This window comes from Microtetraspora malaysiensis (assembly GCF_001528665.1).
Lineage (GTDB): Bacteria > Actinomycetota > Actinomycetes > Streptosporangiales > Streptosporangiaceae > Microtetraspora_A > Microtetraspora_A malaysiensis.
Genome location: NZ_BBYJ01000018.1, coordinates 112,898 through 200,708 on the forward strand (window position 1 = coordinate 112,898; position 87,811 = coordinate 200,708).

At 69.5% G+C, this 87,811-nt stretch carries 83 protein-coding genes and 2 pseudogenes (1 of these 85 only partly in view); 51 read left to right on the forward strand and 34 right to left on the reverse strand.

Annotated features, from left to right (window positions below):
* Positions 1-6, forward strand: the end of a protein-coding gene (locus AWQ71_RS24270) for an aldehyde dehydrogenase family protein (RefSeq protein WP_067137064.1). 1,446 nt of this gene lie to the left of the window's left edge; the window shows 6 of its 1,452 coding nt (coding positions 1,447-1,452); the start codon falls outside the window, past its left edge; its stop codon occupies positions 4-6.
* Between the two features lie 61 nt (positions 7-67).
* On the opposite strand, the gene AWQ71_RS24275 is transcribed toward AWQ71_RS24270, so the two are convergent.
* Positions 68-718, reverse strand: coding sequence for a class I SAM-dependent methyltransferase (locus AWQ71_RS24275; RefSeq protein WP_067137066.1), 651 nt, complete (start codon positions 716-718; stop codon positions 68-70).
* Between the two features lie 115 nt (positions 719-833).
* Between AWQ71_RS24275 and AWQ71_RS24280 the strand changes: the two genes are divergently transcribed.
* The 10 genes from AWQ71_RS24280 to AWQ71_RS24320 all read left to right on the forward strand — a co-directional run bounded on the left by AWQ71_RS24280 (position 834) and on the right by AWQ71_RS24320 (position 10,856).
* The gene (locus AWQ71_RS24280) at positions 834-1,436 is read left to right on the forward strand and encodes a TetR/AcrR family transcriptional regulator (RefSeq protein ID WP_067137068.1); all 603 of its coding nucleotides are present in this window, start codon (positions 834-836) and stop codon (positions 1,434-1,436) included.
* Between the two features lie 159 nt (positions 1,437-1,595).
* Positions 1,596-3,215: a TIGR04028 family ABC transporter substrate-binding protein gene (locus tag AWQ71_RS24285; protein ID WP_067137070.1), complete on the forward strand. Its 1,620-nt coding sequence runs from the start codon at positions 1,596-1,598 to the stop codon at positions 3,213-3,215.
* Entirely contained in the window at positions 3,212-4,117 is a 906-nt protein-coding gene (locus tag AWQ71_RS43340) for an ABC transporter permease (RefSeq protein ID WP_067137072.1), read from the forward strand. The genes AWQ71_RS24285 and AWQ71_RS43340 overlap by 4 nt, the downstream gene beginning before the upstream one ends.
* Entirely contained in the window at positions 4,114-4,881 is a 768-nt protein-coding gene (locus AWQ71_RS43345; protein ID WP_084259223.1) for an ABC transporter permease, read from the forward strand. The genes AWQ71_RS43340 and AWQ71_RS43345 overlap by 4 nt, the downstream gene beginning before the upstream one ends.
* The gene (locus AWQ71_RS24300) at positions 4,878-6,407 is read left to right on the forward strand and encodes a dipeptide ABC transporter ATP-binding protein (RefSeq protein WP_067137074.1); all 1,530 of its coding nucleotides are present in this window, start codon (positions 4,878-4,880) and stop codon (positions 6,405-6,407) included. Before AWQ71_RS43345 ends, AWQ71_RS24300 begins: the two co-directional genes overlap by 4 nt.
* Positions 6,404-7,390 (forward strand): putative FMN-dependent luciferase-like monooxygenase, encoded by a 987-nt coding sequence (locus tag AWQ71_RS24305; RefSeq protein WP_067137076.1) that lies wholly within the window; start codon positions 6,404-6,406, stop codon positions 7,388-7,390. The genes AWQ71_RS24300 and AWQ71_RS24305 overlap by 4 nt, the downstream gene beginning before the upstream one ends.
* The gene (locus AWQ71_RS44450; protein ID WP_281196243.1) at positions 7,387-7,512 is read left to right on the forward strand and encodes a hypothetical protein; all 126 of its coding nucleotides are present in this window, start codon (positions 7,387-7,389) and stop codon (positions 7,510-7,512) included. Before AWQ71_RS24305 ends, AWQ71_RS44450 begins: the two co-directional genes overlap by 4 nt.
* Positions 7,509-8,129 carry a VOC family protein gene (locus AWQ71_RS24310; RefSeq protein WP_067137078.1) on the forward strand — a complete coding sequence of 207 codons (621 nt, stop codon included), beginning with the start codon at positions 7,509-7,511 and terminating at the stop codon, positions 8,127-8,129. The genes AWQ71_RS44450 and AWQ71_RS24310 overlap by 4 nt, the downstream gene beginning before the upstream one ends.
* Positions 8,126-8,653, forward strand: coding sequence for an OsmC family protein (locus AWQ71_RS24315; protein ID WP_067137080.1), 528 nt, complete (start codon positions 8,126-8,128; stop codon positions 8,651-8,653). Before AWQ71_RS24310 ends, AWQ71_RS24315 begins: the two co-directional genes overlap by 4 nt.
* Positions 8,654-8,771: 118 nt before the next feature.
* Complete coding sequence (locus AWQ71_RS24320; RefSeq protein WP_084259224.1) at positions 8,772-10,856, forward strand: sensor histidine kinase; 2,085 nt, start codon at positions 8,772-8,774, stop codon at positions 10,854-10,856.
* Here the strand turns inward: AWQ71_RS24320 and AWQ71_RS24325 are convergent.
* Positions 10,841-12,694, reverse strand: coding sequence for a serine hydrolase domain-containing protein (locus tag AWQ71_RS24325; protein ID WP_067137082.1), 1,854 nt, complete (start codon positions 12,692-12,694; stop codon positions 10,841-10,843). The genes AWQ71_RS24320 and AWQ71_RS24325 overlap by 16 nt on opposite strands.
* Before the next feature lie 282 nt (positions 12,695-12,976).
* Here AWQ71_RS24325 and AWQ71_RS24330 point away from each other — a divergent pair, with 282 nt between their 5' ends.
* The 5 genes from AWQ71_RS24330 (at position 12,977) to AWQ71_RS24350 (ending at position 16,814) form a co-directional block, all read left to right on the forward strand.
* Positions 12,977-13,237 (forward strand): SDR family NAD(P)-dependent oxidoreductase, encoded by a 261-nt coding sequence (locus AWQ71_RS24330; RefSeq protein WP_067137084.1) that lies wholly within the window; start codon positions 12,977-12,979, stop codon positions 13,235-13,237.
* 124 nt (positions 13,238-13,361) lie between these two features.
* Positions 13,362-14,147 carry an alpha/beta fold hydrolase gene (locus tag AWQ71_RS24335; protein ID WP_067137086.1) on the forward strand — a complete coding sequence of 262 codons (786 nt, stop codon included), beginning with the start codon at positions 13,362-13,364 and terminating at the stop codon, positions 14,145-14,147.
* Positions 14,148-14,434: 287 nt separating this feature from the next.
* Positions 14,435-15,322: a LysR family transcriptional regulator gene (locus AWQ71_RS24340; RefSeq protein ID WP_067137088.1), complete on the forward strand. Its 888-nt coding sequence runs from the start codon at positions 14,435-14,437 to the stop codon at positions 15,320-15,322.
* Between the two features lie 142 nt (positions 15,323-15,464).
* Positions 15,465-15,845 (forward strand): VOC family protein, encoded by a 381-nt coding sequence (locus AWQ71_RS24345; RefSeq protein ID WP_067137195.1) that lies wholly within the window; start codon positions 15,465-15,467, stop codon positions 15,843-15,845.
* Between the two features lie 153 nt (positions 15,846-15,998).
* Positions 15,999-16,814 (forward strand): alpha/beta fold hydrolase, encoded by an 816-nt coding sequence (locus AWQ71_RS24350; protein WP_245658443.1) that lies wholly within the window; start codon positions 15,999-16,001, stop codon positions 16,812-16,814.
* Between the two features lie 324 nt (positions 16,815-17,138).
* Here the strand turns inward: AWQ71_RS24350 and AWQ71_RS24355 are convergent, their stop codons facing one another.
* Entirely contained in the window at positions 17,139-18,629 is a 1,491-nt protein-coding gene (locus AWQ71_RS24355) for an MFS transporter (protein WP_218001937.1), read from the reverse strand.
* A gap of 83 nt (positions 18,630-18,712) precedes the next feature.
* Positions 18,713-19,399: an SGNH/GDSL hydrolase family protein gene (locus AWQ71_RS24360; protein ID WP_067137197.1), complete on the reverse strand. Its 687-nt coding sequence runs from the start codon at positions 19,397-19,399 to the stop codon at positions 18,713-18,715.
* A 133-nt stretch (positions 19,400-19,532) separates the two neighbouring features.
* Between AWQ71_RS24360 and AWQ71_RS24365 the strand changes: the two genes are divergently transcribed.
* The gene (locus AWQ71_RS24365; protein ID WP_218001938.1) at positions 19,533-20,129 is read left to right on the forward strand and encodes a TetR/AcrR family transcriptional regulator; all 597 of its coding nucleotides are present in this window, start codon (positions 19,533-19,535) and stop codon (positions 20,127-20,129) included.
* A 339-nt stretch (positions 20,130-20,468) separates the two neighbouring features.
* Here AWQ71_RS24365 and AWQ71_RS42755 read toward each other — a convergent pair whose 3' ends face one another.
* Positions 20,469-20,738: a hypothetical protein gene (locus AWQ71_RS42755; protein ID WP_169806608.1), complete on the reverse strand. Its 270-nt coding sequence runs from the start codon at positions 20,736-20,738 to the stop codon at positions 20,469-20,471.
* A gap of 375 nt (positions 20,739-21,113) precedes the next feature.
* Between AWQ71_RS42755 and AWQ71_RS41890 the strand changes: the two genes are divergently transcribed.
* Together AWQ71_RS41890 and AWQ71_RS24375 are read left to right on the forward strand one after the other, a co-directional pair.
* Positions 21,114-21,686: a hypothetical protein gene (locus tag AWQ71_RS41890; protein WP_169806609.1), complete on the forward strand. Its 573-nt coding sequence runs from the start codon at positions 21,114-21,116 to the stop codon at positions 21,684-21,686.
* A gap of 571 nt (positions 21,687-22,257) precedes the next feature.
* Positions 22,258-22,683, forward strand: a complete 426-nt coding sequence (locus AWQ71_RS24375) for a hypothetical protein (RefSeq protein ID WP_084259227.1) — start codon at positions 22,258-22,260, stop codon at positions 22,681-22,683.
* Between the two features lie 218 nt (positions 22,684-22,901).
* Here the strand turns inward: AWQ71_RS24375 and AWQ71_RS24380 are convergent, their stop codons facing one another.
* Complete coding sequence (locus tag AWQ71_RS24380; protein ID WP_169806615.1) at positions 22,902-23,378, reverse strand: NUDIX domain-containing protein; 477 nt, start codon at positions 23,376-23,378, stop codon at positions 22,902-22,904.
* A gap of 163 nt (positions 23,379-23,541) precedes the next feature.
* Positions 23,542-24,492: an NAD-dependent epimerase/dehydratase family protein gene (locus AWQ71_RS24385; RefSeq protein WP_067137098.1), complete on the reverse strand. Its 951-nt coding sequence runs from the start codon at positions 24,490-24,492 to the stop codon at positions 23,542-23,544.
* Between the two features lie 65 nt (positions 24,493-24,557).
* On the opposite strand from AWQ71_RS24385, the gene AWQ71_RS24390 reads away from it, so the two are divergent.
* The 4 genes from AWQ71_RS24390 (at position 24,558) to AWQ71_RS24405 (ending at position 27,052) form a co-directional block, all read left to right on the forward strand.
* A complete protein-coding gene (locus AWQ71_RS24390) occupies positions 24,558-25,169 on the forward strand; it encodes a TetR/AcrR family transcriptional regulator (protein WP_067137100.1) in 612 nt (203 codons plus the stop codon).
* Between the two features lie 100 nt (positions 25,170-25,269).
* Positions 25,270-25,488 (forward strand): hypothetical protein, encoded by a 219-nt coding sequence (locus AWQ71_RS24395; protein ID WP_067137102.1) that lies wholly within the window; start codon positions 25,270-25,272, stop codon positions 25,486-25,488.
* Entirely contained in the window at positions 25,488-26,468 is a 981-nt protein-coding gene (locus AWQ71_RS24400) for a hypothetical protein (protein WP_218001939.1), read from the forward strand. The genes AWQ71_RS24395 and AWQ71_RS24400 overlap by 1 nt, the downstream gene beginning before the upstream one ends.
* A gap of 188 nt (positions 26,469-26,656) precedes the next feature.
* Complete coding sequence (locus AWQ71_RS24405; RefSeq protein WP_174550759.1) at positions 26,657-27,052, forward strand: hypothetical protein; 396 nt, start codon at positions 26,657-26,659, stop codon at positions 27,050-27,052.
* A 227-nt stretch (positions 27,053-27,279) separates the two neighbouring features.
* On the opposite strand, the gene AWQ71_RS24410 is transcribed toward AWQ71_RS24405, so the two are convergent.
* From AWQ71_RS24410 to AWQ71_RS24425, 5 genes and pseudogenes are all read right to left on the reverse strand, one after another.
* Positions 27,280-28,122: a hypothetical protein gene (locus AWQ71_RS24410; RefSeq protein ID WP_157570533.1), complete on the reverse strand. Its 843-nt coding sequence runs from the start codon at positions 28,120-28,122 to the stop codon at positions 27,280-27,282.
* Between the two features lie 71 nt (positions 28,123-28,193).
* On the reverse strand, positions 28,194-28,658 hold the full coding sequence (locus tag AWQ71_RS24415) for an RNA polymerase sigma factor (RefSeq protein ID WP_084259230.1): 465 nt from the start codon (positions 28,656-28,658) through the stop codon (positions 28,194-28,196).
* Positions 28,659-28,913: 255 nt separating this feature from the next.
* Positions 28,914-29,162: pseudogene (locus tag AWQ71_RS40485) on the reverse strand (transposase); the annotation flags it as partial.
* 275 nt (positions 29,163-29,437) lie between these two features.
* On the reverse strand, positions 29,438-30,112 hold the full coding sequence (locus AWQ71_RS24420; RefSeq protein ID WP_369407214.1) for a kinase: 675 nt from the start codon (positions 30,110-30,112) through the stop codon (positions 29,438-29,440).
* Positions 30,113-30,190: 78 nt separating this feature from the next.
* Entirely contained in the window at positions 30,191-31,600 is a 1,410-nt protein-coding gene (locus AWQ71_RS24425; RefSeq protein WP_067137110.1) for an ATP-binding cassette domain-containing protein, read from the reverse strand.
* Positions 31,601-31,759: 159 nt separating this feature from the next.
* Between AWQ71_RS24425 and AWQ71_RS24430 the strand changes: the two genes are divergently transcribed.
* Positions 31,760-32,368, forward strand: a complete 609-nt coding sequence (locus AWQ71_RS24430) for a response regulator transcription factor (protein ID WP_067137112.1) — start codon at positions 31,760-31,762, stop codon at positions 32,366-32,368.
* Here the strand turns inward: AWQ71_RS24430 and AWQ71_RS41895 are convergent.
* On the reverse strand, positions 32,309-33,961 hold the full coding sequence (locus AWQ71_RS41895; RefSeq protein WP_169806618.1) for a sensor histidine kinase: 1,653 nt from the start codon (positions 33,959-33,961) through the stop codon (positions 32,309-32,311). The genes AWQ71_RS24430 and AWQ71_RS41895 overlap by 60 nt on opposite strands.
* Before the next feature lie 94 nt (positions 33,962-34,055).
* Between AWQ71_RS41895 and AWQ71_RS24440 the strand changes: the two genes are divergently transcribed.
* The 3 genes and pseudogenes from AWQ71_RS24440 to AWQ71_RS24450 all read left to right on the forward strand — a co-directional run.
* Positions 34,056-35,894 carry a serine hydrolase domain-containing protein gene (locus tag AWQ71_RS24440; RefSeq protein ID WP_067137116.1) on the forward strand — a complete coding sequence of 613 codons (1,839 nt, stop codon included), beginning with the start codon at positions 34,056-34,058 and terminating at the stop codon, positions 35,892-35,894.
* An 87-nt stretch (positions 35,895-35,981) separates the two neighbouring features.
* Positions 35,982-37,061: a PQQ-binding-like beta-propeller repeat protein gene (locus tag AWQ71_RS24445; RefSeq protein WP_157570536.1), complete on the forward strand. Its 1,080-nt coding sequence runs from the start codon at positions 35,982-35,984 to the stop codon at positions 37,059-37,061.
* A 12-nt stretch (positions 37,062-37,073) separates the two neighbouring features.
* Positions 37,074-37,373 (forward strand): annotated as a pseudogene (locus AWQ71_RS24450) (TlpA family protein disulfide reductase); the annotation flags it as partial.
* A 180-nt stretch (positions 37,374-37,553) separates the two neighbouring features.
* Here AWQ71_RS24450 and AWQ71_RS24455 read toward each other — a convergent pair.
* On the reverse strand, positions 37,554-38,735 hold the full coding sequence (locus AWQ71_RS24455; protein WP_067137122.1) for a cytochrome P450: 1,182 nt from the start codon (positions 38,733-38,735) through the stop codon (positions 37,554-37,556).
* Positions 38,736-38,822: 87 nt separating this feature from the next.
* Between AWQ71_RS24455 and AWQ71_RS24460 the strand changes: the two genes are divergently transcribed.
* The 5 genes from AWQ71_RS24460 (at position 38,823) to AWQ71_RS24480 (ending at position 43,279) form a co-directional block, all read left to right on the forward strand.
* Positions 38,823-39,440, forward strand: coding sequence for a TetR/AcrR family transcriptional regulator (locus tag AWQ71_RS24460; RefSeq protein ID WP_067137124.1), 618 nt, complete (start codon positions 38,823-38,825; stop codon positions 39,438-39,440).
* 111 nt (positions 39,441-39,551) lie between these two features.
* Positions 39,552-40,130 (forward strand): phosphotransferase family protein, encoded by a 579-nt coding sequence (locus AWQ71_RS24465; protein ID WP_218001940.1) that lies wholly within the window; start codon positions 39,552-39,554, stop codon positions 40,128-40,130.
* Between the two features lie 91 nt (positions 40,131-40,221).
* Entirely contained in the window at positions 40,222-40,410 is a 189-nt protein-coding gene (locus AWQ71_RS24470) for a hypothetical protein (RefSeq protein WP_067137126.1), read from the forward strand.
* A gap of 7 nt (positions 40,411-40,417) precedes the next feature.
* The gene (locus AWQ71_RS24475) at positions 40,418-42,049 is read left to right on the forward strand and encodes a hypothetical protein (protein WP_067137128.1); all 1,632 of its coding nucleotides are present in this window, start codon (positions 40,418-40,420) and stop codon (positions 42,047-42,049) included.
* A 348-nt stretch (positions 42,050-42,397) separates the two neighbouring features.
* Complete coding sequence (locus tag AWQ71_RS24480) at positions 42,398-43,279, forward strand: alpha/beta fold hydrolase (RefSeq protein WP_067137130.1); 882 nt, start codon at positions 42,398-42,400, stop codon at positions 43,277-43,279.
* 156 nt (positions 43,280-43,435) lie between these two features.
* Here AWQ71_RS24480 and AWQ71_RS24485 read toward each other — a convergent pair whose 3' ends face one another.
* The 3 genes from AWQ71_RS24485 to AWQ71_RS24495 all read right to left on the reverse strand — a co-directional run bounded on the left by AWQ71_RS24485 (position 43,436) and on the right by AWQ71_RS24495 (position 51,510).
* Entirely contained in the window at positions 43,436-47,419 is a 3,984-nt protein-coding gene (locus AWQ71_RS24485; RefSeq protein ID WP_067137132.1) for a S8 family serine peptidase, read from the reverse strand.
* A gap of 222 nt (positions 47,420-47,641) precedes the next feature.
* Positions 47,642-50,500 carry a helix-turn-helix transcriptional regulator gene (locus tag AWQ71_RS24490; protein WP_157570539.1) on the reverse strand — a complete coding sequence of 953 codons (2,859 nt, stop codon included), beginning with the start codon at positions 50,498-50,500 and terminating at the stop codon, positions 47,642-47,644.
* Positions 50,501-50,649: 149 nt separating this feature from the next.
* Entirely contained in the window at positions 50,650-51,510 is an 861-nt protein-coding gene (locus AWQ71_RS24495; protein WP_067137136.1) for a polysaccharide deacetylase family protein, read from the reverse strand.
* A gap of 143 nt (positions 51,511-51,653) precedes the next feature.
* On the opposite strand from AWQ71_RS24495, the gene AWQ71_RS24500 reads away from it, so the two are divergent.
* Positions 51,654-52,271: a TetR/AcrR family transcriptional regulator gene (locus AWQ71_RS24500; protein WP_084259235.1), complete on the forward strand. Its 618-nt coding sequence runs from the start codon at positions 51,654-51,656 to the stop codon at positions 52,269-52,271.
* A gap of 85 nt (positions 52,272-52,356) precedes the next feature.
* On the opposite strand, the gene AWQ71_RS24505 is transcribed toward AWQ71_RS24500, so the two are convergent.
* From AWQ71_RS24505 to AWQ71_RS24520, 4 genes are read right to left on the reverse strand one after another with little or no spacing between them, the layout of a single operon-like run.
* Positions 52,357-52,905, reverse strand: coding sequence for a YciI family protein (locus AWQ71_RS24505; protein ID WP_067137138.1), 549 nt, complete (start codon positions 52,903-52,905; stop codon positions 52,357-52,359).
* A gap of 46 nt (positions 52,906-52,951) precedes the next feature.
* A complete protein-coding gene (locus tag AWQ71_RS24510; RefSeq protein ID WP_084259236.1) occupies positions 52,952-54,175 on the reverse strand; it encodes a pyridoxal phosphate-dependent aminotransferase in 1,224 nt (407 codons plus the stop codon).
* Between the two features lie 10 nt (positions 54,176-54,185).
* Entirely contained in the window at positions 54,186-55,262 is a 1,077-nt protein-coding gene (locus AWQ71_RS24515) for a histidinol-phosphate transaminase (RefSeq protein ID WP_067137142.1), read from the reverse strand.
* Entirely contained in the window at positions 55,263-55,922 is a 660-nt protein-coding gene (locus AWQ71_RS24520; protein ID WP_067137144.1) for a GntR family transcriptional regulator, read from the reverse strand. It abuts the gene before it with no gap.
* A 119-nt stretch (positions 55,923-56,041) separates the two neighbouring features.
* Between AWQ71_RS24520 and AWQ71_RS24525 the strand changes: the two genes are divergently transcribed.
* From AWQ71_RS24525 to AWQ71_RS24570, 10 genes are all read left to right on the forward strand, one after another.
* Positions 56,042-57,202, forward strand: a complete 1,161-nt coding sequence (locus AWQ71_RS24525) for a diaminopropionate ammonia-lyase (protein WP_067137146.1) — start codon at positions 56,042-56,044, stop codon at positions 57,200-57,202.
* Between the two features lie 235 nt (positions 57,203-57,437).
* The gene (locus tag AWQ71_RS24530; RefSeq protein ID WP_067137148.1) at positions 57,438-59,027 is read left to right on the forward strand and encodes a peptide ABC transporter substrate-binding protein; all 1,590 of its coding nucleotides are present in this window, start codon (positions 57,438-57,440) and stop codon (positions 59,025-59,027) included.
* A gap of 33 nt (positions 59,028-59,060) precedes the next feature.
* The gene (locus AWQ71_RS24535; RefSeq protein ID WP_245658445.1) at positions 59,061-59,969 is read left to right on the forward strand and encodes an ABC transporter permease; all 909 of its coding nucleotides are present in this window, start codon (positions 59,061-59,063) and stop codon (positions 59,967-59,969) included.
* Positions 59,962-60,873: an ABC transporter permease gene (locus tag AWQ71_RS24540; RefSeq protein WP_067137151.1), complete on the forward strand. Its 912-nt coding sequence runs from the start codon at positions 59,962-59,964 to the stop codon at positions 60,871-60,873. Before AWQ71_RS24535 ends, AWQ71_RS24540 begins: the two co-directional genes overlap by 8 nt.
* Positions 60,870-61,904: an ABC transporter ATP-binding protein gene (locus AWQ71_RS24545; RefSeq protein WP_067137154.1), complete on the forward strand. Its 1,035-nt coding sequence runs from the start codon at positions 60,870-60,872 to the stop codon at positions 61,902-61,904. Before AWQ71_RS24540 ends, AWQ71_RS24545 begins: the two co-directional genes overlap by 4 nt.
* Positions 61,882-62,886: an ABC transporter ATP-binding protein gene (locus AWQ71_RS24550; RefSeq protein WP_067137156.1), complete on the forward strand. Its 1,005-nt coding sequence runs from the start codon at positions 61,882-61,884 to the stop codon at positions 62,884-62,886. The genes AWQ71_RS24545 and AWQ71_RS24550 overlap by 23 nt, the downstream gene beginning before the upstream one ends.
* 39 nt (positions 62,887-62,925) lie before the next feature.
* Positions 62,926-64,185: a metal-dependent hydrolase family protein gene (locus AWQ71_RS24555; protein WP_067137157.1), complete on the forward strand. Its 1,260-nt coding sequence runs from the start codon at positions 62,926-62,928 to the stop codon at positions 64,183-64,185.
* A gap of 35 nt (positions 64,186-64,220) precedes the next feature.
* Positions 64,221-65,441, forward strand: a complete 1,221-nt coding sequence (locus tag AWQ71_RS24560) for an amidohydrolase family protein (RefSeq protein ID WP_067137158.1) — start codon at positions 64,221-64,223, stop codon at positions 65,439-65,441.
* Positions 65,438-66,025, forward strand: coding sequence for a pyridoxine/pyridoxamine 5'-phosphate oxidase (locus AWQ71_RS24565; RefSeq protein ID WP_067137160.1), 588 nt, complete (start codon positions 65,438-65,440; stop codon positions 66,023-66,025). Before AWQ71_RS24560 ends, AWQ71_RS24565 begins: the two co-directional genes overlap by 4 nt.
* Positions 66,026-66,078: 53 nt before the next feature.
* Positions 66,079-67,110, forward strand: a complete 1,032-nt coding sequence (locus AWQ71_RS24570) for an alpha/beta hydrolase (RefSeq protein WP_067137162.1) — start codon at positions 66,079-66,081, stop codon at positions 67,108-67,110.
* Between the two features lie 112 nt (positions 67,111-67,222).
* Here AWQ71_RS24570 and AWQ71_RS24575 read toward each other — a convergent pair whose 3' ends face one another.
* The 6 genes from AWQ71_RS24575 to AWQ71_RS24600 all read right to left on the reverse strand — a co-directional run bounded on the left by AWQ71_RS24575 (position 67,223) and on the right by AWQ71_RS24600 (position 71,713).
* Entirely contained in the window at positions 67,223-68,362 is a 1,140-nt protein-coding gene (locus tag AWQ71_RS24575) for a CU044_5270 family protein (protein WP_157570537.1), read from the reverse strand.
* A 35-nt stretch (positions 68,363-68,397) separates the two neighbouring features.
* On the reverse strand, positions 68,398-68,937 hold the full coding sequence (locus tag AWQ71_RS24580) for an RNA polymerase sigma factor (RefSeq protein WP_067137166.1): 540 nt from the start codon (positions 68,935-68,937) through the stop codon (positions 68,398-68,400).
* Positions 68,938-69,120: 183 nt separating this feature from the next.
* Positions 69,121-69,687 carry an OmpA family protein gene (locus tag AWQ71_RS24585; RefSeq protein ID WP_067137168.1) on the reverse strand — a complete coding sequence of 189 codons (567 nt, stop codon included), beginning with the start codon at positions 69,685-69,687 and terminating at the stop codon, positions 69,121-69,123.
* Positions 69,671-70,318, reverse strand: a complete 648-nt coding sequence (locus AWQ71_RS24590; RefSeq protein WP_245658446.1) for a hypothetical protein — start codon at positions 70,316-70,318, stop codon at positions 69,671-69,673. The genes AWQ71_RS24585 and AWQ71_RS24590 overlap by 17 nt, the downstream gene beginning before the upstream one ends.
* Positions 70,319-70,616: 298 nt before the next feature.
* On the reverse strand, positions 70,617-71,237 hold the full coding sequence (locus AWQ71_RS24595) for a class I SAM-dependent methyltransferase (protein ID WP_067137169.1): 621 nt from the start codon (positions 71,235-71,237) through the stop codon (positions 70,617-70,619).
* Entirely contained in the window at positions 71,234-71,713 is a 480-nt protein-coding gene (locus AWQ71_RS24600) for a MarR family winged helix-turn-helix transcriptional regulator (RefSeq protein WP_067137170.1), read from the reverse strand. Before AWQ71_RS24600 ends, AWQ71_RS24595 begins: the two co-directional genes overlap by 4 nt.
* A gap of 157 nt (positions 71,714-71,870) precedes the next feature.
* On the opposite strand from AWQ71_RS24600, the gene AWQ71_RS24605 reads away from it, so the two are divergent.
* Positions 71,871-72,107, forward strand: a complete 237-nt coding sequence (locus AWQ71_RS24605; RefSeq protein ID WP_067137171.1) for a hypothetical protein — start codon at positions 71,871-71,873, stop codon at positions 72,105-72,107.
* Positions 72,108-72,218: 111 nt separating this feature from the next.
* On the opposite strand, the gene AWQ71_RS24610 is transcribed toward AWQ71_RS24605, so the two are convergent.
* The 3 genes from AWQ71_RS24610 to zwf form a co-directional block, all read right to left on the reverse strand.
* A complete protein-coding gene (locus AWQ71_RS24610) occupies positions 72,219-72,848 on the reverse strand; it encodes an HD domain-containing protein (protein ID WP_245658449.1) in 630 nt (209 codons plus the stop codon).
* Positions 72,849-73,108: 260 nt separating this feature from the next.
* Positions 73,109-74,740: a glucose-6-phosphate isomerase gene (pgi, locus tag AWQ71_RS24615; RefSeq protein WP_067137173.1), complete on the reverse strand. Its 1,632-nt coding sequence runs from the start codon at positions 74,738-74,740 to the stop codon at positions 73,109-73,111.
* 117 nt (positions 74,741-74,857) lie between these two features.
* A complete protein-coding gene (gene zwf, locus AWQ71_RS24620; protein WP_067137174.1) occupies positions 74,858-76,249 on the reverse strand; it encodes a glucose-6-phosphate dehydrogenase in 1,392 nt (463 codons plus the stop codon).
* A 582-nt stretch (positions 76,250-76,831) separates the two neighbouring features.
* On the opposite strand from zwf, the gene AWQ71_RS24625 reads away from it, so the two are divergent.
* From AWQ71_RS24625 to AWQ71_RS24650, 6 genes are all read left to right on the forward strand, one after another.
* A complete protein-coding gene (locus AWQ71_RS24625) occupies positions 76,832-78,631 on the forward strand; it encodes an IlvD/Edd family dehydratase (protein ID WP_067137175.1) in 1,800 nt (599 codons plus the stop codon).
* Positions 78,618-79,628 carry a C-terminal binding protein gene (locus tag AWQ71_RS24630; RefSeq protein ID WP_067137176.1) on the forward strand — a complete coding sequence of 337 codons (1,011 nt, stop codon included), beginning with the start codon at positions 78,618-78,620 and terminating at the stop codon, positions 79,626-79,628. The genes AWQ71_RS24625 and AWQ71_RS24630 overlap by 14 nt, the downstream gene beginning before the upstream one ends.
* A 106-nt stretch (positions 79,629-79,734) precedes the next feature.
* Positions 79,735-80,898 (forward strand): alpha-hydroxy-acid oxidizing protein, encoded by a 1,164-nt coding sequence (locus AWQ71_RS24635; RefSeq protein WP_067137204.1) that lies wholly within the window; start codon positions 79,735-79,737, stop codon positions 80,896-80,898.
* 211 nt (positions 80,899-81,109) lie between these two features.
* Entirely contained in the window at positions 81,110-81,925 is an 816-nt protein-coding gene (locus tag AWQ71_RS24640; RefSeq protein WP_067137177.1) for an NAD(P)H-binding protein, read from the forward strand.
* A complete protein-coding gene (locus AWQ71_RS24645; RefSeq protein ID WP_067137178.1) occupies positions 81,922-82,311 on the forward strand; it encodes a pyridoxamine 5'-phosphate oxidase family protein in 390 nt (129 codons plus the stop codon). The genes AWQ71_RS24640 and AWQ71_RS24645 overlap by 4 nt, the downstream gene beginning before the upstream one ends.
* Before the next feature lie 13 nt (positions 82,312-82,324).
* A complete protein-coding gene (locus AWQ71_RS24650) occupies positions 82,325-83,185 on the forward strand; it encodes a haloalkane dehalogenase (protein WP_067137179.1) in 861 nt (286 codons plus the stop codon).
* A 213-nt stretch (positions 83,186-83,398) separates the two neighbouring features.
* Here AWQ71_RS24650 and AWQ71_RS24655 read toward each other — a convergent pair whose 3' ends face one another.
* Positions 83,399-84,016, reverse strand: coding sequence for a TetR/AcrR family transcriptional regulator (locus AWQ71_RS24655; RefSeq protein ID WP_067137180.1), 618 nt, complete (start codon positions 84,014-84,016; stop codon positions 83,399-83,401).
* 104 nt (positions 84,017-84,120) lie between these two features.
* Between AWQ71_RS24655 and AWQ71_RS24660 the strand changes: the two genes are divergently transcribed.
* Positions 84,121-85,002 carry an SDR family oxidoreductase gene (locus AWQ71_RS24660; protein ID WP_067137181.1) on the forward strand — a complete coding sequence of 294 codons (882 nt, stop codon included), beginning with the start codon at positions 84,121-84,123 and terminating at the stop codon, positions 85,000-85,002.
* A 208-nt stretch (positions 85,003-85,210) separates the two neighbouring features.
* On the opposite strand, the gene AWQ71_RS24665 is transcribed toward AWQ71_RS24660, so the two are convergent.
* The 3 genes from AWQ71_RS24665 to AWQ71_RS24675 form a co-directional block, all read right to left on the reverse strand.
* On the reverse strand, positions 85,211-85,867 hold the full coding sequence (locus AWQ71_RS24665; RefSeq protein ID WP_218001941.1) for a DUF7822 domain-containing protein: 657 nt from the start codon (positions 85,865-85,867) through the stop codon (positions 85,211-85,213).
* A gap of 117 nt (positions 85,868-85,984) precedes the next feature.
* A complete protein-coding gene (locus AWQ71_RS24670; RefSeq protein WP_067137182.1) occupies positions 85,985-86,863 on the reverse strand; it encodes a class I SAM-dependent methyltransferase in 879 nt (292 codons plus the stop codon).
* Positions 86,864-86,869: 6 nt separating this feature from the next.
* Entirely contained in the window at positions 86,870-87,697 is an 828-nt protein-coding gene (locus AWQ71_RS24675) for an HARBI1 family protein (protein WP_067137183.1), read from the reverse strand.
* Positions 87,698-87,811: the final 114 nt, after the last annotated feature.

Below are 87,811 nucleotides of genomic sequence, written 5' to 3' on the forward strand. Positions count from 1 at the left end.
GCCTGAACGGTCGCGTCCGCCCCCGGGGGCGCCACCGCGGACGAGCGCCGGGGTGGCCCCTGCGATGTCACTCCGGGCGGACGGCCCGGACGCAGTGCAGCAGGGGCCGCACCTGTTCCGTGGCCTCGACGCGGAAGCCCGCGCCGGGAACGAGATCGGCGAGCAGCTCCGGCATGCTGGGGTGCATGGCGGGCCCGACCGCCAAGGCGACGAGGTGCGCGAAGAAGGCGTTGGCAGGCGGGCGGAACTCGGCGATCAGCAGTCGTCCGCCCGGCCGCAGGACCCGGAACATCTCCCCGATGGCGGTGCCGCGCGCGGCGTTCGGCATGTGATGGACGGCGAGGGTCGAGACCACGACGTCGAACGAGGCATCGGGGAACGGGAGATCCTGGCCCTCGCCCACCCGGTAGGAGCAGTTGCGCGGCGCCCGGCCACGGGCATGGCCGACCATCGGCGGCGACGGATCGACTCCGGTCACGTGCCCGTCGGGCCCAACCCGAGGGGCGAGCACCCGGCTCAGGTAACCCGTACCGCAGCCGACGTCCAGAATCCGATCCCCCGGCCGGGCGCCGGTGAGCGCGGCCACCTGAGCGAAAACCCGGCGGCGACGCCCGGCGAAGCCGATTTCCGCCATGACCTCGTAGGCGCGCGGATGGTGGAGCGCGCCGCCTCCCTCTTCGTGCTTTGAAGGGCTGTGCGGGGATTGCCCGATTTTCATGGCGCTGCTCCTTTTTTCGGGACACGCTGTTCAGTTATGAATCGTCCGTTCGTTGGCGCGAAGGGGTCAACACGCACATTCGCGCGGGCGTGCCGTACTGAACAGAGGGGGGAATGTGTTCGGAAACCGGGAGCGGGAGAGCCCCGACCGGCGCGTGCGGCGCACCCGCCGGGCCATCCGGCAGGCGTTGGTGGACCTGATCCTGATCAAGGGCTACGAGGCGGTGACCGTCACCGATCTCATCAACCGCGCCGATGTCGGCCGCTCGACCTTCTACGCGCACTTCGCCGACAAGGAAGAGGTGCTCTTCAGCAGCCTCGACGAGCTCGCTGAGCTGCTCCGCCTCGTCCCCGCCACCCGCTCCGGCACGCTGCTCTCGTTCTCCCTGCCGTTGTTCCAGCACCTCCATGAGCAGCGCCGCCTGGCGCGAGCGCTGCTCGGCCGGCGCGGGGCCGCCGTCGTGCGCCTGCGCGGGGAGCAGATCATGGCGGCCGTCGTGCGGGACGAGCTGATGGCGGCGCTGCCTTCGGAGATCCCGCCGCCGGCGTCGCTCGACATGATCGTCACGTGCGTCACCGGCGCGTTCATGGCGCTGATGCGCAGGTGGGCCGATGGCGAGCTCGTCGCCACACCCGCCGAGATGGACGCGGCGTTCCGTGCGGTCGTGATCCCCGGCCTGGACGCGATCCTGACCACCCGCCGGAGCCACCCCATGTGAGGTGGCGCGACGGCCGGACTCGGGAGTTCCCCTGTCACGGCGCGGTCCGTCCGCGCCGCGGTGCCGCCGCGGGAGGCCCCGATCGCGATTTGCCTACTATTCAGGTAGGTATTACGGTCTATCTCCAAGTCCCCCGGAAAGCGAAGGGTTGTTCGGAACATGTCCTCCTTCAGACCTGCGGTCGTCACCGTGGCCATGCTCGCCGCCGTGGGGCTGCTGACCTCCTGTGGCGGTTCCGGCACCGGCGCTCAGGCCAAGAGCGACGGCGAACCCGTGTACGGCGGCACGCTCACCTACCTGGAACACCAGCCGCCCACGTGCCTCTACCTTCCGGCGGCCGGCTTCTATCCGAACGGCGGCGTACTCAACCAGCTCACCGACAAGCTGACCTGGCAGAACCCCGAGACGCTCAAGATCGAGCCGTGGATCGCCACCAAATGGGAGATCAACGAGGACGCCACGGAGTACACCTTCCACCTGCGGGACGGCGTGACGTTCAGCGACGGCACGCCGCTCGACGCCGAGGCCGTGGCCGCCAACTTCGACGTGTACGGCCGCGGCGACGACAAGCTCAAGCTGCCCCCGGCCGAGTTCGTCAACAACTACGAGCGCAGCGAGGTCATCGACGCCAGGACCGTGCGCTTCCACTTCGGCAAGCCGTCGCCCGGCTTCCTGCAGGGCACCTCGGTGATCGGCGCCGGCCTGGTCTCCAAGAAGACGATCGGCCTGCCGTACGAGGAGCAGTGCCAGCTCAAGAACATCATCGGCTCGGGGCCGTTCACGGTGGCCAAGCAGGTCGTCGACAAGGAGATCGACCTCCAGGCGCGCAAGGACTACAACTGGGCGCCGCCCTCCTCCGCGCACCAGGGCCGGGCCTACCTCGACCTCGTCAAGATCATCGTTACACCGGAGGACAACGTCCGCGTGGGCGCGCTGACCTCGGGGCAGGCCGACTACGTCCGGTACGTGCAGGCCTACGACGAGGCGACGGTCAAGAGCGCGGGCTTCGTCGTCCAGGGCGAGCCCACCCGCGGCGTCAACAACGGCCTCTACCTGCGCCCCGCCAACAGCATCCTGAAGGACATCAGGGTCAGGAAGGCGCTGCAGGCCGGGACGGACGCCAAGGAGGTCGTGGACACCCTCTTCACCGACAACTACCCCGTGGCGACCTCGGTCCTCAGCCATCAGGCGGCCGGGTACGTCGACCTGTCGGACAAGCTCGCCTACGACCCCGGCAAGGCCGGCGAACTGCTCGACGAGGCCGGGTGGACGCGCGGCGCCGACGGCGTCCGGGAGAAGGACGGGGTCAAGCTGCGGCTCGGCGTCTTCGTCGCCGGCCCGCAGCCGCTGTCCAAGCAGACCCTGGAGCTGGTCGCCCAGCAGTGGGCCAAGATCGGCGTGAAGCTCGAGATCCGCCCCGCCGACGCGGGCACCCAGGCCGTGGACATCAAGGACGCCGAGAAGACGGCGGTGAACCACTCGATGGTCGGCCGTGCCGACCAGGACGTCATCAAGAGCCAGTTCCACACCAAGAACCGCGACGTGATCCTGTCCAACGACACGAAGCTCGACCAGCTCCTTGAGGAGGAGTCGGCCCTCGCCGACGAGACCAGGCGGAACGAGAAGGTGGCCGAGATCCAGCGGTATGTCATCGACCAGGGGTACGCCATCCCGCTCTTCGAGGAGCCCCAGGTCTACGGCATCGCGCCGTACGTCCATGGGGCGGCCTTCGAGGCGGTCGGCCGGCCAAGCTTCTACGCTGTCTGGCTCGGTAAATGACGAAATATCTGCTCAAAAGAGCAGGGCAGGCGCTGCTCGTCCTGTGGGCCGCCTTCACCGCGGCGTACATCCTGCTCCAGGCCATGCCCGGCGACTCCATCCTGATCAAGTTCCAGGACCCGGAACTCGGGCTGTCACCGGAGCAGATCGCCAAGATCCGCGAGTACTACGACGCGGGCGGCTACCTGCACACGGTGCTCGGCTTCCTGCACGGCGACTTCGGCTACTCGGTCGACACCGGCACCCCGGTCGTCGAACGGCTGGCCGAGGGCCTGCCGGAGACGGCCAAGCTGGCCACCTGCGCCTTCGTCCTGGCGGTGCTGCTGGCCGTGCTGATCGCATTCGGCTCCGCGTACAGCGGCAGGCTGCGCGGCCTGCTGCTGGCGGTGCCCTCCCTGTTCATCTCGGTCCCGGCGTTCTGGCTCGGCATCCTCCTCATCCAGGTCTTCTCCTTCCGGCTCCGGCTGGTCCCGGTCATCGGCGGCACCGAGCTTCAGCAACTCGTGCTGCCGGTGCTCACGCTGGCCGTCCCGATCTCCGCGCCGATCGCGCAGGTCCTCGCGCGCAGCATCGACCAGGTGCTCACCCAGCCGTTCGTGCCGGTGGTGGCGGCCAAGGGCGCCTCGCGCTCCTGGATCCTGTGGCGGCACGTCGCACGCAACGCGCTGCCGCCGACGCTGACCGTGGCGGGCCTGGTGTTCGGCGAGCTGATCGCCGGGTCCGTGGTCACCGAGACCGTCTTCGGGCGCACCGGTGTCGGCCGCCTCACCGAGCAGGCGGTCAACGCCCAGGACGCTCCGGTGCTCCTGGCCGTGGTGGTGCTGGCCGCGACCGCCTTCGTCCTGGTCAACCTGCTGGTGGACGTGCTGTTCCCGGTGCTCGACCCGAGGCTGGCGACATGAGGTGGCTGTCATGGGCGGTCATCGCCCTGGTGGTGCTCTGGGCCGCCATGCCGTCGCTGTTCACCGGGTACGACCCGCTGGCCGGGGTCCCGGCCGAGAAGCTCCAGGGGCCGAGCGCCGCGCACCTGTTCGGCACGGACGCCGTGGGGCGCGACCTGTTCGCCCGGGTGGTGCACGGATCGGTCCACTCGCTCTCGGGCGCGCTCGTCGCGGTCGCCGTCGGTCTGGTCTTCGGCACGCTGCTCGGTCTGATCGCCGGCTCGGTGCGCGGGGTGGTCGACGAGATCGTCATGCGCGTCATGGACGTGCTGCTGTCGGTGCCGGGGTTGTTGCTGGCGCTCACCGTGATCATCCTGCTCGGGCCGGGCACGGTGCACGTGGCGCTCGCGGTGGGCGTCGGCTCCGTCGCCTCCTTCGCCCGCCTGGCCAGGGCCGAGGTGGTCCGGGTGCGCCGTACCGACTACGTCGAGGCGGCGTTCGGCAGCGGCGGCACCTTCGCCGGGGTGCTCTGGCGGCACGTGCTGCCGAACTCCCTCGGCCCGGTCATCGCGCTGTCTGCGCTGCAGTTCGGCGTGGCGATCCTGGCGATCTCCACGCTCGGCTTCCTCGGCTACGGCGCCGAGCCGCCCACCCCCGAGTGGGGGCTGCTCATCGCCGAGGGCCGCAACTACCTGGCCACCTCGTGGTGGCTCACCACGCTGCCCGGCGCGGTCGTCGTCGCCGTGGTGCTCGCCGCCGGTCGCATCTCGAAGGAGATCAGATGAGCCTCCTCGACGTCCGGGATCTCACGGTCGCGTACGGCCGGCAGGTGGCGGTCAAGGGCGTCTCGTTCACGGTCGGGCAGGGAGAGGTCGTCGCCGTGGTCGGCGAGTCCGGGTCCGGCAAGACGACGACGGCCAACGCGATCATCGGCCTGCATCCGGCGGCGTCGGGCGAGGTCCTGCTCAACGGCGTCGACATCGCGGGCTGGTCGCAGCGCCGCCTGCGGTCGATCCGGGGACACGGGATCGGCCTGGTCCCGCAGGACCCGTCGAACTCGCTGAACCCGGTCATGAGGATCGGCCGGCAGATCGGCGAGATCCTCAAGATCCACAATTACGGCGACAGGGCGGACATCAGGCGACGGGTGATCGAGCTGCTCACCCGCGTCGGCCTGGACGACCCCGAGCGCCGCGCCGGCCAGTACCCGCACGAACTCTCCGGCGGCATGCGCCAGCGGGTGCTCATCGCCATCGCGATCGCCCTGCGCCCCGGCCTGATCATCGCCGACGAGCCGACCAGCGCCCTGGACGTCACCGTCCAGCGCCGCATCCTCGACCTCATCGACGACCTCAGGAAGGAGTACGGCACCGCCGTTCTCCTGGTCACGCACGACCTGGGTGTGGCGGCGGCGCGCGCCGACCGCCTGGTCGTGATGAAGGACGGCCTGATCGAGGAGTCGGGCGGCGTCCGCGAGGTGCTCGCCGCGCCCGCCTCGCCGTACACCCGCCGCCTCTTCCAGGACGCCCCGGCGCTCACCGCGCGCCCGTACAAGCCTTTCGACGCCGCGGCCGAGCCCGCCATCGTCGTGCGCGACCTCGTCAAGGAGTTCGGCCCCTTCCGCGCCGTCGACGGCGTCTCCTTCGAGGTACGTCGGGGCACCACCCACGCCCTGGTCGGCGAGTCGGGTTCGGGCAAGACCACGACGGCCCGCGTCGTGACCCGCTTCGCCGAGGCCACCTCGGGCGAGGTCGTGATCGGCGGCGATCCGGCCGGCCCACGCGCCTTCCGGCGCAGGGTGCAGCTCGTCTACCAGAACCCGTACGGCTCCCTCGACCCCCGCCAGACGGTCGCCGCGATCGTGGAGGAGCCGCTGCGCAACTTCCGCCTCGGCGACCGGACCGCCCGCCGTGCCCGGGTGCGGGAGCTGCTGGAGCGCGTGGCGCTGCCCGGGACGCTGCTCGGGCGCCGGCCCGCGGAGCTGTCCGGCGGGCAGCGCCAGCGAGTGGCGATCGCCCGCGCGCTCGCCGTCGAGCCCGAGGTGGTCGTGCTCGACGAGGCCGTCTCCGCGCTGGACGTGACCGTCCAGGCGCAGATCCTGACGCTGCTGGAAGAGCTCCAGCGCGACCTCGGACTCACCTATCTCTTCATCTCCCACGACCTCGCCGTCGTGCGGCAGATATCGCACACCGTTTCCGTAATGAGCAAGGGACGCATCGTGGAATCAGGAACGACGAATCAGATCTTCGACAGCCCACGGGAGGACTACACCCGCGAGCTGCTCGCCGCCGTGGCGGAGCCGGTGCGATGACCCGGATCGGCTTCTTCACCCGGCTGCTCGACGACGCCCCGCCCGGCGAGCGCTACCGCCTGGCCGCCGAGCAGATCGAGCACGCCGAACGCCTCGGCTTCGACACCGCCTGGGTGGCCCAGCACCACTTCGACGGCGGCGAGGGCGGCCTGCCCGCGCCGCTGCTCTTCCTCAGCCACCTGGCCGCGCGCACCAGCCGGATCAGGCTCGGCACCGCCATCATCACGCTGCCCCTGGAGCACCCGGTGCGCGTGGCCGAGGACGCCGCCGTGCTCGATCTGCTGTCCGGCGGTCGGCTGGAGGTCGGCGTGGGCGGCGGCGGCACGCCCACGGCGTTCGCCGCGTTCGGCCAGGACCCGGCCCAGCGCGGCTCCATCTACGCCGAGCACCTCCAGGTGCTCGTGGACGCGTGGTCGGGCAAGGATCTGGGCGGCGGCAACCACCTCTACCCGGCCGCGCCGGCGCTGCTCGACGCGATCTGGGAGGCCACGTTCTCGGCCTACGGCGGCGCGCGCGCTGGACGGGCGGGCAACGGGCTGATGCTCGCGCGCACCCAGCCCAGGCCCGAGGAGGCGCCGCACGCCACGCTCGCCGAGATCCAGAAACCCATCGTGGACGCCTACTACGCCAACCTGCCCTCCGGAGTCGCCCCCCGGGTCATGGCCTCGCGCACCGCGTTCGTCGCCGACACCCGCGAGGAGGCGCTGCGCTGGGCCGCCCGAGGGCTGGCCAAACCGGGCCTGCGGCAGCCGGACGGCGCCGGCGTCGACGCGCTGATCGCCGCCTGGGACGCCCACGTCGGCACCCCCGAGGACGTCATCGCCAGTCTGAAGGCGGACCCGACGCTGGAACGCGCCACCGACCTGGTCTTCCAGGTGCACTCCATCGACCCGCCGCACGAGCAGATCCTGCGCTCCATCGAGCTGCTCGCGACCGAGGTGGTTCCCGCGCTGGGAGGGATATTGGAAGGAACCACCGTATGACCGCCGACGTCATCGACGCGCTGGCCGGGGTCCGCCCGGACCCGCTGCGCGACCGGCCGCACGCCGCCGCCCTCTTCATCGCTGCCAACCCGTTCGTACTTTCCCTGGGAGAACCCGCGTGACCATCGCACTGGACCACATCGTGTACGCCGTCCCCGACCTCGAGGCCGGGGTGGCGGCCTTCGCCACACTGACCGGCGTCGTCCCCTCGGCGGGCGGCGCGCACCCCGGCGGCACGGCCAACTACCTCGTCGGCCTCGGCGCCGGCGCCTACCTGGAGATCATCGGCCCGGACCCGTCCCAGCCCGGGGCCCGGCCGCGCGCCTTCGGCCTGGAGGCGCTGACCGAGCCGACACTCGCCGCGTGGGCCGTACGCACCGACGACATCGAGGCGACCGTACGGCAGGCCCGAGAGGCCGGCTACGACCCGGGCTCCATCGAGCCGCTCTCGCGGCGGACGCCCGGCGGCACGCTCCTCGAATGGCGGCTGACCAGGCGCGACGACCCGGCCGCCGTGCGTACGACCCCGTTCCTCATCGACTGGGGGAACACCGGGCACCCCTCGGCCTCGGGCATCCCGGCCCTCTCCCTGGCCTCCTTCACCGTGATCCATCCGGAGCCCGCCTCGGCGCGCGGACCGCTGGACGCCCTCGGGGCCACGGTCCCGGTTGAACGCGGTCCGGCCCCCGGACTGCGTGCCGTGCTCGACACTCCGGAAGGACAGGTGACGCTCGCATGAGCACCCTTCGCGAATACCTCGTCCAGAAGCGCGCCGCGCTCCTCGCCCGCCGCGCCGCCACGGCGGAGAGCGGCGGCGGCCCGGTGCCGCTGCGCGCGACCGTGACCGCAGAAGGCCGCAGCGGCGTGCGGCGGATCAGGATCCGCGACTTCCAGATCCTCAGCGACAGCAGTCCCGACTTCGCCGGATACGACCTCGGGCCCGCTTCACCGGAGCTGCAGGCGGGCGTGCTGGGAAGCTGCGTGACGCACATCTTCCTGATCAAGGCGGCCGAGCTGGAGGTGCCGATCGACGCGCTGTCGGTGGACGTGCGGGCCGAGTACGACCCGCGCGCCCAGTCGCCGGACAACACCGACATTCCGGTCTACCCGCAGAACTTCCGCTACGAGGTCCACCTGGACTCGCCCGCCTCGGACGAGGACCTCGCCCGGCTGCACGCCGAGGTCGAGCGGGTCTGCCCCATCCTCAACCTCATCCGGAACCCGCACGACATCTCGGGCACGATCGTCCGGGTCGGCGCCTGACCCTCCCGGTCCGAGCCGGCTCCCGTGGCCGGCGCGGACCGGGATCCGAATTCTTCCGTTTCTGCGACTTTCCGATAGAAGATTCCCCGGGGGGCCAAGGTCGTTACGGGGGTAGAGGATGCGAGCGGTCAAGGCAGGCGAGGACGCTGACGGGAGGCGGGTGGCGGTGGTGCGGGGGACCGCCGCCGCGCTGGCCGTGCTGTCGGTGGCGCTGACCGTGGCCGGCACCGCGATCCAGTTGTCGTTGCCGAAGGAGTGGGCGCCGTGGCCGCCCACGGCGCCCGACCATGGCTCGGGCCTGATGTTCCCGCTGGTCGGCGCGTTCGTGATCGCGTACCGTCCCCGCCTGAGGCTGGCCTGGCTGATGTGCGCCGGCGGCCTCGGCTGCGCGGTCAACGTGATGGCGACCGGGCTGCAGTTCATGCAGGCGTCGGTCGGCCACCTGGAGAGCGCGGGGTGGCTGCGCTTCCTGGCCATCGCGGGATGGACGGCCGGGGCGTGCGCGCTGTCGATCCTCGTGCCGCTGCTCTCACCGGACGACCGCCTGCCCTCCCGGCGCTGGCTGCCGGTGGCGATCGCCGGTTTGGCCGCGAGCGTCGTGTACGGCGCGTACAACATCGTGCGGCCGACGCCGCCCGCCGGCACGTACCGCTGGCCGCAGGTCATTCCGAATCCGCTGGCGATCGAGGCCCTGGCTCCCCATCACACCGCGGTGAAGGGGGCACTGACGCTGCTGGTGAACGCCTTCGTGGTGCTCACGGTGCTCTCCCTGCTGGTACGGCTGCGGCACGCGACCCCGGCGGCGCGGCGGCAGCTCGCCTGGCCGTTGGTCGCGTTCGCCGTCTACGCGCTGTTCGTGCTGCTCGGTGAGGACTACTGGCTGCCGGGGACGATCTGGACCGGGCTGATTCCGGTCGCGATCGCCTTCGCGGTGCTGCGCTACCGCCTGTACGGCATCGACACCGTCATTAGCCGGACCGTCGTCGCGACCGGCCTGATCGTCGCGGTCGGCGCGGTGTACTTCGGCACCGGCGCCCTGGCCGGGATGTTCGTCTCCGGCTATGACCAGGTCGCGGGACTGGCCGCGGCCCTGGCGGCGGGCGCGTTCTTCGAGCCGTTGCGCACGCGCCTGCGCCGCCTGACCGACGTGATGCTGTACGGCAAGCACGGCCGGCCCGAGGAGCTGGCCAGGAGGCTGGCCCATGAAGTCGGCGAGACCGAGCCGGGCAACGCGCTCGCCGCCGTCACGGCGGTGGTGCGGGACGGTCTCGGCGTTACCGGCGTCGTCGTCGAGGTCGGTACGGCGGGAATGCGGGTGGAGCGCGGCGCGGCCGGGCCGGACCCGCGTGTCGTGCCGCTGGTGTGGCACGGCGAGCCGGTCGGCCGGATGCTGGTCGGGCCGCCCGGACCGCGCCGTTTCTCGGCCGCCTACACCGAGCGGCTGATCCGGACGGCGACCCCGTACGTCGCGGATGTGGCGCACGCCGTACTCACGGCGGCCGACCTGCAGCGTTCCCGGGAGCGCATCCTGAGCGCGCGCGAGGAGGAGCGGCGCAGGCTCCGCCGCGACCTGCACGACGGCCTCGGCCAGGCGCTCGCCGCCATGTCGATGTCACTGAACATCGCCCGGATGCGCCTGCGCGAGGCGCCGTCCTCGGCCGACCGGATGCTTGGGGAGCTGCGCGGCAGCATGGACTCGGTCAGCCAGGAGGTCCGCGAGCTGGTCTACGGCCTGCGTCCGCCCATGCTGGACGACCTCGGCCTGCACGGTGCGGTGCGCGCGCTCGCCGCCGCGCCGGGGCCGGCCGTCGACGTCGAGGTGGAGGGCGAGACGCGCGACCTGCCCGCGGCGGTGGAGGTGGCGGCGTACCGGATCGCGCAGGAGGCGCTGACCAACGTGCGCAAGCACGCCGACGCCACCCGGGCGACCGTCACGCTGGCCCGCTCGGACCACGCGCTGGTCGTACGGGTACGCGACGACGGCAAGGGACTGCCCGAGCGTCGGCGCTCCGGCATCGGCTTCGCGTCGATGCGCGAGCGTGCCGCCGAGCTGGGCGGCACCTGCCTGATCACCCGGGCCCCGGCGACCGGCGCGGACGCCGGGCCGGGGACGCAGGTGGAGGTCACGCTCCCGCTCGCCGTACGCTCCGGCGACCGGGCGCCGGTGAGCACCGGCGGCAACCTGGATCAGGCCCAGCCGTAGGCCGACCTGATGGACGCGGCGATCTCGTTGACCAGGTTCGTGTTGTCGCCGTTGACCATGACGGCGTATCCGGCTCCCAGCTCCGGATAGCCCTTGAACACGGACTTGAAGCCGTAGTTGGAGCCGTCGTGGGTGAAGGAGAAGTTCTTCGTCCCCGACCCGGCGATGAACAGGCCGCGGCCCATGTCGGGCTGCGGCCCCTTGCTGAGCAGCGTCCGCACCGACTCCTTGCTGAGCGGGCCCGCGATGTCACCGGACGCGGTCCACGCCTTGTTGAGGTAGCACACGAGGCGGGACAGGTCGAGGACGTTCGTGTAGAGGCCCGCGGCGGCCGACTCCGGATAGCGGTTCCGCTTGCCGGAGATCACCGCGCCGGTGGTGGTGTGCCCCGACGCGAGCTCGAACGTCGGAGCCAGCGCGTACGAGCTGGTCTTCATGCCGAGCGGCGCGAGCACCTCCTTGTCCATGTACTGGGCCAGCGACAGGCCGGTCTGCTGCTCCACCATCCGCTGCAGCAGCACGAACCCCGCGCCGGAGTAGTGGTACTCCGCGCCCGGGTCGGTGGTGAGCTCGATCTTCGGTGAGTTGCCCTCGCCGTTCATGACCTGGAGCAGCGACGGCACGGTCGCGTTCGGCCCGTAGCCCGCGAAGCCGCCACCCGCGGCGGCGTTGAAGCCGGAGCAGACGTCCGCGGGAGAGGTGGAGCCGCGCCCGATGACACCGGCCCGGTGGGTCAGCATGAGGTCGATCGTGGGCACCGCGTCGGGCGACACGCAGGAGCGGCTGGGCAGGGTCCAGCCGAGGAAGGGGCGGATGTCGCTGCTCAGCGGCTTCTTGAGCGTCTGCATGAGGCGCAGTACACCGACCGACGCGACGGCCTTGCTGATGGAGGCGGCCTGGAAGCCGGTCTCCGGGTGCGCGGCGGCTCCGCTGCCCGCCTCCAGCCAGCCGTAGCCGGTGGACCAGGTGATGCGGTTGCCGGTCACCACCGCGATCGCCACGCCCGGCGTCTTCCAGTAGCCCATCCGCTGCCAGATGCCCCCGCTTCCCACCGAGTCCTCGACCTGGCGCACCCGGTCGGCGGGCAGGGCCGGAACCTTGCCGCGTGAGCACAGCGACCAGCCGCCGGTCGGCGAGAAGGTGACATTGTGCAGCTGCCAGCCGCCCGCGGAGAGCTTGCCCATCTGCTGGTAGCACTCGTCGTCGACGCCGCGCGCGTGGAACTCGTCCTGCGCGACGACGGCCCACCCGCCGCCACGGGGGAAGGCGACGTGGGTGACGCGGCGTCCGCCCTGCGTCAGGTTGCGCATCATCTGGTAGCACTCGTCGTCGATGCCCCGGACGTAGAAGCCGTCCGTGTCGACCACCGACCAGCGGTTGCCGCCCGCCGGGGGGAAGGCGACGTTGACGACCTGCTTGCCCGCGCCGTAGCAGGCGGTGATCCGCTGCTGGCACTCCGCGGGGATGCCGCGCGCGGACACCCCCTTGTCCGTGGTGATCACCCACCGGTCGCCGCCCTCGGGCGGGAAGGCCACGCAATGGATCTTCCGGCCGGCCTTGGTCAGCTTCCCGAGCTCGGCGTAACACGCGTCGGGGACGCCGCGCGCGAAGAAACGGCCGTCCTGGGTGACGATGACCCAGCCGTTGGACGGCGCGAACGCGAACGAGGTGATGCCATAGGGCGCCAGCTCACCCATCTTCGTGTGGGCCTCGTCCGGTACGCGACGGTTGAAGTAGGGGTAGCTCGCCGCCCACGCCGGCTGGCCGAACCCCACAGCGGCCAGACCGGCGCCGGCTCCGGTGGCGGCGGTCAGGCTGAGAAAACGTCTCCGGTCCATACGGGCACTCCTCCGGTCAGCACAGGACGGGTCCCGCGTACGGGACGCCGATGGTCAAGAAGGTCAAATCCTGGCAGACCGCCGAGTGATCCGCTTCGCTATCCCAGAACGCCGGGGAGAACCTCCAGCTCAGCGCCGGATCGTGCTGCCCGGCCGGCGGTGCCGTGAGCCGACGCCGGCATTCCTGGATTTTCTTCGGCGCGGATGTAAAGGCTGACGATGTCGTTACGACTCTGCTGTGAGGCGCTCCCATCAGGGAGCGGCCGATGGCAAGGAGCTGACATGGGAACGTTGGAGAAGAAGACGGCACTGGTGACCGGCGGGTCGCGGGGGATCGGGCGAGCGATCGTGGTGCGGCTGGCTCGTGAGGGCGCGGCAGTGATGTTCAGCTTCAACCGCGACCAGGCGGCGGCTGACGACGTGGTGGCTGAAGTGGCGGCCTTCGGCGGGCAGGCGATCGCGGTACGAGCGGCAGAAGTAGGGCGTGTCAGAAGTAGGGTCGGGCGCGCTCACGGGCCGATCGCCCCAGCGGTGAGCCGATAATGTCGGGCCCTGCCCGTACCGTTGACCGCAGCGGGAGGCCCGGCCTTCCCGTCCTCGGACAAGGACGAGATGTGTTCCGCACCCAAACGATCAATCAACCATCTCCACGAATCGAGGCAAGATCTTGAGCACAGTCACCTCGCAGGATGGCACGGTCATCGACTATGACCTCTACGGTGACGGGCCTGCCATCATCTTCATCGGCGGGGCAACGCAGCACCGAGCCATCGACGAGAACACCGGGCAGGTCGCGCAGCGGCTCGCGGCCGAGGGCTTCACGGCGATCGACTACGACCGGCGTGGACGCGGACAATCCGGCGACACCGCACCGTGGGCACTGGAGCGAGAGGTGGAGGACCTCGCTTCGCTGATCAAGGCAGCGGGAGGGGCCGCGACCCTCTACAGCAGTTCGTCAGGAGCGACCGTGGCTCTGGCAGCCGCAGAGGCCGGCATCGGTGTCACCGCGCTGGCGCTCTATGAGCCACCCCTGTTCGCCGGTGTCGACCATGCCGAGCACCTGGCCACGCTGCGCTCCTTGTTGGCCGCCGGCAAGAACGACGAAGCGATGCGCTACAACCTGAAGGCGGTGATCGGGATGCCGTCCGATGCCGTCGACGGCGTGGCTCACGCACCCGGATGGGCCGAATTGGTGGCAGTCGCCCCAACGCTCGTCTACGACCTCGCGGCCGTCCACGAGATCAACATCGATCCCGACTGGGCCGGCCGTTGGTCCTCGATCACCGTGCCGACGATCGTGTACTCGGGAGACCAGACCTTCCCCGGCATGCCCGAGGCCGCCGACGCGGTAGCGGCAGCCCTTCCCAACGCGACCCGTCGCACCCTGCCCGGCCAGGGCCACGGGCCCACGCCCGATGCCATAGTGCCGGTGCTCCTGGAGTTCCTCCGCTAATGGGCCGACTGCCCTGGTGACCCGCCGAGCGGGGTCTTCAGGAAGCCGTCGTTTCTTGAAGATCCCGCTTTCGCCCCTCTCCGGCGCAGGAGCACAAGCGCAGCCGCCGCGTTGCGAAACCGCCGGGTCTGGTTCGATGGGGTCAGCCGCTTCACGATCTTCCGGCACCTGGGCAAGGAGGATCCCATGATTGGTGTGGGAGGCTGGGCGCGTGACGGGGCCCGGCCTGATATCTCATGGCGGGTCACCGCGTGGACACCGCGTGGGGTACGGGGGAAGCGGGGCGTGTGGAGCTTCGGGACATTGAGATCTTCCTGACTCTGGCCGAGGAGCTGCACTTCGGCCGGGCCGCGGAGCGACTGCACGTCTCCGCGGCGCGGGTCAGTCAGGCGATCAAGAAGCAGGAGCGCGCCATCGGTGCGGAGCTGTTCGCCCGGGACAGCCGCAATGTGCGGCTGACGCCGCTGGGCGAGCAGCTGCGGGACGATCTGCGGGTGCTGCATCAGGGGCTGGCGCAGACTCTGGAGCGGGCCCGGCTGGCCGCCCGGGGCAAGGCGGGCACGCTCAGGGTGAGCCTGTTCCCCCTCAACATCCAGGAGTTGCGCCGGTACTTCGAGACCTTCCGGACCCGGCACCCGCAGTGGGAGCTGCGGGTGCGGATGTCGACCTACGCCGATCCGTTCGGCCAACTGCGCAACGGGGACGCCGACATCCTGGTCACCTGGCCCCTCGTCGATGAACCGGACCTGACCGTGGGGCCCACGCTCTTCGCCGAGCCGAGGGTGCTGGCCGTCGGGAAGGAGCATCCGCTCACGCGGCGGTCCTCGGTCACCCTGGAGGAGATGAGCGACTTTCAGCATGTGAACGTCGCGCCCGCGCCCGACGACTGGTTCGACCATTACGTCCCGCAGCACACGCCCCGAGGCCGGGTCATCGCCCGGGGCGCGAGCGTGAACAACGTCGAGGACACGTTCACGCTGGTGGGCATGGGGGAGGAGGTCGTGCTCTTCCCGGTGCATGTGGCCCGCTACTACCCTCGCCCGGACATCGCCTACCTGCCGGTCAAAGGGCTGGAGGCGCTGGCCTACTCGCTGGTATGGCGGACCGAGTCGGAGAACGACATGATCCGTGCCTTCGCCCGCGTGGTGCGCGACCTGGGACCCCTGCCCGACTGAGCGTGCGTTCCGCCGCCATGTGTGCGGGCGGAGATCGTCAACTCTGGGGTTAACGACCGTTGCGACAGCCGTCGTTGTTCCCCGTGTCGCCGCGCCCGAAGCTTGAGCCATCCCAATGATCGAGCAGGAGGCGGGCCATGCGATGAACGTTGTGTCCTCCGCGGTGTCCCTGACAGTCACCGACCCGGTGGCCTCCAGCCACTTCTTCACCACCCACCTGGGATTCCGCGAGGTCCTGGTTCACGAGGACTTCGTGGAGCTCAGCCGTGACGACGCGGCCGTCGACCTCGTCCTGGTGCGGCGTGACCTCGAACGGTGCGGAGCCGGCCCAGGGCCGGTCGACGTGATCGTGTCGTTCGAGGTCGTTGGTGTCGCGGCCGAGTACGAGCGGCTGCGGAACGAGGAAGCCGGCCTGGCTGTGACCGTGCGGCGGGAGCCGTGGGGCGAGCTGGTGGTGCGGCTGGTCGACCCCAACGGGGTGGTCGTCCAGCTCACCGAATGGGTGCCTCCGGCAGGAATCTGACTCGTCCTGACCATCTACGCCACCACCGCCCAGGGCGCCACCACCGCCCAGGGCGCCATCACCGCCCGCAGCCTCTCGGCTGCTCCTGTGGGCGGCTTCCGGAACCCCTTCCGTTCCATCCCTTCGACCTCTCGAGAGAGGCAAAGCATGTCCATGGCCCAGCCTGTTTGGACCGGCATGGTGTCGGTCGACGACACCGCCCTGGCTCTGACCGACACCGGCGGCCCCGGCATCCCGGTGGTCTACCTGAACGGCTCCTACGCGGACCAGAAGCCTTGGCGGCCCGTCATCGCCGACCTCGGCGACGGCTTCCGCCACATCACCTACGACGAGCGCGCCCGCGGCAAGTCCAGGACTTCGGCGGACTGCTCCTTCGAGGCCTGCATCCGCGACGTCGACGCCGTCCTCGGCGCGCGGGGCGTACAGCGGCCGATCCTGGTCGGCTGGTCCTACGGCGCCATGGTCGCGATGCACTGGGCCGCACGCCACCCCGACCGCGTCGCCGGCGTGGTGTCTGCGGACGGCGCCTATCCGAACCAGTTGCTCGACAAGGTGTCCCCGGAGGAGATCCGCAAGCTGTTCCGCCGGCTGAGCCTGCTCTTTCCGGTCGCCCGCCGTCTCGGCCTGGCCGCCCGGATGAGCGCGATGCAGCACGCCGACATCAACCTCGAGCTCATCGAACTGTGCGAGCCCGACAACCTCGAGCCGGTCCTTGACCAGGTAACGGTGCCGGTTCGGTATGTGATGGCAACCGGCGGCAACTTGGGCGGCGATGCGAAGACGATGGAGGGGATGCGCGCCAACCTCGCCCCGGTCCTCGCCCGCAACCCGAACTTCAAGGTCACTGAGAAGGTCGCGAGCAACCACTCCAAGATCCTCAAAAGGGACTACCACGCGGTCGCGGAAGCCGTCCGCGACGTCGCGGCCGCCAGCGAACTCGAGGTCACCCGCGACCTCAAGGCCGTCTGACCCGAATCCGCAGGTAGTGGGCGAGGGCGGTAGCCGGCACCGACCCGACCATCACCTGGCAGCTCCTCTCTTCAATGGCCAGGCGAATCTGGATCGGGTCGTGTGCGGCACGTGCTGAGCGCGGCGGGGCTGGGCGCACCGCGCCGACGGTCAGCTGTGATGGGGTGCCTGGTGCGCCGGGTGTCGTACGTGCCGTTTGTTCGCCATATCGCGATTGCGACACCGGGCGGATCCGCCCGCGCGTTGGCGAACTGTCGCCGGACCTGACAAGGGGCCACGCCTGGCTGCGGTGCGATCGAACGCGGTCTGCGCCGGGCGACCGTCTCATGGGCGGTCGCTACGCGCCCGGCCGGTGGGCAGCAGGTAGACCAGCAGTGTCGCCACGATCGCGGTGATGAGGGTGAAGATCGAGGACATCGCCAACGCGTGCGCGGCAGCCCCGGCCTTGCCCTCTGTGGCGGGACGGAAGGAACCGAAGAACACGAGTCCGATGATCGCGACGCCGAGCGCGCCGCCGACCTGCTGGGCGGTGGAGAGCACCCCGGAGGCGATGCCGGCGTCGTCCGGGTCGATTCGGCTCAGGACCGTGTTGAGCGACGGCGTGATGAGCAGGCCGCCGCCGACGCTCTGCAGCATGAGCGTCGGGATGATCAGGCCGGGTGTCAGCTGGAGCCCTGACGTCAGGACGATCACGGTCGACGCGAATCCGGCGGCGAGCACGATCGCCCCGATCTCCAGCACGCGGCGGCCGTACTTCGGCACCAGCCTGCTCGCGATCATGCTGAAGACGAAGAACGTCAGTGCCGCGGGGGTGTACACCAGGCCGGCCCCGAGCGCCGACATGTCCAACCCGTCTTGCAACGCGATGGACAGGACGAGGTAGTACGAGGTGAGGACGGCGTAGATGGCGAGGACGAGGACGATCCCGACGGAGAACGACCGCGTCGCGAAATGGGAGAGCCGCACCAGGGGGTCGCCGCCGCGGTCGCCGACCCAGCGCTCGACATGGGCGAAAACGGCGAATGTCGCGACGCTCGCGGCCAGGCCGGCCCATGTCCACCATGGCCAGCCGGCCTCGTGACCCTGGATGAGCGGGAAGACGAGCAGGAACAACGCGACGGTGAGAACCGCGACTCCCGGCAGGTCGATGCCGCGTGCGCGGGTCGCCCGTGACTCGGGGACATACCGCATCGCCAGCAGGACCGCGGCGAGCCCGATCGGGATGTTGATCCAGAACACCGGCCGCCAGCCGGAGCCGAAGAGGTCGGCGCCGATCAGCAGGCCGCCGATGAGCTGACCGCCGCTGGTGGCCAGTCCGATCACCATGCCGAGGACGCCGAAGGCGCGGTGGCGGTCCTTCCCGGGGACCAGCAACGTGATGACGGCGAAGACCTGCGGGACCATCAGCGCGGCGCCCAGACCCTGCGCGAGCCGTGCCGCGATCAGGGTGATCGCCGTACCGGACAGAGCGCAGGCGGCCGACGACAGCGTGAAGAGCGCCATTCCCAGCGTGAAGATCCGTTTGCGTCCGTACAGGTCGCCGAGGCGGCCTCCGGTGATGAGGAACACCGCATAGATGAGCTGGTAGCCCGCCATGATCCACTGCAGTTGGCCGCTGGATGCGCCGAGGTCGGCTTTGATGGCCGGCTCGGCGACGACGACGATGAACGAGTCCAGAATCGCCATGAACGTGCCGACCATCACGATGGCCACGGCACGCCACGGCGTGGGGGACGACGTCGGCTGAGCGGCCCCTCGCGCTTGGCGGTCGGGGTGGTTTCGCCGCGCTCGGAGGGATTCGTCGATGTCGGTCACGCGGATGTCTCCCTGTTCCGTTCGCCTGTTCTGTTCGCCGCCGGGCACCGGGTGACGCGGCGGCGGTCTCAGGCCTTTCTCTGTCACTCAGGCGCTCGGTCGCTCGTCACGGGATGCGCGCGGAGCACGTCCACGAGTCCCTTGACCAGCTCGGACGCCATCACGGCCTGACCTGAGGTCGCGAAGTGGACGCGGTCCGCGCTCAACAGGTTCGGCCGGGAATTGACCGGGTGGCTCCACATGTCGACGAGCACGGCGGCGTGGGTGGCCGCCAGTTCGCGGGTGATGTCGTTGAGCGCGCGCACCCGGTCGTGCCAGTCCGGGAACCCCGGCACGACGAAGGCCGAGCCGAGGGTGAACGTCGTCAGCTGGGCGCCGGTCTCCGCGGCACGCTCGAATATCCGCCGCAGATTCCGCCCGATCTCGGCGAGGTCGGGATCCGGCCGCCAGATGTCGTTCGCGCCGCACGAGATGTGGATGAGGTCGGGGCCGAATTCGAGGACCGGGCCCACCTGGTTCGCCAACGTCTTGGTGGTGGTCGCTCCGATCTTCGCGGCGTTCAGGTAGGCCAGGTCGGGACGTACCCGGCGAAGGATGCCGGCCAGCCGGTCGGGCCAGCCCAGGTTCGCGTAGCCGGGGCTCGGGTCCCCGGTGCCGGCCGCGAGGCTGTCGCCCATCGACGCGAACCGTCGCCAGGGCGCGTCGGTCAGCAGCCGCGTGGCGCTCGCCGCTGACAGGCAGAAGGGGTCGGACTCCTCTGTGGGATACATGGTCACGAAGAAAACATACGGTCGGTCGTACGTATTGTGCAACGCGGGCTGTGGAAGGATGGAGTCGATGAACGAGCCGGCGCAGCGATCAGGGGCAGACGCGGACACCCGCTCCCATGGGGTAGGCGCGGCGGTGTCCGACCAACGCCTCCTCCGCGGCGCGCGGGCCAGGCGGACGATCACCCGTCATGCCGTCGACGTGGCCTCGCTGGAAGGGCTCAGCGGCCTCAGCTTCGGCCGGCTGGCCGCCGACCTCGGGCTCAGCAAGAGTGGCATTCAGACGTTGTTCGCGACCAAGGAGAACCTGCAGGTCGCCGCGGTCGAGGCCGCGCGTGAGGCGTTCACCGACGCGGTCGTCCGCCCGGCGGAGGCCGCGTCCCGCGGCGTCGCCCGGTTGCGGGCGCTGATCGAACGATGGACCGCCTACGCCGAGACGCCGCTGTTCCCGGGCGGCTGCTTCTGGGCGGCGAACTTCGCGGACTTCGACAGCAGGCCGGGGCAGGTCCATGACGCGCTCTTCCGGCACCAGCGAGACTGGCGCGGCCTCATCGCCGGCGAACTGCGATACGCGGCCGACGCGGGCGAGATCGCCGACCTGGACGCCGACCTCGCCGCCTTCCAGATCGACGCGGTGCTCTGCGCCGCCAACACCGCCTTACGGCTCGGCGACAAGGACGCCGGGGACAAGGTCGGTCACGTGGTCGACGGCTTCCTCGCGCCTCCCCGGTGATCCGATCCCGTCGGGGATCGGCGGCACGAGGGTGCCGAATATCCATGCCTGCGGGGCGGCGGCGGGAGTCTCGGGTGCGCGCGTGATGCTGCGGTCCGCCCGGTGACGCGCCGTCCTTGTTCTCGTCGGGCTGTTCTCGCCGGGTGTCGGCTCAAGGTCGGAACCAGTGATCCGCGCGGCACGTTCTCCGGCCCGATCGCGCACCCGCGGGGGGTTGCGGGCGCCTGAGGTGCGCTGCCGCTCCGCGTCGAGTCGGCTGCGGGCCGGGACGTGTTCCAAAGACGCCGCATGCGGCGGCCGTACCGACTGATCGGACGGCCGCCGCATGCGGTGCGAGGGTCAGGGGGCGAGGGCGACACCGGCGTTCGTCCCGAGACCCAGTCCAAGACCGGCGCTGACATGCGCCCTGATAAGTGCCCAGAGGTTGGCGTTGACGTCCGTCGTGGCCGCGACCGTGGGGTTTCCAACAAGGAGAGGTACGGACACCCAGGCGCTGTTCATGTTCGCATCGAGAGGAGCGCCGACGAGAAGCCCCGAGTTCGTCCCGATGGAAAGCCAGGCGATGCCGAGCCCGCACGCGCAGCTCGCGCCGACGTTCGTGGTGACCATTTCGGTGGTGACGGTCTCTGTGGTGACGGTCTCTGTAGCGTCCCTGTCGGTGGTGTCCCTGTCGCACCTATCGGTGTCGTACCTGTCGCCTCGATCGCACCTGCCGCTGTCGCATCGATCGCACCGATCACAACGATCGCATCTGTCGCGCCGATCGCATCTGTCACAGCGATCGCATCTGTCACACCGATCGCACCGATCGCAGGGGACCGGCGAGGGTTGGGGCACCGGTGTCGTCACTGTCGGCGTGGGCGTGGGCGTGGGCGTGGGCATGGGCTTTGGCGGCACGAGGGGCGGCGGGGGCAGCACCGGCGGAGTCGGCTCCGTACGGACCCGCGGCCTGTGCGGCGTCACGATGATGTTCCGCACGTTCTGGTGCTGCTTCTGGCGCTGGTGCTGGCGCTCTCGCTGGTGCTGGCGGTTCCGGTTCCGGTTGTGGTTCCGGTTGTGGTTCCTGTTCCTGCCGGTGCCGCCGGAAGGACCGGTGGAGCCATGATGGTGGCCGGTGACCACGGGGACGGGGATGGGGACACCGTCCGCGAACGCGGGCGTGACCACACCACCCGCGGCCACGGCACCCCCGATCGCCACAGTGCTGATCATGAGTACTCTGGCCAGCTTGCTGGACTTGAGCAACTTGGTTCTCCTTGGAAAGGTCTCGTGTCCCGGCGTAATAATCCTCGAATCGGTCGATGGTGGAAAATACTCAACCTTGATAACCGCTCGAGATTTTATCCGAACGCCGCTTGGCCTCTCCATTTCAGTGGTAATCGAAACGGAGATCGGCAGATCTTGCCGATTTTATTTTCATTTGTTGGTGGACGTGAGTTGCTTCGCGGGCCGGTTCCTCCGAATTTCGTCGATAGGTCGAAATATCACTCCTATCGCTCTTATTTCAGACCGCGTCGTACGCCGCCGTGGCAGGCTGTCGTCCATGCTGTGACGTGAGCGGGCCGACGTGAGGGAGAAGCGGCCGTCGCTCTGGCCCTTCGGCTCGAAGGGCTGTCCCGAAGCCTCTGGCCTGCGCGTGTTCCGGTATCGGGTGGTGCGTGGCCTCGGGTCTGGCCGATGAGGCGAATGAAGATCCCATCGGGGTCCGGTGTGACGGCGGCGGGGGCGGACTTCCCGCGCTTCGGGGCGCTCCCGCGCCCTCATTGGCACCGCGTCAACGTCCGTGATGATTACCCCTTAATAAGGATATTTGTCGGGGCGTAATGGTGGAATCGCTCCGTGGGAGCTGTGAAAACGGTCCGGCTCATCTGAGGGTGAGGTTGCGAGCATTCCGCATATATTTCGCGGACGATGGCGTGCGGCAGCTTCCGGCCGAGTTTGGCCGCCGGTTACGTCCATGAGCCGTGCCCATCCTGATGACCGTGGGCGCCGCTCTGCCACCTGCGCCGACACGGGGCGTGCGTCAGCGGTCATCGTCCTCGACCGAATGTGCGCCTCTCGTTTGGCCGCGCTCGCCGTATGCTGTACGGTACGGCGTACGGCGTGCGGAAGAGGAAGGGGTCTGGGCTTGTACGAGCCGAGCAATGAGGAACTGAAGAGTGTCGAAGACTGGTTCGGCCAGTACGACGCGCTGGCCGAACAGGGGGAGGTCGAGAAGCTGGCCGATCTGGCGGTCTTCCCGATGAACCTGGCCACCGACGTGCCGGGCGCCTTCGCGGCGGTCCAGCAGTGGACGCGTGAGGAGTACATCGAGGCGATGAAGGAGGCCATGGGCGGGGGCACGGCGGGCCTCGGCTTGGAGTCCACGAGGACGCCGCACTTCATCAGCCAGAACCTCGTGCTCGTGGAGACCACGGCGACGATGACGATCGAGGGCCGGCGGGAAAGCATGCGCTACGCCGACCTGCTGGTGCGCACCGAGGACGGATGGGCATTCCAGACGATGGTGCAAGGAGGATGGGGACACGGCTGGGTGCCGGCGAAACGCGGCTGATCCGGTACGGGAGTCCGCGGCAGCCGGCCGAATCGGGTAAGTCGGTCGGCCACGACGGTGACGTCGTGTCGAGGGGGTCTTGCCGTAGCAGGTCAGCACGTTGCCGGAGGCCAGGGTCGTCGATCCGGCTGGCAGCGCGAGCGGGCAGTCAGGTCGTGTGTCGCTCCAGGAAGAGCGGGTGACGCCCAGGCGAGGCGGCCGGCCGGATCGTCGCCGGGTCAGGTTTCTGGGACGGTGACAGTGATCAGAGCTGGACAACCTCGACGCAGGCCGAGCAATCCGGCGCGTAGCCGCTCCGTGCGGGCCGGGCCGAGGAGGCGTTCTGCCTCCTCGAGGTAGGCCCAGCGATGCTCGACGATGTCGGGATCGTGGGTGGTGAGCCGGGCCGTGGTCGAATCCACGATGCCGATGTGGAAGAGCATGATCTGGGTCGGGTGGTCCCAGCCCGGGCTCGGGTGCTCGAAGGAGATCGCGATCAGCGGTCCGACGGAGAGGTCCAGGCCGGTCTCCTCACGCAATTCACGGCCCGCCGCATCCGGGGGAATCTCGTGGGCGTCGACCTGGCCGCCGGGGAGCTGCCACGTGCGGCTTCGCCCGGGGCGGACGAGCAGGATCCGCCCATGCTGGTCCTGGACCAGCGCATTGGCGCCCACATGCCAGCGGGGCAAGCTGTGCTGCCACTCGTCGGCGTCCAATTGCGGCTTCCGCGAGTGAGCGCGGGTGGTGCTCGCTTCGGTCGTCGCCCGCACTGGGTTCGGACCCGCGATGGCCCTTCATCCGGCCCGCGAGGTGGTCACCGCGCAATCGCGAGGGGTCAGGTGAACTCGGCGGGCCGCCGAAGGGACCTCTGCCGGCCGGTTACGGGGTGGGGTTGGCGCGGTACCAGTCGAGGGTGGCGGCGATGGCGTCGGTGTGCGGTGTCGCGGCGAACGGGCCGAACGTGGTGGTGAACTTCGAGGTGTCGCTCACGAACGGCCGGTCGCGCTGGTACCACGTCTCGCCGAGGGCGCGGACGGTCGGGTTGAACAGGCCGATCAGGCGTTGCATCGGCCGTCCGAGCGCCGCAGTCTTGCCGGGCCGGCCAAGCTCGGCGAGCACCAGGTCGAGGAACTCCCTGCCCGTCACGGCCGGCGCCGTCGGCAGGTGCCAGGCCTGGCCGTCCGCCCGCGCGTCGCCGCCGAGCGTCACGAGGCCCTTGGCGATGTCGGGCAGGTAGCTGAGTGTGTGGGGCTGGTCGAGTGGCCCCACCCAGCGGGCGGTCTTCCGGCCGAGCGCCGCGCCGAACACCGTCGCGCCGACGATGGTGTTGACGCCGCCGGGGCCGTAGTAGTCGGAGGCTCTGCCGAGGGCGACGCGCAGCTCGCCGGAGCGGTTGGCGGCCAGCAGTGCCTCGGCCATCTCGGCGCGTACCCGCCCCTTGGGGTTGCGGGCGGCGTAGGGCAGGTCCTCGGTCAGGGGCCCGTCGATGGGGCCGTACATGTACAGGTTGTCGGCGAAGACCAGCTTGGCGCCGGCGGCGGCCGCGCCCTGGCGCACCGCGTCGGTCATGTGGGGGAACTCCTCCACCCATCGGTCGTACGCAGGGGCGGCGCAGTGGTAGACGACCTCGGCCCCGGCGCAGGCGGCCGTGGCGCCCTCGACGGTGGTGATGTCGCCCCGATGGACCTCGACACCGGGCGGCGCCGGCCTCCGGCCGCTGCGGTTGACCGCGCGGACCCGGTGCCCCCGGGAGGCGAGCTCGCGAACCACGGAGCCGCCGATGGCCCCTCCGGCACCGAGGACAACATGCAGATCGGATTCAGCGGGCACGGTGGCCTCCCGTTCGTGAATTTGAAAACACTGTTATGAAACAGCGTTACGGTACGATTGTCAACATGGCCCGCCCACGTACCCGCGACTACGACGAGCTACGCCGAGACCTCCTGGACGCCGCCGGACGGCTACTCGCCCAGGAGGGCCCGCAGGCGCTGAGCACCAGACGTCTGGCCCAGGAGGTCGGCACCTCCACCACGGCCGTCTACAACCTCTTCGGCGACAAGGCCGGCCTGCTGCGCGCGATGTTCCTCGAAGGGTTCGCCCGGCTTGCCGACGCGTTCGCCGCGGTGCCGACCGACGGCGACCCGGAGGCCGACCTGATGGCCCTCGGGCAGGCCTACCGGGCCGCCGCCCTGGCCAACCCGCACCTGTACGAGCTGATGTTCGGCCGCCCCATCGCCGACTTCCGGCCGGACGAAGCGGCCCTGGCCCAGATCCAGGGCACGTTCGACACGTTGATCCGCGCGGTCGCGCGATGCATCGACTCGGGCCGGTTCGCCCCGGCCGACCCCCACGACGTCGCCGCGCACCTCAACGCCCTGGCGCACGGCCTGGCCAGCCTCGAACTTCTCGGCTCCCTCGGCCCCCGCCCCCAGGCCGACCGCCACTGGCGCATCTCCCTGGAGGCGGCTTTCCGCGGCCACCATGCCACGATGCCGGGGTCGCCGTAGCCGCGACGTGCCACAGTTGGTGTCGCTGTTTCTGCCGCGTTCTCGCCGTGATGGTTCGGCAGTTGGTTGATGGACTGGTGGGCGATATGAAAGTCGTTGCGTGCTAGTCGCCGGACTCCTCGCCCTGGCCGAGCAGTCCGCACGCCTCGTCAAGCGCTTCCCGGGGCTGGTGCGGCTGGATGTCGCGCAGCAGGCCGACGCCGCCGTCGCACTGGACGACCTGGACGTCTTCATGACCTGGGCACGCCAGGCCACCTCGATCCGGCCGGTCGTCGTCCCGGCGCAGCGCCGCGCCCCGCGCAAGACCGTGACCACGTGATGGGTGAGATGACGGGCGGCGTGACGGACGATGACCCGCCTGAGCGGGCAATTGACGATGGCGAGGATGCCCTGCGCGCGGACATCGCCCAGTTCGCCACCATGGAGCGCAAAGGCCCGTGGCTGATGGCTTATCTGGTCGCCAAACGGGTCGAGCCCGGCGAGGGCGATGGCGTCCGGCTCGAACATCAGTCCAGGTGTTTCGACCGAAACACCTTCCAGCGCGTCAGTGCCCGGGAGTTCGCCCGCCTGGCCGGCACCAGCGCCAAGCGGGTCATGGCCCTCTGGCAGGCATGGAACCGGCTGGCCGCCGAAGGCGTCGTTCCCCACGCCATGGCACTGCAGCCGGGCGCGAATGTCGAACTTCCCGATGCCAAGCAATATCCGTTCTATGGCGAGAACAGCTATTACCGCAGTTTGGATGGCCGGCATATCTCGCCTGAGCGGCGTGAGGCGATCGAGCGGGAGGCGGCCACGTCCGGCACTCGCCCGTCGGCCATCACCTACGTCATCGGCCACCCGAAGGCGGTCAAGACCGCCCTGCTGGCCGACGAGGCAACCCGGGCGGCGGCGCGGGAAGCGCTGGAAGAGTTCGACGCCCGCCAGGCCGCCGCTGACACGGCCGACCGCGCCGCGGCCGCCGACGTCACCATCCATCGGCAATGCGAATTCGATGACGCCCAGCGCCGTGAGCGGGAGGCGCTGGCCGCTCAAGCCCGCACGGCCCGGGATGGAACCGAGGCCGACGCGTTCATGGACGTCTTCAACGCCATGGCCGAGATCCGCATGGCCGCCTCACGGGCGCTGGCGCGGCTGCACAAGCAGCAGATCCGGTTCACCGCCGACCGCGCCGAGGCCATCGCCGAGCTCTGCGACGGCGCCGAGGCGACCATCGCCGCCGTCCGGGACCTGGCCACCGGCTCCGCGCTGGACGATGCGGCGCTGGCGGCGTTCCTGGACGAGAACGGCGGGCTGCTGTGAGCGGCCGGCAGACATCCCGGACCCCACGGCGCGACGCGATGGGCTTCACACAGGCCGAGAAGGACGTCGCGGACGTGATGATCTGGCTGCGCTGCAACCACGGGCGCTAGATCAGCTACGCCGACATCGCCGCCGGCGTCAAGCTTCCGAACGGTCACCGGCTGCGGCGGGCCGTCCGCGTCGTCCGCATGATCGCGGCCAACCGGGGCGACCGCCTGGAAAGGTTCCAGCCATCGGCCGCCCCCGCCCGGCGCGACGCTGACCGGAGCCGGGTCTGGACCACCCGCTACATGCGCTCCGGGCACGGCGACGAGTTCAGCGCCCGCGACGCCATGTCGGCCGCACGAGCGGCGATGACGTCGGTCAAGGACATGCACCGCGCCACCACCTTCGAGGCCGCCAACCCCCACTCCATCGCCCGCAAGGAGTTCGCCACCATGGCCCAGGCCGCCGACGAGTGCATCACCAAGGTCGCCGGCATCGAGGTGGTCGGCCCGCAGACGGTCCGACGGGAGAACACCAGCCTGCTCACCCAGATGATCGCCGACCTCGAAGCCCGCCTCACCGAGCTGGCAACAGGCTGACCAGGACCGTCATCGCGTTAAGACAACCGTCCCCGGACACGCCGCACCCCAACGACCGGCCAAGGAGCCCTGCGATCCTTGCGGATCTCGAAGTCCATCGCATCCCCTGAACTGGGGTGTTGCAACGAACCCTAGAACCCAAGGAGCGTCTGGCGGGGTCCTTTTGTGCAGTTCTGCCTGACCGAGATAAGGCCGACTGCGCGCCCAAGCGCTCCAGGCGCCCGAGATCAGTTCAGGCTGGTGAGATCGTACGCGACGTCGGCCACTCTGATCGCGCGAACCTGGGGGTCGTCAATCAGGGCGCGGAGGTCGCTGACGCGGGCGGTCTGGGTGATGTAGGCGTACGCCATGCCGTCAGCGGCCGACTTACGCAGCAGCTTCAGACCTAGTCCGAATTTATCCAGGTTGGCCGCGTCATGGTCGCGCAGGTCTCCGACCCAGCGCCGAAACCCGGCCAGCCCGTTCCGGGGCAACTCGCCGGGGGCGAGCTCCCCGGTGGCCAGGCGCCAGCTAATCGGGGTCCCGCCGATCCGCCCGTCGTAGATCGCCGTCTCCGGGAGGACGGCTGCGTGCCGCTCAACGAATGCCGAAAACTCACTTTCCCCCAACGGCTTGGCGAAATCGACCACCGCCAGGGCGGACATCGATTCGGGCAGTCGATCTAGGATCCTCTTGGTGTCCGCCTTGCTCGGCGGGGCATCCGTGCCGACCGAATCGAGCGCCGTGAACAGGGGTGTCTCCTTGATGAAACCCGGAGGCGGCCATTCGACCCGCCCGAACTGGTTTTGACTGACGGTGAAGACGGCGCCGCCGGAGAAGTAGTTCGAGGCGTCACCTCCGGCCCGGAGCGGGGCGAGCCGCACGGTGAAGGAGAGCGAGAACGCGGTGGTGTCGCAACATATCCCGCCGGAGATGTAGTAGCCGGGGTTGGCGACCCGAAGGGCCGTGTCGATCACGTCCACCATGCGGTCCTCCCGGTCGCCGCGCCGCTGGATCCACTGGGCTCCCAGATCGAGCAGCAGCACGCCGACGAGCAATATCACGGTGGCGGTCACGGCCGTGCGCAGCACACCCCGCCATACGGCCCATTTTGTCCTGCCGGGATCGAAGTCCGGGATCGGCGGGATGTCTTCCTGTGTGGTCATCGGTGTCCTCCATAGCATTCGGCGAAGGCTGCGCGGGCGCGCCACAGAGCGGTTTTGATCGACGAGACGGAGCGACCGGTCATCGCGGCCACCTCCGCCAGGGAGAACCCGTCGAAGTAGACGAGCGTGAGCAACTGTCGCTGCCGCTCCGGCATGCGGTCCAGCACGTCGCGGACCGCGATGGCGTCCGAGGTGAGCTCGGGAACGCCCAGAGCGTCAGGAGAGGGCAGCGGGAGGGAGATCCGGCTGCGCCGTACATGGTCGAGGAGGACGTTGCGGGCGATGGCGAGCAGCCACGCGGCCGGGGAATTGCCGCGCCAGCCGAGCATCGCGCGGGTGGCCTTGACAAACGTCTCCTGAGCAAGATCTTCGGCGAGATGCGGGTCACGGGTCTGGCGCATGAGATATCCGCAGACCAAGGGCCAGTGCTCCCGATAGAACTGCTCGATGCGGCTGCCGATGGCGTCCTCCGCGAACGGGGTGTTGTTGTCACACCACTACAGACGCAACCATCCGCCCGATGGTCACATCCGAATTCGTACGCCGGCACCGGCCGGCTGTCTTCAAGATCCACCCATGGTCGGCATTATCCGTATCTCGCCAGTGCAGTGCTGGATCCGATTCACGCGGCTGATGGACCTCTCGACGGTCCACTCGCCAGCAACCGCAGCAACCTACTTGCCTTACGTGCCTGACAGGCCTTCAACCGGCTGACCAGCAGCTTCGCTTGACAACCCTAGATAACGATGGACGCCGGCGTCCCTCCACTGCCGGAAGCGGTTGTGGACGGTCGGCCAGGCGCCGAACTCCCTCGGCATCTCCCGCCACTGCGCGCCCGTCTTGAACTGCCAGATCACGCCCTCGAACTGCTGTCGCAGCCGCTCGGGGTACGGGCCGAGCCCGCCGATTGGCAGGTACGGCTCGATGAACTCCCACTCTTCGTCTGTTAACTGGACTCGCGTTACACAAGACGACCTATCGGATCAGGCCTCGCCATCCGGGCGAAGCCCGCAGATTGATCACAATCCGATACGCGCGCTAGGACGCCTTTCGGAAGAGGGCAAGGTCCACCGTTATTGCCCGGAGCCCCCTACTTCCTTCACGAAGCCAGCGAAATGCCCGCAGTCCTCGCGGTGTCCGTGGCGAGGGCCGCCCTACCTGGGACAAGCAGGGGAGTCCGACAGGCCATCCATCAGGCCGAGCATGGCCAGGGCCAGGTCTCGGACCAAAGACGTCTTCTTCAGGGATGTCCGGGGGAGGGAGTCTCCGGTGGAGACGACGCTGTACGCCCTACGGCTGGCGCCGCCTTGTGAAGTACGTGGCGCACTGTCGCTTCCAGCGAGCTGTCCTCGCCGATGATCGTCTCGCAGCCGTCCGGAAGCAGGTCCCGCTCCTGATACCACCGTCGCATCTCTTCGGGGGTGAACTCCCGCCGCTGAGGGCGGGTGGCATGTCGGCGTACGGTCTCCGGCCACGACACGTCCAGGTAGAAGAAGGCGTTCGTTCCCGCATGATCGTGGCTCAGCGCGTGAAGCATCGGCCCGTACCGGCTGGCGGTAAGGATCCCCTCGAGAAGGACGTGGTACCCATGATCGAGGGCGTAGCGGACGATGGTGTCGATGAGGCCGATATTCACCCCGCCTGGAACGTCCCGCTCCCGCAGCAGCTCTCGCCGCACTGTGTCTTGGCCGACCAACGCCAGGCCGCGCCCACAAGCTTGCCGTACGGCCCGCGCCACGCTTGTCTTTCCGGCGCCCGAGTTGCCCCGAAGAACGATTAAGCAGGTCTGAGCCGAGCCAGTACGCACTTCATATCCTCCCGACCGATTGTGCCTCGCAAATCCCTGTCTGACAGAGGCGTCCGTCAGACGACGGGGGGCCGCCCGGCCATCGTCAGGCGGACGCCGGCCGCCCACCCCTGTCGGACAACCATGGGGCGAAGGAACGGCAGGAGGGTCCTGCGGCCTTGAACACGTGCACGCGAGGTTCGGTCATCACGCACTGCCCTCCTGGACGGAAGCACGATCTTGCTGGAGGAGCCACAGGTCGCGGAAGAGCCCGGGGTGGGACGTCAGTTCGCCGAATGTGCCTTCGGCGGTCACGCGCCCGCTTTCCATGACGACGATCCGGTCGGCGACGATCGTGTTGGCGAGGTTGTGCGTGACCAGCACGATCGCGCGGTCCCGCGCGAGCTGCCGCAACCCGGAGAAGATCCGGTGTTCGGCTCGGGCGTCCAGGTCGGAGGTGGGCTCGTCCATCACGAGCAGGCCGGCGTTGCGGTGGATCGCCCGGGCACCGGCGATGCGCTGCCACTGTCCCGAGGAGAGGGCCTGGCCGCCCCACCATTCACGCGCCAGCAGCGTGTCCAGGCCGCTGCGCAGGACGCTGATCACCGTGTCGGCCCCGCTGGCGGCGGCCGCCCGCCGTACGGCGTCGTCCACCTCGGGCTGGGGCTGGCCGAGGTGGATGTTCTCGCGGGCGGTCATCGGCCAGCGGGCGAACTCCTGTGGCACGACCGCGCACCGCTTCCACAGGGCGTGCGGGTCCAGGTCGCGAGTGCTGACGCCGTCCCAGGCGACCACGCCGGAGGTCGGCAGGTTGAGCCCGGACAGCAGCTTCATCAGCGTCGTCTTGCCCGAGCCGTTCTCGCCCACCACGGCGACGATCTCTCCCCGCCGGACCTCGAAGTCCACCTCGCGCAGGGTGTCGTGATCGGCCTCCGGATAGCGGTAGGTGACGCGGTGGAGGGCGACGTGTTGAGGACGTCCCGGCACGATGTTCCCCCGGTCCAGGCGTTGCCCGGCCGCCTCCCGGATGAAGGACTCCCAGTCGTCCATGTACCGGCCGGTGCGCATGAGATCGGCTCCATAACCGACGATGCCGTACAGGCCACGGGAGGCCGAGCGCAGGGTGAAGACGAGAGTGCCGGCGGCAGCGGCGCTGATATGTCCGATGCCGAGCAGCAGCATCACACCGGCCCACATCAGCGCCGAGGCGAGGCCGCTGACGGCGGCCCCCATCAGGTTGATCCTCGCGCGCTGCCAGGCGGCCTGGTCATTGGTACGGTCCACTCGCACGCCGCTGGCCCGGTATTTCTCCAGCAGGTAGGGGGCCAGGGTGTCGGTGCGGATCTGGTCGGCCTGGTCCTTGTGGGTCAGGTGCCAGCGCAGCATGTTCAGCATGCGGCGGTCGTGGAATGTTCTCACCGTCGCCAGGTAGGTGATCCTTTCGCCCGCGATGGACGCCACGGCCTGGGGCACCGCGGTCAGTGCGAGCAACGGCAGCAGGATCGGAGCCAGCGCGGCGATGACCACGGCCGCGGCGATCAAAGTGGCCGCCGAGGAGACCAGGTTCTGCGACTGGCCGATCATGTCCCGGCTGACCTCGACTCCCCGGTCGGCCATGTCGTAGCGGTCGTTGAAGCCGGGGTGGTCGTAGGCGAACGGGTGCCTCCCTGTCCTCGCGGATCGCCGGCGGCGACGAGGGCCCCGTCCCGGCCGTACCGCACGGCTCCGATATCGGGATCATTGGGGCGGACATCTGCGTAGCGGAGGGGGGCGGACGTGATCAACGTGTTGCTGGCCGAGGACATGCATCTCATCAGGGGGGCGTTGGCCGCGCTGATCGAGTTGGAGGACGACATGCGGGTCGTCGGCGAGGTGGCCACAGGGGAGGAGGCGGTCGCGCGGGGGGTCGAGTTGCGTCCCGAGGTCGTGGTGCTGGACATCCAGATGCCGGGGCGGCTGGACGGCATCGCGGCGGCGGAGGAGTTTCGGGCGCGGGCGCCGGAGTGCGCGCTCCTCATGCTGACCTCGGCGGGGAGGACCGAGACGCTTCGCAGGGCGCTCGCGGCCGGGGCGCGTGGCTTCATGGTGAAGGACGCGCCGCCCGCCCGGCTGGCCGAGGCGATCCGGCGGGTCGCCGCGGGCGAGTCCGTCATCGATCCGAGCCTGGCCGCGGCGGCCATCACCGAGCGGCCGAACCCGCTGACCCCGCGCGAGGCCGCGGTCCTGCGCCGGGCGGGGGAAGGCGCCGACCTGGCCGAGATCGCGGCCGGCCTGTTCCTGAGCAAGGGGACGGTGCGGAACTACCTCGGCGCGATCGTCACGAAGCTAGACGCGCGCAATCGGCTCGACGCTGTCCGCATCGCCGCCGAGAACGGCTGGATATAGGACGGTCAGCCGGTACTCGCCGCCGTCGCTCTCTGTGGTCAGGGTGCCGCCCGCGGCGGCGACCCGTGCGGTGAGATTGGCCGTTCCGCTGCCGGTTCCCCGGGCGGCACGGGCGCCGTCGTTGACGACCCGCAGTCCGGTCGGGGTGATGTCGATGAGGCAGTACGCGGCGTCACTGTGCCGCAGCACGTTGGTGACGGCCTCGCGCAGGACGATCGCGAGCAGCGTGTCGTCCCGCCCCGACTCCCGGCGTACGGTGACCTCGACGCCCGCCGCCTCAAGGACAGCGCGGGCCGAGTCCAGCTCGGCGGCCAGCGACAGCCGAGGGTCGGGCTCGGCCGGGATGGCGCGCAGCGCGGCCAGGGATCGGCGGGCGATCGCGGCGATCTCCGCGAGCTGTTCTCCGGAGCCCTCCGGCCCCAACCGTCCGGCCAGCTCGGCCTTGACCGTGATGGCGGAGAGCCCGTAGCCGAGGAGGTCGTGGACGTCGCGGGAGATGCGCCTGCGCTCGTCGGCCGCGGCGAGCGCCGCCAGCGCGCGCTGCGCCTCCTTCGCCTCGAAGACCAGCGCGGTCTGCGTGGACAGCCCGTAGAGCATGGCCGCGATGGCGACGGCGTTGAACGTCCAGTACAGGTTCTCGGCGGGGGAGTAGCCGCGGAGGGCGAGTACGGCCGACAGCGACGCGACGACCACTCCGGCCAGCGGCCACCAGGCCCGCCCGAAGATCAGGAACCCGGCCGCGGCGAACCCGGCGAGCTGCGGATAGGCCTGCCCCGGATACAGCAGCGTGACGGCGGTGAGCAGGACCAGCGCGGCGGCCGTCCAGGCGGCGTGCCGTGGTCGCGCGCCGGGCGGACGCGGCAGCGCGTGGTGCAGCTGCAACCCGAGGATCCCCGCGGCCAGCAGCGAGGGCGCGGGACGCCCTTGAAGGTAGATCAGCGAGGTCGCGAGGTACCCTGCGTGCACCGCGACCAGGATCGGCAGCGCCAGCCGGGGGGTGAGATCCGGCTCGGGCGCGGGCTCGCCCGTCGCGCTCGGGACGGCACGCGCCCGCGCGGCCGCCGACCGGGAGACCTCGGCGATCCGCGCCGCGTCACCGCGCCCGGCGAGAGCGATGATCGTGGACAGGATCGTTCCGAGGGCGGCCTCCAGCTCGCGTGCGGCCCGTGACCGCTCGGCGGAGACCGCACTCGCGGCGAACGGTGCGCGTGCGGCGTGGACGGCGGCGCGCGTGTCGCCGAGCCGGGTCACCCCGAACAGGACGAGCCCCTGGCACGCGGCGTTGAGCACCGCGAGCGCGATCCCGAACGGCGTCGCGGGCGCGAGAAGGGCCGCCGCGGCGACCACCGCCCCGAACAGGCACCAGCGGGCCGCCCCGCGCAGGACGAGCAGCGCCGACGCCGCGACCATGCCCGCCGCGGCCGGCCCCGCCCACGGCAGGAGCAGGGTCTGGGCCGCCAACGGCCAGCGGCTGCGCCACGGAGTCAGGCAGTACACCAATTGGAGTGCGAGAACGAGGGCGAACGGCGGGCTCGGCACCGGATGGAGCGGATCCACCGCGACGCCCAGGAGAACCACCAGAACGATCAGCACGTCACGCACCATATGTCGTGATCGTGCATTCTCCATGCCGGCCCATGTGTCAGACACTGTCGAGGTGCGAGGCCCGCGCCGCACACTGACGGCCATGAAGAAAGCGATCATCGCGGCCCTCGCCGTCCTCGCCCTCCACACCGCCCCCGCTCACGCCGATGACCTCGGCACGGCGATCGACCGGGCCGTCCCCGCCGTCCTCGCCGAAGACAAGATCCCGGGCGCGGCCGTCGTCGTCGTGGAGAACGGGAAGACGGTGTTCAGCAAGGGCTACGGGCTGGCGGACGTGGGATCGGGCCGGCCGGTCGACACCGCCACGCCGTTCCTCACCGGCTCGCTGGCCAAGGTGTTCACCGCCGAGGCCGTCCTGCGCCTGGTCGGGGAGGGCAGGCTCGACCTGCGCGCCGACGTGAACCGCTACCTGACGGCGTTCAAGATCGACGACACCTATCCGGGCCGTCCGGTGACCTTGGAGCACATGCTCACCTACACAGCGGGCTTCGACGACGACATCGTCGGCCTCGCCCGTGAGGATCCGGCGACGCTGCCCTCACTCGCCGAGAGCCTCAAGGCTCGCCAGCCGCGCCGGGTCCGGCCACCGGGCACCCTGATCGCCTACGACAACTACGCCCTCGCCCTCGCGGGCCACCTCGTCGAGGTGGCGTCAGGCGAACCGTACGCGCAGTACGTCGCCGAGCACGTCTTCGCCGCACACGGCATGACCGGCTCGACCGCCGCCCTCCCGCACCCCGCCGCGATCGGGGCACGGCTCGCCCGCGGCTACCGCCCGGACGGCGACGGCTACGCCGAGCAGAAGGGCCAGTACAGCCCCTGGACGCCCTCCGGCACCGGCCCCGCCGTCACCCCCGCCGACATGGCCCGGTACATGATCGACCAGCTCAAGGGCGATCCCCTTGCCCGGCAGATGCGGGCACGGCACTTCACCGCTGACCGGCGCATGCCCGGCATGGGCTACACGCTGGAGGAACGACCGCGCAACGGCCGCCGGATCCTCTACAAGGACGGCGACGTCCCCGGCTATCACAACGCCATGGCCCTCATGCCGGACCAGAGGTTCGGCGTCTATGTCGTCTTCAACGGCGACGGCACATCCGGCGCCGCCGCCTGGGACGCGCAGAAGCTCCTCACCCAGATCATCGACCGGCGCTTCCCCGCGCCCGCCGCCTCCGCGCCCACCCCGCTCACCGCGGATGTCTCCCGGTACGCCGGCTCCTACCGGTCCGCCCGTACCAGCCGCAGCAGCCTGATGAAGGCCTCGACCCTGTTCGTCGTCCCGACCGTCACGGCCAACCCCGACGGCACCCTCACCACCACCGGCCTCTCCCCGGATCCCGGCCGATGGACCCAGCACTGGATCCAGATCGCCTCCGGCGTCTTCCGGGAACGCGACGGCCAGGCCCGCATCTCCTTCCCCGGCGACGGCACCCTCGTCTCCTCCGCTCTCCCCTCGGAGGTCTACGAGGAAGTCCCCTGGTACGACGCCCCCACCCTGAACCTGCCGCTCTTCGTGACCGGCGCCCTCGCTCTGCTCCTCGCCACCCTCGGCCTGCCGCTGGCCGCCGCCGTCCGCCGTGTCCGCAAGGTCCGCCCACCGCTCCCGGCCCGCCTCGCCGCCCTCGCCGCTTGGATCAGCGCCGCCCTGGCCACCGTCTTCCTCGCCGGGTTCGCCCTCCTCATGGCCGACCCCAACGTCCTCATGGCGGCCCTGCCGCTGAACTCCCCACGCCTCGCCGCGCTCCCCGTCCTGGCCACCCTCGCCCTGGCCTTCGCCGTTCCCATGGTCCCGGCCACCGTCGTCGCCTGGCGCGCCCGCTGGTGGAGCCTGCCCTCCCAGATCGCGTACACCTTGCTCGCCCTGGCGGCGGTCGCCTATTTCGCGGTCGCCCTCGGTTACCACCTGCTGCTCTTCTGAGCCGTCACCGGGCAGCTCCGGTGATCAAGGCCCCGGCCGTCATCCGCAGCCCCGTTTCCCGCGGGCTGTCGGGGGCACGCAGACGATGTGGAAACGGGGGAACCTCCTGGCGGCGCGTGCGAGGTCGACCTCGCGCACCGGATCCTGGCCCATATACCCATCGGGCGAGGGCCGGAGGCGGTCGTGGTCGACGCGGCCGCGCGGCGCGCCTTCGTCGCCTGTTCCCGCAGCAACGCCGTGGTGGCGGTGGACCTCGACCGGCGCCGGACGGAATGGCGGTCCCCGGTCGGCCGGGAACCGATCCCCGTCGTCCTCGACCTGCCGGCCCGGCGGCTGTTCACCGCCGACGCCCGCTCGGACACGGTCACCGTCGTGGACGCGGACAGCGGGACCCGCCTCGGTCAGGTACCCGTCGGCGCTTATCCGGCAGGGCTCGGCCACCATCCCGGGCTGCGCCGGGTCTTCAGCGGAGACACCGCCGCCGGCACCGTCACCGCGCTCGACGCCGATCACGCACGAGTGATCGGGACCGTTCCCGCGGAACTCGGCGCCGGCAGCATCGCGGTGGACACCAGCCGCGACCGGGCGTACTGCGCCAACTTCATGTCCGCCTCGGTCACCGTCTTCGACGCGGCGACGCTCCGGCCGTTGGGCCGGATCGCGGTGCCCGAGGGGCCGTGCAAGGTCGTCGTCGACCCGGTCTCCGACCGGCTGTACGTGGCCGGATCGCTGCACGGCACGATCACCCGGATCTGCCTGCGGACCGGCGCGAACCTGGGCGAACTGGTGGTCGAGCGGGCCCCGGTCGGGATGTGCGTGTCACCGGACGGCCGATGGCTGTACGTCTGCAATCGAGGGGCCGGCACCGTCAGCGTGCTCGACACGCTTCGCGGGAAGGAATCACATCGCATCGCCGTGGGCGACGGGCCCGGGGACTGCGCGCTGGACCCGGTTACGGGCCGGCTGCTGGTGTCCAACGCCGGCAGCGGCACGCTGACCATCGTGGACCGGCCGTGGCTGCCCGGGCCGCCGGCGCGCGCCCTCCATCCGGTGGTCGGCCACCCGTTGCCCGAGTTCGCGCTCCCGGACCTGCGGACCGGGCGGATCCGCACCACGCGGGAGTGGGCGGAGAAGAAGTACGTCATCAACTTCTTCGCCAGCTGGTGAGGCCCCTGCAACGCGGAGGCGCCGGTCCTTGAGGAACTGCGCCGCCGTACAGCCCGGTCGGGGCTGGACGTCATCATGATCAATGTATGGGAGAGCGTGGACGCCGCCACCGAAGCGCGCCACTTCGCCGATGTCTGGGGCCTTGACGGCACCGTGCTCCTCGACGAGACCGGTGAATATGCGGCACGACTCGGAATCCATGGAGTGCCCACCAACGTGTTCGTCGACGCGAACGGGGTTGTGCGCACAGTGGGCGCGACGAGGCCGGACGAGCTGAACGCGGCGGTCGAGGCTCTCCTGCGGCAGTCATGATCAGCGGCCGGGTGCGCGCCCGGCGCCACTGGCGGCCAACGGGGTGATCCTGCCGCGCGTGACATACGTACGTACGCGGTGTCGCGACCGCCGACGTCTCGGAAGAGCACACCCGTTGAGTCGCACGAATGATCGCGGGGCCGATTGCCGGAAGGCGAGATCGCCGGGGGTGCTCAGGGGTCACCAGGTGACGGGCAGGGCGGTCAGGCCGCCGGCCAGCACGTTCCTATTGAACGTCAGCTCGTCCACCGCGCACCCGAGTTTGAGCGTGGGAAAGCGGGCGGCGAGCTGGGCGAAGACCGTCTGCAGCTCGATGCGGGCCAAAGGGGCGCCGACGCAGTAGCGGGCGCCATGGCCGAAGGTCAGGTGCGGCACGGCCGGGCGGACGAGGTCGAAGCGGTCGGGGTCGGCGAAGACGGCCCGGTCGTGGTTGGCGGCGCCGGTGTCCAGCAGCACCAGATCGCCGGCCCGGATGTGGACTCCGGCGATTTCCAGGTCGGTGCGGGCGTAGCGGGGGATGCCACCGCCGCCCAGACGGGGTGCGCGCAGGATCTCCTCCACCGCCGCGTCGATCCGCGACGGGTCGTCCACCAGGGTCTGCCACTGGCCGGGAGTGGCCAGCAGCCACAGCGTGCCCATGCCGATCGCGGTGACCGTGGTCTCGTGCCCGGCGAACAGCAGGAACATGCCCATCGCGGCGGCCTCGTCGTCACTGACCCCGTCAGTGGCGGCCAGCCGGGAGATCACATCCGCGTCCGGGTCCCCTTCGGCCCGTTTGCGCGCCACCAGCCGCTGCCCGTAGCCGAACAGCTCGGCCAGCCCCTGCTCGGAGCGTGCCCGATCGGTGGTGTCCGCGGCGGCCTGCGTCCATCGCCGGAACTGGCCGCGGTCGGCGAACGGCACCCCGAGCAGCTCGCAGATGACGGCGATCGGCAGCGGCAGCGCCAGCGCGGCGTGCAGGTCGGCGGGCGACCCGGCGGCATCCAGGTCGTCCAGCAGGCTCGCGGTCAGTGTCTCGACGCGGCCGCGTAGCGCGCGCATCCGCTTGGGCGAGAAGTGCGGCTGCAGCAGCGAGCGCACCCTGTGGTGGTCGGCCCGCTCGGTGTCGAAGTCGCCCAGCGGGCCGCCGAACATCGCCGACTCCCCGGTACGCGAGGCGCGCTCGGGCTCGCGGTGGGCCCGGCCGAGACGGTCGTCATCCAGTAACTGGCGCACCTCCTCATAGCCGGTCACCAGCCACGCCGGGTGGCCGACCGCGGTACGGATCGCGTGGATGGGGCCGCTGGCCTGCAGCTCGCGCAGCAGCGGCGCGGGCCGCATGGGATGGGGCTGTTCGAACGGTAGCTGGACGGGGGCGGACATGGCTCCTCCATGAGGTAGACGCTCATTTGTATACTCTGACGTCTAAAACGCTATATGTATACTCCTGCTTCTACAAGCGGAGGTGGGATGGACAACCCGGAAGAAGGCGTCGATAGGGCCGTGGCGGCCCAGCCGGTGCGGCGGCTGCGTCGCGCCGAACGGCGCGAGCAGATCCTGGACGCCGCCACCCGCGCCTTCGCCCGCTCCGGCTACACCGCCACCGGCCTCGACGACATCGCCGCCGAGGCTGAACTCACCCGGGCGATGCTGTACCGGCACTTCGACTCCAAGGCCGACCTGTATCGGGCCGTACTCGACCGCGCCTGCACTCGCCTGGCCGAGGCTGTCGGCACCGACGACTTCGACGGCGACGCCATCCCCGCCCTGCTACGCGCCGCCGCGGTCGACCCCGACGGCTTCAGGCTGCTGTTCCGCTACGCCGTCCGTGAGCCCGACTTCCGCGACATGATCGACTCCATCACCGCCGCCTCCCACGAGGTCGCCCGCCGCACCCTCTCCCGCCGCATTCCGGAGGGTCCATGGCTGGACTGGGCCGCCAACCTGCTCCCCACCTTCACCCTGGAAGCCGTCATCGCGTGGCTTGACGCCGGCCGGCCCGATCCCGATCAGGCCGCTGAGCGGATCAGCCAGGCCGTGCACGGGGTCATGGCCGCAGCTCATCCCGCCCGCCAAAAGGAACTTTGACGGTCTGTTCCGTTGGTCGCGCTTCATGACGGGCCGCTGGCCGGAGATGGCGTCGTGGTGCGACTTGTCGGCGGGCACCGCCTACGCCTACAGCGTGCCGCCCTTCGCGCGGTGGACATCGGCGAGTCCTCCACGGTGTGGATGCTGTTCCTGTACGGAGCCGGCGCCGTGCTCGGCAACCTCGCCGCCGGGTACGCCACGCTCCTGAACCAGGTCCGAGGATGGTCGTTGGCCGCGCCATGCCCCCATGGGGATGCCGTGCTGAGTGAGGCGCTGGCCGCGGGCGCCGACTGGGTGCGCCGGCCCACCTTGGAGAAGTCGCTCATGCGGCCGGCCCCTCCTGTTTTCGGCACGGGGGACGGGAATCTGGCGAACTACCTTTGGGATGGCAGCGATCTTCGCCTGGTGGACTTCGAATACTCCGGTCGAAGCGATCGCGCCTTTGAACTGGCGGAGGTAGTCGAGCACATCTCCGTACGTGCCAGTCGTTCAGGCATGACACGCGTGTTGGAGCGTTTCGAGCTGAGCGCCGCCGAGCTGCGCAGATTCAGAGAGTGCCGCCGACTTCTGGCCCTCTACTGGCTATTGAGGATTCCGGCCCACAGCCAGAGGCGACCGGGTGATCGAACGGACATTCTGGCCGAACAGGCGACGTGGGTGCTGACCCTGTTGTCGGGACCACACCGGTAGCGCACGCGAGGGAAGACGATCCTGGCTTGCGGCGAAGGGTGAGTGATCGTGTCCATCACCCGGAAGGCAGGCTTATGTCGGAGCTGAAAACTTGATCATCGGCGCGTGCGAACAGGTGACCGACGCCGAACTCGTCGCCCGGTACCGGCGGAACCCTGATTTGTTCACCGACGTGCACGACCGCTACTACCGCGACGTCTACCTGTACGTGGCCGGCCGGCTGGACACACAGATCGCCGAGGACATCACGGCCCCCGGTCAGCCTCGACCTCGCCAGTGAGGGCGACGTGCTGAAGCTCTCCACCCAGCGGATCGAGGTGCCCGCCGGAGGACAGGCGTCGGTCACGCTCACCATCGACGCGAACGGCAAGGCCCCCGGCGACTATGTCGGGACGATCACCGCCACCTCGGGCGATACCGTGATCCGCACCCTGGCGGGCGCGTACGTCGAGCCCGAGTCCTACAACGCCACCATCACCGTCATCGGCAAGCAGGGCGAACCGGTCGACCCTAGGAGCGCTGAGATCTATGACGCGACGACCGGGGCCATCGTCGAGCCGGCGTTCAAGGACGGTGTGGCCACCGTACGGCTCGCCAAGGGCGACTGGAACCTCTCCACCCACATCGTGGAGAGGAGCGGCGTCACCGTCGCCGACTCCCCGCTGCGGGTCGATGACAGCGACCTTCACCTGACAGTGGACGCCCGCCAGGGCAAGGCGGCCATGACCACACTCGACGATCCGAGTGCCGAACTTCCGAATTGGTTCGAGTTCGGGCTGGCCCACGGCGCATGGAACTCATTCGGGTTGTGGGGCGGTGTGGACATCACCAACAGGTTCTTCGTCATTCCCGTTCGGCAGCCAGGTCTGACCTACACCTTGAGAACCCTGTGGCTGAGCAAGGACGTGTCTCCCAGCCCCTACGTCTACGATCTCGTTGACCGTCGCACCGGCGGTTTTCCTGACGACCCCACCTACAACGCCAGGCAGCAGGATCTGGCGAAGGTCTCCACGACCTACCGGGCCTCGGGAGTGGCGGCCACGGGGACGCCGCTGGCCGCACTGCATATCCCGGGCGCGTCCTTGATGTCACTGGTCGGCGACATCCCCCTGCCCGGCACGCTCATCCAGTACCGGACCCCCGGAGTGACCTACGAAAGCGGTCTTCAGGTCGGTACCTCCATGACCTTCGACGGCGGCACGCTCATGAAGCGCGGACAGACCAGCGAAGTCTGGAACGCCGCGGTCACCGGCCCGTCGTTCCTGCTGCCGGGCGGCAGCCGTACCGGTGACACGCTGACCTTCTCCGCGTTTGGGCTGTTCGCCGACGCGGGCGCGGGCAGAACGGGCTCGGACGCCGCCGCCACCGGCACCGCCACCCTCGCCAAAGACGGGAAGGTGCTGGCTACCGCGGACATCGCCAACTGTGAGGTCGACCAGACGGAAGAGTGCGAGTTCCACGCCGATCTTCCCGCCGGGTCCGGCGCCTACACGCTGACCGCGTCGATGCGCAGGCAGGTGCCGTACTCGACGCTCTCCACCGGTGTGGAGTCCGTATGGAAGTTCCGGTCCGCGACCACGGCGAAGGAGCAGCCGCTGCCGCTGACGGCGGTCCGTTACAGCCCCGCCGGCCTGGATGAGTCGAATCGCGCCAAGCCGGGCAGCACGACGCGCCTTCCTCTGTGGATCGAGCGCAACCCCGGCTCCGCCGAGGCGGAGGCGACGTCGGTCCGGCTGGAGATGTCCGTCGACGACGGGGCGAACTGGCGCCGTATCGCGGTCGTTCCCACTGCTTCGGGATGGACGGCCATGGTGCCGAACCCGCGTACGGCCGGATTCGTCTCCCTCCGCGCGGTGGTGACCGACACGTCGGGCACCGGCCTGACCCAGACGATCACTCGCGCCTACGCCGTCGGCTGACCGACGACCGCGTCACGCTTCCCCGGGCCCGGCCTCCTGCCGGCCGGGCCCGGCTGGAAGTGACTGATCCGGGCGAGGAGCCGCCGGTTCTTCTGCGACAACTCTCACTGCCCGGCAAAGACGTTCGTTGAGCGGATCCCTCATCTGACCAAGCAGCGTCGGCGGGCTTCGGCGAGGGTGGCCGGCGGCGACACCCGTGACTGGGCGTGTGTTGACCAGGTCCAGGGCAAGGGGTTCCCCGGCCAGGGGGCCTGGCTCGTTCATGTCCTAATGCTACATCGTCGTGTTGACGCGTTAGATTATTGATCGCTATAACTAACGCATCACCTCCGATGAAAGGCATTAGAAGTGACGTTCTCCTTGGTCGCCCGCACCACCCACCGCCACCTCGACGTCGATGGCGTCCGCGTCTTCTACCGCGAGTCGCTGCCCGAGCGGTCCGACGCGCCGGTCCTGCTGCTCCTGCACGGCTTCCCGTCGGCCTCGCACCAGTTCCGCCGCCTCATCGACGTGCTGGGCACCCGCTACCGGCTGATCGCGCCCGACTACCCCGGATTCGGGCACACCGAGGCCCCGGCCGACTTCAGCTACTCCTTCGACCGGCTCGCCGACACCACCGAGGGCTTCGTCCGGAAGCTCGGCCTGACCCGCTTCGTGATGTACGTCTTCGACTTCGGCGCGCCCATCGGGTTCCGGCTCGCCGAGCGGCACCCCGAATGGATCGCGGGCCTGGTCGTGCAGAACGGCAACCTCTACGAGGAGGGCTTGTCCGCCGGAGCCCGCGACTTCATCGCGCTGCGCCCCGACCAGCCCGGTGCCGAGGACACCATCCGCGACCTGCTCACCCTGCCCGGCACGCGCGGCCAGTACGAGACCGGCGTCGCGGACCCCGAACTCCTCGCCCCCGAGGGCTGGACCCTCGACCAGCACTTCCTCGACCTGCCCGGCCGCAAGGAGGCCCAGGTCGCGCTCGCCTTCGACTACCACTCCAACGTCGAGCGGTACGGCACCTGGCAGGAGTGGCTGCGCACGCACACCCCGCCCACCCTCATCACCTGGGGCGCGAACGACCCGTTCTTCCCCGAGCCCGGCGCACACGCCTACCTGCGCGACCTGGCCGACGCCGAACTCCACGTCCTCGACACCGGCCACTTCGCCCTTGAGGACCACCTGCCGGGGATCGCCCCGCTCATCGCCGACTTCCTGGACCGAGTGTGGGCCCGGCGGTGAGGCGTCCCGCTGTCGGGCTTCGCCGGCAACTCCGCCGCGCTGACCGCGCGATCACTCTTCCCCAGGCTCGGCTTCCTTCCGGGCCGGGCCTGGGGAACGGTGCTCAGGCACCAGGACCCGGGGCGGCGGATGGCCGCCGCCCCGGGTCCGGCCCCGTCAGCGCAGGCCGAAGGCGCGCGTCACGGTGTGCTTGAGCCGGTTGCCCGCCTCGTCCCACGCCTCGACCTTCAGGCCGACCGCTCCCTTGGTGTCGGCGAGCTTCGGGTACTTCGCGGAGGCCCGGTAGGTGCCGTCGTTCTGCCGCTTCACCTCGACCGGCTGCCAGGTGGCGCCGTCGTCGGTGCTCGCCCACAGCTTGATCCCGGCGATCTTCGGCATCGCGCCCCCCGACGGGGAGCGGTACGGCTCGACGGTGAAGTGGTGGGTCCTGCCGGCCGGAACGGTGTTGTCCATCCCCAGATCACGGCCGAGGTCGTAGCCGACGAACACGGCCTGCGTCGGCCCGCACTCCTTGGCCCAGCCCTGGACGATCTGGCTGACGCAGATGAGCCCAGGCTGCGGCGTGCCCTTGACGGGCCGGGAGGCGAAGGTCCACTCGGCCTCTTCCCCGTCCTTCTTCGCGGTGAGCCGGTAGGTGCCGGCCCCCTCGGGGATGGTGAAGGCGGGCGCGTTCTTCAGCGCCGGGTTGAGCGGAGCCCGCGGGAGTTCCACGTCGTCCCGGTAGAACTTCACCTCGTAGGCCGGGTTGAGCAGGCCCGGGCTCCAGAACCGGTCGCTGAAGTCCCTGTCCTCCAGCACCCCGCTCGTGACGCCGATCTCGGCCCACAGCACGTCGCCCTCCACGCAGATGGCGCAGCGCAGGGTGGTGCCCTGCCGCGTTCCCGGCGCCGCCTTCGGGTCGGGGATCGACAGCGCCTTCGCCGGCGCCGACGCGGCGCCGAGCGTGCTGGGCGTGGCGAACCACTGCTGACCGGTGCGCCCGGGACGGTCGAACGCCTCGACCCGGTACCGGGTCCCGTACGTGGTGGCCTCGTCGAGGCCACGCGCGGTCATGCCGTGCAGGTGCGTGACCTCCGGATCGAGCGGGCCGACCCACTCCGACCGGCTGAGGGGCCCGGTGAAGGCGGTCGCGCCCCGATCGGACACCACCGTCGCCGTCACGAACAGGTCGTCCTGCTTCCAGATGTAGCGGAAGTCCTCGAAGGAGGCCGGTTGGGAGGAGTGCACGTCCAGGTCCACCTGGGCCAGGTCCCGCGCGCCGAGTTCGTACCGCATCGAGGCGGGGACCCTGCCCTCCACGTACGGCTTGAGCACGTAGGTGTAAGGAGTCTCAGGAGTCCCGGTCACCTTGACGGTGACCGGCCCGGAGGCGAGGCGTCCGCGCAGGTCCGTGCCCTCCTTGTTGGACAGTGAGATGTTGCCGATGCCCACAGGCTTGGGGTCGCCGGTGAACGGCTCCTGGGTGATGTGCAGCGGGATCGTGCAGTTCGTGCCCTTCCCGGGGAAGGCGGCGATGCCGGCGGCGCCGGCGTCCCTGATCGGGCCGACCAGCTCGACCGGCAGGCCGCAGAGCGGACCGAACACGCCGTCGTTGAGGCCGGTCTCCAGCAGTGCCAGCTTGCCGCGCAGGTCGAGCCCGGCGAGGTCCTCGGGCCCGCCCTGGCCGACGTCGACGACCTGCAGGTCGCGCGTTCCGGTGAACGGCACGAAGCCGGGGTGGTAGTCCTGCTGGCCGAAGCGCTCGTGCTGCGGCGTGGCCGGGTGCAGCGTGACCGGCTTGCGCCCGGTCACACGCATGGCCACCTCGGCCTGCCCCAGCGTCCACGCGGTCGCGAACCTGAACGCCCCCTTGGTGACCTTCTCGGTCGGCAGGACCCACATCTTGTCCCACGGCTCGGCGGGCACGGACCCCGCCCAGGTCTCGCCGCCGGCGACGGTCCGCTGGAAGAAGCCGTACGGGGTGTTGTTCAGCGGCTCGGCGGGCTTGGGGGTGCCGAAGCTCACCTGCGAGGCTTTCCTGACGTCGAGCGTGATCTCCGTGTCGCCCGTGATGGCGACCTGCGGGTTCATCAGCCAGGCGGTGTTGTTCCGGTCGTCGCCGTCGGCCCAGGAGGCGAGCTGGGTCACGCTCACGGTCCCCTCGGGGACGCGGACGGCGACGGTGCCCTCGCCCACGAGCGCCTGGTCGGTGAGGAGGCCCAGGTCCCCGTCCACGTCGATGACGTACTGGGTGCTCGGGTTGAGCGGCTTGCCGTCCCTGCCGATCGTGTGCACGGTCAGCGTGTGCTTCGGGGCCTCGCGTACGGCGCCGACGGGCGTGGTCACCCGCACGTCGCCGGCCTGCGCGACGACCGACCCGGTGTAGCGGCCGAACTCCAGGTCGGCGGGGTCCAGCGTGACGGTGGTCGTGGCCGTGCCGGACGCGGGGACGGTCAGCGAGGACTCGGTCGTCAGCGAGCCCTCGATCGCCGGCCCGCGCACGTCGCGCAGCGCGCCGGTCAGCGTGAGCGTGACCGGCTCCGAGCCCAGGTTGACGTAGCTGATCTTCCGTTCGAGCTTCGCGCCCGGGTCGCTCACCGAGGCGAAGTCGGCGGCCGAGGTGGTGGCGAAGACCGTCTGCCGGTGCGCGCGGACCAGGTCGACCCGGCCGGCGCCCTGCTCGTACGCGGCGAACCCGTCGTCCTTGGCCGTCGACATCAGCGCCGTCTTGATCAGCGGCCCCTTCCAGTCGGGGTGCTGCTGGGCCATGATCGCCGCTGCTCCGGCCACGTGCGGGGTGGCCATCGAGGTGCCGTTCGCCCTGGTGTAGTACTCGTCGACCGGGGTGCCCATCGAGGTGCCGGCCGCGCGGCCGGCCGCGATGCCGACGCCGGGGGCGGCGATGTCGGGCTTCAGCGCCATGTCGCCGAAGCGCGGGCCCTGACTGGAGAAGTCGGCCAGCTTGTCGCCCTTGTCGACGGCGGCCACGGTGAGGGCCGCGTCGGCCGTACCGGGGGAGCCGATCGATCCGACCCTGCCGTCGTTGCCGGCGGCGATCACGAACAGCGCGCCCGTCGCGGCGCTCAGCTCGTTGACGGCCTGGCTGGTCGGGTCGGTGCCGTCGGTGACGTCGCCGCCGAGGCTCATGCTGATCACCTTGGCGCCGGCGGCGGTCGCCCACTCCATGCCCTCGACGACCCAGGACTCCAGGCCGCTGCCGCCGTTGCTGAGCACCTTGCCGATCAGGAGGTCCGCGCCGGGCGCGACGCCCTTGTTCTTCCCTCCTGACGCGGCCCCGCTGCCCGCGATCGTGGTGGCCACGTGGGTGCCGTGTCCGCCGAGGTCCTGTACGGCCTCGCCGGGCACGAACGATCGGGAGTCGGCGACCTTCCCCTTCAGGTCGGGGTGTCCGGCGTCGACACCGGTGTCCAGCACCGCGACCTTGACCCCGGAACCGTCGTGGCCGCCCGCCCAGGCCTCCGGCGCGCCGATCATCGGGACGCTCTCCGCGAGGTCCACCTTGATCTTGCCGTCGAGCCAGATCTTGGCGATCCCGCCGCTGAGCTTGGCCGCGCCGGGGGCGAAGGAGCCGCGTACGGCCTGCCAGAACGTGCCGGACTCACCCTTGGTCACCTCGACCGACGCCCCGTGGATGCTCTCCAGGGTGTGAGTGGGCGCGCCGGCCGGTAGGGCGTCGGCCGAGCTCTTGAGCGTGGCCGCCGGGGGCGTGCCCTGGTACTGCACGATGACCGGAACCTGCGCGGTCGCGTCGTCGGTGTAGCCGTTCTCGGCCAGGTACTTCACGTTGAACAGCCGGCGGTCGAGCTTGCCCGCGTCGATGGCCGGCATCGCGTCGCTCGGCAGGACGTAGACGCCGTCGGGCCCGCTCAGCGTGGCGAGCGTGGGCAGGCCGCCGTCCGGCCGGGGGACCGGTTCGGTGTCGACGGCGTACCTGCCGCCGCCGGTGTCGGTGAGTCTGACCTTGTCTCCGGTGATCAAGGTGATGGCGTGGGCACCGGCCCCCAAGCCGGACAGCGAGACGGACGGCGGGGCGGACGGGGGAGCGGTGGCGGCCGGTTCCGGCTCGGCCTGGGCGGCCGATGGGGGAAGTGCCGCGAGCAGCGCGAACACGGTCGCGGCGGCGCACAGCGAGTTCTTCATGGACACAGGGGGACTGCCTTTCCGCGGGGGGTGACGCTCATACCGGCTCGAAGCCGTCAGGAGGCGCGGGTTCGGACTCCGCGTCCGGCGCGGGTTCCGACTCCGCGTCCGGCTCGGCTTCGGACTCTGGTTCGGGGGTGGGGTATGGCTCGGACATGGGGCAAGCGTGGCCGCTGCCGGGTGGGTGGAGTTATGGGGAACCCCTGGGGAAAACTCCCCAATTCACCGGTAGAAGAGGGCCAGCTCCGTGCGCGACCGGGCTCCGACCTTGCGCATGGCGGCGCTGAGATGCTTGTCCACCGTCTTCGGTGACAGGAACATCTCCTTGGCGATCTCCTGGTTGGTCAGCCCCGTGGCGGCCAGCCGGGCGACCTGCTCCTGCCGCGAGGACAACGCCGAACCCCGCCCTTCGCGCGGCTGGGTGAGCTGCGGGAGGCGCACCCCCCACGTCCGGCCGAGGAGGCTGGCCCGGTCGAGATCCCACCGGGCGCCGAGTTCCGCGTACGCGGCGGTCGCCGCCCGCAGGATCGGTCCGCCGGCCGGGTCCCCGGCGCTGAGCAGGCAGGCCGCCGCCTGCTCGTCCGCCTGCGCGGCGTCGTAGGCCGCGGGGAGCGCGCGGAAACCCTCCGCGGCGGCGGAGAGCGACCGGGCGGCCTCGGCCCACCGCCGGTCCGCCGCCCGCAGCAGTCCGCGGGCCTGCCCCAGCGCGGGAGCGGCCAGCGGCGCGTCCAGCCCGCGCAGACGCCCGTCATAGCGGTCCACCAGCGCGGCGGCGTCATTCGCGCGCCCGGCCGCGAGCAACGCCTCCACGAGCGCCGGTACCGCGCGCACGCCCGCCGGCCACATCTCCTTGTCCTCCCACACGCGTACCGCGGCGGCCGTCTCCGTGATCGCCGCGTCGTGCTCGCCGCGGGCGGTGGCCAGCCGGAGCAGCATCGAGACGGGCAGGGGCAGCAGGTCGAAGTCGCCGAACACGAACGCCCGCCCGATGACGTCGCGCAGGGCGTCCAGTGCGAGATCAAGGCGTCCCGGGGCGGGCGCCAGGCACGCCGTCACCATGTCCACTTGGACGCTCTCGTGTGGAGGGGCGTCGCCCTGCCTGCGCAGAGCGTCCACCATCGGGCGGAGCCTGCCCCACGAGCCGCAGCAGTAGTCGACGATGGCCAGCCTCGACCTGGTCCGTTGCTCGCTGACGCCCTGCAGGTCGGGGTCGATGGTGTCCAGCGCCGTCTCCAGCAGGTTGCGGGCGAGGTCGTGGTGACCGGCGTAGCAGGCGTCCTCGGCGATGGAGCGGTACGCGTTGGCCTCCTGGTAGTCGCGTGCGCGGCCGTGCGTCTCCGCGCGGACCTGTTCGGTGAGTCCGACCCAGCGCGTGTCGCCCATCAGGGCGAACACCATCGCCAACTTGCTCAGGATCAGCAGCCGCATGGTGCGGTTCTCGATGGAGGGCAGGAGGCCGAGCGCCTGGTTGAGCCGGTCGCGCTCCACCTCGGGCGGGACGTCCGGCACGATCGGCAGTCCCAGCAGAACCAGCGCCCACGCGGCCAGGTCGGGACGGTCGCCCAGGTCCTCGATGGCCGCGGCCAGCACGCTGTTCCTTTGAGCGGAATCTTCCCGGCTCACCTCGGCGTGCATGCCCGACAGGAAACGCAGCTCGCCGCGGAGCGTGGTCGGCAGCTCGTGGCGGAGCGCCTCGGTGATCAGCTCGCGCACCTGCGGGAAAGGCAGCACCTGCAGGGCCGCCCAGCCCAGGCGCGCGGTGAGCCGCGCCCGCCGTACCGGATCCAGCTCCGCGTTGCGCAGCAGGTCTTCGAGCAGCCGGGTGGCCTCGGCCTCGTCGCCGAGGGCGTCCGCCTGCTCGGCCGCCCTGGCGGCCGCGTCCGCCCACTCGGGCATCCTGCCCGCCTGCCGCAGGTGGTGCGCCATCTGTCCGAGCGGCACCTGCCGAAGTCCCCGTACGGCCTCCGCCGCGGCCGCGTGCATCACCCGCCTGCGCCCCACCGGGATCGCCTCGTAGACGGCCTGCGCCGCCAGTACGTGCCGGAACCCTACCGTCCCTTCCTGCTCGGCCAGCAGCCCGGAGTCGAGCGCGCCGTCCATCGCCTCGGGCCCGGGCCGGCCGGCCGCGTGCGCCAGCACTGAGACGGGTACCGCGAGCTGGAGCACTGCGGCGGTCTCCACCACGGCCCGTGCCTCGGCGGGCAGCCGGGACACCCGTTCCTGCACTGAGGCGCGCACACCCACGGGCACGTCCAGTGCGTCGAGGGCGCGGCGGGCCCAGCCGCCCTCCCATTTGATGAGCGCGCCGCGGGTGCGCAGCAGCGCGAGCAGTTCCTGTACGGCCAGCGGCAGCCCCGAGGCTCGCGCGCGCAGATGCTCCGCGAACTCCTCCGTCACCTCGTTCACACCCAGGATCGCCGCGGCGAGCACGCGGGTCTGCGCCGTGTCGAGCGGAGCGAGCGCCAGGTGCTCGTGCGTGACCGAGTCGGGCGGGCGCGCCGTCAGCGCGCGGACGGGGGCGGCCGCCTCGTCGCCCCGGTAGGTCAGCACCACTGAGAGTCCCCGCTGCGGGGTTCCCATCAGGTAGCCCAGGAACTCCACGGTCTGCTCGTCCGCCCAGTGCAGGTCCTCCACCACCAGGACGGCGGGGCAGAGCGCGGCCAGGACCTCGACCAGGCCGCGGAACAGCCGGTGCCGGTCGGCGGCCCGGTTCTCCAGCGGCGGCGGCGGTTGCGGGAGCACCGCTTCGAGTTCGGGCAGGAGTCCGCGCAGCGCTCCCGCCACCGGCGAGAGGGCGGCGCCGGTCAGGTCGGCGGCGCGGCCGCGCATCGCCTCCACGATCGGGCCCAGCGGGAACGGTTCCCTGATCCGGCCGCAGCCGCCGCTGAGGAGGCGGCGATCGGCCAGCTCGGGCCGGGTGGCCAGCTCGGCCAGCAGTCGTGACTTGCCGATGCCCGCCTCGCCCTCGACGACGGACACCGAAGGGGCCGCGGTCACCGCGGCGACGAGCCTCTCCAGCTCTCGATCCCGGCCGACCAGGAGGGGCGACACCGTCCTGCCGAGAGCCTCGGGTTCGTTCACCGGCACCAGCCGCGCATCTCTCACCGTGCCCTGATCGTCATGCAGGCCATGTGATCATGCCATTCAACCCCAAAGGATGATAAAAGTCACGGGCGTTGCACGGCTGGTCCGCGGGCCGGGAAGCTCGTGGCCGGCGTCAGTCCGGCTGCCTACGCCGTCGAGCCTGCGTAGTGGTCGGCGATCTCGTCGCTGGTGGTCAGCCACACGCCGGGGTGCCCGGCGATGTATTCCAGCGCCTGGTCGAGATACTTGGCGCGGAAGGCCTGGCCGATCACGAACGGGTGCAGTGCCAAAGCCATGACCCGCCCACTTGCGGCCGAGTCCGCGTAGAGCTGGTCGAACTGGTCCTTCACCAGCTGCAGGAAGTCAGGCCCCGTCATGCCGTGCGTCGTGAACAGGCCGAGGTCGTTGAGCTCCACCGAGTACGGCACGCTCAGCATCCCGGGTACGTTCAGCCGGAACGGCTGGTCGTCGCTGGTCCAGTCGAGCACGTAACTCAGGCCGAGCTCGGCGAGCAGGGCCGGGGTCCGGAAGGTCTCGTTGAGTGCCGGGCCCATCCAGCCGCGCGGCCGGCGGCCGGTCGCCTTCTCGATCGTGGCGACGATCGCGGCCAGCTCGGCGCGCTCCTCGTCCTCGGACATGCCGGCCGGCAGGACGGAGTTGGTCCGGCCGTGGGCCAGCCACGCCCAGTCGCGCGCCTTGCCGGCCTCGATGATCTGCGGATAGTGGTCGCAGACGGACGAGTTGAGCAGCACGCTGGCCCGGATGCCGTGGCGGTCCAGGCTCTCCATCACCCGCCAGAACCCCACTCGGGCGCCGTAGTCTCGCCAGCCGTGGTTCAGCGGGTCGGGCACCAGGGTCGCGGTGGCCTCGTTCAGGCTCGTCGACGGCCGGCCGAGCAGGAAATGCTCGACGTTCAGTCCGACGTAGAAGGCCACCCTGGCGTCGCCGGGCCAGCGGATGGGCTTCCGGTCGATGATCGGGTCGAAGTCGTAGAGCTCGTTTTCCATTGCTTTCTCCTCTTTCAGACCGCGTCCGCGGTGATGCGGACGAGCACTTTTACGGACACGACACGGATCGTGTCCCCAAGACAATGCATGAAGATCACCTTGACTGTCAATACGACACGTGTCGTTTCCTGTAGGATGCCCTCATGGCCAAAACACCGAACGCGGCGCGCCGCAGCGAAAGCAGCCGTCAAGCGATCTTCGCTGCGGCCGCTGAGCTCTGCGCGGAGCGGGGGTATGGGCGCCTCACCATCGAGGCCATCGCCTCTCGCGCAGGCGTGAGTAAGAAGACCATCTACCGCTGGTGGCCTTCCAAGGGCGCGGTCATCCTGGAACTGATCGACGAAGCCGCGACCGCTGACGCCCACCATCCCGACACCGGCGACCTCGCCACCGATCTGCGCACTCAACTGACCGCGGTCATCGGCATGCTCACACCACCGCATACCTCGGTCTTCGCCGGGGTGATCGCCGAGGCGCAGCACGATCCGGCCCTCGCCCGTGACCTGCGCGAGCGGCTGATCGAGCCGCGCATCGCCCAGTTCAAGGACCGCATGCGCCGAGCGCAGCAGCAGGGGCAGCTAAGCCCGGACGCCGACCTCGATGTGGCACTGGACCTGCTGTACGGTCCCCTTTACCACCGGCTCGCCTTCCACCTCGGCATGCCCGACCCCGCCTACCTCGACACCCTCATCGCGCATGCCCTGCACGCCCTCACCCCGCCGGCGGCGCCCGACCCGGGATCCCCTCCAGGCGAGCGGTGAGCCTGCCGCCCCGACGTCAGATCCGATCGCGCAGGGCCGCTACCGAGTGAGGCCGGCGCGCGGTGCCGCCGACCGGCTGGTCGCTCTAGGAGCGTTGAGTGGGTCTGCCGCCGAAGCGCCAGGGATGGACCTCCGTACGGCCGGCGCCGCCGGCCGGCAGCAGCATGGCGGCGGCTTCGCGATCCGGCGCCTCGACCAGGGCCGCCCGGCCGAGCCGCGCCTCGCCGTCGAGGGCGAGCAACTCGCCGTACACGATCATGTGCTTCGACGTGACCGGCGCGGGGACGGACTCGTCCATGCCGATCACCAGGAACCGGCCGTAGCCCTCGACAGCCTCGGTGAAGTCCCACATGGTGCGGCCCAGGACGTTATGGAAGCGGCACAGCAGTACGGACCCGAAGACGCCGGCCCGGTAGTACGGCTCTTCGTAGGCGAACGCGCGGGCGGCTTCCGCGTCCGGAAGGTCGACGATGTGCAGGCTGCCCGTCGACTCGGCCGCGTCGCCGGTCAGCGTGGGGCCGCGGGCGACCAGTCGCTTCGCGTACCCATCCATGAAGGACCAGTGGTCTTCGCTCAGGCGCACCTTGAGACCGAAGGCGCCAGGGCGGTCGCGGCCGTAGACGAAATACTCCACGACCGTTCAGCCTAGATCATCGCGCGTCACCGCCACCCCGCCTGCGTCAGTGCACGTGGGCGCGGGGGATGTCCTGGGAGCTGAGGAGCCGCTGAAGGCGCTCCAGGCCCGTCTGCAGGCTCTGGTCGTCCAGGGCGTAGGAGAGGCGGAGGCAGCCGGGGGCGCCGAAGGCTTCGCCCGGGAGGAGGGCCACGGAGGCCTCGTCCAGGATGAATGTCGCCAGCTCGGCGGTGGTGGTGAAGGAGTGGCCGAGGATTGACCGGGTGAGCAGGCGCTTGACCGAGGGGAAGCAGTAGAAGGCCCCGGTGGGGGTGGGGCAGTCGACTCCGCGTATCCCCTGGAGCACATCGACCATGAGCCGGCGGCGGCGATCATAGGCGGCCAGAACGTCGTCGAAACCCGGGCGGCCCGCGCGCAGGGCCGCGATAGCGGCGACCTGGGCGACGTTGGCGACATTGGATGACATATGCGATTGCAGGTTGATGGCCGCCTTGACCGCCGCGGTGGGACCGTACAGCCAGCCGACCCGCCAGCCCGTCATGGCGTACGTCTTCGACACGCCGCCGATGACGATGCACCGATCCTCGATGTCCGGAGCGGCTACCGGCATGGATTGGGCTGTCGCGCCGTCGTACACGAGGTGCTGGTAGATCTCATCGCTGATCACCCAGATTCCCCGCTGCGCCGCCCAGTTTCCGATGGCCCGGGTCTCCTCGGGTGTGTAAACGGTTCCCGTCGGGTTGGCGGGGGAGCCGAAGAACAGCACCTTGGTTCGCGGAGTGACGTGCGCCTCAAGGAGTTCGGGCGTGACCTTGAAATCCTGGTCGGCGTCGCTGTGCACGGGGACCGGGGTCGCGCCGGCGAGGCGTACGGCCTCCGGATAGGTGGTCCAATAGGGCGCCGGAATGAGTGCCTCGTCGCCGGGATTCAGCAGGACCATGCAGGCGAGATACACGGCCTGCTTCGCTCCGTTGGTGACCAGCACGTCCGTGTCATTGATGGCGAGGCCCGTATCCGCCAGGACGGTCTGGGCGATTGAATGGCGCAACTCCGCCAGCCCGGCCGCCGACGTGTATCGATGATTGACGGGATCCGGGCACGCCCGCTGGGCGGCCTCGACGATGTAATCCGGGGTGGGGAAATCCGGCTCACCCGCGCCGAAACTCACGATGCGGTTTCCGGCCGCGCGCAGCTCGGCCGCCCGGGACGAAACCGCCATGGTCGCCGATCCGGCGATCGCGCTCGCTCTGTCACTCAATCCGATAGACATGGTTCTCCTCTTACTTCGACGGAAATTCGGCCAGGGTCTTGAGGAAGATGTCGTTCTCATCGGGATGCCCGACGCTCACGCGCAACCATCCGGCCGGGCCCACGTCGCGTACCAGCACGCCTTGCCGGGCCAGCCACGCCGCCACCGCGGAAGAATCGGCGCCGGTGTCGAAGAGCAGGAAGTTCGCGTCGCTCGGCGCGACCGCGTGGCCGGCGCCGACCAGAGCGGCGCGCATTCTCTGGCGCTCGGAGAGAACGCTCGGGATATGCGCGAGCAGTTCATCGGCCTGTTCGAGGGCGGCGAGCGCGACCGCCGCCGTCAACGTCGACAGATGGTACGGCAGGGCGACGATACGCAAAGGCGCCAGCACGTCGGATGAGGCGAGCAGGAACCCGACGCGTATCCCCGCGAAACCGAACGCCTTCGACATGGTCCGGGAGATCACCAGCCGTGGGTGTTCGGAGAGGAGCCCTGCCTGGCTGCCGATGGCGGAGAACTCGACGTATGCCTCGTCAAGCACCACCAGCCCCGGCGCGGTCCGCAGGACGACGTCCAGCGTCGCCCGATCCAGAGGCGTCCCCGTCGGATTGTTGGGCGCGCAGAGGAAGACGATGTCAGGCCGGTGCCGTTCGACCGCGGTGGCCGCCGCCTCACGGGTCAGGCCGAAATCCGGTCCGCGGTCGGCTGATATCCAGCGAGTTCCGGTTATCGTCGCGATTTGCTCGTGCATCGAATATGTGGGCCCGAATCCAAGGGCCGTGCGGCCGGGCCCGCCGTACGCCAGGAGCAGGTGCAACAGTACCTCGTTGGAGCCGTTTCCCGGCCACACCATCTCGGCTCGCACGCCATTTCCGGTATACCGCGCCAATGCGGCTCGCAGCGTGCCGAGGTCGGTGTCCGGATAACGGTTCGCGGTCGCCAGCGCCAGGGAGGCCGCCGAACGCAACACCTCAAGGTGACGTCCTTCGGGAGGACGTGGACTCTCATTGTTGTTCAGCAGCGCGACCGGGTCGACCGGCGAGGAAAACGGCCGGGTGTTGTACGGGCGGACCGTACGCAGGTCGTCCCGGACAGGTAGGGCGGGCATTCAATCTCCGCTTGTGTCTTGTGATCCGGTGATGCGCGCGACAAGGCGCTGCATGGACGTTTTCCAGTTGCTTTCCAGCTCGCGGGTCGCCGTCGCCAGATCCTGCTCTTGAAGGGCCGCGGCGATACGCTTGTGCTGTTCGATGGACTCACGAACAATCTGCGGGTCGCCAAGATAGGCATGCTCATATCGATGGACGATGCGTTTGGTGTCGCCAATCATTTCAAGAAGCCGGCTGTTCGGGCAGGCCGCCAGCAGGCCCGCATGCCACTCGTCGTCGGCGCGCTGCACCTCGCGGACGTCTTCGGCTGCCGCCATGTTCTCCGCGACCTCGATGAGCTGCGGCGCACGCCGGGCGAGTTCCGCGGGATCGGAAAGCGTGATCGCGAGCACTTCGAGCTGGGCGATGATCGGGTAGGTCTCGCGGACCTCCTGCTCGCTCAGGGGAGAGACCCAATACCCCCGGTTCGGGCGGGCGTCGAGAATGCCTTCCTGGGCCAGGCTCGCCAGCGCCTCACGCAGCGGCGTCCGGCTGACGCCGATCTCTGCCGCGAGGTGCACCTCGTTGATGCGGGTGCCCACTGGGTATTTGCCTCGGAGAAGGCGGTCAAGGACCTCGTCCCTGACTTGCTCGCGCAAAAGTCTGCGATCGACCGCCATTGTTCCGCCTCCGGCAAAAGCTACTGATGATGTCAGATTCAGAGCATACTACATACTGAACTCAGAGTGCAGAAGCGCTAGGCTGGCGGCCCCATCCCCACACCTCTGGAGGTCGCGCCATGCCTGGCTGCGCCATCATCCAGTCACTGAGAACCGCTTACCCGAACGCGTTCAGTGATGACCCATGTGACGCGCCACGACGATTCCACCGATCGATGCCGGGTTACGCCCGCACCCCTCTCGTCGAATCGCCTGAACTGGCGCGTCGGACGGGAACGGGGCGAGTCCTCGTCAAGAACGAGCAGTACCGCCTGGGGTTGCCGTCGTTCAAGATCCTCGGCTCTTCCTGGGGGATCCACCGTACGCTGTGCGAACGTCTGGGCCTCGACCCGGCGATCTCGTTCGAGGAACTGCGTCACGCCGTCGGGCCGCTACGCGACCATGTGCTGACCTGCGCCACCGATGGGAACCACGGAAGGGCCGTGGCGCACATGGCCAGTCTCCTCGATATGCGCGCCCGCATCTACGTGCCGAACGAGGTGTCGATGGCGCGGTCGGCGGCGATCGAGGGCGAGGGGGCGCAGGTCGTCCGGGTGTACGCGAGCTATGACGACGCGGTGCGCTACGTGGCCGTTCAGGCCGAACGCGACCCTCACGCCATCCTGGTGTCCGACACGGCCTGGCCCGGGTACGAGACGGTGCCGCGACGCGTGATCGACGGCTATTCGACGATCTTTCATGAGGTCGACGAACAGCTGGCCGAGATGGGTCTCGACCCCATGGACACCCCGGACTTGGTGATCGTCCCTGCGGGTGTGGGCGCCTTCGCCGCCGCCGTCGGCCTCCACTTCGGCTCCCGTGCGGCGACGCGCATCGCGACCGTCGAACCCGACGCCGCCGACTGCGTACATCGCTCGCTCGCCGCCGGCGTCCGTACGACCGTCCCAGGGCCGCATCGCTCGATCATGGCCGGTCTGAATTGCGGCGAAACGAGCGTGGTGGCCTGGCCGATCCTGCGCGGCACGGTGGACGCGGCCATCACTGTCGACGACCACGGAGTGCGAGAGGCCATGAGGGTCTTCGCCGGTTGTGGGATCGAGTCGGGGGAGAGCGGCGCGGCCTCGCTCGCGGGTGCGCTGCTCGTCTCCGCCGACCGCGAGTTCCGTGAGGGGCTCGGGCTGACGCAGGACAGCACGATCCTTCTCCTGAACACGGAAGGTGCGAGCGACCCTGCGAGCTATCGCAGCATCGTGGGAGATCTGAGCGCGGCCAACGGCTGACGCCTCCACAACCGGAGATCACGCATCGGGTCGGGCCGTATCGGTCCGGCCCGAACGTGTTCCCCGGCCGGACTTTTTAGTTCAGTTCTGAGTATTCGTCTCCTTGACACCTCTTGCACCACCTCTGCATTCTGTGTTCAGCACGCAGTTGGAAGCGCGTGGGGGAACTGCCTCGGCTGCCTGCGTCACACGACTGCCGGATGTCCGGCGTCATTGACGATTCACAAAAGGTGGGATGACTGTGTTCCTACAGATCAGAGGCATGGTGGCCATCGGCTTAACGTCCGTCCTGCTGGCTTCGGTCGCGTCATGCGGCGGCTCCGAAGCCGGCAAGAAGACGGGAGCGTTCTCTGCCGCGATCCTCGAACCGTCCTCGCTCATGCCGGCCAACTACTCCGAGGTCTACGGAGCGCAGGTGGTGTCCGCGCTCTTCACTCCGCTGGTGACGTTCGACATCAAGACCAACGAGACCCGTCTGGAGGTCGCCGAGAGCGTCGAGAGCACCGACAACAAGGTGTGGAAGGTCAGGCTCAAACCCGGCTGGACGTTCCACAACGGCGAACCCGTTACCTCGCGGTCGTTCGTGGACGCGTGGAATTTCGCCGCGAACAAGAAGTCCGCCCAGCTGAACGCGTACGTCTTCGGGGACATCAAGGGCTATCGCGAGGTCGCCTCCGGAGCCGAGGAGACGATGTCCGGCCTGCGCGTCGTCGACGACCTCAACTTCGAGATCACGCTGGTGCGACCCTGGTCGCAGTTCAGGCAACTGCTGGGATATCCCGCGTTCTCGCCGCTCCCCTCCGTGGCGTACAAGGACCCGAAGGCCTTCGAACAGCGGCCGATCGGGAACGGCCCGTTCGTCATGGAGGGCGCCTGGCAGCACGACCAGCAGATCACGCTGCGCCGTAACGACTCCTACGCCGGCACGAAGGCCAAGGCGGGCGAAGTCCAGTTCAAGATCTATCAGAGCTTCGACACCGCCTACAACGATCTGCTCGCCAACAATCTCGACGTCCTGCCCGCCATCCCGACCGCGAGGAGCACCGAGGCCAAGAGCCTGCTGGGGGACCGGTTCGGGGAGTCGCCGAGTGGGCGCATGGAGTACCTCGGGTTCCCCGTGAACGGCGAGAAGTTCACGTCGCCCGGCGTACGCAGGGCCATCTCGATGGCGATCGACCGGGACGCGATCACCAAGGCGATCTTCAAGGGCACGCGCACACCGGCGACCGGTTTCGTGCCGCCCGTGGTCCCGGGTGCGGCGGCGGACGCGTGTGGAGCCTTGTGCGTTCACGACGCCGCCGCGGCCAAGGCGGCCTTCGACGCGGCGGGGGGCATCCCCGGCGGCGGTTTCACCATCGGCTACAACAGCGACGCCCCGGAGAACAAGGAATGGGTCGAGGCTGCCGCGCGGCAGATCTCGAAGGACCTCGGTGTGAACGTCGAGACGAAGGCCTATCCCAAGCTCGCGGTGCTGCTGGGAGATCTGAGCAGCGGGAAGGTCGACACCGCCTTCCGTACCGCGTGGACCTTCTACTTCCCCAGCCCCGAGAACTACCTCAAGCCGTTGTTCACTCAGGACGCCGGGGAGAACTTCTCCCGATACCGCAACGACAAGTTCGAGGCGCTGCTGCGTGACGGCGCGGCGGCCAAGGACACGGAGGCCGCCGACGCGAAATACGCGGAGGCGGAGCGGGTGCTCCTCGACGACATGCCGTACGTGCCGCTCTGGTACCAGGGCGTCATGGTGGGGCACTCCAAGCGGGTCAGCGACGTGAGCGTGGATTCCTTCCGCAGACTGCGGATCGAATCCGTGGTCGTGAAATAGCCGGCGGAGGACGCACCAGTGTCCCGATACATCATGAGCCGAGTCCTGCAGGCGGTGCTGGTCCTCGTCGGCGCGACTTTCGTCATCTTCGTCATCACCTTCGCCCTGCCCGGAGACCCGGTGCAGGCCCTGGCCGGTGAGCGAGCCGCCGATCCGGCGTTCGCGGAGGCGATCCGGGCTCGTTACCACCTCGACGAGCCGCTCCTGCAGCAGTACGTCCGCTTCCTGGCCGGGGCCCTCCATGGCGATCTGGGGCAGACCTACAGCGGCCAGGACGTGGCCCAGATGCTCGGTGAACGGATCTGGGTCAGTGCCCAGCTCGCGGCGTTCGCCCTGGCGTTCCAGATCGTCATCGGTGTCGGCGCCGGAGTCCTCTCCGCGCTGCGCCGCAACGGCGTCGCCGACACCGGGGTCCGGATCTTCACCCTCGCGGGGCTCTCGATCCCGTTCTTCGTGACCGCGTTCGTACTCCAGCTCGTGGTCGGCGTGAAGTTCGGCTGGCTCCCGGTAGCCGGAACCGAGGACGGTTTTCTCAGCTACATCATGCCCGGGTTCGTGCTGGGGTCGTTGTCGACGGCCTACGTGGCCCGGCTCACCCGTGGCCAGCTCGCCGAGTCGCTTCGCGAGGACTACGTCCGGATGGCCACAGCCAAGGGCCTGACTCGAGTCCGAGTCGTGGCGCACCACGCGTTGCGCAACAGCCTGATCCCCGTCGTCACGTTCCTCGGCCTCGAAGTGGGCGCGCTGCTCAGCGGCGCCGTCATCACCGAGAGCATCTTCAACATCCCCGGCATGGGCCAAGCCATGGCGCGAGCCGTCTACCTGGGAGAACGCACGACGGTGGTGGGCGTGGTCACCGTCTTCGTGTTCGTTTACGTTGTCGCGAACCTGCTCGTCGACCTGCTGTACGCCGTACTCGACCCGAGGATCCGCTATGCCTGAACTCGCTTCGGCCGCCGGAGTCGTGGAGCGGCGGGGGGCGCCGCAGAGGAAGCGGCGCGGTCATTGGCAGGCGGTCCGGCGAAGGCTCTCCCGCAGCCCGCTCTTCTATCTCTCCGCCGCCCTGCTTGTGGTGATGGTGGGCATGGCCGCCGCTCCGTCCCTGTTCGCGATGGCCGATCCGTACGACTGCGACCTCGGGCGGACACTGGCCGACGCCGGCGCCGGCCAGTGGTTCGGAAGGGATCTCCAAGGCTGCGACGTGTTCTCGCGCAGCGTGTACGGCGCTCGCGCGAGTCTCGGCATCGGCATCGCCGTCTCCCTGCTGACCGGGCTGCTCGGCGGGGTCGTCGGCGCGGCCGCCGGCTATTTCGGCGGTTGGGTCGACGCGGTCCTGTCCAGGATCACCGAGATCTTCCTGGCCATTCCGCTGCTGCTGGGGGCGAGCGTCCTGCTGACGCTGTTCGGCACGTCGGGCAGCGGCACGTGGACGGTGATCATCGCTCTGTCGGTCCACGGCTGGCCGCAGGTCGCCCGCATCACCCGGTCGTCGGTCATGGAGGCGAAACAGCAGGACTACATGCTGGCCGCGGCCGCCGTCGGGTGTTCGCGGCTGAGGGCCCTCGTCCGCCATGTCGTGCCGAACAGTCTCGGCCCCTGGCTGGTGGTCGTGACGACGAACCTCGGCGTGTTCATCACCTATGAGTCGATCATCTCGATGCTGGGGATCGGCCTGCGCCCGCCGACGATCTCCTGGGGACAGATGATCCACGACGCTCAGGCGCGGTTCCTGGAGGCGCCATGGCCGCTTCTCGGCCCGGCTCTGTTCCTCAGCGTCACCGTCCTGGCCTTCATCCTGCTCGGCGACGTCGTCCGAGACGCCATCGACCCAAGGATCCACTCGTGAGCGACACGACGCGGAAGGGGAACACCATGGCGACCGAACACCTGCTGGAAGTGCACGATCTGCAGGTCGAGTTCGGCGGCGAGGACGGCCCCGTGCCGGTGTTGCGCGGGGTGAGCTGGCATGTGGATCGCGGGGAGACGCTCGCGATCCTCGGAGAGTCCGGGTCGGGCAAGAGCATGACCGCTCAGGTGATCATGGGGATTCTGGAGGCCCCTCCGGCCAGGATCGGCGGCGGAAGCGTGCGCTGGAACGGCCGCGATCTGCTCGGCCTGCCGGAAGCCGCCAGGCGCGAGGTCCGAGGGCAGGGCATCGGCATGGTCTTTCAGGATTCGCTGTCCGCCTTGAACCCCGTCCTGCGCGTCGGGCCACAGATCGGCGAGACCCTGCGGACCCGCCTCGGCCTCTCCCGTGGAGAGGCTCGTGACCGCACGGTCGAACTGATGCGGCAGGTACGGATCCCGGACGCCGAACAGCGCTACCGCCAGTACCCGCACCAATTCTCCGGCGGTATGCGGCAGCGCGCCGTGATCGCCATGGCGCTCGCGTTGTCGCCGGACGTGCTGATCGCCGACGAGCCGACGACCGCTCTGGACGCCACCGTCCAGGTGCAGATACTCCGGCTGCTCCAGACTCTCCAGGGAGAGTCCGGCATGGGGCTGGTCCTGATCACCCACGACTTCGGCGCGGCCGCGTCGATCGCCGACCGGGTGGCCGTGATGTACGCCGGCCGCGTGGTGGAGACCGGCATGGTCCGCGATATCTTCCGCCGCCCCGCCCACCCGTATACGAAGGCGCTGCTCGACGCGGTTCCCCGCGCGGATCGCCGGGCCGGACAGCTCGCCGCCCTGCCCGGGCAGCCGCCGGTGCTCGGCAAGGAGACCAGCGGCTGCCCGTTCCGGTTCCGATGCCCACTCGCCGAAACCGTGTGCGAGGAGCGGGAGCCGGTGCTCAGTGAACACGCGCAGGGCCGCTGGAGCGCCTGCCACCTGGGAAAGGACGTGATCGCCGGTGTGCTCACCGCCCATTCTTGAGGTCACCGACGTCACCCGGCACTACGCGTCCGGACGGCGGTGGCCGTTAGGCTCCGCGTCGCGGGTACACGCCGTGGACAAGGTGTCCTTCACCTTGGGGGAGCGGGAGACGCTCGGCCTCGTCGGTGAGTCCGGCTGCGGGAAGTCCACGCTCGGCCGGATGCTCGTCGCCCTCGACCGGCCCACGTCGGGGACGATCCGGTACCGGGGTGAGGACATTCACCGACTCAGCCGCGCCGGGCTGAAAGCCCTGCGGCGCAAGATCCAGATCGTGCTGCAGGACCCGTACACCAGCCTCGATCCGCGGATGACGGTCGGGGACATCGTCGCCGAGCCGCTGGCCGTACACGGCGAGGGAACGCCCGCCGAAAGGCGGAACCGTACCCGGGAGCTATTCGAACTGATCGGCCTCAACCCCGATCATGTGAACCGCTACCCGCACGAGTTCTCCGGTGGGCAACGCCAGCGCATCGGCATCGCCCGCGCGCTCGCCCTGGGGCCCGAGATCGTCGTCTGCGACGAACCCGTCTCGGCGCTGGACGTCTCCGTCCAGGCGCAGGTTCTCAACCTTCTGGCCGATCTGCAGGAACAGCTGAACCTTTCGTACGTGTTCATCGCGCACGATCTCACCGTCGTCCGCCAGATCAGCCACCGGGTCGCCGTGATGTACCTGGGGAAGGTCATCGAGGTCGGCCCTGAGGGGGTGGTCTACGGACAACCGCGGCACCCGTACACGCAGGCGCTGCTGTCGTCCGCACCGCCCACGGACCCCGACATGGCCCGCGAGCAGGAAGTGATCATGCTCAACGGCGATCCGCCCAGTCCCGCCGAGCCTCCCAGCGGGTGCCGATTCCGCACCCGCTGCTGGAAGGCGGAGGAGGTGTGCGCCGTACATGAGCCCGCGCTCGTGGAGGGTGCGGCCTCCGGCCATCTGACCGCCTGCCATTTCGCCCCCGCTGCCTCTGTCCAAGTGGACGGCTAGGCACTACTGTATTCTGTACACAGAATTTTGGAGGAAGCTATGACTCAGCCCACGAACGACCGCCAGCTCGCCGTACGTGCCTCTCGTGTTCTGGACCCCGCGACCGGCGAGTACTACGAGGACGCGAGCGTTGTCATCGCCGACGGCCGGATCGTGTCGGTCGTCGACACCCCGCCCGCTGAAGCCGATCTCATCGACGTGGGCCGGCTGACCCTGATGCCCGGGCTCGTCGACTGCCACACGCACATGCTGCTGCGCCCCGAGGACCAGGTGTGGCCGCCGGCGATCTTGTTCAAGACGCAGGTCTACCGGGTGATCGAGGGTGTCGCGGCGTGTGACCGCGCGCTGCAGATCGGCTTCACCAGCGCCCGGGACACCGACAACGAGCAGGTATGGCACGGCGACACCGCGCTCCGGGACGCGATCGAGGCCGGCATCATCCCCGGCCCGCGGATGGCCGTGGCGTCCGACGGCATCTCCATCACCGGCGGTGACATGCGCATCGACGACAAGGTGAACCCGGAACTCAACCTCCCCGACGTCGCCGGGATGGTGGACACCCGCGATGAGCTGATCAAGGAAGTCCGCCGTCAGATCAAGATCGGCGCGGACTGGGTCAAGATCTACGCGACCAGCACCCGCAAGGATGTCGAGCCGGAGGAGCTGGAGCCGCTGCACCAGTTCACGGAGGAGGACATCGCCGCCGTCGTCGCCGAGGCCAAGCGGTACCGGCGCGATGTCGCGGCGCACGCCTACGGCAAGGACGGCGCGCAGGCCGCGATCCGCGGCGGCGTCCGCACGCTTGAGCACGGCCCGCTGCTCACCGAGGAGGACCTGCAGGCCATGCTCGAGTTCGGCACCTTCTGGGTGCCGACGATGGGCACGTACTACAAGCGCCAGCACACCGAGTTCGACCGCCGCTTCGTCAAGCGGCACGAGGGCGCCTTCAAGCGCGGGCTCGAACTCGGTGTCAAGATCGCGTTCGGCACCGACGTCGGCTCCTTCCCGCACGGCGAGCAGATGGACGAGTTCAGCCTGATGGTGCAGTACGGCATGAAGCCGCTGGACGCGATCAGGTCGGCCACCGTGGTGGCGGCCGAGGTGCTGCGCAAGGAGGGGCAGATCGGAACCCTCGCCGCCGGCGCCCACGCCGACCTCATCGCCGTCGACGGCGACCCCCTCCAGGACATCGAGGCACTCAAGCGGGTCGGATTCGTGATGAAGGGCGGCCTGGTCCACCGGGACGACGTCGCCGCGACCGCGAAGACGCCCGAGGTGCTGTGGAAGCCGGCGCGCTGAACCCCTGGTGACGGCGGCAAGCGAGGTGGAGGGCCATGAACCGGCTGCGAAACGAACTGGTGGTGTACGCGGGTCGGCTGCGGGTGGATCCGTGGGCGCGTGACCTCGGTCCCGCGTGGCTGCTCATCCGGGACGGCCGCTTCGCGGAGATCGCACCCGGCCGGACCCGGCCGGGGGAGTGGCCCGACACCTGCGCCGGCCTGGATCTGAGCCGGGCGGTGGTGCTCCCGGGGCTGGTGGACTCCCACGTCCACCTGACCGAGTCCGGCGACGGGGCAGGCGAGGACGTCTCCGCGGCACGCACTGTCTCGGAGCGCGTGGAACTGGGCGTCAGGAACGCCCGGACCGCGTTGCGCGCGGGCATCACCACCGTCGCGGATTGTGGCGGCCCGCCGGGGGCCGTGTTCGAGGTGCGTGCCCGGGCCGCCGCCCTTCCGGACTGCGCTCGGATCCTCGTCGCGGCGGCGCCGATCACCACGGTGCGCGGCCACTCCTGGCGCTGGGGCGGTGAGGCGCCCGACGCGGCGTCCGTACGAGAGCTGGTCACGCGGTTCGCCCTCGCCGGGGCCGACTTCATCAAGGTCATGGCCTCCGGCGGGGGCACGCCCGGGGCGCCCCCATGGGAGCCGAGCTTTCCCGAGGAGTCGCTCCGCGCGGCCGTCGAGACGGCCGCGTCACTCGGCCGCCCCCTGAAGGTCCACTGCCTGTCCGCCGGTTCGATGCGGACCGCGGTCGCGGCGGGCGTCACGCTCATCGAGCACGGGAAGTTCCGTACCGCCGCCGAAGACGGAGGCGGCTTCGACGCCGCCGTCGCCTACCTGCTCGCGAAGACCGGCACTGTCATCTGCCCGACCCTGTCCGTGGGCCACCACGTCCTCGCCGCACCACCCGAGGCCTCCGGGGACGCCGCCGCGCTGTGGCGACGGCGCCACCCGTACGACCTCGAGGACTTCCGGCATCTGGTCGAAAGCGGTGTACGCATGGTGAGCGGCACGGACGCGGGCTGGCGGTTCACGCCGTTCGACGCGCTGCCCGGCGAGCTGCGGATGATGGCGGGCGCCGGGATGGCGAACCGGGAGGCCCTGGCCGCGGCGACCACCGACGCGGCCGCCGCACTCGGGATGGGAGACCGGATCGGCCGGATCGCGCCTGGCTACCAGGCGGATTTCATCGCGGCCGACGCCGATCCCGTGGACGACCTCACCGCGCTGGACCGGCTGCACGCGGTGGCGCGTGACGGGCAGGTCATCCGATGACGCGCTCCGACCCGATGGCCGTCCTGCTCGAATGGCAGGCGGCCGCGCAGGAAGCCGGTGACCCGCAGGCGGGGCTGATGGCGTTGAGCACCGTGAGCCCGGCCGGTGAGCCCAGCGTGCGCACCGTCTCGGTGAAACTGCTGGAGAGCCGCCGCATCGGCTTCGTCACCGACAGCCGATCGCCGAAAGCGCGCGACATCGCCGCCTGCCCTCGGGTGGCGATGATGTTCACCTGGCTGTCGCTGCGCCGCCAGGTCACGGTGCGCGGTGACGCGGCACCCATGAGCACGGCGGAGGCCGAACGGGAGTTCCGCCGCCGTTCCCGGCCGGCCCAGCTCGGGGCCTGGGCGAGCCACCAGTCCTCGCCGATCCCGGATCGGGGCGTACTGGACTCGGCCCTGGCCGCGGCGGCCCGCCGCTGGCCCGAGGGCGAAGCCGTTCCGGTACCTCCGTACTGGGCCGGGTACGTGATCACGCCGACGGAGATCGAGTTCCTGCAGGCGGGCCGCCCCGACCGTCTGCATGACCGCCGCCGGCATCGCCTGATCGGGGATGCGTGGGTGGGGCAGGCGCTCGGTTCCTGACCTCATCGGCCTTCGGCTCGTCAGATTGGACGGCAAAAGTGAAGCGTCGCGAATTGCTGGCAGGTTCTGTGCCCGGTGTGGTCGCTGTCGCCGCCGGCGGCTGGGCGCTGCCGGACAACGATGGCATCCGTGTCCGCGAAGTGGGCAGCTATTACGTCGGTGGTAAATCGATCACTCTGGACGACGCGGAGTCTCGGGACGCGTTCGCCGCCCAGGGGCAGCCGCCGGTGCGGGTGAACCCCAACGGGGATTTCGAGACCGGCCAGGTATACGTCCAGTACGTACGCCTCGCGCGCCCCCGCGGTTCGCTGCCGGTGCTCATGTGGCACGGCGGCGGCCTGACCGGCGCCTCCTTCGAAACCACGCCGGACGGACGGCCGGGATGGCAGCAGCACTTCCTCGCCGGCGGCCATGACGTCTACGTGGCCGACGGGTTCGGCGGTGGCCGCGCCCCGTGGCAGCGCTATCCGGAGATCTCCCCGTCAGAACCGCTGTTCCGTACCAAGCAGGAGCTCTGGGAGCTGTTCCGCATCGGCCCTCCCGGCTCGTACGCCACCGACCCGGCCAAGCGCCGGCCGTACCCTGACACGCTGTTCCCCGTCGCCGCGTTCGACGAGTTCGTCAAGCAGGTGGTGCCGCGCTTCCGCACCTACGACCAGTCCACCCAGGCCGGGTACGACGCGCTGGTCGCCAAGGTCGGGCCGAACGTGATCCTCACTCACAGCGCCGCCGGGCCGCTCGGCTTCGCCGCGACCATCGCCGCTCCCAGCCAGGTCCGCGCCCACGTCGCGATCGAGCCGTCAGGGGCTCCCGACCCCTCCACCGTGGACTTCAGCCGGCTTCGCCGGATCCCGCACCTTGTCATCTGGGGCGACCACCTCGACGCCGACGGCTCCTGGGCCGAGCTGTACGCCTCCACCAGGCGCTTCCACGACGCTCTGCGCAAGGCCGGCGGACGATCAACCTGGATCGACCTACCGGCCGAAGGCCATCGCGGCAGCTCCCACATGATCATGATGGACCGCAATTCCGACAAAGTGGCCGCCCTGATCAACTCCTGGCTGGAAGCGAACGTGAAAGGCTAGACCGCCTCTCCACCGAGTCCAGGTAGGGGTGAGCCTGCCCCTCAAACAGCGCCGTGGAAAGCCGTACGGCCGGAGCCCCTGTGTCCCGCCGTACGGCTTTCGGCTCGGAGTGTCAGGGGCGTTGGCCGAGTGAGTTCGTCCAGCCCATCTGCTGGTAGGCCACCGAAAGCTGAGGCTTGTCCCCGAGCCGCATCACCTGGTAGGCGAGGATCCTGCCGGTGTCAGGAGCGACGATCAGGCGAAACTGAGAGACGCCCTCCACGTCGGAGGCGTACCGGCTTTCGCCTTTCAGGGCGACAGCGACCCCCTGGCGGCCGAGAGGATCGGTCACCTCCCCCACCATGGTGACCCCAGGCTGGTCGGCGAGTACCTGGTAGAGAGCCGCCCTGGTGCCTGGTGTGATCGGCCCTGAGAGCAGGTCATGTGCGGTGTCCCAGACGTACTGGTGGTAGCCGCCCTGAAGCGGATTCGCCGGATCGTCGGCGTCGGCCTGATAGCCGCGCCGCAGATATTTGTCCAATGCGGCCGGCGTAGTGGGCAGTTTCGCGAGTTCGTCCATGCTCAGCCGCCGCGAACCGATCATGAACTGCAACCGTATGTTGTAGTTGTTGACTTGGGGTTCGGCGGGACCGTGGCCGAGGCGCGGCGACCCCATCTTCTTCCACACCGCCTCGTCGTCCGGCGAATCGAAGATGACCTGGTAATCGACGCCGGTTATCGTCCGAGTGCGGTCGCGTGCGTCACGCGCCAGCCAGGACTCCTGGGATGTGGCGACAGAGGCAGTGAATGGCAACGGGTTTCTCTTCCCCGCCTGGACCTTCCTGGTATCGCCCCGCTCCATCGTGTTCTCCGACTGGTCGACCCGCGTGATGGTCCGTTCGAGCGTGTACCAGTAGCGGCCGGTCGTGGCCGGCTCGCGAGCCGCGCTTTCGGCCGCGGCCAGCAGGAACGAATGGGCGTCCACCGGGGTCGCCGCCGGGGGATGAGCCGCTGTGGAGGAGGGCCGGGCGGGCGGTGTGTCCGGGGAGAGCATCGCGGGAACGACGATCGCGGCGACGGCGAGGCCGGTGACGGCCGCACCGGCGATCAGCGGAAACGGGCGGTGCCGGAACACGGTTCCACGGCCGCGGCGGGAGACTCGTGGGGTTTCGAACGCGCGGGCCAGGTCGGCTGAGCGGCGGCGCTGATAGGCGTCCTCGGCGAGGTCATCCAGCCGCGTGGGCGTGAGCCGGGCCATCACGAGGTCGGCCATGTCGGGTCCCTCGTACGGTGCGTTGCGGGAATCCATCACATCTCCTCCAGAAGCTGATTCCTAGCGACGGTCCGGTCCGGCGACATGGTCCGCATCGCCTTGCTCAGGCGGGCGCGGGCACGATGAAGACGCACGTTGTAGGTGCGGGTCGAGCAACCCATGACGGCTGCCGCCTGGTCCGGAGTGAGGCCGTGCCAGGTCGTGAGCGCCAATGCCTCCAGGTCCTTCTCGCGCAGGGAGCGCAACGCGGTGAGTGCGGTTTCCCGGTCCAGGACACGCTCGGCGACATCGCGACCCGTCTGGTCGTCGGCGGTCATGAGGGCCGCGATCCGGTCGACCAACGCGTGACGGCGGTGCTGTACGCCACGATGTTTGGCGAGCTTGTTGCGGGCGACGCCCAGTAGCCACGGAAGCGGTGGATCGGGGACGTCGTCCAGGCGTCGCCACGCGACCAGGAAGGTCTCGCTGGAGACGTCCTCCGCTGTCCCGGGTTCCGCGCGCAGCACGACGTATCCGAATACCGCCCGGTAGTGCCGGTCGTAGAGGTCCGTGAAGCGCTTGTAGGGATCGTTCACATGAGGAAGTCCCTCCCGGAGCCCTCCGATTACCGACCCCGCATCGGAAATTTCGGCACCGGCCATGGCGCGGAGGGAGGCTGGGAGCGCGATGGCGATCCGGCAGCGGTCATCGGCCGACCGGGCTCGAATGCGCCATGCGCGCCATCCTGCCCGGCCGACCGGTGGAGAGTTCGGAGATGACTACTTCGCGGTGAAGACGATCTCCACTCTCCGGTTCTTGGCGCGGTTCTCCTCGGAAGGCTTGCCGTCGACGAAGTTGGGCAGCTTGGGCCTGCTCTTGCCGAAGCCCCTGACCTGGAAGGTCACGCCGGACAACGTCCCCTGCAGAGCTTGCCGTACGGCCTGGGCCCGCTTGAGCGACAGCACCCTGTTGTAGGCGTCGCTGCCCTGGTCGTCGGTGTGTCCCTCGATCTTGACGACCCCGCCGGCGGACTCGGCCTGAATCCTCCCGGCGATCTGCCGCAGGCGCGCCTTCGCCTTGGCCGTCAGCACGGCCTTGTCGAGCGCGAACAGCACGTCGCTGGTGAGCGCCACGGTGACCTGCTCGCCCTGCTTCGACTCGCTCTCGGTGCCGTCGAGCGACTCCACCTCGGCGGTGATGTCCTCGACGGTCGCGACGACATCCTCCACCTCGGCCGTGACGTCCACCGGGTCCGCCCACGCGACGGCCGCGGGACCGGTCACGGGGCCGGCTGTCAGGGCGACCGCGACCGCCAGGACCGCGAGACGTTCAGGAAATCGGGACATCGGTGAACACACCCAGCACCTTGAGGTCCACGTTGATCTTCGTGACGTCAGGCGGCGGGGCGGCGAACGTGGCGTGCAGCGGCAGTACCTCGCCGGGCTCGGTCCACACGTCGTAGTCCGAGCACAGGCACTTGGCCTTGGTGGGAGGGGTCCCGGTACGCGCGACGGTGTACCGCTTGCCGTTGACCGGATCGACCAGGCTGATCCCCGCCACGGTGAGGCCGAGACCGGCCGGGGTGTCGCCCATGTTGCTGGACATCTCCCAGCGCGTGTCCCCCTTGTTCGTGACCGTGAAGGTCAGCGTGGACAACCGGCCCTGCCGCTTGAGCCCGGTGATCTCCACGGTCAGGTCGGCGCCGCCGGCCTTGACCTCCCTGCCAGCGATCACTGTGCCCTGCTCGGCGGGTGCGCCCGCCTGCCCGCCGGTCTCGGAGTCACCGCCGTCGCCGGTGGAGGCGGGCTCGGCGGAGTCGGCGGAATTCGCAAGCTCGACGGCCTGCTTCTCTTTCGCGACGGGTTGCTTCTCGCCGCCGCCTTGCTGCGCGGTAAGCATCCCGCAGCCGGTCAGCAGGCCCGCCAGGACCGCCGTCACCACATATCCGGCCAGCGTCGGCGTGTTCGCTTTTTGCACCCGTTTTTCACCTCAACATGTCATTAGGCGGGGCACCTTCGGGATCGGCATAGCGCGCCATATCACGGCCCCCGGTGCCATGACCGCATTTCTGGACTCTTCGGTCAGCAAGGCGATCACCGGGAGCAATTCGTCCCAGTAGCCTCAACTGCCTCATCCACCCCATTAGGGCCGATTATACAATCGTTCGCATTTTCGATACCGACAATTTGTGCACAACCGCCACGGCGGACGGGGAGAACGGCAGGTCAAGGCCCATATTCGGGAACTGGGCCGGGCGTGCGCGGGTCCGCTCGGGTCAGTGGGGCTTGCGGGCGTCGACGCGTTCGATCGCGCCCATGGTCAGGCGCTCGGTCTCCTCGATGACGACGCCGAGACCACGCAGGACGGTGACGGGGCGGCGGGTGTAGTGCTCGCCCTGCAGAGGGACGCTGACCAGATCGACGGCGTGCTGGAGCGCACGTAGTGGCCAGAAGGACGCCGCGACGTGGTCGGCCAGCAGCAGGCGTCCCCCGGGCCGCAACACGCGGAGCGCCTCGACGAGAGTGGCGCGTTCGTCGGGGACGCAGCACAGGGCGAAGGTGCTGACGACGGTGTCGAACGTCGCCGCGGGGAAGGGCAGCGCGGTCGCGTCGGCTTGGTGGAGCCGGACGGCCCGGTGGATCAGGTCCGCCTGCCGGCGTGCGGCCTGGACCATGGCGGGGCTCCAGTCAATGCCGGTCAGGTCGACGTCGCCGGGGTAGTGCCGGAGGTTGGCGCCGGTGCCGATGGCGATCTCCAGAGTGGCGCCGCGGGCCCGGCCACAGACCCAGCGGCGGCTGTCCGCCAGGAACCGGCGTTCGACCCCGGCCAACCTTCTGTCGTAGGTGGCCGCCTGCCGGTCCCAGTAGCCGACGAGTTCTCTGGATGACCGGCTCATGGTGCCGAGACCTTCGGCGGTTGGGCGCCGTGAGCGGGGGAGGCGCCGAGGATCTGCGCGAGCGCGGACTTGACGTCCTGGAGGCGGTCGGGGCCGACGATGGCACCCCAGCGGGCCTCCATGTCGGCGAAGTAGGTGGCGCTGATCTCGGCGGCGCGTGTCCCACGGTCGGCGTAGACGACAACACGGCCCCGGCCGTCGGTCGGGTCGGGGACGCGTCGCACGTAGTCGCGTTTTTCCAGGTAGCCCACGAGTTCGCTCATCGCCTGAGGGGTCATCCCGGCTCGGCGGGCCAGCGTGGTGGGCCGGGTGCCGTCGCAGTCCATGAACCGGAACACGTTCAGGCAATGGGTGGGGCGTAGATCCTCGTATCCGCTCTCGACAAGGCGGTGGTAGAGCTCGTCGAGGATCAGGTTGAACGCCTGACCGATGAGCTGCGGCAGGAACGGCACCGCACTTGTAGATCCTTCGGCCACCTTATAACCTCACCTTCTTAGGTTGCCTGACTATTTTACGACGTAACCGAAGGAGGCGCCATGCCCCAGCCCCGCCCTTGTCGCCGTTCCGAGGGCGACGCCCATCATGGGATGCCCTCGCCGACGTCCCGGCGTTCGCCGGGGAGGGGGAGTAGCCATGACCTGGCGTAAGGCCGCGAGGATCGTCGGCGGTACGGTCCTGACCCTGCTTGGCCTGTTGTGGACTCTTCAGGGGGCCGACCTGGTACGGATTCGGCCCATCCTGTGCGTCGCCGAGTGCCGACCCGTCACCGGTGGATCGCCCGTCTGGCTGGCCATCGGCGTGGTCGCCGTCGTTGTCGGGCTCTGGGTGCTGGGTGCGCCGCGGCGGCGACGCGTGAAGCCCAAACGGTGATCGCCGCGCCCTTCGGGGCGTCGGTTCGCCTCGAGCGCACCGCGTGGCCGGGCACCGAAACGATCCGGACAGGCGCGGGTGGGGGCCGGGGTGCGGCACCGGCCGCCCCGATCACTCGGGCCAGGCGGAGTTCTTGATGACCTCGACGAAGTCGATGTGCCGATATCCGGGGACGAAGTGTTCGAGCACGTCGGCGTTCACCGTGCCGAAGGTCGTGTCCGGGCGGTGTTCGAACCCCTCCTTGAACGCCTGAAGAATCTCCCGCTTGAAGTCGGGCCGCGGATGCGCGGCCGTCACGGCGTCGAGTTCCTCCCGGCTCAGGTTGTCCAGGCGCATGCCGAGCACGTCGGTCTCCACACCCGCGGTGGTCGCGGCGATCTCCGGGGCCATCTTGTACGGGACCTCGGGCGTGGTGTGGAGGGCGATCGCCGTCCACACGAGATCGGCGTCGGCTTCCGAGAAGCCGTGGGAGCGGAGGAACGCGCGCGCCTGGTCGGCCCCGTCAAGTTCGAAACGCTGATCGTCGCTCCGGCAGGGCGGTACGAGACCCGTGTCGTGGAAAAGGGCCGCGACGTAGAGGAGTTCCGGATCGGGGGCGATCCCGAGGGCGCGGGCTTGCAGGACGCCGAACAGGAACACCCGGCGCGAGTGGTGGAAGAGGAGCGGGGTCGTCGTCTCCCGGACGAGCGACGTCGCTTCGGCGGCGATCGGGCTGTCGGGGATGGCGACCCCGGCGATCATCTCGGACACGGGCGGCTCCCATCGAGAACGGTCGTGACGCCCCAAGACCATGGAGCTGCCAGATAATCCGAGAGATGGATACCCTTCACACCGCCGGTTAGGGCCAACGATGCTTGATCATCGCCACCCATCCGATCGCGTCGGAGACCGGGCCGAGGTGGCGGGCGACCTGAGCCGGATGGGTGAGCTTTGGGTGGTGCCCCGCGCCGGCGGTCTCCCGGGAGCCCGATGGCGTGTCTCGCGGTCGTCAGCGCATCCCGCTAGTTCTTCCGCAGCCTCCGGTAATGGCGGATCAGGCGGTTGGTCGACGAGTCGTGGGCGAGTTCGGGCTCGGTATCGGCCGTCAGCTCGGGTGCGATCTGCCCCGCGAGTACTTTGCCGAGCTCGACGCCCCACTGGTCGAAGGAGTCGATCCCCCAGATCGTTCCCTGGGTGAACACGCTGTGCTCGTACAGCGCCACGAGAGTGCCGAGCCGGTGCGGGGTGAGCCGTTCGGCGAGCAGCACGTTGGTGGGATGGTTGCCCTGCATGACCCGATGCGGCACGACGTCCGGCGCGGTGCCCTCGGCCCGCACCTCCTCCTCGGTCCGGCCGAAGGCGAGTGCCTGTGCCTGCGCGAAGACGTTCGCCGACAACAGGTCATGGTGGTCGCGCAACGGGTTGAGGCTCTTGGCGAAGCCGATCAGGTCGAGCGGGATCAGCCGCGTGCCCTGGTGGATCAGCTGGTAGAAGCTGTGCTGGCCGTTCGTGCCCGGCTCACCCCAGTAGACCGGGCCGGTGTCGTAGTCGACGACGCGGCCGTCACGGCTGACATGTTTGCCGTTCGACTCCATCGTCAGCTGCTGCAGATAAGCGGGGAACCGCGTCAGATACTGCTCGTACGGCATGACGCCGATGGTCTGGGCCCCGAAGAAGTTCACGTACCACACGGTGAGCAGCCCCAGCAGCACCGGCAGGTTCGCCTCGAGCGGGGCCGTGCGGAAGTGCTCGTCCATCTCATGGAAGCCCTCGAGCAGCTCACCGAAATGCTCGGGGCCGATCGCGATCATCGTCGACAGTCCGACGGCGGAGTCCATCGAGTAACGGCCGCCGACCCAATCCCAGAAGCCGAACATGTTCGCGGGGTCGATGCCGAACTCCGCGACGCGCGCGGCGTTGGTCGAGACCGCGACGAAATGGTGGGAGACCGCGCTTTCGTCGCCCAGCTGGCCGATCACCCAGTCGCGCGCCGAACGGGCGTTGGTGAGGGTCTCCAGCGTGCCGAACGTCTTGGAACAGACGATGAACAGCGTCTCGTCGGCGAACAGGTCGTGGGTCGCCTCGGCGAAATCGGTGGGGTCGACGTTGGAGATGAATCGGAACCCCAGATCACGCCGGCTGTAGTGGCGCAGTGCCTCGTAGGCCATGACCGGCCCGAGATCGGAGCCGCCGATGCCCACGTTGACGATGTTCTTGATCGGCTTGCCGGTATATCCCTTCCACTGCCCGGACCGAACCTGCCGGGCGAAGGCCGTCATCCGGTTGAGGACGTCATGGACCTCCGCGACGACGTCGGCACCGTCGACGACGAGCGAGGCGCCTTCCGGCATCCGCAGCGCGACGTGGAGCACCGGCCGATGCTCGGAGGTGTTGATCGGTTCGCCGCGGAACATCATGTCCCGGCGCTGCTCAAGCCCCGATTCCCGGGCGAGCTCGACCAGCAGGCGCATCGTCTCGTCGGTGACGCGGTTCTTCGAGTAGTCCAGGTACAGTCCGGTGGCCTCGGCGCACATGCGCTCGCCACGGTCGGGGTCCTTGGCGAACAGCTCACGCAGGTGCCGCCCGCCGATGTCGGTGTGGTGCTGCTCGAGCGCCTTCCACGAGGCTCGGTCACGGAGCGGGACGGTCGGCATCGGTTCCTCCGATGATCGGCGAGACGGAGATGGTCGCCTGCATACATTCCCCCTTTCGGCGGCCACGCGTTCGCGGGCGACCTCCGACACGCGTTCGGGGGCGAACCTGATTCACGGTCAGGCACGTACGTATGTGGGGATCCAGCGGCCGTCGCCGGTGAGGCGGTCGGCGCTGGACGGCCCCCACCCGCCGCGCTCGTACGGCTCTGGTGGCGTCTCGAAGCCGAGGATGGGATCGACGATGCGCCATTCCTCTTCCACGGTGTCCTGGCGGGCGAAGTGGCGGGGGTCGCCGGAGAGCGCGTCCGTGATGATTCGTTCGTAAGCGCTTTCCGGTTGCCCCTGCTGCGCCTCGAAGTCGACCGACACCGGCACCTCCCGCATCGCGTCGGCCTCACCCGGAGCCTTGGCGAGCAGGTCGAGGGTGACCCCGGGGTTGGGGTCCAGCCTGAACCGGACGATGTTGGGGCGCGGTCGGCCGGCGTCGGCGGACAAGAACAACATGCAGGGCGGACAGCGAAGCCGGACGGCGACCTCGGTGCTGGTGACCGCGAGTGCCTTACCCGTCCTGATCAGGAACGGAACGTCGACCCAGCGCCAGTTGTCGACCCACAGCCGCACCGCGGCGTAGGTTTCGGTGGTCGACCCGGCGGCCACCCCCGGCGTATCGAGATAGCCGGCGTATTGGCCTCGGACGACATCATCGGGCTCGATCGGCCGTATCGCGCGCATCAGCCGACGTTTCTCATCGCGTTCGGTCTCGGCGCTGCTGTCGGCCGGAGGATCCATCGTCAAGTACGCCAGGACCTGCAGCAGATGGTTCTGGACGACGTCGCGGACGGCACCCACCGCGTCGTAGAACGCCCCGCGGCCGGCGACGTCGAACGCCTCGGCCATCGTGATCTGCATGGTGGCGACATGGTCGCGGTTCCAGATGGGCTCCAGCAGGGTGTTGGCGAAGCGGAACATCATGAGGTTCTGGACCGGCTCCTTGCCAAGGAAATGATCGACGCGAAGCAGCCGGTCCTCCGGGAAGTAGCGGTGCAGGTGCGTATTGAGCCGCCGCGCGGAGGCCAGGTCTTCACCGAATGGTTTCTCCACCACCAGCCGGCCCCTGGCGTTCAGGCCCGAGGCGCCCAAGCGTTCGGCTATCGGCGCGAACAGTGGGGGTGGCACGGCCAGATAGTGGACGGCGAATGTCTCGCCGGCGAGTCGCCGCGCGAGTTCGGTGTAGACCTCCGGTCCGGTCACGTCGCCGTGGACCAGCGCCAGCCTGTCGGCGAGTGCGCCGAACACGTCCTCGTCGACCCGCCCGTAAGCGGTCGCGACGCTGTCGTGGACGTGGTTCCGCAGCGTGGCGATGTCCAGATCGCGGCGAACCATGCCGATAACCGGAACGTCGAGTACACCGCGGGCGGTGAGCCTGTACAGCGCCGGAATGATCATCTTTCTGGCGAGATCGCCGGTGATGCCGTACAGCACCAGGACCTGCCCCCGCGGTACGTTCATGGTGCCCCCACTCGGTCCCACGGACGCCTGCCCGGGCGGGGAATGCCACGCCCGACCGACCGCGGGACGCTACGCGAACCTCACCGGCCGTACTCCTCCGGCAGGTCAGATCTCGTTCACGACGGTCGGGAACGGCGGGATGGCGTGCTTCGCGGCGTTCTTCCCGACGGGCCCGGCACCTATCACGATTACGTGGAAAACGTCGGTTCCGTCCGCCGTCGGCACTCCCGCTGTGTGACCAGCGTGCGTCGAATCAGTCTTTCACCAGCTCGGGCGGTAACACGGAAAGCCATGGGCAAGGGCGAATGCCTCGATCACCGGGCTGTCTGTCTGGTTCTCTGGTCACGGGTGCGCGATCGGACGCCTTGCGGAAATTTTTGGGTAGGCCGCGCGGCTTCCGCGTCCGGCCGCCCGGCTGCCCGGCTGCCCGGCTGCCCGGCTGCCCGGCTCGAGCGTAGTTAGTGCGGGTGAGCTGTGGGTATCTGTGCGGATGCGCCCGAAACGGTGGGTGCGCACGGCACCTCCTGCGCCACGGCGGCGCCCGGCCGGCGGGAGCCCCGGTAGGCCAGTGAGGAGTGCCTGATGCCATCGACGAAGCGCGCCACAGGCGGTCTGCGCAGCCAGGCCTGGTGGGACAACGCCGGCAATCCGGAGATGACGGCTCTTTATCTCGAACGCTTTCTCAACTTCGGGCTGACCCCGGCGGAACTCCAGTCGGGCCGACCGATCATCGGCATCGCCCAAACGGGGAGCGACCTCGTTCCCTGCAACCGCCACCACCTCGCCCTCGCCGACCGGGTCAGGGACGGGATCCGCGACGGCGGTGGCATCCCGTTCGAGTTTCCCGTCCATCCGCTGCAGGAGACCGGTAAACGCCCGACTGCCGCGCTCGATCGCAACCTCGCCTACCTCGGGCTGGTCGAGGTGCTCTACGGATATCCACTCGACGGGGTCGTCCTCACGACAGGCTGTGACAAGACCACGCCCGCGTGCCTCGCCGCGGCGGCGACGGTGAACATCCCGGCGATAGTCCTGTCCGGAGGGCCGATGCTCAACGGCTATCACCATGGCAAGCGGACCGGCTCATCAGGTTCGGGGCTGGTGATCTGGCAGTCGAAGCGGCTGCTCGCCAGCGGGGAGATCGACTACGACGAGTTCATGGCGCGCGTGGCCGCTTCCGCGCCCAGCGTCGGTCACTGCAACACGATGGGCACCGCACTGTCGATGAACAGCCTGGCCGAGGCCTTGGGGATGTCCCTGCCAGGCTGCGCGGCGATCCCGGCCCCCTATCGCCAGCGGGCGCAGATGGCCTACGAGACAGGCCGCCGAGCGGTAGCCCTCGTGCGCGAGGACCTCACCCCGCGCAAGATCATGACCCCGCGGGCTTTCGAGAACGCGATCGTGGTCGCCTCGGCCATCGCCGCCTCGACCAACGTGCCCATCCACATCAACGCCATCGCGCGTCACGTCGGGGTGCCCCTGTCCCTCCAGGACTGGCAGCGAGTCGGAGCCGACATCCCGGTACTGGCGAACGTCGCCCCCGCCGGCGAGTTCCTCGGTGAGGACTTCTACCGCGCCGGCGGCGTCCCCGCCATCATGCGGTCGTTGCTGACGGCAGGGCGCCTGCACGGCGACGTCGTGACCGTCTCCGGCCGTACCGTGGCCGAGAACCTGGCCGATGTCCCGCCCGCCGACCCGACGGTCATCCGTCCCTTCGACGAGCCGCTCGCCGCGCGGGGCGGACTTCTCGTCATGACCGGCAACCTTTTCGACTCCGCGGTCATGAAGACCTCGGTCATCAACGACGATTTCCGCGCCCGCTATCTGCCGCATCCCGGCGCTCCGCAGGTGTTCGACCTTCGGGCCGTCGTCTTCGACGGGCCTGAGGACTACCACGCCCGGATCCAGGATCCCGAGCTGGACATCGACGAGAACTGCATTCTCGTCATCCGCTACACCGGGCCGATCGGCTACCCGGGATCGGCCGAGGTCGTGAACATGGAGGTCCCCACCGCGCTGCTCCGGCTCGGCGTCATCTCGCTGCCCACGCTCGGTGACGGCCGCCAGAGCGGCACCTCGGACGCGCCGTCCATTCTCAACGCCAGCCCCGAGGCCGCGGTCGGCGGCAATCTCGCCATTCTGCGCACCGGGGACCGCATCCGTATCGACATGGACAACACGCGCGTCGACGTCCTCCTGCCGGATGAGGAGATCGCCGCGCGGTGGGCCCGATACACACCGCCGGTGTTCGAGAACCAGACACCGTGGCAGGAGATCTACCGCTCCACGGTCGGGCAGTTGGACACCGGAGGCTGCCTGGAGCTCGCCCTGTCGTACCAGGATCTCGTCCACACCAAGGGGATCCCCCGTGACTCGCACTGACGCCAGAGGGACGATCCTGATCGCCGACTTCGACTTCGGCGACGTGGACATCGAACGCGCGATTATCGAGGGCGCCGGGTTCGAGCTCCTCGCCGCACAGTGCAAGAGCGAGGACGAGGTGATCGAAAAGGGCCGGGACGTCGATGGCGTCCTGACCCAGTACGCGCGGGTCGGTTCCCGCGCCATCGACGCGTTCACCCGTTGTCAGGTGATCGCCCGCTACGGCACGGGCGTGGACATCGTCGACGTCGACGCCGCCACCCGACGGGGCATCCAGGTCACGAACGCGCCGAACGAGTGGTGCGCCGACGAGGTCGCCGATCACGCCGTCGCGCTCTGGTTGGCCGCCGCCCGCAAGATCTGCGCATACGACCGAGCGACCCGGCAGGGCACATGGCGGTGGCAGAGCGGAGAGCCGATCTGGCGGCTGAGGGGACGGGTGTTCGGGCTGCTGTCATTCGGCTCCATCGCCCAGCTCGTCGCCGAACGCGCGAGGGCGTTCGGCGTCGAGGTCTGGGCGCACGACCCGTTTCTCGACGAGTCCGAGATCCGATCGTGCCAGGTGCGGCCGGTGACCTTCGACGAGCTCGTGGAAGGTGCCGACTACCTGGTGGTCCAGGCGCCGCTCACCCCGCAGACCCACCACACCTTCGACCGTGCGACGCTCCGCAGGATGAAGCCGACCGCCATCCTCGTCAACACCGCGCGCGGCCCGATCGTGGAGGATACGGCGCTCTACCAGGCACTCACCGAAGGATGGATCGCCGGCGCGGCACTGGACGACCTTGAGGAGGAGCCCGCGAAGCAACGCGACTGGCACCCGCACAATCCGCTCCTCACGCTGCCCAACGTGATCGTCACCCCGCACGCCGCCTACTACTCCGAGCAGTCCATCACGATGGTGCGTCACATCGCCGCCGAAGAGGCCGTGCGGGTTCTGACCGGGCAACCGGCCCGTTGGCCGGTCAACGACGTGACGGCCGGCTCCCGTCCGTAAGAATCTGGTTGAGGTAGTGTCCGGCCTGCCGATGACCGCCATCGGGAAGAATCTGAAGCGCGAGCTCGCCCAACCCCCCACCAGACTCGACCTCAGAAGGCGGAACATGCCGAACTTCTCCGACTTCAACCTGAACATCTACCTGAACGGCTTGAACGGCGAGAAGCCGAGGTATCCGGTCACCTGCGGCGATCTCGAGGCGCTCGCGGCGGAGAAGCTCGACCCGGTCCTCTACGACTACGTCGCCGGTGGTGCCGGCGACGAGGCGACCCAGCGCGGCAACGTCACCGCGTTCGAGCGCTGGGGCATCGTGCCGCGGATGCTCTCCGGCGCCGCCGAGCGCGACCTGTCCGTCGAGCTGTTCGGCCGTCGCTACCCGACGCCGCTGATGATGGCGCCGATCGGAGTAGTCGGCATCATGCATGAGAGCCGGCACGGCGACCTCGAAGTGGCGAAGGCGGCGGCCGTGACCGGCGTCCCCGTGATCGCCTCCACGCTCACCCAGGACCCGATGGAGGACGTGGCGGCCGCGCTGGGTGACACCCCGGGCTTCTACCAGCTCTACACGCCCAATGACCGCGAGCTCGCGGAGAGCTTCGTGCGCCGGGCCGAGGCCGCCGGGTACGCCGGCATCGTGGTCACGCTCGACACCTGGTCCCTGGGCTGGCGCCCGCGCGACCTCCGGCACGCCTCGATGCCCCAGCTGCAGGGGCTGTGCCTGGCCAACTACTTCAGCGACCCCGTTTTCCGGAGCCGGCTGGAGAAGACGCCGGAGAAGGACCCCGCCGCCGCGACGTTCGCCTGGGCCCTCACGTTCGGCAATCCGGCCCTGTCCTGGGACGACCTGGCCTGGCTGCGCGGCCTCACCGGCCTGCCGCTGCTCCTCAAAGGCATCTGCCACCCCGACGACGTACGTCGGGCGCGCGACGGAGGCGTCGACGGCATCTACTGCTCCAACCACGGCGGCCGGCAGGCGGCCAGCGCGCCCGCGCTCGACTTCCTGCCCGCCGTCGTCGCCGCGGCCGAGGGCATGCCGGTCATCTTCGACTCAGGCGTGCGTACCGGTGTCGACGTGGTCAAGGTCCTGGCGCTGGGTGCCACCGCGGTCGCGGTCGGCCGCCCCTACGGCTGGGGCATCACGCTGGGCGGTGCCGCGGGCGCGGAGCACGTGCTGCGCTGCCTGCTCGCCGAGGCCGACCTGACGATGGGACTCAACGGCTACCGGTCGATCGCCGACCTGAGCCCCGACGTACTGGTGCGGGTGCCCTGACCGGGCAGTCTGCGTCCCCGAGTGCGTACGTGCGTGGCGTCGTGAGCGGCCACCCGCTCACGACGGGTGGACTGCGGCCGTTCCCGCTTCCTCGCCCACGTGGAACCCATCCCTGCTGAGTTAGTCACCCGACTAAATGTAGACGAGAGGCCGCCCGGCATGTATGGTTTTCCCATAAGTCAGTCAACTAACTAACTCAGGAGCGAGTTCCATGATCGTCGTGACGGGTGCCACCGGAAAAGTCGGGCACGAGCTGGTCCGCCTGCTCAGCGAGGCGGAGGAGCAGGTGACCGGACTCTCCCGGCAGCCGGCGCCGCTTCCGGAGGGGGTCCGGCACAGCCCGGCCGACCTGGCCGAGCCCGCCAGCCTGAAGGAGGCCTTCGAGGGGGCCGAAGCATTGTTCCTGCTTGTCGCGGGGGAGGACCCGCGGGCCATCCTCGACATGGCCAAGGCGGGCGGGATTCGGCGAGTGGTGCTGCTGTCCTCCCAAGGCGCGGGAACCCGGCCGCAGGCTTACCGCCACGCCGCCGCCTTCGAGGACGCCGTCCGCGGTTCGGGGCTGGACTGGACGATCCTGCGGCCGGGCGGTTTCACCTCCAATGCCTTCGCCTGGGCGGAGCAGATTCGCGCGGACCGTACGGTCGCCGCCCCGTTCGGCGACGTCGGGCTGCCGACCATCGATCCGGCCGACATCGCCGAGGTCGCGGCCGTGATCCTGCGAGAAGCCGGACATGCCGGACGTACGTATGAGCTGACCGGCCCGGGGCCGGTCACCCCGCGCGAGCGTGCCGCGATGATCGGGGAGGCGTTGGGCGCGGCGGTGCGATTCGTCGAGCAGACGCGCGAGGAGGCACGCACGCAGATGCTGCAGTTCATGCCCGAACCGATCGCGGAGGGCACCCTGGCCATCCTGGGCGAGCCGACCGCCGCCGAGCAGAAGGTCAGCCCGGACGTGCAGCGGATCCTCGGCCGCGCGCCGCGCACCTTCGCCGACTGGGCGGCGCGGAACATCGCCGCCTTCCGATGATCGGTCTGCCGAGCTCGGCGGAGGCGTTCCTGACCGAGCCGCGCGTGGCCATCTTGACCACGTTGCGACCGGACGGCTCCCCGCACCTGGTGGCGGTGCGCTTCACCTGGGACGCCGCCGCGGCTCTGCTCCGAGTCCTGACCGTCGCCTCCTCGCGCAAGGCCCGTAACGTGGCCGTCCGCCCGGGCGGACGTGCCGCACTCTGTCAAGCCGAGGGATTTCGCTGGGTCACCCTCGAAGGCGCCGCCACCGTGTCCAGCGATCCGCGGAGGGTAGCCGTGGCCGCCCGCCGCTACACCCGGCGCTACGGTTCACCGCCTCCCGACCCGCCGGGCCGGGTCGTGCTTGAGATCGCGGTGGACCGGACGATGAAACTCAACACGTGAACGGATTTTCGTTATGCCTGTCCAGCATGTGCTCGACTCCACGATGTTCTATCGAGAGCTCGGCGCCGGTCCGCCGATGGTCTTCCTGCACGGCAACCCGACCTCCTCCCACCTGTGGCGGCATGTCCTGCCCGCCGTCGGCTCAGGCCGCCGTCTGGCTCCCGACCTGATCGGCATGGGGGAGTCGGGGAAACCCGCCATCGACTACACCTTCGCCGACCACGCCCGCTATCTGGACGCCTGGTTCGACGCCCTCGAACTCGACGACGTGGTGCTCACCGGTCACGACTGGGGAGGCGCCCTGGCCTTCGACTGGGCCGCCCGTCACCCCGGTCGGGTGCGTGGCATCGCCTTCACCGAGACCATCGTCAAGCCGATGTCCTGGGAGGAGTTCCCCGAGGGCGGTCGTCAGATGTTCCAGGCGATCAAGGCCGACGGCGTGGGGGAGGCCATGATCCTCGACGAGAACGCCTTCATCGAGCAGGCCCTGCCTGGCACTGTCGCCAAGCCGCTCACCGAGGAGGACTTCGCGGCGTACCGCCGGCCGTACCCCACCAGGGAAAGCCGCCTGCCGCTGCTGCAGTGGCCGCGGTCGATGCCGCTGGGCGGGGACCCCGCCGACGTCGTCGCCAGAGTCGAGGCCTACGACCAGTGGCTGGCCACCAGCGCCGAGGTGCCGAAGCTGCTGGTCACCTTCCGGCCCGGCCCCGGCACCATGATGGGCCCCGAGCTGATCGAGTGGTGCGCGGACAACATCGCCGGCATTGAGATCTCACGATATGAGGCGATCGCCGGTCACCACACTCCGGAGGATCAGCCCCAGGCCATCGCGGCGGCCGTCGCCGACTGGGCGGACGAACACCGGCTCCGTTGATCTCCCGGCCCGCCCCGCCTCGATCGGCAGTGTGGGCGCGTCGCCCGGGCTCAGGCTCGTCGGACCCGCCCAGGTCGCGCCGGAGAGGAGCTGTGCCGGCCCGTCAGAGCGCGCTGACCGCCCGCAGGGCGTGCAGAACCCCGGATGGCTATGGCGATGCGATGGTGTCGCCGGCCATTCCCGCCTGCGGGCCGGGGCCGGTGGCGACGGTCGTCAGGTCGCCGGTCGTGGCGGGACCGGGCCCGTCGGTTCGAGGTAGGGGCCGAGGAGCAGGGTCAGCTGCTCGCGGACGCGTTCGGCCGGGCTGCCGTCACCCGACAGGCCCCAGGCGATGAGTGCTCCGTTGTAGGCGGCGTGAATCGCCCGCGACAGTCGGCTGAGATCACCTTTGATGAGCTCGCCGGCGGTTTGGCCCGCGGCCAGGGCGTCTGCGATCGCGCGTTCGACGGCAGCGGCGTAGTCGCGGCTGATCTGTCGGAACTGCGGGTCGGACATGTCCAGCAACAGGAACGCCAGGTGGTTGGCGAACTCCTCGGAGCTGCGGATGGTGCCGGCCACCTCGGCGAGAATCTCGATCAGAGTCGCGGCGGGGGCGCTCGCGTCCTTGGCGCCGGCCACCCGACGGGGCAGGGCATCGGCTCCGTGAGCGGCCACCGCCAGCAGGACGCCGCGTTTGGAACCGAAGCGCTGCACCAAGGTGGCCGCGGACAATCCGACCTCACGACCCACCTCGGCCAGCGTCAGGCGTGCTGGACCCACACGTGCGATCACGCGTGCGGCGCCGGCGAGAACCTGTTCGTCACTGACTGTTCTCGGTCGTCCCATCGTCATGGATACATACTAAATGAATATTCGTTTAGTATGTACTCCACGTCGTCGCAGAGGAGATGACCATGACGTCTGACTCACTCCGACCTTCTCGGGAGACCTCGCTGATGGAGCCACCTCTGGCCGGAAAGGTCGCCCTTGTCGCCGGCGCCACACGTGGCGCGGGGCGGGGCATCGCGCTGGAGCTTGGCACCGCCGGTGCCACCGTCTACGTCACCGGCCGATCCACGCGCTCCGCCCGGTCCGACCTCGATCGCCCGGAGACGATCGAGGAGACCGCCGAGCTGGTCACCAAGGCCGGCGGCACCGGCATCGCCGTCCGCTGCGACCACACCCGCCCCGCCGAGGTCGCCGCTGTCATCGAGCGGGTGCGCACCGATCACGGTCGGCTGGACCTGCTGATCAATGACGTGTGGGGCGGCGACCCGCTCACCGAGTGGGGAACCCCGTTCTGGCAGCTCGACCTGGCCAAGCTCCAGGTGCTGTGGGAACGCGCCGTCCTCACGCACCTGATCACCAGCCAGCAGGCGGTGCCTCTCATGCGGGAACACGCCGGCGGCCTCATCGTCGAGGTGACCGACGGCGACGGCGTCCACTACCGAGGGAACCTGGCCTACGACATGGTGAAGACCGCCGTCAATCGTCTGGCGCTGGCGCAGGCCGAAGAGCTTCGCCCGCACGGAATCACCGCCCTCGCTGTCACTCCCGGGTTCCTGCGCTCGGAGGCCATGCTTGACGGGTTCGGCGTCACCGAGGCCAACTGGCGCGACGCCGGCCGGCAGGATCCGCACTTCCTGGCCTCGGAGACCCCCCGTTTCATCGGCCGCGTCATTGCCGCCCTCGCCGCCGATCCCCAGGTCGACCGCAGAAGCGGGCACGTGTTGACGTCCTGGGATCTCGCCGAGGAGTACAACGTGTTCGACGTCGACGGCAGCCGCCCACACTGGGGCCGCCATTTCACCGAAAACGTTCTCAACGCACCCGTCTGATCCGGCGGCCCCGCATGCCGGTGCACTCCGGCCTGCCCGACAACGATCACGTCAGGGGCTCGACAGCAAAACCATTGAGATCGCCCAGGGGCGGCCCTCCTGATGCCCCGACCACCGCGGCGGGCGTCCTTCGCTGACATGCGAAGGCGCATTCCGGCATCCGATGCATATCCCTGCTCGTACGGTGCCGGACATGCGTCAATCAGGGTTAGTCAACTGGGAAGGAGAAGTAAAGCCACTCGTTGTAAAAGGACCCGAAGTGGTCCTGCCAGTCGGCGCGTACGGACGCGAGCCACTCATCGTTGTCGCCGGCGAGTGCCGCTTCGGCCTGGGCCACGGCAGCGGGGATGTCGTGGGCGACCAGATCGCGCACCTCCTGCTCGGGATCACTGTCGCTGAGCGAGATGATCTCTCCGGTCTCCAGCAGAAAGAACTTTCCCCGCTGCTTGTCCAGGTGGGCCATGGTCTTGTCGACGCATGCGGCGAAGTCGCGGTCGGCGAGTCCCTGGCCCACTAACCGCAGGAGGTCTCCGAGCAGGCTCGCGCCACCGGCGAAATCCGCGGCGATGCCGATGCGCGGGTTCCAGATCGTGGACGGAACGACAGCTGTCTCACGTCCGACCAGCAACTTGTGCGCGAGCGGGATGCTCCAATTGTGCTCAGAGATGCACCGGACCGGCTTCGGAATGCCTTCCACGCTGGGCAGCGAGTCCGCGGAGTAAAGGTAGGAGCGGTTAGCCATGGCCGCGACCATAACAGCGCCGGCCGACAGGAAACGTGCCGTCCCGGCGCCCGGCCGTGGCCGGCAGGGTGTCTCCCGGGATCCGGCGGCGGACCCCACCTGCGCGCCCTCCTGCACGAACATGCCGGGTACGGACACCTGGCTTGATGTCCGTACCATTCCGGCCTCAACTTCGGAACGGGCCGGCAGTACCGCGCCTGCGAACATCCGCCGCTGTCTCGTGCGGGACGCGCTCCGTCGTCAGCGGTCACCCTGCGGTTTGCGCCATGTCATGATCGCGGTCGCCGGAAGGTACTCGGCGAAGCCTCTGTCGGGTGATGCCTTCTGCAAGAGTGCCCGCAGGTCCTGTTCGAAATCCGCCACCCTTTCTCCGAAAAGGTGTGGGGCGGAGTCGGATCGAGAGAAAACCCACGCTATGACGTCGTCCACGGATCGTTCGACCAGCTGTCCGGCCGGAACGGTGTGCCGTTCGACGTTCTCGAATCCTGCCCGCGCGAGGACCAGGTCCTCCCTGCCCGGCGTGCCGTTGGGAAGTGTTCCCCGGCCCGCGCGGCGGACCGGGCCGAGATACCGCCGCACCAGTTCGCGGATCTCGTCGTACGGCGGAACCGGATGCGAGACCGGTCGCGGCTGCTGGATTGATTCTCCGAACTGGTCCTTGAGTTCGCTCATATGGATGAACGCGCCACCGGGCTCCAGCATCGAAAGCACGGTCGCGGCGACCCGATCCCGGTCCATCCAGTGGAACGACTGGGCGAACAGCACGGCCCGGAACTCGCCCAGCCCGGCGGGCAGATCTTCGGCACGGGCAGCCACCCAGCGTGTGTTCGCCACCCCGCGGCGCGCCGCCTGCCGCTCCGCCTCGGCCAGCATGTCCTGGTCCGGGTCGAGGCCGACCACCTCGGCGAAGAGCGGTGCCAGAGCAAGGGACACGATCCCCGGACCGCAGCCGACATCGAGGAGCCTCCCGTCACCGTCCAGGCCGAGGACCTTGGCCAGGGTCTCGACGAAGCCCGGAGCGTACGGAAGACGCCCGCGCTCGTAATAGGCGGAAGCGCCCTTGAACAGGGAACCGTCCCACTGAACCTTTCTCGGTAACGTCGCCTGACTCTTTGTGATCTCCGTTCAGGCGGTGCGTCCGTGCTCAACCTGGAGCAGGACGAGGGCTGCGCGGGCGATCCGGGTGATCGCGGCGGGGTCGAGGCTGACCCGGCGCAGAGTCTTGAAGGTGACCTTCAGCAGCGCGTTCGCTCGTTCGGCTACACCGTGAACGCCCCGGATGAGTTGGTTGAACGCCTTGGCGTCCCCGGCGAGTTCGCCGCCCTTGGGCTTCTTGACCGGATGGCGCAGGCCCGGACCCGCGTTCTCGTAGCCGAGGTCGGTCAGCGTGGGAACGCCGAGGGTGTCGGCGAGCCGGTTGAGGGTGTCGAGGAGTCCGTGGGCGCGAGCACACGTGATGTCGTGTTCGCGACCAGGCCGGACCGGGGAGACCCACAGGGGCCATCCATCCGGCGCGGAGATGACCTGCACGTTTCCGCCGTGGTGTTTGTGCTTTCCGGACCACCACAGGTCCGCGCCGTTTGGTCCGGGGGTGGCTACGCGGTCGGTGCGCACCACCGTGCCGTCCAGATTCAGGTGCGTGTAGCCGGCGCGGGCGGCGCGCTCCAGCGCGGTGGACAGGTCGGGGGCGTGGTCGGCGAGCACGGTCAGGCCCTCGTGGAGGTAGCGGTAGGCGGTCGGAACGGAGATGGCGTTGTCCCGGGCGAGTTGAGCGATCCGGGTGCCGTCGACGAACCAGCGCAGGATGAGTATGGCCTGCTTGAACGGCCCCAGGGCGCGGGTGTCCTTCCGGGTGCCGAGGCGGGTGCGGTGTTCCTTGAGCAGCCGGGCGAGGAACTCGGCGGTCTCCTTGTTGACGTCGAGCACAGCGGTGTAGGTGATACTGGATGACACGTGAAGCCTCTGCGGAACTGGATCTTGGTCGACCTGTTCCTACCAGGGGCTTCACTCATGTCGCATGTCCGCTCGCGATCACACTCCGCACATGTGTTGTTGCCGAGAAGGGCT

Bases quoted from the DNA above. Each gene is read 5' to 3' on its own strand.
- AWQ71_RS24440 (WP_067137116.1), top strand. From the start codon at position 34,056: ATGAAGAAAGCGATCATCGCGGCCCTCGCCGTCCTCGCCCTCCACACC.
- AWQ71_RS24640 (WP_067137177.1), top strand. From the start codon at position 81,110: ATGATCGTCGTGACGGGTGCCACCGGAAAAGTCGGGCACGAGCTGGTC.
- AWQ71_RS42755 (WP_169806608.1), bottom strand. From the start codon at position 20,738: ATGGTCACCACGAACGTCGGCGCGAGCTGCGCGTGCGGGCTCGGCATC.
- AWQ71_RS24660 (WP_067137181.1), top strand. From the start codon at position 84,121: ATGGAGCCACCTCTGGCCGGAAAGGTCGCCCTTGTCGCCGGCGCCACA.
- AWQ71_RS24585 (WP_067137168.1), bottom strand. From the start codon at position 69,687: ATGTCCCGATTTCCTGAACGTCTCGCGGTCCTGGCGGTCGCGGTCGCC.
- AWQ71_RS24460 (WP_067137124.1), top strand. From the start codon at position 38,823: ATGGACAACCCGGAAGAAGGCGTCGATAGGGCCGTGGCGGCCCAGCCG.
- AWQ71_RS24565 (WP_067137160.1), top strand. From the start codon at position 65,438: ATGACGCGCTCCGACCCGATGGCCGTCCTGCTCGAATGGCAGGCGGCC.
- AWQ71_RS24510 (WP_084259236.1), bottom strand. From the start codon at position 54,175: ATGTCTATCGGATTGAGTGACAGAGCGAGCGCGATCGCCGGATCGGCG.
- AWQ71_RS24405 (WP_174550759.1), top strand. From the start codon at position 26,657: ATGATCGCGGCCAACCGGGGCGACCGCCTGGAAAGGTTCCAGCCATCG.
- AWQ71_RS24540 (WP_067137151.1), top strand. From the start codon at position 59,962: ATGCCTGAACTCGCTTCGGCCGCCGGAGTCGTGGAGCGGCGGGGGGCG.
- AWQ71_RS24315 (WP_067137080.1), top strand. From the start codon at position 8,126: ATGAGCACCCTTCGCGAATACCTCGTCCAGAAGCGCGCCGCGCTCCTC.
- AWQ71_RS24485 (WP_067137132.1), bottom strand. From the start codon at position 47,419: ATGAAGAACTCGCTGTGCGCCGCCGCGACCGTGTTCGCGCTGCTCGCG.
- AWQ71_RS24655 (WP_067137180.1), bottom strand. From the start codon at position 84,016: ATGACGATGGGACGACCGAGAACAGTCAGTGACGAACAGGTTCTCGCC.
- AWQ71_RS24495 (WP_067137136.1), bottom strand. From the start codon at position 51,510: ATGGAAAACGAGCTCTACGACTTCGACCCGATCATCGACCGGAAGCCC.
- AWQ71_RS24555 (WP_067137157.1), top strand. From the start codon at position 62,926: ATGACTCAGCCCACGAACGACCGCCAGCTCGCCGTACGTGCCTCTCGT.
- AWQ71_RS24650 (WP_067137179.1), top strand. From the start codon at position 82,325: ATGCCTGTCCAGCATGTGCTCGACTCCACGATGTTCTATCGAGAGCTC.
- AWQ71_RS24325 (WP_067137082.1), bottom strand. From the start codon at position 12,694: ATGGACCGGAGACGTTTTCTCAGCCTGACCGCCGCCACCGGAGCCGGC.
- AWQ71_RS24665 (WP_218001941.1), bottom strand. From the start codon at position 85,867: ATGTTCGTGCAGGAGGGCGCGCAGGTGGGGTCCGCCGCCGGATCCCGG.
- AWQ71_RS24525 (WP_067137146.1), top strand. From the start codon at position 56,042: ATGCCTGGCTGCGCCATCATCCAGTCACTGAGAACCGCTTACCCGAAC.
- AWQ71_RS24455 (WP_067137122.1), bottom strand. From the start codon at position 38,735: ATGTCCGCCCCCGTCCAGCTACCGTTCGAACAGCCCCATCCCATGCGG.
- AWQ71_RS24625 (WP_067137175.1), top strand. From the start codon at position 76,832: ATGCCATCGACGAAGCGCGCCACAGGCGGTCTGCGCAGCCAGGCCTGG.
- AWQ71_RS24390 (WP_067137100.1), top strand. From the start codon at position 24,558: ATGGCCCGCCCACGTACCCGCGACTACGACGAGCTACGCCGAGACCTC.
- AWQ71_RS24635 (WP_067137204.1), top strand. From the start codon at position 79,735: ATGCCGAACTTCTCCGACTTCAACCTGAACATCTACCTGAACGGCTTG.
- AWQ71_RS24535 (WP_245658445.1), top strand. From the start codon at position 59,061: ATGAGCCGAGTCCTGCAGGCGGTGCTGGTCCTCGTCGGCGCGACTTTC.
- AWQ71_RS24400 (WP_218001939.1), top strand. From the start codon at position 25,488: ATGGGTGAGATGACGGGCGGCGTGACGGACGATGACCCGCCTGAGCGG.
- AWQ71_RS24515 (WP_067137142.1), bottom strand. From the start codon at position 55,262: ATGCCCGCCCTACCTGTCCGGGACGACCTGCGTACGGTCCGCCCGTAC.
- AWQ71_RS24605 (WP_067137171.1), top strand. From the start codon at position 71,871: ATGACCTGGCGTAAGGCCGCGAGGATCGTCGGCGGTACGGTCCTGACC.
- AWQ71_RS24305 (WP_067137076.1), top strand. From the start codon at position 6,404: ATGACCCGGATCGGCTTCTTCACCCGGCTGCTCGACGACGCCCCGCCC.
- AWQ71_RS24425 (WP_067137110.1), bottom strand. From the start codon at position 31,600: ATGGCCGACCGGGGAGTCGAGGTCAGCCGGGACATGATCGGCCAGTCG.
- AWQ71_RS24520 (WP_067137144.1), bottom strand. From the start codon at position 55,922: ATGGCGGTCGATCGCAGACTTTTGCGCGAGCAAGTCAGGGACGAGGTC.
- AWQ71_RS44450 (WP_281196243.1), top strand. From the start codon at position 7,387: ATGACCGCCGACGTCATCGACGCGCTGGCCGGGGTCCGCCCGGACCCG.
- pgi (WP_067137173.1), bottom strand. From the start codon at position 74,740: ATGCCGACCGTCCCGCTCCGTGACCGAGCCTCGTGGAAGGCGCTCGAG.
- AWQ71_RS24595 (WP_067137169.1), bottom strand. From the start codon at position 71,237: ATGAGCCGGTCATCCAGAGAACTCGTCGGCTACTGGGACCGGCAGGCG.
- AWQ71_RS24610 (WP_245658449.1), bottom strand. From the start codon at position 72,848: ATGATCGCCGGGGTCGCCATCCCCGACAGCCCGATCGCCGCCGAAGCG.
- AWQ71_RS43345 (WP_084259223.1), top strand. From the start codon at position 4,114: ATGAGGTGGCTGTCATGGGCGGTCATCGCCCTGGTGGTGCTCTGGGCC.
- AWQ71_RS24285 (WP_067137070.1), top strand. From the start codon at position 1,596: ATGTCCTCCTTCAGACCTGCGGTCGTCACCGTGGCCATGCTCGCCGCC.
- AWQ71_RS24320 (WP_084259224.1), top strand. From the start codon at position 8,772: ATGCGAGCGGTCAAGGCAGGCGAGGACGCTGACGGGAGGCGGGTGGCG.
- AWQ71_RS24345 (WP_067137195.1), top strand. From the start codon at position 15,465: ATGAACGTTGTGTCCTCCGCGGTGTCCCTGACAGTCACCGACCCGGTG.
- AWQ71_RS24560 (WP_067137158.1), top strand. From the start codon at position 64,221: ATGAACCGGCTGCGAAACGAACTGGTGGTGTACGCGGGTCGGCTGCGG.
- AWQ71_RS24575 (WP_157570537.1), bottom strand. From the start codon at position 68,362: ATGGCCGACCTCGTGATGGCCCGGCTCACGCCCACGCGGCTGGATGAC.
- AWQ71_RS24350 (WP_245658443.1), top strand. From the start codon at position 15,999: ATGGCCCAGCCTGTTTGGACCGGCATGGTGTCGGTCGACGACACCGCC.
- AWQ71_RS24530 (WP_067137148.1), top strand. From the start codon at position 57,438: ATGACTGTGTTCCTACAGATCAGAGGCATGGTGGCCATCGGCTTAACG.
- AWQ71_RS24500 (WP_084259235.1), top strand. From the start codon at position 51,654: ATGGCCAAAACACCGAACGCGGCGCGCCGCAGCGAAAGCAGCCGTCAA.
- AWQ71_RS24300 (WP_067137074.1), top strand. From the start codon at position 4,878: ATGAGCCTCCTCGACGTCCGGGATCTCACGGTCGCGTACGGCCGGCAG.
- AWQ71_RS43340 (WP_067137072.1), top strand. From the start codon at position 3,212: ATGACGAAATATCTGCTCAAAAGAGCAGGGCAGGCGCTGCTCGTCCTG.
- zwf (WP_067137174.1), bottom strand. From the start codon at position 76,249: ATGAACGTACCGCGGGGGCAGGTCCTGGTGCTGTACGGCATCACCGGC.
- AWQ71_RS24360 (WP_067137197.1), bottom strand. From the start codon at position 19,399: ATGTATCCCACAGAGGAGTCCGACCCCTTCTGCCTGTCAGCGGCGAGC.
- AWQ71_RS24330 (WP_067137084.1), top strand. From the start codon at position 12,977: ATGGGAACGTTGGAGAAGAAGACGGCACTGGTGACCGGCGGGTCGCGG.
- AWQ71_RS24645 (WP_067137178.1), top strand. From the start codon at position 81,922: ATGATCGGTCTGCCGAGCTCGGCGGAGGCGTTCCTGACCGAGCCGCGC.
- AWQ71_RS24275 (WP_067137066.1), bottom strand. From the start codon at position 718: ATGAAAATCGGGCAATCCCCGCACAGCCCTTCAAAGCACGAAGAGGGA.